General features: G+C 70.2%; 105 protein-coding genes (1 of these 105 running past the window's edge). 48 read left to right on the forward strand and 57 right to left on the reverse strand.

All coding sequences use genetic code 11. The annotated features are described in order from the left end of the window. The first annotated feature begins 226 nt into the window (after positions 1-226). The 4 genes from ACWD10_RS09705 to ACWD10_RS09720 all read left to right on the forward strand — a co-directional run bounded on the left by ACWD10_RS09705 (position 227) and on the right by ACWD10_RS09720 (position 3,909). Positions 227-1,138, forward strand: coding sequence for an ABC transporter ATP-binding protein (locus tag ACWD10_RS09705; protein WP_451088825.1), 912 nt, complete (start codon positions 227-229; stop codon positions 1,136-1,138). Continuing rightward, positions 1,135-1,920 carry an ABC transporter permease gene (locus ACWD10_RS09710; protein ID WP_451088827.1) on the forward strand — a complete coding sequence of 262 codons (786 nt, stop codon included), beginning with the start codon at positions 1,135-1,137 and terminating at the stop codon, positions 1,918-1,920. Before ACWD10_RS09705 ends, ACWD10_RS09710 begins: the two co-directional genes overlap by 4 nt. Before the next feature lie 89 nt (positions 1,921-2,009). Then, entirely contained in the window at positions 2,010-3,275 is a 1,266-nt protein-coding gene (locus ACWD10_RS09715) for a sensor histidine kinase (protein ID WP_451089265.1), read from the forward strand. Further along, complete coding sequence (locus ACWD10_RS09720) at positions 3,265-3,909, forward strand: response regulator (protein WP_451088829.1); 645 nt, start codon at positions 3,265-3,267, stop codon at positions 3,907-3,909. Before ACWD10_RS09715 ends, ACWD10_RS09720 begins: the two co-directional genes overlap by 11 nt. A 45-nt stretch (positions 3,910-3,954) precedes the next feature. Here the strand turns inward: ACWD10_RS09720 and ACWD10_RS09725 are convergent, their stop codons facing one another. From ACWD10_RS09725 to ACWD10_RS09735, 3 genes are all read right to left on the reverse strand, one after another. Then, complete coding sequence (locus ACWD10_RS09725; RefSeq protein ID WP_451088831.1) at positions 3,955-4,329, reverse strand: transposase; 375 nt, start codon at positions 4,327-4,329, stop codon at positions 3,955-3,957. After that, positions 4,322-4,480: a hypothetical protein gene (locus ACWD10_RS09730; RefSeq protein ID WP_451088833.1), complete on the reverse strand. Its 159-nt coding sequence runs from the start codon at positions 4,478-4,480 to the stop codon at positions 4,322-4,324. The genes ACWD10_RS09725 and ACWD10_RS09730 overlap by 8 nt, the downstream gene beginning before the upstream one ends. A gap of 173 nt (positions 4,481-4,653) precedes the next feature. After that, positions 4,654-5,079 (reverse strand): ATP-binding protein, encoded by a 426-nt coding sequence (locus ACWD10_RS09735; protein WP_451088834.1) that lies wholly within the window; start codon positions 5,077-5,079, stop codon positions 4,654-4,656. A gap of 94 nt (positions 5,080-5,173) precedes the next feature. Between ACWD10_RS09735 and ACWD10_RS09740 the strand changes: the two genes are divergently transcribed. Genes ACWD10_RS09740 through ACWD10_RS09750 form a run of 3 tightly spaced genes read left to right on the forward strand, consistent with a single transcriptional unit; the run spans position 5,174 to position 6,932 of the window. Continuing rightward, positions 5,174-5,992 carry a helix-turn-helix domain-containing protein gene (locus ACWD10_RS09740; RefSeq protein ID WP_451088836.1) on the forward strand — a complete coding sequence of 273 codons (819 nt, stop codon included), beginning with the start codon at positions 5,174-5,176 and terminating at the stop codon, positions 5,990-5,992. Continuing rightward, the gene (locus ACWD10_RS09745) at positions 5,989-6,171 is read left to right on the forward strand and encodes a DUF397 domain-containing protein (protein ID WP_451088838.1); all 183 of its coding nucleotides are present in this window, start codon (positions 5,989-5,991) and stop codon (positions 6,169-6,171) included. The genes ACWD10_RS09740 and ACWD10_RS09745 overlap by 4 nt, the downstream gene beginning before the upstream one ends. After that, positions 6,168-6,932: a hypothetical protein gene (locus ACWD10_RS09750; RefSeq protein ID WP_451088840.1), complete on the forward strand. Its 765-nt coding sequence runs from the start codon at positions 6,168-6,170 to the stop codon at positions 6,930-6,932. Before ACWD10_RS09745 ends, ACWD10_RS09750 begins: the two co-directional genes overlap by 4 nt. Before the next feature lie 47 nt (positions 6,933-6,979). Here ACWD10_RS09750 and ACWD10_RS09755 read toward each other — a convergent pair whose 3' ends face one another. Then, a complete protein-coding gene (locus tag ACWD10_RS09755; protein ID WP_451088842.1) occupies positions 6,980-8,134 on the reverse strand; it encodes an alkaline phosphatase PhoX in 1,155 nt (384 codons plus the stop codon). 396 nt (positions 8,135-8,530) lie between these two features. On the opposite strand from ACWD10_RS09755, the gene ACWD10_RS09760 reads away from it, so the two are divergent. The 3 genes from ACWD10_RS09760 (at position 8,531) to ACWD10_RS09770 (ending at position 11,957) form a co-directional block, all read left to right on the forward strand. Next, positions 8,531-10,198 carry a M4 family metallopeptidase gene (locus ACWD10_RS09760; protein WP_451089267.1) on the forward strand — a complete coding sequence of 556 codons (1,668 nt, stop codon included), beginning with the start codon at positions 8,531-8,533 and terminating at the stop codon, positions 10,196-10,198. Between the two features lie 239 nt (positions 10,199-10,437). Then, positions 10,438-11,373 carry a hypothetical protein gene (locus ACWD10_RS09765; protein ID WP_451088844.1) on the forward strand — a complete coding sequence of 312 codons (936 nt, stop codon included), beginning with the start codon at positions 10,438-10,440 and terminating at the stop codon, positions 11,371-11,373. A gap of 83 nt (positions 11,374-11,456) precedes the next feature. Next, positions 11,457-11,957 (forward strand): hypothetical protein, encoded by a 501-nt coding sequence (locus ACWD10_RS09770; protein ID WP_451088846.1) that lies wholly within the window; start codon positions 11,457-11,459, stop codon positions 11,955-11,957. Positions 11,958-12,011: 54 nt separating this feature from the next. On the opposite strand, the gene ACWD10_RS09775 is transcribed toward ACWD10_RS09770, so the two are convergent. The 3 genes from ACWD10_RS09775 to glgP all read right to left on the reverse strand — a co-directional run bounded on the left by ACWD10_RS09775 (position 12,012) and on the right by glgP (position 17,230). Beyond that, positions 12,012-13,619: a serine/threonine protein kinase gene (locus ACWD10_RS09775; protein WP_451088848.1), complete on the reverse strand. Its 1,608-nt coding sequence runs from the start codon at positions 13,617-13,619 to the stop codon at positions 12,012-12,014. Beyond that, entirely contained in the window at positions 13,616-14,401 is a 786-nt protein-coding gene (locus ACWD10_RS09780) for an FHA domain-containing protein (protein ID WP_451088850.1), read from the reverse strand. The genes ACWD10_RS09775 and ACWD10_RS09780 overlap by 4 nt, the downstream gene beginning before the upstream one ends. Positions 14,402-14,566: 165 nt before the next feature. Beyond that, positions 14,567-17,230 (reverse strand): alpha-glucan family phosphorylase, encoded by a 2,664-nt coding sequence (gene glgP / locus ACWD10_RS09785; protein WP_451088852.1) that lies wholly within the window; start codon positions 17,228-17,230, stop codon positions 14,567-14,569. A gap of 440 nt (positions 17,231-17,670) precedes the next feature. On the opposite strand from glgP, the gene ACWD10_RS09790 reads away from it, so the two are divergent. The 4 genes from ACWD10_RS09790 (at position 17,671) to glgB (ending at position 25,425) form a co-directional block, all read left to right on the forward strand. Further along, positions 17,671-19,794, forward strand: coding sequence for an alpha-1,4-glucan--maltose-1-phosphate maltosyltransferase (locus ACWD10_RS09790; protein ID WP_451088854.1), 2,124 nt, complete (start codon positions 17,671-17,673; stop codon positions 19,792-19,794). Beyond that, positions 19,791-21,509, forward strand: a complete 1,719-nt coding sequence (treS, locus tag ACWD10_RS09795) for a maltose alpha-D-glucosyltransferase (RefSeq protein WP_451088856.1) — start codon at positions 19,791-19,793, stop codon at positions 21,507-21,509. Before ACWD10_RS09790 ends, treS begins: the two co-directional genes overlap by 4 nt. Positions 21,510-21,636: 127 nt before the next feature. Beyond that, complete coding sequence (locus tag ACWD10_RS09800) at positions 21,637-23,001, forward strand: maltokinase N-terminal cap-like domain-containing protein (protein ID WP_451088858.1); 1,365 nt, start codon at positions 21,637-21,639, stop codon at positions 22,999-23,001. Between the two features lie 36 nt (positions 23,002-23,037). Then, positions 23,038-25,425 (forward strand): 1,4-alpha-glucan branching enzyme, encoded by a 2,388-nt coding sequence (glgB, locus tag ACWD10_RS09805; protein ID WP_451088860.1) that lies wholly within the window; start codon positions 23,038-23,040, stop codon positions 25,423-25,425. Positions 25,426-25,434: 9 nt separating this feature from the next. Here the strand turns inward: glgB and ACWD10_RS09810 are convergent, their stop codons facing one another. From ACWD10_RS09810 to ACWD10_RS09825, 4 genes are all read right to left on the reverse strand, one after another. Then, a complete protein-coding gene (locus tag ACWD10_RS09810) occupies positions 25,435-27,729 on the reverse strand; it encodes a HelD family protein (RefSeq protein ID WP_451088862.1) in 2,295 nt (764 codons plus the stop codon). Positions 27,730-27,885: 156 nt separating this feature from the next. Next, entirely contained in the window at positions 27,886-28,224 is a 339-nt protein-coding gene (locus ACWD10_RS09815) for a thioredoxin family protein (RefSeq protein WP_451088864.1), read from the reverse strand. Next, positions 28,221-28,673 (reverse strand): MerR family transcriptional regulator, encoded by a 453-nt coding sequence (locus ACWD10_RS09820; RefSeq protein ID WP_451088866.1) that lies wholly within the window; start codon positions 28,671-28,673, stop codon positions 28,221-28,223. Before ACWD10_RS09820 ends, ACWD10_RS09815 begins: the two co-directional genes overlap by 4 nt. Before the next feature lie 29 nt (positions 28,674-28,702). Continuing rightward, on the reverse strand, positions 28,703-29,596 hold the full coding sequence (locus tag ACWD10_RS09825) for an endonuclease/exonuclease/phosphatase family protein (RefSeq protein ID WP_451088868.1): 894 nt from the start codon (positions 29,594-29,596) through the stop codon (positions 28,703-28,705). Positions 29,597-29,776: 180 nt separating this feature from the next. Here ACWD10_RS09825 and ACWD10_RS09830 point away from each other — a divergent pair, with 180 nt between their 5' ends. Together ACWD10_RS09830 and ACWD10_RS09835 are read left to right on the forward strand one after the other, a co-directional pair. Beyond that, positions 29,777-30,430: a hypothetical protein gene (locus ACWD10_RS09830; protein WP_451088870.1), complete on the forward strand. Its 654-nt coding sequence runs from the start codon at positions 29,777-29,779 to the stop codon at positions 30,428-30,430. 51 nt (positions 30,431-30,481) lie between these two features. Then, positions 30,482-31,246, forward strand: a complete 765-nt coding sequence (locus ACWD10_RS09835) for a bestrophin-like domain (protein ID WP_451088872.1) — start codon at positions 30,482-30,484, stop codon at positions 31,244-31,246. A gap of 95 nt (positions 31,247-31,341) precedes the next feature. Here ACWD10_RS09835 and ACWD10_RS09840 read toward each other — a convergent pair whose 3' ends face one another. The 3 genes from ACWD10_RS09840 to ACWD10_RS09850 form a co-directional block, all read right to left on the reverse strand. After that, positions 31,342-31,578, reverse strand: coding sequence for a chaplin (locus ACWD10_RS09840; RefSeq protein WP_451088874.1), 237 nt, complete (start codon positions 31,576-31,578; stop codon positions 31,342-31,344). Positions 31,579-31,675: 97 nt separating this feature from the next. Beyond that, complete coding sequence (locus ACWD10_RS09845; protein WP_451088876.1) at positions 31,676-32,536, reverse strand: S1 family peptidase; 861 nt, start codon at positions 32,534-32,536, stop codon at positions 31,676-31,678. A gap of 244 nt (positions 32,537-32,780) precedes the next feature. Then, entirely contained in the window at positions 32,781-34,160 is a 1,380-nt protein-coding gene (locus ACWD10_RS09850) for a cation:dicarboxylate symporter family transporter (RefSeq protein WP_451088878.1), read from the reverse strand. Positions 34,161-34,385: 225 nt separating this feature from the next. On the opposite strand from ACWD10_RS09850, the gene ACWD10_RS09855 reads away from it, so the two are divergent. The 6 genes from ACWD10_RS09855 (at position 34,386) to ACWD10_RS09880 (ending at position 40,840) form a co-directional block, all read left to right on the forward strand. Then, positions 34,386-36,224 carry a sensor histidine kinase gene (locus ACWD10_RS09855; RefSeq protein WP_451088880.1) on the forward strand — a complete coding sequence of 613 codons (1,839 nt, stop codon included), beginning with the start codon at positions 34,386-34,388 and terminating at the stop codon, positions 36,222-36,224. Next, a complete protein-coding gene (locus ACWD10_RS09860) occupies positions 36,221-36,931 on the forward strand; it encodes a response regulator (protein ID WP_451088882.1) in 711 nt (236 codons plus the stop codon). Before ACWD10_RS09855 ends, ACWD10_RS09860 begins: the two co-directional genes overlap by 4 nt. Positions 36,932-37,001: 70 nt before the next feature. After that, positions 37,002-38,360, forward strand: a complete 1,359-nt coding sequence (locus tag ACWD10_RS09865; protein ID WP_451088884.1) for an extracellular solute-binding protein — start codon at positions 37,002-37,004, stop codon at positions 38,358-38,360. Further along, the gene (locus ACWD10_RS09870; RefSeq protein ID WP_451088886.1) at positions 38,357-39,214 is read left to right on the forward strand and encodes a carbohydrate ABC transporter permease; all 858 of its coding nucleotides are present in this window, start codon (positions 38,357-38,359) and stop codon (positions 39,212-39,214) included. Before ACWD10_RS09865 ends, ACWD10_RS09870 begins: the two co-directional genes overlap by 4 nt. A gap of 4 nt (positions 39,215-39,218) precedes the next feature. Continuing rightward, the gene (locus tag ACWD10_RS09875; protein ID WP_451088888.1) at positions 39,219-40,046 is read left to right on the forward strand and encodes a carbohydrate ABC transporter permease; all 828 of its coding nucleotides are present in this window, start codon (positions 39,219-39,221) and stop codon (positions 40,044-40,046) included. A gap of 98 nt (positions 40,047-40,144) precedes the next feature. After that, complete coding sequence (locus ACWD10_RS09880; protein WP_451088890.1) at positions 40,145-40,840, forward strand: helix-turn-helix domain-containing protein; 696 nt, start codon at positions 40,145-40,147, stop codon at positions 40,838-40,840. An 83-nt stretch (positions 40,841-40,923) separates the two neighbouring features. On the opposite strand, the gene ACWD10_RS09885 is transcribed toward ACWD10_RS09880, so the two are convergent. Continuing rightward, the gene (locus ACWD10_RS09885) at positions 40,924-41,949 is read right to left on the reverse strand and encodes an ATP-dependent 6-phosphofructokinase (RefSeq protein ID WP_451088892.1); all 1,026 of its coding nucleotides are present in this window, start codon (positions 41,947-41,949) and stop codon (positions 40,924-40,926) included. Between the two features lie 261 nt (positions 41,950-42,210). Between ACWD10_RS09885 and pta the strand changes: the two genes are divergently transcribed. The 3 genes from pta to pyk all read left to right on the forward strand — a co-directional run bounded on the left by pta (position 42,211) and on the right by pyk (position 47,063). Then, positions 42,211-44,289 carry a phosphate acetyltransferase gene (pta, locus tag ACWD10_RS09890; RefSeq protein WP_451088894.1) on the forward strand — a complete coding sequence of 693 codons (2,079 nt, stop codon included), beginning with the start codon at positions 42,211-42,213 and terminating at the stop codon, positions 44,287-44,289. 41 nt (positions 44,290-44,330) lie between these two features. Beyond that, on the forward strand, positions 44,331-45,536 hold the full coding sequence (locus ACWD10_RS09895; protein WP_451088896.1) for an acetate kinase: 1,206 nt from the start codon (positions 44,331-44,333) through the stop codon (positions 45,534-45,536). A 96-nt stretch (positions 45,537-45,632) separates the two neighbouring features. After that, positions 45,633-47,063, forward strand: coding sequence for a pyruvate kinase (pyk, locus tag ACWD10_RS09900; RefSeq protein WP_451088898.1), 1,431 nt, complete (start codon positions 45,633-45,635; stop codon positions 47,061-47,063). A gap of 141 nt (positions 47,064-47,204) precedes the next feature. On the opposite strand, the gene ACWD10_RS09905 is transcribed toward pyk, so the two are convergent. From ACWD10_RS09905 to ACWD10_RS09920, 4 genes are all read right to left on the reverse strand, one after another. Beyond that, on the reverse strand, positions 47,205-48,470 hold the full coding sequence (locus tag ACWD10_RS09905) for a hypothetical protein (RefSeq protein ID WP_451088900.1): 1,266 nt from the start codon (positions 48,468-48,470) through the stop codon (positions 47,205-47,207). Then, positions 48,460-49,017, reverse strand: a complete 558-nt coding sequence (locus ACWD10_RS09910; RefSeq protein ID WP_451088902.1) for a DUF6114 domain-containing protein — start codon at positions 49,015-49,017, stop codon at positions 48,460-48,462. Before ACWD10_RS09910 ends, ACWD10_RS09905 begins: the two co-directional genes overlap by 11 nt. 176 nt (positions 49,018-49,193) lie before the next feature. Continuing rightward, positions 49,194-49,826: a DUF6230 family protein gene (locus tag ACWD10_RS09915; RefSeq protein WP_451088904.1), complete on the reverse strand. Its 633-nt coding sequence runs from the start codon at positions 49,824-49,826 to the stop codon at positions 49,194-49,196. Between the two features lie 717 nt (positions 49,827-50,543). Next, positions 50,544-51,518 (reverse strand): tetratricopeptide repeat protein, encoded by a 975-nt coding sequence (locus ACWD10_RS09920; protein ID WP_451088906.1) that lies wholly within the window; start codon positions 51,516-51,518, stop codon positions 50,544-50,546. Between the two features lie 352 nt (positions 51,519-51,870). On the opposite strand from ACWD10_RS09920, the gene ACWD10_RS09925 reads away from it, so the two are divergent. Continuing rightward, entirely contained in the window at positions 51,871-52,512 is a 642-nt protein-coding gene (locus tag ACWD10_RS09925; protein WP_451088908.1) for a TetR/AcrR family transcriptional regulator, read from the forward strand. 181 nt (positions 52,513-52,693) lie between these two features. Here the strand turns inward: ACWD10_RS09925 and ACWD10_RS09930 are convergent, their stop codons facing one another. From ACWD10_RS09930 to ACWD10_RS09950, 5 genes are all read right to left on the reverse strand, one after another. After that, entirely contained in the window at positions 52,694-54,913 is a 2,220-nt protein-coding gene (locus ACWD10_RS09930) for an NADP-dependent isocitrate dehydrogenase (protein ID WP_451088910.1), read from the reverse strand. A 128-nt stretch (positions 54,914-55,041) separates the two neighbouring features. Continuing rightward, the gene (locus ACWD10_RS09935) at positions 55,042-56,742 is read right to left on the reverse strand and encodes an acyl-CoA mutase large subunit family protein (RefSeq protein WP_451088912.1); all 1,701 of its coding nucleotides are present in this window, start codon (positions 56,740-56,742) and stop codon (positions 55,042-55,044) included. A gap of 86 nt (positions 56,743-56,828) precedes the next feature. After that, positions 56,829-57,167 (reverse strand): DUF3817 domain-containing protein, encoded by a 339-nt coding sequence (locus ACWD10_RS09940; protein ID WP_451088914.1) that lies wholly within the window; start codon positions 57,165-57,167, stop codon positions 56,829-56,831. Positions 57,168-57,232: 65 nt separating this feature from the next. Next, positions 57,233-57,742 (reverse strand): MarR family winged helix-turn-helix transcriptional regulator, encoded by a 510-nt coding sequence (locus tag ACWD10_RS09945; RefSeq protein ID WP_451088916.1) that lies wholly within the window; start codon positions 57,740-57,742, stop codon positions 57,233-57,235. Between the two features lie 21 nt (positions 57,743-57,763). Next, positions 57,764-59,119, reverse strand: coding sequence for an MFS transporter (locus ACWD10_RS09950; protein WP_451088918.1), 1,356 nt, complete (start codon positions 59,117-59,119; stop codon positions 57,764-57,766). Positions 59,120-59,302: 183 nt separating this feature from the next. Between ACWD10_RS09950 and ACWD10_RS09955 the strand changes: the two genes are divergently transcribed. Both ACWD10_RS09955 and ACWD10_RS09960 read left to right on the forward strand, forming a co-directional pair. Then, positions 59,303-60,292, forward strand: a complete 990-nt coding sequence (locus ACWD10_RS09955) for a DUF5937 family protein (RefSeq protein WP_451088920.1) — start codon at positions 59,303-59,305, stop codon at positions 60,290-60,292. A 127-nt stretch (positions 60,293-60,419) separates the two neighbouring features. Beyond that, on the forward strand, positions 60,420-61,469 hold the full coding sequence (locus tag ACWD10_RS09960; protein ID WP_451088922.1) for a glycoside hydrolase family 6 protein: 1,050 nt from the start codon (positions 60,420-60,422) through the stop codon (positions 61,467-61,469). A gap of 54 nt (positions 61,470-61,523) precedes the next feature. Here the strand turns inward: ACWD10_RS09960 and ACWD10_RS09965 are convergent, their stop codons facing one another. The 3 genes from ACWD10_RS09965 to ACWD10_RS09975 all read right to left on the reverse strand — a co-directional run bounded on the left by ACWD10_RS09965 (position 61,524) and on the right by ACWD10_RS09975 (position 64,136). Further along, the gene (locus ACWD10_RS09965; protein ID WP_451088924.1) at positions 61,524-63,386 is read right to left on the reverse strand and encodes a glycosyltransferase family 2 protein; all 1,863 of its coding nucleotides are present in this window, start codon (positions 63,384-63,386) and stop codon (positions 61,524-61,526) included. Between the two features lie 118 nt (positions 63,387-63,504). After that, positions 63,505-63,798, reverse strand: a complete 294-nt coding sequence (locus ACWD10_RS09970; protein WP_451088926.1) for an MTH1187 family thiamine-binding protein — start codon at positions 63,796-63,798, stop codon at positions 63,505-63,507. After that, positions 63,795-64,136, reverse strand: coding sequence for a DUF3817 domain-containing protein (locus ACWD10_RS09975; protein WP_451088928.1), 342 nt, complete (start codon positions 64,134-64,136; stop codon positions 63,795-63,797). Before ACWD10_RS09975 ends, ACWD10_RS09970 begins: the two co-directional genes overlap by 4 nt. Before the next feature lie 121 nt (positions 64,137-64,257). Between ACWD10_RS09975 and ACWD10_RS09980 the strand changes: the two genes are divergently transcribed. From ACWD10_RS09980 to ACWD10_RS09995, 4 genes are all read left to right on the forward strand, one after another. Next, positions 64,258-64,896 carry an AIM24 family protein gene (locus tag ACWD10_RS09980; RefSeq protein ID WP_451088930.1) on the forward strand — a complete coding sequence of 213 codons (639 nt, stop codon included), beginning with the start codon at positions 64,258-64,260 and terminating at the stop codon, positions 64,894-64,896. Further along, on the forward strand, positions 64,896-65,546 hold the full coding sequence (locus tag ACWD10_RS09985) for an AIM24 family protein (protein ID WP_451088932.1): 651 nt from the start codon (positions 64,896-64,898) through the stop codon (positions 65,544-65,546). The genes ACWD10_RS09980 and ACWD10_RS09985 overlap by 1 nt, the downstream gene beginning before the upstream one ends. 8 nt (positions 65,547-65,554) lie before the next feature. Continuing rightward, positions 65,555-66,328, forward strand: coding sequence for an AIM24 family protein (locus tag ACWD10_RS09990; RefSeq protein WP_451089269.1), 774 nt, complete (start codon positions 65,555-65,557; stop codon positions 66,326-66,328). Between the two features lie 119 nt (positions 66,329-66,447). Further along, positions 66,448-66,924: a MarR family winged helix-turn-helix transcriptional regulator gene (locus ACWD10_RS09995; protein WP_451088934.1), complete on the forward strand. Its 477-nt coding sequence runs from the start codon at positions 66,448-66,450 to the stop codon at positions 66,922-66,924. 19 nt (positions 66,925-66,943) lie between these two features. Here the strand turns inward: ACWD10_RS09995 and ACWD10_RS10000 are convergent, their stop codons facing one another. Both ACWD10_RS10000 and ACWD10_RS10005 read right to left on the reverse strand, forming a co-directional pair. Then, positions 66,944-68,386, reverse strand: coding sequence for a sensor histidine kinase (locus ACWD10_RS10000; protein ID WP_451089271.1), 1,443 nt, complete (start codon positions 68,384-68,386; stop codon positions 66,944-66,946). Between the two features lie 8 nt (positions 68,387-68,394). Then, positions 68,395-69,123 carry a response regulator transcription factor gene (locus ACWD10_RS10005; protein ID WP_451088936.1) on the reverse strand — a complete coding sequence of 243 codons (729 nt, stop codon included), beginning with the start codon at positions 69,121-69,123 and terminating at the stop codon, positions 68,395-68,397. A gap of 143 nt (positions 69,124-69,266) precedes the next feature. Between ACWD10_RS10005 and ACWD10_RS10010 the strand changes: the two genes are divergently transcribed. After that, positions 69,267-69,875: a PepSY domain-containing protein gene (locus tag ACWD10_RS10010; RefSeq protein WP_451088938.1), complete on the forward strand. Its 609-nt coding sequence runs from the start codon at positions 69,267-69,269 to the stop codon at positions 69,873-69,875. Positions 69,876-69,907: 32 nt separating this feature from the next. Here ACWD10_RS10010 and meaB read toward each other — a convergent pair whose 3' ends face one another. Further along, on the reverse strand, positions 69,908-70,864 hold the full coding sequence (gene meaB, locus ACWD10_RS10015) for a methylmalonyl Co-A mutase-associated GTPase MeaB (RefSeq protein WP_451088940.1): 957 nt from the start codon (positions 70,862-70,864) through the stop codon (positions 69,908-69,910). A 54-nt stretch (positions 70,865-70,918) separates the two neighbouring features. Beyond that, positions 70,919-72,121, reverse strand: coding sequence for an acetyl-CoA C-acetyltransferase (locus ACWD10_RS10020; protein WP_451088942.1), 1,203 nt, complete (start codon positions 72,119-72,121; stop codon positions 70,919-70,921). A gap of 138 nt (positions 72,122-72,259) precedes the next feature. On the opposite strand from ACWD10_RS10020, the gene mce reads away from it, so the two are divergent. From mce to ACWD10_RS10060, 8 genes are all read left to right on the forward strand, one after another. Further along, complete coding sequence (mce, locus tag ACWD10_RS10025; RefSeq protein WP_451088944.1) at positions 72,260-72,700, forward strand: methylmalonyl-CoA epimerase; 441 nt, start codon at positions 72,260-72,262, stop codon at positions 72,698-72,700. A gap of 209 nt (positions 72,701-72,909) precedes the next feature. Continuing rightward, positions 72,910-76,857 (forward strand): polarized growth protein Scy, encoded by a 3,948-nt coding sequence (gene scy, locus ACWD10_RS10030; protein WP_451088946.1) that lies wholly within the window; start codon positions 72,910-72,912, stop codon positions 76,855-76,857. A 182-nt stretch (positions 76,858-77,039) separates the two neighbouring features. Beyond that, the gene (locus ACWD10_RS10035) at positions 77,040-77,975 is read left to right on the forward strand and encodes a cellulose-binding protein (RefSeq protein WP_451088948.1); all 936 of its coding nucleotides are present in this window, start codon (positions 77,040-77,042) and stop codon (positions 77,973-77,975) included. 144 nt (positions 77,976-78,119) lie between these two features. Next, positions 78,120-79,166, forward strand: coding sequence for an ATP-binding cassette domain-containing protein (locus tag ACWD10_RS10040; RefSeq protein ID WP_451088950.1), 1,047 nt, complete (start codon positions 78,120-78,122; stop codon positions 79,164-79,166). Between the two features lie 3 nt (positions 79,167-79,169). Next, entirely contained in the window at positions 79,170-79,940 is a 771-nt protein-coding gene (locus ACWD10_RS10045; protein WP_451088952.1) for an ABC transporter permease, read from the forward strand. A gap of 32 nt (positions 79,941-79,972) precedes the next feature. After that, positions 79,973-80,821 carry a hypothetical protein gene (locus tag ACWD10_RS10050; RefSeq protein WP_451088954.1) on the forward strand — a complete coding sequence of 283 codons (849 nt, stop codon included), beginning with the start codon at positions 79,973-79,975 and terminating at the stop codon, positions 80,819-80,821. Between the two features lie 20 nt (positions 80,822-80,841). After that, positions 80,842-82,161: an ABC transporter ATP-binding protein gene (locus tag ACWD10_RS10055; RefSeq protein ID WP_451088956.1), complete on the forward strand. Its 1,320-nt coding sequence runs from the start codon at positions 80,842-80,844 to the stop codon at positions 82,159-82,161. A 146-nt stretch (positions 82,162-82,307) separates the two neighbouring features. After that, positions 82,308-83,261 carry an ABC transporter permease subunit gene (locus ACWD10_RS10060; RefSeq protein WP_451088958.1) on the forward strand — a complete coding sequence of 318 codons (954 nt, stop codon included), beginning with the start codon at positions 82,308-82,310 and terminating at the stop codon, positions 83,259-83,261. 37 nt (positions 83,262-83,298) lie between these two features. Here ACWD10_RS10060 and ACWD10_RS10065 read toward each other — a convergent pair whose 3' ends face one another. Then, positions 83,299-83,631: an ATP/GTP-binding protein gene (locus ACWD10_RS10065; RefSeq protein WP_451088960.1), complete on the reverse strand. Its 333-nt coding sequence runs from the start codon at positions 83,629-83,631 to the stop codon at positions 83,299-83,301. Positions 83,632-83,875: 244 nt separating this feature from the next. Between ACWD10_RS10065 and ACWD10_RS10070 the strand changes: the two genes are divergently transcribed. After that, positions 83,876-85,111, forward strand: coding sequence for an LLM class flavin-dependent oxidoreductase (locus tag ACWD10_RS10070; protein ID WP_451088962.1), 1,236 nt, complete (start codon positions 83,876-83,878; stop codon positions 85,109-85,111). A 128-nt stretch (positions 85,112-85,239) separates the two neighbouring features. Here the strand turns inward: ACWD10_RS10070 and ACWD10_RS10075 are convergent, their stop codons facing one another. Continuing rightward, the gene (locus ACWD10_RS10075) at positions 85,240-85,632 is read right to left on the reverse strand and encodes an SCO5389 family protein (RefSeq protein WP_451088964.1); all 393 of its coding nucleotides are present in this window, start codon (positions 85,630-85,632) and stop codon (positions 85,240-85,242) included. Between the two features lie 304 nt (positions 85,633-85,936). Here ACWD10_RS10075 and nucS point away from each other — a divergent pair, with 304 nt between their 5' ends. Next, entirely contained in the window at positions 85,937-86,629 is a 693-nt protein-coding gene (gene nucS / locus ACWD10_RS10080) for an endonuclease NucS (RefSeq protein ID WP_451088966.1), read from the forward strand. Between the two features lie 76 nt (positions 86,630-86,705). Here nucS and ACWD10_RS10085 read toward each other — a convergent pair whose 3' ends face one another. The 4 genes from ACWD10_RS10085 to ACWD10_RS10100 form a co-directional block, all read right to left on the reverse strand. Next, on the reverse strand, positions 86,706-89,156 hold the full coding sequence (locus tag ACWD10_RS10085) for an ATP-binding protein (RefSeq protein ID WP_451088968.1): 2,451 nt from the start codon (positions 89,154-89,156) through the stop codon (positions 86,706-86,708). A 334-nt stretch (positions 89,157-89,490) separates the two neighbouring features. Then, the gene (locus ACWD10_RS10090; RefSeq protein ID WP_451088970.1) at positions 89,491-89,805 is read right to left on the reverse strand and encodes an STAS domain-containing protein; all 315 of its coding nucleotides are present in this window, start codon (positions 89,803-89,805) and stop codon (positions 89,491-89,493) included. A 257-nt stretch (positions 89,806-90,062) separates the two neighbouring features. Further along, entirely contained in the window at positions 90,063-90,911 is an 849-nt protein-coding gene (locus tag ACWD10_RS10095; RefSeq protein WP_451088972.1) for a 3-hydroxyacyl-CoA dehydrogenase family protein, read from the reverse strand. A 155-nt stretch (positions 90,912-91,066) separates the two neighbouring features. Next, positions 91,067-91,705, reverse strand: coding sequence for a TetR/AcrR family transcriptional regulator (locus ACWD10_RS10100; protein ID WP_451088974.1), 639 nt, complete (start codon positions 91,703-91,705; stop codon positions 91,067-91,069). Between the two features lie 80 nt (positions 91,706-91,785). Between ACWD10_RS10100 and ACWD10_RS10105 the strand changes: the two genes are divergently transcribed. The 3 genes from ACWD10_RS10105 to ACWD10_RS10115 all read left to right on the forward strand — a co-directional run bounded on the left by ACWD10_RS10105 (position 91,786) and on the right by ACWD10_RS10115 (position 93,977). Next, positions 91,786-92,568 carry an ABC transporter ATP-binding protein gene (locus ACWD10_RS10105; RefSeq protein WP_451088976.1) on the forward strand — a complete coding sequence of 261 codons (783 nt, stop codon included), beginning with the start codon at positions 91,786-91,788 and terminating at the stop codon, positions 92,566-92,568. Positions 92,569-92,576: 8 nt separating this feature from the next. Beyond that, positions 92,577-93,326 carry an ABC transporter permease gene (locus ACWD10_RS10110; protein WP_451088978.1) on the forward strand — a complete coding sequence of 250 codons (750 nt, stop codon included), beginning with the start codon at positions 92,577-92,579 and terminating at the stop codon, positions 93,324-93,326. Positions 93,327-93,395: 69 nt separating this feature from the next. Further along, entirely contained in the window at positions 93,396-93,977 is a 582-nt protein-coding gene (locus ACWD10_RS10115; protein WP_451088980.1) for a cob(I)yrinic acid a,c-diamide adenosyltransferase, read from the forward strand. Here ACWD10_RS10115 and ACWD10_RS10120 read toward each other — a convergent pair. Next, positions 93,974-94,555, reverse strand: a complete 582-nt coding sequence (locus ACWD10_RS10120) for a hypothetical protein (RefSeq protein WP_451088982.1) — start codon at positions 94,553-94,555, stop codon at positions 93,974-93,976. The two genes, ACWD10_RS10115 and ACWD10_RS10120, sit on opposite strands and share 4 nt — an antisense overlap. Positions 94,556-94,747: 192 nt before the next feature. Between ACWD10_RS10120 and ACWD10_RS10125 the strand changes: the two genes are divergently transcribed. Next, entirely contained in the window at positions 94,748-95,935 is a 1,188-nt protein-coding gene (locus tag ACWD10_RS10125) for a sensor histidine kinase (protein ID WP_451088984.1), read from the forward strand. After that, positions 95,932-96,585 (forward strand): response regulator, encoded by a 654-nt coding sequence (locus tag ACWD10_RS10130; RefSeq protein WP_451088986.1) that lies wholly within the window; start codon positions 95,932-95,934, stop codon positions 96,583-96,585. The genes ACWD10_RS10125 and ACWD10_RS10130 overlap by 4 nt, the downstream gene beginning before the upstream one ends. A 120-nt stretch (positions 96,586-96,705) precedes the next feature. On the opposite strand, the gene ACWD10_RS10135 is transcribed toward ACWD10_RS10130, so the two are convergent. The 19 genes from ACWD10_RS10135 to rho form a co-directional block, all read right to left on the reverse strand. After that, positions 96,706-97,152 (reverse strand): DUF2550 domain-containing protein, encoded by a 447-nt coding sequence (locus ACWD10_RS10135; protein WP_451088988.1) that lies wholly within the window; start codon positions 97,150-97,152, stop codon positions 96,706-96,708. A 155-nt stretch (positions 97,153-97,307) separates the two neighbouring features. Then, positions 97,308-97,694, reverse strand: a complete 387-nt coding sequence (locus tag ACWD10_RS10140) for a F0F1 ATP synthase subunit epsilon (protein WP_451088990.1) — start codon at positions 97,692-97,694, stop codon at positions 97,308-97,310. Positions 97,695-97,823: 129 nt separating this feature from the next. After that, positions 97,824-99,260 carry a F0F1 ATP synthase subunit beta gene (gene atpD, locus ACWD10_RS10145; protein ID WP_451088992.1) on the reverse strand — a complete coding sequence of 479 codons (1,437 nt, stop codon included), beginning with the start codon at positions 99,258-99,260 and terminating at the stop codon, positions 97,824-97,826. Next, a complete protein-coding gene (locus ACWD10_RS10150) occupies positions 99,260-100,177 on the reverse strand; it encodes a F0F1 ATP synthase subunit gamma (protein ID WP_451088994.1) in 918 nt (305 codons plus the stop codon). Before ACWD10_RS10150 ends, atpD begins: the two co-directional genes overlap by 1 nt. Positions 100,178-100,197: 20 nt before the next feature. Then, a complete protein-coding gene (gene atpA / locus ACWD10_RS10155) occupies positions 100,198-101,796 on the reverse strand; it encodes a F0F1 ATP synthase subunit alpha (RefSeq protein ID WP_451088996.1) in 1,599 nt (532 codons plus the stop codon). Positions 101,797-101,968: 172 nt separating this feature from the next. After that, positions 101,969-102,793 carry a F0F1 ATP synthase subunit delta gene (locus ACWD10_RS10160; protein WP_451088998.1) on the reverse strand — a complete coding sequence of 275 codons (825 nt, stop codon included), beginning with the start codon at positions 102,791-102,793 and terminating at the stop codon, positions 101,969-101,971. Further along, positions 102,790-103,338, reverse strand: coding sequence for a F0F1 ATP synthase subunit B (locus ACWD10_RS10165; RefSeq protein WP_451089000.1), 549 nt, complete (start codon positions 103,336-103,338; stop codon positions 102,790-102,792). The genes ACWD10_RS10160 and ACWD10_RS10165 overlap by 4 nt, the downstream gene beginning before the upstream one ends. 38 nt (positions 103,339-103,376) lie before the next feature. Continuing rightward, entirely contained in the window at positions 103,377-103,613 is a 237-nt protein-coding gene (gene atpE / locus ACWD10_RS10170) for an ATP synthase F0 subunit C (protein ID WP_451089002.1), read from the reverse strand. Positions 103,614-103,695: 82 nt separating this feature from the next. After that, entirely contained in the window at positions 103,696-104,466 is a 771-nt protein-coding gene (gene atpB, locus ACWD10_RS10175) for a F0F1 ATP synthase subunit A (protein WP_451089273.1), read from the reverse strand. Between the two features lie 273 nt (positions 104,467-104,739). Continuing rightward, entirely contained in the window at positions 104,740-105,177 is a 438-nt protein-coding gene (locus ACWD10_RS10180; RefSeq protein ID WP_451089004.1) for a hypothetical protein, read from the reverse strand. A 347-nt stretch (positions 105,178-105,524) separates the two neighbouring features. Then, the gene (locus tag ACWD10_RS10185; protein ID WP_451089006.1) at positions 105,525-106,850 is read right to left on the reverse strand and encodes an MraY family glycosyltransferase; all 1,326 of its coding nucleotides are present in this window, start codon (positions 106,848-106,850) and stop codon (positions 105,525-105,527) included. A gap of 158 nt (positions 106,851-107,008) precedes the next feature. Then, positions 107,009-108,289 carry a serine hydroxymethyltransferase gene (locus ACWD10_RS10190; RefSeq protein WP_451089008.1) on the reverse strand — a complete coding sequence of 427 codons (1,281 nt, stop codon included), beginning with the start codon at positions 108,287-108,289 and terminating at the stop codon, positions 107,009-107,011. A gap of 115 nt (positions 108,290-108,404) precedes the next feature. After that, entirely contained in the window at positions 108,405-109,055 is a 651-nt protein-coding gene (locus ACWD10_RS10195) for an arsenate reductase/protein-tyrosine-phosphatase family protein (RefSeq protein ID WP_451089010.1), read from the reverse strand. Next, positions 109,052-109,699, reverse strand: coding sequence for an L-threonylcarbamoyladenylate synthase (locus ACWD10_RS10200; protein WP_451089012.1), 648 nt, complete (start codon positions 109,697-109,699; stop codon positions 109,052-109,054). Before ACWD10_RS10200 ends, ACWD10_RS10195 begins: the two co-directional genes overlap by 4 nt. 62 nt (positions 109,700-109,761) lie before the next feature. Then, positions 109,762-110,619, reverse strand: coding sequence for a peptide chain release factor N(5)-glutamine methyltransferase (gene prmC, locus ACWD10_RS10205; RefSeq protein WP_451089014.1), 858 nt, complete (start codon positions 110,617-110,619; stop codon positions 109,762-109,764). A gap of 87 nt (positions 110,620-110,706) precedes the next feature. Then, on the reverse strand, positions 110,707-111,789 hold the full coding sequence (prfA, locus tag ACWD10_RS10210; protein WP_451089016.1) for a peptide chain release factor 1: 1,083 nt from the start codon (positions 111,787-111,789) through the stop codon (positions 110,707-110,709). 129 nt (positions 111,790-111,918) lie between these two features. After that, positions 111,919-112,143: a 50S ribosomal protein L31 gene (rpmE, locus tag ACWD10_RS10215; protein WP_055696813.1), complete on the reverse strand. Its 225-nt coding sequence runs from the start codon at positions 112,141-112,143 to the stop codon at positions 111,919-111,921. Positions 112,144-112,360: 217 nt separating this feature from the next. Continuing rightward, positions 112,361-113,488 (reverse strand): LCP family protein, encoded by a 1,128-nt coding sequence (locus tag ACWD10_RS10220; protein ID WP_451089018.1) that lies wholly within the window; start codon positions 113,486-113,488, stop codon positions 112,361-112,363. Positions 113,489-113,719: 231 nt separating this feature from the next. Then, positions 113,720-115,343, reverse strand: partial view of a transcription termination factor Rho gene (gene rho / locus ACWD10_RS10225; RefSeq protein ID WP_451089020.1) — the 3' portion only. The gene runs 440 nt beyond the window's last position; only the last 1,624 of its 2,064 coding nucleotides appear in the window; the start codon falls outside the window, past its right edge; it ends in the stop codon at positions 113,720-113,722.

A 115,343-nucleotide genomic window follows, 5' to 3' on the forward strand; every position in this document is an offset into this window, starting at 1 on the left:
AGGAGGCGGAGCACGCCACCGAGAAGTACAACGGCGCCAAGGACCCCGAAGCCGCTGCAACCACGCGGCGTTAGCCGCATATCGACACAGCCGGGAAGGGGCGGGGCGGGGAGAAAAACCCACCGGCCGCCAGCCGGAGTCGTACCGCCCCATCAACCGATCGGCTGATCCACCTCGAGCGTGCTGGTCGATGCCGGAAACCCCCACCACCCGGAACCCTGGACACATGTCCATCATCGAGGTCACAGACCTACACAAGCGCTACGGCGGCCGCCCGGCCGTAGACGGGGTGACGTTCACCGTCGAGGAGGGCGAGATCTTCGGCGTCCTCGGCCCCAACGGCGCAGGCAAGACCACCACGGTCGAATGCGTCGAAGGCCTGCGCGCACCCGACGAAGGCACCGTCCGGGTCACCGGCCTCGACCCCATAGCCGACCACAACCGCGTAACCCAGCTCCTCGGCGCGCAACTGCAGGAGAGCGAGCTGCAGGCCAAGCTCACCGTGCGCGAGGCCCTGGAGCTGTACAGCGCCTGTTACGCACGACCGGCGGACTGGCGGCCGCTCGCCGAGCGCCTCGGGCTCGCCGAGAAGCTCGGCACCCGCTTCGGCAAGCTCAGCGGCGGCCAGAAGCAGCGCCTCTTCATCGCGCTCGCCCTGGTCGGCGACCCGAAGGTGGTGGTGCTCGACGAGCTGACCACCGGCCTGGACCCGCGGGCCCGGCGCGACACATGGGAACTGATCGAGGAAGTACGGGCGAGCGGCGTCACCGTGCTCCTGGTCACGCACTTCATGGAGGAAGCGCAGCGGCTCTGCGACCGGATCGCGGTCATCGACCGGGGCCGCCTCGCCGCCCTCGACACCCCGTCCGGCCTGATCAACCGGTCCGCGAGCTCGACCGTCATGACGTTCACGCCGTCCCGCCCGGTCGACACGCGCGAGCTGGCCGCGCTGCCCGGCGCCGCGTCCGTGACCACGGACGAGCGCGCCGACGGCCGGGTCACGGTGAACGGCACCGACGAGACGGTCAACGCGGTGATCTCGCTGCTCGCCCGTAATCACATCACCGCCCACCAACTCCGGGTCGCCGACGCCACGTTGGACGACGCGTTCCTCGACCTGACGGGAGCGACGGCATGAACACCCTCACCGCACCCACCGACGCGACCGCCCCCGCGCGCCCGTCGGCCAACCGCGCCGTGCTCCGGGCGGAGCTGCGGCTCTTCCGCCGCGAGCCCGGCAGCCTCTTCTGGGTCATGGTCTTCCCGACCGCGCTGTTCGTCGTGCTCGGCACCATCCCACCGTTCCGCGAGGTCGGCGAGGCCATCCCCGGCCTGCGCATCATCGATGTGTACGTGCCGATCGCGATCCTCACCTCCATGCTGATGGCCGCGCTCCAGGCCATGCCGCCGGTGATCACCGGCTACCGCGAGCGCGGCATTCTACGCCGCATGTCGACCACGCCGGTGCGCCCTGCCGCGGTGCTCGGCTCGCAGATGGCGCTGCACGGCGTCGCGGCCCTCGCCTCGGCGGTCCTGACGGTCGTCGTGGGCAAGCTGGTGTACGACGTGGCGCTGCCCCGGCAGGTCTTCGGGTACGTCCTCGCGCTGGCCCTGGCGATCTGCGCCGCGCTGGCCATGGGCGCCCTGCTGTCGGCCATATCGCGCACCTCGAAGGCGGCGAACGCGGTGGGGGCGGCGGCGTTCTTCCCGATGATGTTCAGCGCGGGCCTGTGGATGCCGGTGCAGACCATGCCGGACGTGCTGGCCCGGGTCGTGGAGCTGCTTCCGTTCGGCGCAGCCGCCCAGGCGCTCGGCGAGGCGGCAGCCGGGGACTGGCCGAGCCTGTCCCACCTGGGCGTGCTCGCGCTGTGGGCGGTGGTCCTGTCGGCAGCGGCGGCCCGCTGGTTCCGCTGGGAGTGACGGGGACGGTGGACCAGACTGAGGCCATGAGCAACTGGCGCGGCATGACGGCCCGGCTGACGAAGGGGCGGCCGGGCCCGCCCGAGCCGATGGACGCGGCCACGGCGCACAGCCACGTGGAGCAGCGCTGGGACGCGTTCCTGCGCTGGGGGCCGTACGGCCTGCTCGGGGTGTCGGCCGTCCTGTCGTTCGCCTCCGCGAGCGCCCTGATGCCGTCGGCCAGGGAGCGGTGGGCGGCCGCCGCCCTGTTCGCCGCGGGGCTGCTGCTCGAACTGTGGTGGGGCCGGGAGCGTGGGCGGCGGCCGCGCGGGCCGAGCGTCGCGAGCACCGCGTACTACGTGATTCGCTGGGCCCTGGCCTTCGTCCTGTCCTGGATGAACCCGTTCGCCGCGTTCTATGCGGTGCTCGGCTACTTCGGCGCCGAGCGGCTGCTGCCGTCCCGACTCGTGTCCGTGGGCCTGGTCGCCAGCGCGGTCACGGTCGCGGGGTCGCAGTCCGGCGGGTTCCCGCCGAAGGACAGCGTGGGCTGGGGTGTGTTCGGTGCGCTCCTCGCTGTGCACATCGCCCTGTTCTGGGTCTTCAGTCGGCTCAATACGTACGAAGAGAGACGCACCCGGATCCACATGTCCACCATCGCCGAGCTGGAGCGCACCAACGCCCGGCTGCACCAGGCCCTCGACGAGAACGCCGCGCTGCACAAGCAACTCCTCGTCCAGGCCCGGGAGGCGGGCGTCGCGGACGAGCGGCGCCGTCTGGCCGCCGAGATCCACGACACCATCGCGCAGGGCCTGACCGGCATCATCGCGCAGCTGCAGGTGGTCGCGAACACGGCGGACCGTCGCCTGGCCCGGGAGCATCTGGACCGCGCGGCGGACCTGGCCCGGTCGAGCCTCGGCGAGGCCCGCCGCTCGGTACACAACCTGGGCCCGGCCGCCCTGGAGCAGCACGCGCTGCCGGAGGCCCTGAAGAAGACGGTCCGGGAGTGGTCCGAACGCACCGGCGTCCGTACGGAGTTCACCATCACGGGAACGGAGGCACACCTGCACGAGGAGATCGAGGCCACGCTGCTCCGTATCGCCCAGGAGGCCCTGTCGAACACGGCCCGGCACGCGGCCGCGACCCGTGCCGGGGTCACCCTCTCCTACATGGACGACGAGGTGGCCCTGGACATACGCGACGACGGCACCGGCTTCGCGCCGCCCGCCGTACCGCCCCGCTCGCACACCGGCGGCTTCGGCCTCGACGGCATGCGGGCGCGCGCGGAGCGGGTGGCGGGCACGGTGACGGTGGAGTCGGAGCCGGGTCACGGCACGGCGGTGTCGGCTCGCGTACCGTTGGTCCGCCATGACCAGTGACCGCATCACTCTGCTCATCGTCGACGACCACCCGGTCGTACGGGACGGCTTGCGCGGCATGTTTGCCTCCGCCACCGGCTTCGAGGTGCTCGGCGAGGCGGCGGACGGCGTCGAGGCGGTCCGCCTGGCCGACGAACTCGACCCGGACGTGATCCTGATGGACCTGCGCATGCCGGGCGGCGGCGGGGTCGCGGCCATCGCCGAGCTGACCCGGCGCGGCGCCCGAGCGAAGGTCCTGGTCCTGACGACGTACGACACGGACTCGGACACGCTGCCCGCGATCGAGGCGGGCGCGACGGGGTATCTACTCAAGGACGCCCCGCGCGACGAGCTGTTCACGGCGGTCCGCGCCGCCGCCAAGGGCCGCACGGTCCTCTCCCCCGCGATCGCCTCGCGCCTGGTCTCCCGCGTCCGCACTCCGTCCGGGACACCGGGCAACGAGCCGCTCTCGGACCGCGAGCGGGAGGTCCTCCACCTGGTCGCGAAGGGCACGTCGAACCGCGAGATCGCCCGCGAACTCTTCATCAGCGAGGCCACGGTGAAGACCCATCTGACCCACCTCTACGCCAAGTTGGGCGTAAAGGACCGCGCGGCGGCGGTAGCTACGGCATACGACCGAGGAATCCTGGGCTGACCCGGAAACCCGGCGAGATCCGCTAAGACGGCATCTGATCAACGTTCAGTCCGTTACGCCCGTTTCTTCTGACTCAACTCCCCAGGTTGGTGTGGATCCTGAAGTCAGAGAACGGCTCATTGTGTTGGCCAAGGCCCAGTGGATCACTGTCCGGGGTCGCTGGGGCAGGGCTTCATAGTCGCGCGCCAAGCGCCGGTTCTGCATCAGCCACCCGAACGTGCACTCAATCACCCAACGCTTCGGTACGGGGTGAAAGCCTGTGCTGGTAGGCCGTTTCACGACTTCGGCGTCGATCCCAAGCCGGGCACCGTGGTTGATCACGGAGCTCTGGTAGCCGCCGTCCACCCAGGCTTTGGTCACCTCCGGCCGGGAGGCGGCGACTTGGTCGAGCAGGTGCTTGTCACCGGCTGTGTCATGCACCGAGGCCGCTGTCACAATCACGGCCAGGAGGAGGCCGAAGGGTGTCGGTGGCCAAGTGACGCTTGCGTCCTTTGATCTTCTTGCCCGCGTCGATGCCCTGGTCGCGCTCGGCGACGCAGCGCGAGGTCTCCACGCTCTGCGCATCCAGCACGGCCACAGTGGGGGCCGCCGCCGCGCGGTGAAGACCGGCTCCATCAGCGCCCACCGGGCATCGGACACGTCACTGCGATACGGCCGCCGAGAAGTCACAAGCCATGCAACGACCCACCGACACCCGGGTCACCGAGTCCAGACAAAGCGCCACTAACCAAGATCAGATGCCCTCTAAGGCGCGGCGCCCAGTTCGCACCACACCGTCTTGCCGATTCCGTACGCCCTCGGGGTCGTGCCCCAGCGGTCGGCCAGGGCCTCGACGAGGGCCAGCCCTCTGCCCGACTCATCCTCGGGGGCGGCCTTCCGGGGGCACGGCTCGGAGTTGTTCGCGTCGTCGACCTCCAGGCGGAGGGTTCCGTCCGACAACAGGGCGCAGCGGGCGCGGAGTTGCCTACCGCGGGGTACGCGGGCGTGGGTGACGGCGTTCGTGAGGAGTTCGCTCAGGAGGAGGGCTGCCGTGTCGGCCACGTCGGGCGTGAGGTTCCAGGCGGCGGTCTGTTCGTGGAGGAGCGTGCGGGCGCGGGGGACGCTGCGTGGGGTGCGGGGCAGGTGCCATTCAACGGGCTTGCCCGTTAGGGGAGTTGTTGTGGCGTTCATGGGATGAGGCTGGTGGTCGCCACGTAGCCTTTTGCAGTAGCGACCCGGGTACGGAGCGTGTCTGTACCCGGGGTGAACCGGGAGGGTGGGCACGATGGCGAACTCCAACAACGGCCAACCGCCCATGGCTTGGCGGTACTGCGGTGGGCAGCTGAAGCTGTGGCGGGAGAGTGCGTCGGTGAGTCGGCAGTCGCTGGCGGATGAGGCCGGGTACGACTACGAGTACGTGAAGTCGATGGAGTACGGCCGCAGGAAGCCGACGCAGCGGCTGTTGCAGATCGCGGATCAGATGTGCGGGGCTGGGGGCAAACTGCTCGCGGGCCAGGGCTACTTGAAGCCAGAGCCCTTCCCAGAGCGCACGCAGGAATACATGCAGGTGGAGGCTGAGGCCATCGCGCTGCACGTGTACGAAAGCCTGCTCATCACCGGCTTGCTCCAGACCGAGGCGTACATGCGTGAGCTGATGAGCAACGATTGCCCGCCCCTCGACGAGGAGACGCTGGAGGAACGTGTCGCGGGTCGCCTCAAGCGCCAGGCGAAGCTTGACTGCAAGCCACCGGCGCACTTCAGCTTCGTGCTCTACGAGGCGGCTCTACGAGCCCTGGTCGGAGGACCAGAGGTGATGCGGAGGCAGTTCAAGCACCTGCTGACGGTTGGCGAGAAGCGCAACGTGTCGATCCAGGTCCTTCCCTTCTCCCGCGCCCCGTATGTGGCGCTCAACGGGTCCTTCATCCTCGCGGAAACCGACGAGCACCAGCAGTACGCCTTCGTGGAAGGCCAGGAGACGGGTGCCCTGTACCCGGCCGGAGACAAGTTCAGTACGTTGACGCAGCGCCATGGCATGATCCGTATGCAGGCGCTGGACGTTGAGGCGTCTGCCGACTTCATCAGAGGGGTGGCGAACGGCCTGTGAACAGCGAGCTCGCGTGGTTCAAGTCCAGCTACAGCGACACGTCCGGCGGCGCCTGCCTCGAAGTCGCCCTCAACGCCCCCGCGGACACCACCCACATCCGCGACTCCAAGAACCCCACCGGCCCCCACCTCACCGTCCCCGCCCCCGCCTGGGCCGCCTTCCTCGGCATAGTCAAGTGAGGGAGACGCTCACCGTCCCCGAGTACGTCACCGGGTATCCCGGGGTCGCCTTCGGTGGATACGTCGCCGGGCTGCTCGCCGCCCGTAGTGACGCCAAGGAAGTGCGCGTGGACTTCCGGGGGCGGGTGCCCGTCGGGGAGCCGGTTTCGATCACGCAAGTGTCGGGCGGCGGCGCCGAGTTGAGGCACAGCGCGGGCGATCCGCTCGTCACCGCGCGGCCCGCCGCCCTCGCCATGGACGCGCCCGCTGTGCCGTCCTGGGAGCAGGCGCAGCTGGCCAGTGAGGAGTATCTGGCGCACGTCCGCGCGTTCCCGCCGTCGATCCCGGACTGTTTCGGGTGCAGTCCCGTGCCGGTCGGGGAGGGTATTCGGCTGTTTCCCTCTCGGGTGCGGGAGCGGCGTGACGTCCTCGCCGCGGCCTGGGTGCCGGACCGGGAGCTGGCCGATGCTCGCGGTGAACTGCCGCCCGAGATCGTCTGGTCGGCGCTCGACTGTCCCGGCGGCTGGGCCGGGATGCGGCTCGCGAAGTCGGGCGTCGGCGTCGTGACCGCCGTACTCACCGGGGCTCAGCTGCGCGCCGTACGGGCCGGTGAACGGTATGTGTCGTACGCCTGGCTGCTCGGCACCGTCGGCCGCAAGATCACCGTGGGCGTAGGGCTTGCCATCGCCGAGGGTGAACTCTGCGCGCTGGCCGAGGCGTTGTGGGTGGTGCCGAGGACGTCGACCTCACCGCCCCCTGCCCCCCTCAGTCATACGGCGTGACGCAGGGGGTGGGGCGCCACCAGGCGGTCGGCGGCGCCCCACCGTGTTCAGAGCGCCGTACGGAACGGGCCGGTCACCTCGTACGTGATGCCGCCGCTGCTGCTGCCGCTGGTGCCGCGCTGGGAGGAGAAGTAGAGGCGGTTGCCTGCCGGGTTGAACGCCGGGCCGCAGATCTCCGATGAGCTCTGGCCGGTGATCCGGAGGAAGGGGGCCACGATGTCGTCCGGGGTGATGATGCAGATCTCCATGTTGCCGCCGTCCTCGGCCACATAGAGGTCGCCGACCTTGGCGCCGGTGATGTTGTCCACGCCGGTGAGCGGCGGGTTGGCGGTCAGGTTGTCGTCATACGCGATGGCGAGGGTGTTGTTCGCCGCGTCGTAGGCCCAGACGCGGTTGTCGCCCTTGGTGGTGAAGAAGCAGGTGCCGCTCTTGTAGTAGCAGCCCTCGCCGCCGACGAACACCTTGGTGTTCGGGACCTGGTCGCGGGTCTGGGTGCCGCCCGAGGCGCTGGGGTCGGGCACGTTCTTCCAGGACAGTACGTTGTTGCTCTCCGTCAGCACCTGGAGGGTGCCGGAGGAGAGGTCGCCCCAGGTGGTGGGGACGAAGCGGTAGAAGGCGCCGTCGCCCTCGTCCTCGGTCAGGTAGATGACCTTGCGGTCGGGGTCGCACGCGGCGGCCTCGTGCTTGAACCGCCCCATCTTGTCCCGCCGTACGGCGGCCTTGGCTCCCCACGGGTCGGTTTCGTAGACGTAGCCGCGCGTGGTCTCCTCGCAGGACAGCCAGGTGTTCCACGGGGTGTCGCCACCGGCGCAGTTGCGGGTGGCGCCGGAGAGGATGGGGTACGCGCCGGTGATGTTCGCGTTGCTGTCGAACCGCACCGCGCTGACCCCGCCCGCGCCGCTGCCCAGCTCGGCGTTGGAGACGTAGATCCAGCCGGTTCCGTCGGCGAAGCAGGCCCCGCCGTCGGGGGCGCTGTGCCAGGTGTGGCTCGTGCCGGGGACCTTCTGCGTCGAGCGGGCGATCACGCGGCTGGAGAAGCCTGCCGGGAGCATGATGCCGTTGGCGTCGGCCGACTGGAGGGCTCCGTACGGGCTGGGGCCGGTCTTGGCGGGGTAGGCGAGGGACTCGCGGGTCATGGTGAACCCGAAGGCCACCGAGCCGGCACCGACGACGGCACTACGGAGAAGAGTACGGCGATCCACAACTAACTCCTTCGTCAAGAAGGGGCGAACAGAGGACAGTTGAGCCGTGCGTGCGTGCGTGCCGACTGGTCGCTGAGGAGAGTAGGGGTGGGAGGGGAACCCCATCAGGAACTGAGTGGTGAACTCTCCGCGGCCATTGGTCAGTTGACTACCGCGCCGTAGTTCAACGCGTCGTGATGTGGTGGCCACCGGCACCGCGCCCGCGTGGCCACCGGGCACCGCGCCCGCATAACGGACACAACTCCCCGCCCAACGGACGATTTCCGGCCAACCTCTGTTCGAGCGGTGACATGTACGCGGCTGGAATGACACTCTTCCCCCGCACGGCACAGCCGCAACGAACAAGTGAACAAAGGCACGAACGCGGCCCACCCGCACGAATACTTCCCCGCCCGGATGGTCCCCCACGCCACCCGGGACCCCTCACCCCAAGGGAGTCATTGCGTGTCGCCTCGCATATCGAGTCACATATCCAGACGTACCTCCGTCGTCCTCGGCACCGCGGTCACCGCCGCAGCCGCCCTGCTCGCCACCGGCCTCAGCACCGCCTCGGCCGCACCCACCCCGGAGCCCACGCCGAGCGCCGCGCCCGCCAAGCTCTCCGCCTCGCAGCGTGCCGAGCTGCTCCGCGACGCCAACGCCGAACGGGCCCGTACCGCCAAGGAGATCGGGCTCTCGGCAGACGAGAAGCTCGTGGTCCGTGATGTCGTCAAGGACCGGGACGGCAGCGTGCACACCCGGTACGAGCGGACGTACGACGGACTGCCCGTGCTCGGCGGCGACCTCGTCGTGCACGAGAACAAGAGCGGCAAGAACACCGGGGTCACCAAGGCCACCAGCAAGAAGCTCGACGTCGACACCGCGCGCGCCAAGGCCGCACCCAAGGGTTCCCGCGCCGTCGTCTGGGCCGCCTCCGGCACCCCGACGCTCGCGTACGAGAAGGTCAAGGAAGGCAAGAAGAAGGACGGCACGCCCACCCGCGTGCACACCGTCACCGACGCCCGTACCGGCAAGCAGCTGTTCCAGTGGGACGACATCCGCAGCGGCGACGGCCACACCATGTACGGCGGCGACGTCGAGCTCGGCTCCAAGCAGGAGAGCAGCGGGTTCTCCCTCACCGACACCGGGCGCGGCAACCACAAGACGTACGACCTGAAGCACGGGTCGTCCGGCCAGGGCACCCTGTTCACCGGACCTGACGACTCCTGGGGCGACGGCACTCCGGCCAACAACGAGACCGCGGCCGCCGACGCGCACTACGGGGCGGGCGTGACCTGGGACTACTTCAAGAACGTGCATGGCCGTGAGGGCATCAAGGGCGACGGCGTGGGCGCGTACTCGCGGGTCCACTACGGCAACAACTACGTCAACGCCTTCTGGGACGACAGCTGCTTCTGCATGACGTACGGCGACGGGGCCGGCAACGCCAAGCCGCTCACGTCCCTCGACGTCGCCGCGCACGAGATGACCCACGGCGTCACCTCCAACACCGCCGGGCTCATCTACAACGGGGAGTCCGGCGGCCTGAACGAGGCCACCTCCGACATCTTCGGGTCCACGACCGAGTTCTACGCGAAGAACGCCGAGGACGTCGGGGACTACCTCATCGGCGAGAAGATCGACATCCGGGGCGACGGTACGCCGCTCCGTTACATGGACAAGCCGAGCAGGGACGGCAAGTCCAAGGACGACTGGTACAAGGGCATCGGCGGCATCGACGTCCACTACTCGTCCGGCCCCGCCAACCACTTCTTCTACCTGCTCTCGGAAGGCAGCGGGAAGAAGGAGATCAACGGGGTGCAGTACGACTCGCCGACCGCCGATGGGCAGCCCGTCACCGGGATCGGACGTGACAAGGCCGAGCAGATCTGGTTCAAGGCCCTGACCACGTACATGACGTCCCGGACCGACTACCACGCCGCGCGCGTGGCGACCCTCGACGCCGCCAAGGACCTGTACGGCGACGGCACGGCGGAGTACAAGGCGGTCGACCGCGCCTGGGCCGCGGTGAACGTCCTGCCGTCCAAGGGCAACGGAAACGGCAAGGGCAACGGCAAGGGCTAGGACCAGGGCTAGTTTCGGCCACACCTCGGGGGAGGAATCGGGGGATGACGGTGGGCGGCACCCGGATTTTGCGGATCCGGGTGCCGCCCATCCGTATGTCCGGAGCCAGGTCCTCGGCCCGGGCCGGGGCGTGGGCGTCCTGAGAGTTCCGAGGTACCCATGACCGCGAACGAGCGGGATGGTGTGTGCATGCCGCCGAAAGCGGCACGGGGGATGCACGACACGGGGGTACGAATCTCATGCGCAGGACGTTGGCCGCAGTGTGCGCGGTGGTGGTTCTAGGCGGGGCCGGGGGGTGCGGTACGGCGGAGAGCCGTTCCGCGAGCGACGGCCCGGACACCGGCCGGACACGGCTCGCCGACCTCACCGAACTCACCGAACTCACCGACGCACAGCAGGCGACGGTGGACCGGGCCCAGGAACGGCTGATCAAGCAGTGCATGGCCGGGCGGGGCTTCTGGTACGGGGAGGCGCGACAGCTCACCGGCGATGAGCTCAAGACCCCGGGGTACGTACTCGACGATCCGCGGTGGGCGCGGAAGCACGGTTACGGCGGGCGGATCCAGCGCGCCATGGACCGGGAGCGGCACGCCGACCCCAACGTCGCGTACTACCGCAAGCTCTCGCGCGAACGGCAACTGCGCTGGAGCGATGCGCTCTACGGCGGGCCCGGGGCCGGGACCGTCGAGGCGCGGCTGCCGGGCGGTGGCACGGTCAGCACGGCCACCGAGGGCTGCAACGCCGAGGCGCTGCGGGAGCTCTACGGGGATCTGAAGACCTGGTTCCCGGCGGAGAAGACGGCGGCCGGTCTGCGCGCCCTCTACGAGCCGCGGATCAAACGCGACAAGCGGTTCGTGGCGGCCGTGCACTCCTGGGCCCGGTGCATGCGCGACAAGGGGCACCGCTATCGGGGCCCGGCCGCGCTGCGCGATCAACTGCCCACGCTCACACGGGGGTTGAGCGACGGGCGGGCGCACGCCGTGGAGGTCGGGCTCGCCGTGGACGAGGCGGCGTGCGCGCGGAGCAGCGGGCTCGCTCGTACCGCACGGGACCTGGAGGACCGGTTCCGGGGCGAGCTGGCCGAGGGCCGCTATCGGGAGCAGGTCGGAACCCATCTGCGGCTGCAGCATCGGGCGCTCGCGAAGGCGGAGGACGTGCTCGGGACTTCGGCCTGAGTTCTTCCCCCGGCCCCTTCGAAGAGACAGCACCAGCACCAGCACCACCTCATCAACCATCAGGAAAGACAGGAGAGTTCACCATGTCCAGCTTCACCATCCGCAAGAGCTTCATCGGCCTGGCCGCCGCGGGTCTCCTCGGCACCGGCCTCGGGTTGCCCGCCGTGGCGCAGGCCGCGCCGTCCGGGGACAGCGAGGCCCGGTCGGCCAAGTGCGACCGCGCGTACCGCGACCTCGCCCCGGGCGTCATGGCCGCGTTCCACAAGTCCAAGTGCAGCGTCCTGCTCGGCGTCGACCGCTACGACGACAGCAACTGGGGCGACAAGAAGGGCCGGATGCAGGGCCGCGACAACAACCGGGCCAGCTCGCTGATCAACAAGGGCACCGGCAACGTCAGCACGGTCAAGTTCCACCGGCTCAAGGGATACAGCGGCGGCGTGATCTGCCTGAAGCAGGGCGAGAAGTACGCCGACTACCTCGGCAAGGACGACAAGTTCGACAACGGCAAGAGGGCGAACAACCGCATCTCCTCGCACAAGTGGACCGCCAAGAACAGTGAGTGCAACGGCGCGTTCATGGACTGACGCACCCCGACCCCGGTCGGCCCGGCAGCACCCGCTGTCGGGCCGACCGGCGTTTCACCCTCCGGGCGTGTACGCCTTCACCGCGCGCTCGATCTGATCGGCGTACGCCTGATGCCGCTCCGGCACCCCGCCCGCCTCGTTGACCTTCTCGAACGAGGAGTGGTAAGCCACCCCGGCCAGAACTCGCTGGTCGCCGGGCAGGTCGTGCCACAGGCGCGGGGCGATCCAGCACAAGTAGCGGCCCACGGCGGGGATGGACATCTTGGGCGGGAAGGGCGGTTTCGGGGCGCCGTTCCTGGGGCGCTGTTCGTCGGGGAGCCAGTAGCGCAGCACGCGTGGGGTCCAACGGGCAATGCCGAACTCGTCGCTGGCGGGATCGGACAGCTTCGGATCGAAGTCGGACGACACCTTGAGGATGGCGGCGACAAGGGCGGGCGTGACGGTCTTCTCGCGGCAGCCGTGGGCGGCGTCCACGATGAGCTTGCGGTACTTGACCGGGATGCCCGCGGACGTGCTCAGCTCGCTCGCCCCGTACGAGGCCGGGTCGACCGGCTTGCGCGGGGCCGGGGGCGCCGGGTCGCCGTCGCCCCCGGTCAGGGCAGCCACGCCGTAGCCGCTGCCGCCGAGGACCACGGCCACCATGAGGGCCGCGGCCACCGCCGTGCGGCGGCGCCGTGGGCGGCGGATCCACGGGCGGAGGCGGGGCAGCCGGGGTGCCGGATCGGTGCCGGTCACCGCCTCGACGCGGCGCAGCAGGGAGTCGGCGGAGTGCGGGGCCCGCTGCGCGTGCGTGGGTGCGAGACAGTCGGTGACGATCTCCCGCCAGGGTTCCGGGAGTTCGGGCGAGAGCCGCAGTTCCTCGGCGCCGCGGGCGTAGCGCAGGAGCGCGTCCTTGCGGGCGGTGGGGGTGGTGCCGGGGAACGGCAGCGTGCCGGTCAGGGCGAGGTGCGCGACGACGCCGAAGGCCCAGATGTCGGCGGTGGTCCGGATCTGCTGGCCGCGCTCGCCGATCTCGGCCCACAGCAGCTCGGGCGGGGTGTAGTCGGGGGTGGCGAAGGCGAGGGAGTAGGCGTGGGTGCCTTCCAGCTCGGCGGCGAGATTGAAGTCGGCGAGCCGGACCTGGTGGCCGGGCCGGGCCTCGCGCAGGAGCAGTACGTTGCCGGGCTTGAGGTCGCCGTGCACCCAGCCCGCGTGGTGCAGCTGGGTCAGGCCCTCGCAGATCTGGGCGAGCAGCGGTCCCGCCGAGGGCAGGGGGCCGGGCCCTGAGCGCCTGAGCAGGGTGTCCAGGGAGCCCTCGGCGCGCTCCAGGACCAGGACCGTGGCGCCGTCGAGCGTGGGGTTTCCGGGGTCGTCGACGGTCAGCGCCTCGTACATCCGGATCAGGCGCGGGCGGCGCAGCTTGCGCAGCAGACGCAGCTCACGGTCGGCGAGTTCCTGGAGGTGGCGCAGTTGGCGCGGGGTGCGGCTGCCGGTGGGCAGGAACTTCAGGGCCGCTTCGGCGGGCGGGGCGTCCCCGGCCGGGTCGGGTGCCGCGCGACGGGCGGCATAGACACTGCCGAACGCTCCGGAAGCGATCGGCTCCCGCACCTCCCACGCCCCGACCCGATAGCCGTACGGAACCTGGACAGCGAACGGGCCATCGGTGCGGCCATTCCCCATCATGCGGCCCCCACCCCCTTGAGTACACCCAGTTCGTCCTCGCGCACCAGGTCGAAGCGGAGGGCGAGGGAGACGAGCGACTCCTTCTTGCCGTTCTGGCGCGGCGGCCCGGCCACGCCGCCCTCAGCGGCCGTAGAGGGCTGTTTCAGGCGGAGTTTCAGCGCCAGATAGTCGATGTTCCACTGCACCGAGGCGCGGCTCGCCGCGGGCCAGACCGGGCGGAGCCGTTCGACGATCTGCTCCGTCGTGGGCAGCGGGGCATGCGGGGACGTGCGCAGGCGTGGCTCGCACAGGGCGGCCAGGACGAGGAAGTAGCGCTTGGTCCGGTCGAGCGGGAAGGCCAGGGCGGTCGGCTCGCCCTGGCTGGCCGGGGAGTTGGCGTCCAGGTAGTCGTGCCGGGGCGCCCAGACGTCGAAGCTGACGAGCTCGTCGGCGGCGGGCAGCACGACCCGGGAGAACTCGAAGGGCACGGGGGCGTCGAGCCGTCCCGGGCTCACCTTGATGTGCTCACCGGCGCCCTCGGGGTTCTCGACGACGTACGTCTGGTGGCTGCTGTGGTTGCTCAGCGTCCAGAAGGCGCCGGTAGCCGTGATCACGCCCGCCCTCCGGGAGACTCCGGCGTGGTCGATGGTCAGATGACGGCCGCTTCCGCTCCCCAGCGATGACGAGGGCGACGGTGGCGTACGGCCGAAGTCCAGGCTCTCGCCCGGCTCCAGGCGCAGTTGCGCATGCGCGTGCGCGTGCGCGTCGCTGGCGTACGCGGGCACGACAATGAGGCTGTACATATGTGGTCCTTCCCCCCCGATGCCTCTTGGTGCCGAGGGCATCCCCCGATGCCTCGTACTGGCAGGGACGTTACTGGGCGACGGTGATCCACTACAGCCGTTGGCCAACAGCTCGCGTCACGTGTCCCGCCCGCCGCCCGTACGCCGCCCGGGGGCCCGCCTCGTCTACCGCATCAGCACCCCCGCCCCCTCCACCACCAGCTCCGACGGCACCGCCACCAGGCCGAGTTCCGCCGCGGACGCCAGGAGACGGTGGGCCGGCAGGATGCGGACGGTGTAGCCGAAGGGACCCGTGCGGTCGAGGGTGAGGGGGCCCTCGTAGACCCAGCGGTCCTCCGCGGTGGGCCCGCTCACGGGCTTCAGGGGGACGGCGGACGCGTCCGTGATGCGGTCCGCCGTGTCGACGCGGCCGGTGACGACCTGGACCTCGACGTCGTCCGGCGTCAGGTCACCGAGGCGTACGCACACCCGCAGCGCCAGCGTGGAGCCGAGTTCGGCGATCGGGCACGTCGGAGCCAAGGTGTCCAAGTGGTCGACGCCCACCCCCGGCCAGGCCGCCCGCACGCGCTGCTTCCAGGCGGCCAGCTCCGTGACCGTCCCGGCATCCAGGGCGCGGTGGGCGCGGGCCGCGGGGACGTAGAGCCGGGTCACGTACTCGCGGACCATGCGGTCGGCCAGGAGCTTCGGGCCGAGCTCCGTCAGGGTCCGGCGGACCATGTGCGTCCAGCGGTACGGGAAACCGTCGGGGCCGTGTTCATAGAAGCGCGGGGCGATGCGCTGCTCCAGGAGGTCGTAGAGCGCGGCCGCCTCCAGGTCGTCGCGGTGGTCCTCGTCGGTGCCGGGGCCGTCGGCGGTCGGGATGGCCCAGCCGAAGTCCGGCTCGAACCAGTCGTCCCACCAGCCGTCCAGGACCGACAGGTTGAGGCAGCCGTTCAGGGCCGCCTTCATTCCTGATGTTCCACATGCCTCAAGTGGCCTGAGGGGATTGTTCAACCAAACGTCGCAGCCGGGGTAGAGCTTCTCGGCCATCGCCATTCCGTAGTCGGGCAGGAAGGCGATGCGGTGGCGCACGCGCGGGTCGTCGGCGAAGCGGACCAGCTCCTGGATGAGGCGTTTGCCGCCGTCGTCCGCGGGGTGCGCCTTGCCCGCGACCACGATCTGCACCGGGTGCTCGGGGTGCAGGAGCAGCTCCATCAGGCGGTCGCGATCACGGAGCATCAGGGTCAGGCGCTTGTACGCGGGGACGCGACGGGCGAAGCCGATGGTGAGGACGCCGGGATCGAGGACGCCGTCGATCCAGCCGAGTTCGGCATCCGAGGCACCGCGCTCCCGCCAGGAGGCGGCCAGGCGGGTGCGTACCTCCGCGACGAGTTGTTCCCGCAACGCCCGACGCAGCTCCCAGATCTCGTGATCGGAGAGACCGGAAGGATCGGAGGGAACGGAGGGGTTGGAGGGACCAGCGGGGTCGGAGGGATCGGCCATCGCGCGAAGCACCTCGGGCGCAACCCAGGTCGGCGCGTGCACGCCGTTCGTCACGGACGTGATCGGCACCTCCTCGGGGTCGAATCCCGGCCACAGTCCGGCGAACATCTCGCGGCTCACCCGCCCGTGCAGCTTCGAGACGCCGTTGGCCCGCCCGGCCAGGCGCAGCCCCATCACGGCCATGTTGAAGACGTTCGGGTCGCCGCCGGGGTACGTCTCCATGCCGAGTTCGAGGATCCGGGCCGGGTCGATGCCGGGCAGTTCGGCGCCGTCGCCGACGTGCCGGGCCACCAGCTCGCGGTCGAAACGGTCTATCCCGGCGGGAACGGGCGTGTGCGTGGTGAAGACGTTTCCGGCCCGGACGGATTCGAGCGCGGCGTCGAAGTCCAGGCCGCCGTCGGCCAGTTCGCGGAGCCGCTCCAGGCCGAGGAGACCGGCGTGGCCCTCGTTGGTGTGGAAGACCTCGGGGGCGGGATGGCCGGTCAGACGGCTGTATGTGCGCAGGGCGCGGATGCCGCCGATGCCGAGGAGCATCTCCTGAAGCAGGCGGTGCTCGCTGCCGCCGCCGTAGAGGCGGTCGGTGACCTCGCGTTCGCCGGGGCCGTTCTCCTCGACGTCCGAATCAAGAAGCAGCAGGGGTACGCGGCCGACCTGGGCCTGCCAGATGTGTGCCCACAGGCGGCGGCCGCCGGGCAGGTCGAGGGCGATACGGGCGGGGGTGCCGTCGCACTCCCGGAGCAGGGTGAGCGGCAACTCGTTGGGGTCCAGGATGGGGTAGTGCTCCTGCTGCCAGCCTTCGCGGGTCAGGGACTGCCGGAAGTAGCCGTGCCGGTAGAGCAGGCCGACCCCGGTGAGCGGCACGCCGAGGTCGCTGGCCGCCTTGAGGTGGTCACCGGCGAGGATGCCGAGGCCGCCGGAGTACTGGGGCAGGGCGCCGGTGATGCCGAACTCCGGGGAGAAGTAGGCGATGCCGGTGGGCAGGCGGTCGCCACGGTCCCCGGCCCCGCCGTCGTACGTCTCGTCCTGCTCCTGCTCCTGTGTTTGCCTCGGGTCCTGTGTCTGCTCCTGGTACCACCGGTCCCGCGTCAGATAGCCGCGCAGATCCTCCGCGACCGCGTCCAGGCGGCGTAAAAAGTCGTGGTCCTCGGCGAGCTCGGCCAGGCGGCCGGGCGGTACGCCGCCGAGCAGCCGGAACGGGTCGCCGTTCCAGCGGTCGGGGTCGATCTGCCGGAACAGCTCACGGGTCTCGGTGTGCCACGCCCAACGGAGGTTCTGGGCAAGACCGGTGAGTGGTCGCAGTGGCTCGGGCAGTACGGGGCGGACGGTGAAGCGACGGATGGCCTTCACGGGGTCACACACTCTCCTCGCCTGGGGCGGAACCGAAGGGGCCAAAAGGGCCGGGGCGGGCGGCCGGGGCGGGGCGGGGCGGGTTCGTGTCGGAAAATCACCATCACCTACGCGTAGAGCTGGAAGCAGCTACGCGTAGAGACAAGCATCTACGACCGTAGCCGCCCACCGGACCCCCGGCCACGGCGCAAAGGCGCGCACGCCCCCCACTCATATACGACCGCCCCACCCCCCATGGACGACCCACTCCCAACTCCGCCACGGGTTCACCGGATCAGCCACATCCGGGCCCGCTCGTCTTGTGTGAGCGCCTACGTCCTAGTAGTTAACAAGGCACCGGATTGCCCGCGCTCGGACGGCGGGCAGGCTCCTAGCAGATGGAACGCAGCACCCCTCCCCCGCACCCTGGTTCGCCCCCGCCTGAGTGAAGGGCCGTTCCCGTGAACCGACCCCCAGACTGTGTCCCCCGCGTCCCCCGCATCCCCTTGCAGGACGTCCGCCCTCTCGTGGAGTGCGGGCGGCGCCCCGCCAAGTCCGTGGTGGGCGAGGCCTTCGACGTGACCGCGACCGTGTTCCGCGAGGGCCACGAGGCCGTCGCCGCCGACGTCGTACTCCGAGATCCGGACGGCCGCAGCGGCCCCCGGATCCCGATGCGCGAGCTCGCCCCGGGCACCGACCGCTGGGGCGCCGAGGTCAGCGCGGACGCCGAGGGCGACTGGACGTATCGCGTGGAGGCGTGGAGCGACCCGGTGACGACGTGGCGCCGTGCCGCCGGGATCAAGGTGCGCGCGGGGCAGGGGTCCGAAGCAGGCCGCCAGGGGTCCGAAGCGGGCAGCCGGGATCCCGCAGCGGGATCGGAGGCCGAGGCCGAACTCGCCCTGGAAGAGGGCGCGTTGCTGTACGAGCGCGCCGCGCGTGGCATGCCTCCGGGCGCGGGGCGGGCTGCCCTGCGCGCCGCCGTGGCCAGGCTGCGGGACACCGGCCGGTCGGCCACGGCGCGGCTCGCCGCCGCCCTGGCCCCGGACGTGGACGCGGCCCTGGCCCGGCATCCGCTGCGCGAGCACGTCACGGTGTCGCCGGAGCTGCCGCTGCGGGTCGAGCGGGAGCGGGCGCTCTTCGGCTCCTGGTACGAGTTCTTCCCGCGCTCCGAGGGCACCCGCGAGCGCCCGCACGGCACCTTCCGTACCGCCGCCGAGCGGCTGCCCGCCATCGCCGCGATGGGCTTCGACGTCGTCTATCTGCCGCCGATCCACCCCATCGGCCACGCCTACCGCAAGGGCCGCAACAACACCCTCTCCGCCGACCGGCACGACGTCGGCGTGCCCTGGGCCATCGGCTCCCCGGACGGCGGGCACGACGCGGTCCACCCGGATCTGGGCACGCTTGACGACTTCGACGCGTTCGTGCGCCGGGCCGCCGAGCTCGGCCTGGAAGTCGCCTTGGACTTCGCGCTCCAGTGCTCTCCCGATCACCCGTGGGTGGAGAAGCACCCCGAGTGGTTCCGGCACCGCCCGGACGGCACGATCGCGTACGCCGAGAATCCGCCGAAGAAGTACCAGGACATCTACCCGCTCGACTTCGACCAGGACATGCCAGGGCTGGTCGACGAAACGCTCCGGATCCTGCGCTTCTGGATGGCCCATGGCGTACGGATCTTCCGCGTCGACAATCCGCACACCAAGCCGGTCTGCTTCTGGGACGAGGTGCTCGCCGAGCTCCACCGCACCGACCCCGATGTGCTGTTCCTGTCCGAGGCGTTCACGCGCCCCGCGATGCTGCACACGCTCGCACGCATCGGCTTCCACCAGTCGTACACGTACTTCACCTGGAGGAACGCGAAGCACGAACTGACCGATTACGCCCGGGAGTTGAGCGGCGAAGCGGCGGCGTATCTGCGGCCGAACCTCTTCGTGAACACGCCCGACATCCTGCACGGCTACCTCCAGGACGGCGGCCGTCCGGCCTTCGAGGTGCGGGCCGTCCTGGCCGCGACGCTCTCGCCGACCTGGGGCATGTACAGCGGGTACGAGCTGTGCGAGAACGTGCCGCTGCGGGCGGGCAGCGAGGAATACCTGGACTCCGAGAAGTATCAGATCAAGCGGCGCGACTGGGCGGCGGCCGAGCGCGCGGGCCGCTCCATCGCCCCGCTGATCACCGCCCTGAACCGGCTGCGCCGCCGCCATCCGGCGCTGCGCCGACTGCGCTCGCTCGACTTCCACGAGACGGACAACGACCAGCTCATCGCGTACTCGAAGAGGGGCTCCGGGGAGCACGCCTCGAACGTGATTCTGGTCGTCGCGAACCTCGACGCCCACCACACCCAGGAGGCCACGGTCTCGTTGAACCTGCCGGCGCTCGGCCTCGACCGGCACGAGACCGTGCCGGTGCGCGACGAGCTCTCCGGCGAGACCTACCACTGGGGCAGGGCCAACTACGTGTGCCTGCGGCCGGGCGGCGCTCATGTGCTGCTGGTCGGCCGGGGCTCCGGGGGGTGTTCCCCGGGTCAGCACGGCAGTGTCCTGCGACCGTCCACCCCGTCGATCGGAGGGTCACCCACACAATGATCGTCAACGAGCCCGTCCAGGACACCTTCGAGGACACCCCGGCCAAGGACCGCCACCCCGACTGGTTCAAACGCGCCGTCTTCTACGAAGTCCTCGTCCGCTCCTTCCAGGACAGCAACGGCGACGGCATCGGCGACCTGAAAGGCCTCACCGCAAAACTCGACTATCTGCAATGGCTCGGCGTGGACTGCCTGTGGCTGCCGCCGTTCTTCAAGTCCCCGCTGCGGGACGGCGGTTATGACGTCTCGGACTATACGTCCGTACTCCCGGAGTTCGGCGATCTGGCCGACTTCGTGGAATTCGTGGACGCCGCCCACCAGCGCGGCATGCGCATCATCATCGACTTCGTCATGAACCACACCAGCGACCAGCACCCGTGGTTCCAGGAGTCCCGCACGAACCCCGACGGGCCGTACGGCGACTACTACGTCTGGGCGGACGACGACAAGCAGTACCAGGACGCCCGCATCATCTTCGTCGACACGGAGACCTCCAACTGGACCTTCGACCCGGTCCGCAAACAGTACTTCTGGCACCGCTTCTTCTCGCACCAGCCGGACCTCAACTTCGAGAATCCGGCGGTACAGGAGGAGATCCTGGCCGCGCTGCGGTTCTGGCTGGACCTGGGGATCGACGGTTTCCGCCTCGACGCGGTCCCGTATCTGTACGCGGAAGAAGGCACCAACTGCGAGAACCTGCCCGCGACGCACACGATGCTCAAACGCGTCCGGAAGGAGATCGACGCGCACTACCCGGATACGGTCCTGCTCGCGGAGGCCAATCAGTGGCCCGAGGATGTCGTGGACTACTTCGGGGAGTTCGAGGGCGGCGGCGACGAGTGCCACATGGCGTTTCACTTCCCGGTGATGCCGCGGATCTTCATGGCCGTACGCCGCGAATCCCGCCACCCCGTCTCGGAAATCCTCGCGAAGACTCCCGCTATTCCGTCGGGTTGTCAGTGGGGGATTTTCCTGCGCAACCACGATGAGCTGACCCTCGAAATGGTCACCGACGAAGAGCGCGACTACATGTACGCGGAGTACGCCAAGGATCCGCAAATGCGCGCCAACATCGGGATCCGCCGCCGTCTCGCGCCGCTCCTCGACAACGACCGCAACCAAATCGAGCTGTTCATGGCCCTGTTGTTGTCCCTGCCGGGCTCGCCGATCCTCTACTACGGCGACGAGGTGGGCATGGGGGACAACATCTGGCTCGGGGACCGTGACGCCGTGCGGACGCCGATGCAGTGGACCCCGGACCGGAACGCGGGCTTCTCGTCCTGTGACCCGGGGCGGCTGTATCTGCCGACCATCATGGATCCCGTGTACGGCTACCAGGTGACGAACGTCGAGGCGTCGATGTCGTCCCCGTCCTCGCTGCTCCACTGGACCCGCCGGATGATCGAGATCCGCAAGCAGAACCCGGCGTTCGGCCTCGGCACCTACACCGAACTGCCGTCCTCGAACCCGGCGGTGCTCGCGTACCTGCGCGAGATGCCCCCATCAGGGGGCGAGGGTGACGACCTGGTCCTGTGCGTGCACAACTTCTCGCGCTTCGCGCAGCCCACGGAACTCGACCTGAGCGCGCACACCGGGCGGCACCCGGTGGAGCTCATCGGCGGGGTGCGGTTCCCGGCCATCGGTGAACTGCCGTACTTGCTGACGCTCGCCGGGCACGGCTTCTACTGGTTCCGCCTGCGTGCGGACCCGTCGTAAGGACCCGTCGTAAGGACCCGTCGTAAGGATCCGTCGTAAGGATCCGTCGTAAGGATCCGTCGTAAGGACTCGTCGTAAGGCCCCCGTACAAGGACTCCGTGCAAGGACTCCGCTTAAGGACACCGCCATGTCGGAAACCGGTATAAGACTCGGGCTTCTGCCCTCCCTGGAGCCGCTTCTGAAGGAGTGGCTGCCGCGGCAGCGCTGGTTCGCCGGGAAGGGCCGCCCGGTCACGGGGGTCGGCCTGGTCTCGGCGACGGAGCTGCTGCCGCCGGGGGTGATGTCGCCGACGGCGCCGGGGCTGCTGCATCTGCTGGTGCGGGTGCGGCAGGGGGTCAACGGCGGCGACTGCTACCAGCTGCTGCTCGGGGTGCGGCGGAGTCTGCCGCCGCGCCTCGCGGGCGCGCGCATCGGGCGGCCGGACGCGGGGCCCCTGGCCGGGTACGTGGTCTACGAGGGGCTGCTCGACCCCCGGCTCGCGGGGCTCGTGCTCGAACGGCTGCGGTTGCCGGGCCGCCTGGGCGAGCTGCGCTTCACGCGCGCCCCGTCGGCGGAGATACGCGGGGGCCTCGCACCCCGACCGCTCGCCGCCGAGCAGTCCAACTCGTCGCTGGTGTACGGCGATACGTACATCCTGAAGCTGTTCCGCCGCGTGCTGCCCGGCGCGCATCCGGACCTGGAGGTGCCGCTCGCCCTGGCCGGGCAGGGGTGCGCGCGGGTGCCCGCACCGGTGGCCTGGTTCGAGCGGTACGGGTCCGGCACGGCCGGGGAGCCCAGCCTGCTCGGCGTACTACAGCCCTACCTCGCCGGTGCCGAGGACGGCTGGACCCTGACCCTGCGGGCCCTGGCCGACGGCGGCGACTTCGTAGCGGAGGCGCGGGCGCTCGGCCGGGCCACCGCCGAGACACATCAGGCCCTCGCCGCCGCCCTGCCCACGCTCCCCCTGGACCGGGCACGGACCGAGCGGATCGCCGCCGGAATGGCACAGCGCCTCCAGGCGGCGGCCCGCGCGGTCCCGGCACTGCGGCCGCACGTCCCCGGCCTGGCGGCCGTGTTCGCGGCCCTGCCCGCGGCGGGCGACGGGAACGGCGGCTTCCAGCGCATCCACGGCGATCTCCACCTGGGGCAGTGTCTGCGCACGCCCGACGGCGCGTGGGCCCTGATCGACTTCGAGGGCGAACCGGCCCGCCCGCTCGCCGAGCGCCGCCACCCGCAGCCGCCGGTCCGCGACGTGGCCGGAATGCTGCGCTCCTTCGACTACGCCGCGCACCTGTGCCGCGCGCCCGCCCTGGCCGACCGCTGCCGGGACGCGTACTGCGCCGGATACGCGGCGCAGTACGGCCACGACCCGCGCTCCATACCGGAGTTGCTGCACGCGTACGAGACCGACAAAGCCGTCTACGAGGTCCTCTACGAGGCCCGGAACCGCCCCGACTGGCTGCCCGTCCCCATGGCGGCGGTCCGCCGCCTGGCCACCGCGACCGCCCCCTGAGCCCCGGACCTCCCCCACCCCCGAAGAGGCGATGCAGTGCCCGCAAGCAGGAAGCCGGCGAAGCGGAACCCGAACCCGCAACCGCAACCACAGCCACAGCCACAGCCACAGCCACAGCCACAGCCGAGCCCGAAGCAGGCGGCGGCGAAGCGGCAGATCCCCCGGCAGCCGCCGCAACCGAAGACCCACAGGACCCCCGACAACCCCGCCGCGCTCACCTCCCCCGACCGCGAGCGCCTCCTCAACGGCACGCACCACGACCCGCACGCCGTACTCGGCGCACACCCGCTGCCGGACGGGAAGGACGGCGCGGCTTGCGTAGCACTCCGCGTCCTGCGCCCGTACGCCCGCAAGGTCACGGCCCTCACCGAAGACGGCGTACGCACCGAACTCCACAACGACGGCGAGGGCTTCTTCTCAGGCTTGCTTCCCCTCGGGCACCCGCCGGAGTACCACCTTCGGATCGCGTACGACCGGACAACCCCGGACACCCACGACCCGTACCGCTTCCTGCCCGCACTCGGCGACTTCGACCTGCACCTGATCAGCGAGGGCAGGCACGAGGAGCTGTGGCAGGTGCTTGGCGCGCACCCGATGACCCACCAGGGCGTGGCGGGCACCCGCTTCACGGTCTGGGCGCCGAACGCGCGCGGCGTGCGCGTGGTCGGGAACTTCAACTACTGGGACGGCACGGGCTTTCCGCTGCGCTCGCTCGGCGGCAGCGGCGTATGGGAACTGTTCGTGCCGGACCTGGGCGAGGGCGAGCTGTACAAGTTCGAGATCACCACGCCGGAGGGCCACCGCACGCTGCGCGCGGACCCGATGGCACGGCGAACCGAGGTCCCCCCGGCGAACGCGTCGATCGTCCACGTCTCGCACCACACCTGGCGGGACGGCGAGTGGATGGCACGGCGGGCCGCGCACCCGGGCCCCCACGAGGCCCCGTTCTCGGTCTACGAGGTACACCTGCCGTCCTGGCGCCCCGGCCTGACGTACCGCGACCTGGCGGCCCAACTACCGTCCTACGTAAAGGACTTGGGCTTCACGCATGTGGAGCTGATGCCGGTGGCGGAGCACCCCTTCGGCGGCTCGTGGGGCTACCAGGTGACCGGGTTCTACGCGCCCACGGCCCGCCTGGGCACGCCGGACGACTTCAAGTACCTGGTGGACGCGTTGCACCGGGCGGGCATCGGTGTCCTGATGGACTGGGTCCCGGCGCACTTTCCGCGCGACGACTGGGCGTTGGCCGCATTCGACGGACGTCCGCTGTACGAGCCCGAGGACCCGGCGCGGGCCGCGCACCCCGACTGGGGAACCCTGGAGTTCGATCACGGGCGGACGGAGGTCCGCAACTTCCTGGTGGCGAACGCGGTGTACTGGTGCGAGGAGTTCCACCTGGACGGCCTCAGGGTGGACGCCGTGGCGTCGATGCTCTACCTCGACTACTCGCGCGAGGAGGGCCAGTGGACGCCCAACGAACACGGCGGCCGCGAGAACCTGGACGCGGTGGCGTTCCTTCAGGAGATGAACGCCACCGTGTACCGCCGCGTACCGGGCGTGGTGACGATCGCGGAGGAGTCCACGGCCTGGGACGGCGTCACCCGGGCGACCCACCACACCGGACCCAGCGGCCTCGGCGGCCTCGGCTTCGGTCTGAAGTGGAACATGGGCTGGATGCACGACTCGCTCTCCTACATGGCGAAGGCCCCGATCCACCGGCGGCACCACCACCACGAGATGACGTTCTCGATGGTGTACGCGTACAGCGAGAACTACGTCCTGCCGATCTCCCACGACGAGGTGGTGCACGGCAAGCGCGCCCTGGTCTCGAAGATGCCCGGCGACTGGTGGCAGCGCCGCGCCGACCACCGCGCCTACCTGGCCTTCATGTGGTCCCACCCCGGCAAGCAACTCCTCTTTATGGGCCAGGAGTTCGCCCAGGGCTCGGAGTGGTCCGAGGCCCACGGCCCCGACTGGTGGCTCCTCGACCCGTCGTACGCGGCCGAGCCCGACCACCGAGGCGTACGCGACCTCGTCCGCGACCTGAACACGACGTACGCGGCAGAACCGGCCCTCTGGCAACGGGACACGGACCCTGCGGGCTTCGCCTGGATCACGGAAACGGAGACCGACGAGGGCCTGAATGTCCTCGCGTTCCTCCGCTACGGCGCGGAGGGCACGCCCCCACTCCTGTCGATCAGCAACTTCTCCCCGATGGTCCGGCACGGCTACCGCCTGGGCGTACCGGACGAGATCCCCGCCTGGCGCGAACTCCTCAACACGGACGCCCTCCACTACGGCGGCAGCGGCATCACCAACCCCTCGGGCCCTCTGAAATCTGACCCGATCCCCAGCCACGGCCACCCGAGCAGCCTGCATCTGACCCTGCCGCCTCTGGCGACGGTGTGGCTGCGCCCGGCGTAGGCAGCGTCGTCACTCCCCCATCCCGGCCGGAAGCCGCCCCGAGTACAGCACCCCCAACCCCTGTGTGGCCCGGGTCAGGGCCACGTACAGGTCGCTGGTCTGGAAGGCGGCGGGTTCGACGACGAGGACCTTGTCGAATTCGAGGCCCTTGGACTGGCGGGCGTCAAGCAGGACCACCTGGTGGGTGAGGTCGGGTTCGGCTCCGGCCGTGACGCCGTCGAGGTGGGCCGCGAGGGGCTCGTGCAGGTCGCGGGGGGCGATGACCGCGAGGCGGCCCTCCTCGGGGAGTTCGCGGGTCACCGCGGTCGCTACCGCTGACGGGAGGTCGCTGGTGTGCTGGAGCCAGGGGCGTACGCCCGTCGAGCGGACCGAGCTCGGGGGCTCGAAAGTCGGGTCCGCCGAAGACGCAGCCTTCACCACGCCTGCCGCCAGGTCCATGATCTCGGCTGGTGTGCGGTAGTTGACGCCCAGGCGGGTCAGCTCCCAGCGGTCCTCCACATACGGAGCCAGGATGTCCGCCCAGGAGCCGACGCCCGCCTCGGCGCCGGTCTGCGCCGGGTCGCCGACCAGGGTCATCGAGCGGGTCGGGATGCGGCGCATCAGGAGGCGCCAGGCCATAGGGGACAACTCTTGCGCCTCGTCGACGATGACGTGGCCGAAGGCCCAGGTGCGGTCGGCCGCCGCGCGTTCGGCCGCCGTTCGGTGGTCGGCCTCCTCGTGGCGCTCCGCCATCCGCTCCGCGTCGATGATGTCGTGGGCCGACAGGACCTCGGAAGCGGCGTCGTCGCCGCTACGGGCGGCATTCTCCTCCTTGTCCTCGAACTCGTAGGTACGCGAGGCGTACGACACGTCCAGGACGCCCTGCGCGTACTCGATCTGCCGCTGCCGCTCCGCCTCCTTCGCGGCCCGCTCGGCCGAGTCGTCCACGCCGAGCAGCTCCGCCGCCTCGTCCAGGAGCGGGATGTCCGCCTCCGTCCAGGGCGCACCGGGCTCGCGGCGGATGGCCTTCGCGGCGTCGTCCGATACGTAACCGACCGGGTCCGCGAGGAACTCGCTGACCAGGCCCTCCGGGGTCAGCGGCGGCCACAGCGTGTCGATGGCCGCGTGCACCTCGGTGCTCATGGCGATCTCCTTGCCGAGCTGCGCGACATCGTCCGCGCCGAGCAGGTTCGGCCCGCCGTACGGGTCCGCGCCGAGCCGCTCCACCAGCTGGTCGGTGAGCGCGTCGATGAGGTGGAACACGAAGTACGGGCGGGCCAGGTTGTGCGGAAGGCGGGTCTCGCGCGCCCGGGCCCGGGCGTCCTCCGCCATGGCCCGCTCCAGGTAGAGCGTGCCGTCGTCGTGGTCGATCTCCAGGTACGGGTCGGGGACGGACTGCCGGTCCCGTACCGCCTCGGCGAGTACCTCCGCCATCTCCGCCCGGCCCTTCACCGCGGCCGCGTCAGGAGTGTCGGCGCCCTTCGCGTGGACGCCCGGATAGAGCTCCCCCACGGTGGCGAGCAGCACCCCGGTCTCGCCGAGCGACGGCAGCACCTCGCCGATGTAGCCGAGGAACGCCGGGTTGGGGCCGACGATCAGGACGGCCCGCTTGGCCAGCAACTCCCGCTGTGCGTAGAGGAGATACGCGGCGCGGTGCAGCGCGACGGCCGTCTTGCCGGTGCCCGGGCCGCCCTCGACGACCATCACGCCCTGGTGCGGGGCGCGGATGATGCGGTCCTGCTCGGCCTGGATGGTCTGCACGATGTCGCCCATGCGGCCGGTACGGGCCGCGTTCAGGGCGGCGAGCAGCACCGCGTCGGCGTTGTGGTCCTCGAAGCCGGTACGCGTCTCGTCCGTCAGGTCGAGGATCTCGTCCTGCAGCGCGGTGACCGTACGGCCCTCGGTGGTGAGGTGGCGGCGGCGCCGGATGCCCATCGGGGTGTGGCCGGTCGCGAGGTAGAAGGGCCTCGCCACCGGGGCGCGCCAGTCGATCAGGAGCGGGGTGCGGGCCGTGTCGCCCGCGCGGATTCCGATACGGCCGATGTGGTGGTGGTCGACACCGTCGGAGTTCGGCTCCGAGAGATCAATTCGGCCGAAGCAGAGACCGGACTCGACAGCATTCAGCTCGGCCGCGCTGCGGACCCGTTCGTCGGCCGTGATATCCCGCTCCAGCTTGGCCTGCATACCGTTTCCCAGCTGGGCCAACGCGGAGCGTGCGGCGGCCTCGCGCTCCGCCCGCAGCTCGTCGAGGCGGGCGTAGAGGCGATCGACGAATTGCTGCTCCCGGCGCAATTCAGCCGATTCAACAGATTCCCCGGTTGACAATTCGACTCCTTGTGGGATACCGTGTTTCTAGTTGAGCCAGATGAGCCCCCAAAAGGGGCTTTTTCTATGCCCGCACAGAAACACTCAATATACCAAGTCGAATACCCCGACCGTCAAACGGCCGGGGTATTTTTCTTTACCGGGAGACAGCTGGTTTCAGAGGACGTCCGCCAGCTCCTCCAGGAGCTTCCGCTTCGGGCGCGCGCCCACCAGCGACTTCACCGGCTCGCCGCCGCGGAACACCAGGAGCGTCGGGGTCGCCATGACCTTGTGGGCGATCGTCGTCTCCGGGCTGCTGTCCACATCGAGCCGTACGACCTTCAGCCGCTCGCCCTCCTCCCGCGCGATCTCCGCCAGGACCGGCGCCAACTGGCGGCACGGGCCGCACCACACCGCCGTGAACTGCACGAGCACCGGGCGGTCGGTGACGCCGAGGACCTCCTGTGCGAAGTCCGCGTCGGTCACCTCGGGCAGGTCTGTCGCCTTTACCGTCACTGTTCTTCCCCCTCCGGGCTGGTTCCCCATGGGTCGGTCATCAGTGCGCATCGGGGCGCCGCCGCCCCGTCGTACGCCTCGTCCGCGAGCTGAGTCATCGCCCGCTCGGCGCGCGCGAGTTGGGCGCCCACCTGAGCCCGTACGGTCGTCAACTCCCCGATCAGAGCGTCGAGTTCGGCCACCTTGCGGCGGTAGACCGCGAGCGAGGCCGGGCACGAGTCGCCCTCCGGGTGGCCGGCGCGCAGGCACTCCACGAACGGCCTGGTCTCCTCCAGGTCGAAGCCGAAGTCCTGGAGCGTCCGGATCTGCCGGAGCAGCCGCAGGTCGGATTCGTCGTACGTGCGGTAGCCGTTGCTGCCGCGGCGTGCGGGCAGCAGGCCGCGTGACTCGTAGTAGCGGAGCGTGCGCGTGGTGGTTCCGGCCCGTTCCGCGAGTTCGCCGATGCGCATACGAAGGACGGTAATCCTTGACGCCGGCGTCAAGGCCAGTCGGTGTCGGTGTCGGTGGCGGGCCCGGCGAGCTCCGCGAGGACCGCCGCGTGGTCCGACGGCCACACGCCGTCCGGGCCCACCGGCCCGTGCCCGGCCCGCCGTACCGACAGGACCCGGCCCAGACCGTCCGGGCCGGTCTGTCCGACGTGCACGTAGTCGATGCGGACGGGCGGCGAGAAGGTCGCCGCGACATACGGGTTCTCCGGGTCCCAGGTCGCCGAGGGCGCCGCCGGATCGGCGTACTCCCAGGCGTCGAGCAGCAGCTGGCCGGGGACGACGGGGGCGCTGCGGTAGCCGCCGAGGAGCCGGATCTCGTCGGAGTCGGGCCAGGCGTTGAAGTCGCCCGTGAGTACCGGCGGGAAGGCCGAGGCGCCCCGGCGCTCCGCGACGAACTCCGCGATCGCGGCGACCTGTTGGCAGCGGATCGCGGACCCGGTGACCGACGCCGTGAGATGGGCCGAGAAGAACGGCACCGGGTGGCCGGGGGCGTCGAGCAGCGCGTACAGGGCGAGCCGCCCGTCGTCCTCGGTGCCCACAGCGCCGTTGACGTATCGCGGCACCGGGAGCCGGAGCACCGCGCGGTCGAGGACCGGCCAGCGGCTGAGCACCGCGTTGCCGACGTCGACCGCACGGTCCGGGGCGTCGGCGGGCAGGCGGCGGCGCCACGGCTCCGGGGCCTCGGAGGCGGCCCAGGTCCAGTGCATGCCGAGCTCGGCGGCGAGCCACTCGGCCAGGTTCTCGCCACCCGGGCCCTGCGTGGCCCACACCTCTTGCAGGCCCACCACGTCCGGGCGCAGCTCGCGCAGCACCTCGAGGATGGCCGTCCTGCGCTGCTCCCAGGGGCCGAACCGCCACCACACATTCCACGTCAGTACGCGCATGCCTCATGCCTATCGCAGCGCCGCGTACGACTCCCGCAGCGCCGCGTCCAGGGCCTGTGTCGGAGTGCCGTGTACCGCGCCCTGACCGCCGCGTCCAGGTTTGGGTGGTCCAGTCCCTCATCCGGACGAAGTGGGTGCCTTGGGCACATGATGGGGGGCCGCGCTGCGCAGTGTGCCGATGTGACAGTGATAACCGCGACGCGTGATGCGGCCGCCGCGGCTGCCGCGGCGCTCTTTACCGCGCTGCTGCTCGGCCCCGCCGCGGAGGCCGCTGAGCCCTCGGCCGCCTCGGCCGCCCCCGCCGTCTCCGCCACCTCCGCCGTCCCTCCTCCCGCCACCGTCTCCATGGCCAACGGGCGTGCGCCCGCCGACAGTTGTGCGTACTCCGATACCGATCTGCCGCTCGACGAGCTCGGGCGGCTTGCCCGGTCCGGGGACGTGGGCGAGGCCGTACGCCGCGCCTGCCGCCGCGAGCCACCACCCCGGACTCCGGAGCCGCCACCTCCGCCCCCTCCCCCGCCGCCGACGAGCACGTCGGCTCCCGCTCCCGTCGCCCCAGCGCCGCGACCGCGCCCCGAGCCGCCCTCGTCGAGCCCGAGCCCGAGTCCTTCCTCGTCTGCGTCCCCGCGCGCGGCCGCCGAGCCCACGCCGTCGTTCTTCCCGCCGCCCCCGCGTGCGCGCCCACGGCAGTCCGACGAGCCCGGGCACTCACCGGTCACCCGGACGCTGCTCCTCGTCGCCCCGGCCGTGGTCGCCGCCGCGTTCGGCGCCGCGGGCGCATCCGGCTCCGGTGCCGCGGCAACGGGCGGCCGAGCGGGCGGCCCCTCCGCGTAACCCCGCCACAGCCACCACGCACAGTCTCAACTCACCCTGAAGGGAACTCCCTTGAGCAACTGGCTCGTGCTCGGCCTCGCCATGGCCGCCGCCGTCGCCGTCGTCGTGTTCACCGCGCTCGTGCGGGACCGCCGCGCCCGGAACAACGACACCAGTGAGACACCCGACGTCATCGAGTACATGACGATGATGATCGGCGTGGTCTACGCGATCGTCCTCGGCCTGGCCATCGCCGGGGTCTGGGAGGGGCGCGCGGCCGCCGAGGACACCGCCCGCGCCGAGGCCTTCGCGCTGCACGAACTCCGCGAGCGCGCCTCCGACTTCCCCGCCGCCACGGCCGACCGGATCCGCTCCGGCGTCGATGCCTACGTCCACCACGCGGTCGCCAAGGAGTGGCCCGTGTACACCGAAACCGGGGAGCTCACCGCCCGCGGCGACCGGCTCCTCACCGACGTACGCCGCACCATCCTGGCCCACCAGCCGCGCACCGACGGCGAGAGCCGTGCCTCGTACGCCCTCACCGACCAGCTCACGGCGGCCGCCGAGGCGCGCAACACGCGCTCCCTGGAGTCCGGTTCGACGCTCGGCCCGCTGGTCTGGTTCGGCCTGGTCACGGGGGGACTCGTCAGCATCGGCATGCTCTTCGCCCTGCAACTGAGGCGCTCCGCCCGCGAACTCGTCCTCGCGGGCGTGTTCACCTCGCTGATCGCATTCCTGCTGTTCCTGGTCTGGCAGTTCGACTCCCCCGTGGCGCGGGACGTGGAGGGCCTGACCGAACCGTTCACGGCACTGTTCCCACAGGCGGCGGGCGGCTAGGCAAGGCGACGCCTCGCTGTCATCCGCCCACACACACCTCTGCCCCTTGTCCGGAGTGCTCGGACAAGGGGCAGAGAGGTGCGGAAGGCCGCCGCTCAGCGGTTGATGCAGAGGTTGCCGAGGGCGGGGTTGGCAGCCGCGATGACGTTGACGGTGTTACCGCACACGTTGACCGGCACGTGCGCGGGAACCAGGACCACATTGCCTGAGAGGACTCCTGGGGAGCCCACCGCGTAACCCTTCCCTTCGGCGTCGGCAGCCGCGTTGCCCGCTCCTGCCAGAGCCGCGCTGCCCGCCAGGGCAATGGCGGCCAATACGGTACGTACGCGCATTGCGTCCTCCTTTATGTAGCAGTGATCGCAGGATCACCTGAAGGATGCACGCGAGGTCAATCGACGTACCGCCCGCTCCCTCAACGGCCGCCAGAGTTCACGCGTTCGGCCGATTCAGCTTGCGCTTCAGCTTCTTGCCCGACGGGGACTCGTCCAGGGTCTTCCACAGCTTTCCGGAGCTGAGTGAGGTGTAGACGCCGGGTGCGCCCTGGCCGCCGCAGCCGTCGCCGTACGAGACGACGCCGATCAGGAGCGGGGCCTCACGCCCGGGCACCTTGCGGAGGATGGGCCCGCCACTGTCCCCCTGGCAGGAGTCCTTGCCCTCAACTCCCGCGCAGAAGTTGACCTTTGCTTCGTACTCCTTGTAGCTGGTCGCGCACTCGGCGTGCGAGAGGATCGGCACCTTGACCTCGCGCAGCCGGTCCGGGGTGTGCTGCAGTTCGGTGTCCGTGTTGCCCCAGCCCGCCACGGTGGCCTTCTGGCCGGGGCGGAGCAGGGAGTCCGTGCCCGGCGTCGGCATGCCGACCGCCGAGATGCCCTTGACCGGCTTCGCCAGCATCAGGAAGGCCACGTCGTACGCTTCCTGGCCCTTGGCGTAGCGGGGGTGGACGACCACGCCGTCCTCCGCGAGGTTGCGTATCTGGCCCTGCTTCGAGGACAGGACCGTGCGGCCGACGGCGACCTGGAGGTCCTTGGCCTTGGCGCCCTCGACGCAGTGCGCGGCGGTCGCGACCACGTCCGGGGCGACCAGGCTGCCGCCGCAGAACTGGCGGTCGAGGGCGCTGCCCTTGCCCTTGGCCAGGACGGCGGTCATGAACGGGTAGGCGTCGTTGGACACTTCGGTGCCACCGATGATCGCGTGCGCGGCAGGCGCGCTGGTGGCGACCATGCCGAGTGCGGCGGCGGTGGCGGCGAGACCGGCGGCAAGGCGCGTCTTACGGGTGTTCTGTCGATTCATGGGGGGTTACGTCGCTTTCATGCGGCAGGAACTGCGGTAACTGCTGCGCTGTGCGCGCCCTGTCAGAGGGGGATTTCAGGGCCCGGGTTCCGGGCGCGCCGCCAACTCGCCCACGGAGAAGCCCGGTTCGCGTCCGATCGCGTTTATCACATACCGCCGCGTTCCTGACATGCCACCACGTTCCTGACATACGAGAGGCGGGCCGCTGCTTGAGCGGCCCGCCTCTCGTACGCTGTGTCGTCCGTCAGACGGACACCTTCTGCTTGTCGCCGCCACCCGGCTGTTCCGGAACCGTGGCCTTCGCTTCTTCCGCGTCGCCGTCGCCGTCGGCGGGTGCGTGGTCGTCGACCAGGGTCTTCTCGTCGAACGGGAACCGGCCCGCAAGGACCTCCGAGACGCGCTCCTTGTCGATCTCCTTCGTCCAGGTGCCCACGAGCACCGTCGCCACCGCGTTGCCCGCGAAGTTCGTCAGGGCGCGGGCCTCGCTCATGAAGCGGTCGATGCCGACGATCAGGCCGACGCCGTCGACCAGGTCGGGGCGGTGCGACTGGAGGCCGCCCGCGAGCGTGGCCAGACCGGCACCGGTGACGCCCGCCGCGCCCTTCGACGCGATGACCATGAAGATCAGGAGAGAGATCTGCTCGCCGAGCGAGAGCGGGTTGCCCATCGCCTCGGCCACGAAGAGCGACGCCATGGTCAGGTAGATCGCCGTGCCGTCCAGGTTGAACGAGTAGCCCGTCGGGACCGTGATGCCGGTGACCGGCTTGCTCACGCCCAGGTGCTCCATCTTCGCGATCAGGCGCGGCAGCGCCGACTCCGAGGACGAGGTCGACAGGATCAGCAGGAACTCGCGGCCCAGGTACTTCAGGAGCGAGAAGATGTTGATGCCCGTGAAGACCTTCAGGAGCGTGCCGAGCACCACGAAGACGAAGATCAGGCACGTCACGTAGAAGCCGATCATGATGACCGCGAGGGACTTCAGCGCGTCCAGGCCGGTCTCGCCGACCACCGCCGCGATCGCGCCGAACGCACCCACCGGAGCGACCCACATGATCATGCCGAGGATGCGGAACACCAGGCGCTGGATGTGCCCGATGCCGCGGATGATCGGCTCACCCGAGGAGCCCATGGCCTGCAGCGCGAAGCCGCAGAGGAGCGCTACGAGCAGGGTCGGCAGGACACTCTCCGCCGTGAACGCCGCGACCAGCGTCTTCGGGATGATGCCGAGCAGGAAGTCGGTCGTCGACGCCGAGGCGCCCTCCGCCTGAGCCTCGCCCTCGCCGCGTACCGCCTCGGTGAGGTGCAGGCCCTGGCCCGGCTCCAGGATGTTGCCGACGACCAGGCCGATCGCGAGGGCGACGGTCGACATCACCATGAAGTAGCCGAGCGCAAGGCCGCCCACCGCACCGACCTTCGCGGCCTTACGGACCGAGCCGACACCGAGCACGATCGTGCAGAAGATGATGGGCGAAATCATCATCTTGATCAGGCTCACGAAGCCGGAGCCGAGCGGCTTCAGCTCGACGGCGACACCGGGTGCGGCGAAGCCGACCGCGATGCCGAGAAGCACCGCCGCGATCACGGCGATGTAGAGATAATGGGTCCTGTCGCGTCTGGCGGCCACAGTGCCTCCTTGATCACGGTTACGGCCCGCGTCCCGTACGGCCCGACCTGAGGTACACCTCCGCCCCTGCCGAGCCCGGGTATGCGGCTCGGCTGCGGCTCGCCCACGGCTCTTCGTGCGGCTCCCGGCGTGGCGGCGGTTGCGGAGAATATCCGTCACGGCCGTGACCCGGGTCACCCTTACGTTCATTTAGTTCTCACTTATACGTGCAGGCACACTGGCTGCATGCACACCCCGCACCGGGTGCCCCATGTGCCCCGGCCCCGCAGCCTCGCCGGCCAGCTCTTCGCGATGCAGGTCGTCCTGGTCGCGGTGGTCGTCGCCGGGTGTGCGGTCTTCGCGTACCTCGTCGCGCACCGGCAGGCCGAACAGGCCGCCGCCCGCCAGGCCACCGCCACCGCCCGCGCCGTGGCCGTCTCCCCCTCCGTGCGCGCCGCGATCCGGAGCGAGGATCCGACGGCCACCCTCCAGCCGTACGCCGAGGAGGTCCGCAGGACCACCGGCGTCGACTTCGTCACGATCATGAACCCGGACGGGGTGCGCTGGACCCACCCCGACCCCAGCCGGATCGGGCACGAGTTTCTCGGCCACATCGGGCCCGCACTCGGCGGCCGGACCTTCACCGAGCAGTACACCGGGACGCTCGGACCCTCCATGCGGGCCGTGACCCCGATCCGGGACGGCGGCACGGACCGCGCGGGCGACGACGGGCGGATCGTCGGCCTGGTCAGCGCCGGGATCACCATCGAGGAGATCTCCGCGCAGGTGCAAAAGCAGCTCGCCGGGCTCTTCGGCTTCGCGGCCGCGGCGCTCGCGCTCGGCGGGCTCGGGACGTACGTCATCAACGCCCGGCTCCGCCGCCACACCCACGGCATGAACGCGGCCGAGCTGAGCCGGGTGCACGACTACCACCAGGCCGCACTGCACGCCGTGCGCGAGGGGCTGCTCATGCTCGACGGGCAGCGGCGGATCGCGCTGATCAACGACGGGGCGCGGGAGCTCCTCGGCGTACCGCGGGCCGTCGGGGACGAGGACGCCGTCATCGGGCGGAACGTCGCCGAACTCGGCCTGCCGAAGCCGCTGACCGGAGCGCTGCTCGCCTCCGAGCCGCGGGTCGACGAGGTGCATCTGACCGCGGACCGGGTGGTCGTCGTGAACACCTCCCCGGTCTCCGGCGGCGAGCGCCGCGGCACCGTCGTCACACTCCGCGACCACACCGAACTCCAGGCGCTGACCGGCGAGTTGAACCACGAGCGCGGCTTCACGCAGGCGCTCCGCTCGCAGGCCCACGAGGCGGCCAACCGGCTGCACACCGTCGTCTCGCTGATCGAGCTGGGGCGGGCCGACGAGGCCGTGGAGTTCGCGACGGCGGAGCTCGAACTGGCCCAGGCGCTCACCGACCAGGTGGTCGCGGCGGTCACCGAGCCGGTGCTCGCCGCGCTGCTCCTGGGCAAGGCGGCGCAGGCCAACGAGCACGGCGTCGAGCTGGTGGTGTCCCCGGACAGTCGGATCGACGACGGGGTGCTCCCGCAGTCCCTGCCCGCCCGGGACCTGGTGACGGTCCTCGGCAATCTGATCGACAACGCGGTGGAGGCGGTGACCGGGCTGCCGGGCGCCCGGGTGACCGTGACCGCGCGGGGGCCTGTGTCGGAAGTCCCGTCGTCCGCCCGGAGGGCGGGCCCCGCGGCGTCCGGTGCGTGCGATCGCAAGGCGGAGGGTCGCCCCGATACTGGATGTATCGGGGTGTGCCCGACAACGCAGCGAGCGTGCGTGCCGGGCGTCGCGGGGCAGGCGGGACTTCCGACACAGGCCCCCGCCACCTGTGACGAACTTCTGGTCCGCGTCGCCGATACAGGTGAGGGCGTGCCGGACGATGCCGATATCTTCGCCCGCGGCTGGTCCACCAAGCCGGGCAGCCGCGGCATCGGGCTCGCCCTCGTACGGCAGACGGTGCGGCGGCACGGCGGGGAGGTCACGGTGGGCGCGGCGGACGACGGGGGCGCGGAGTTCACGGTGCGGCTGCCACTGCACCAGAACGACCAGGCTGAGGGAGCCCCCGTATGACCGAGCCGGACGCCGTCCAGAAAGAAATCCGCGTACTCGTCGTCGAAGACGACCCCGTAGCCGCCGACGCCCACGTCCTGTACGTCAACCGCGTCCCCGGCTTCCGGGCCGTCGGCAAGGCGCACTCCGGGGCCGAGGCGCGCCGCGCGCTCGACCGCACCCAGGTCGACCTGCTCCTTCTCGACCTCTACCTGCCGGACGGGCACGGCCTGAAGCTGGCCCGCTCGCTGCGGGCCGTCGGACACCGGGCGGACGTCATCGCGGTGACCTCGGCGCGCGATCTCACGGTGGTACGGGAGGGCGTCTCGCTCGGCGTGGTGCAGTACGTGCTCAAGCCGTTCACCTTCGCCACGCTCCGGGACCGCCTGCTGCGGTACGCCGAGTTCCGTACGACCGCCGGGGAGGCCGCGGGCCAGGAGGAGGTCGACCGCACCCTGGCGGCGCTGCGCTCCCCCGGACCGGCCGCGCTGCCGAAGGGCCTGAGCGCGCCCACCCTGGAGCGGATCGTCAACTGCCTGCGCGAGTCGCCCGACGGCCTGACCGCCGCCACCGCCGCCGAGACGGCGGGCCTCGCCCGGATCACCGCCCGCCGCTACCTGGAGCACCTGGTCGACACCGGCCGCGCGGCCCGCAGCCCGCAGTACGGCCAAGTGGGCCGCCCGGAGCTGCACTACCGCTGGCTGGGCAACCTCATGCAAGGACATTGACCAGCCCATGAGCGGACGCTTACGTTCGCCGGGCAGCCATCGCAGGCTCACCGGAGGTCGTGCCGTGCCCATGCCCATGCGTACGCCCCTGCTCCTCGGCGCCGCAGCCCTGCTCACCGCCGCGTCGCTGACCGCCTGCGGCGGCGGGTCCGGGGGTGACCCGGATGTCGTGAAGGTCTCCTACAAGCAGTCCACGGACAACTCGATCCGGGTGATGGACAAGTATCTGGCAAAGATGGCGAAGCAGTTCGAGAAGGACCACCCGGGCAAGAAGATCGAGCTCGTGCCGATCAAGGCGGCCGACGCCGACTACTACACCAAGCTCCAGCAGATGCTGCGCTCCCCGAAGACCGCGCCCGACCTGGTCTACGAGGACACCTTCCTCATCAACTCCGATATCACCAGCGGGTACTTGACGCCCCTCGACCCGTATCTGAACAAGTGGAAGGACTGGGACCGGTTCATCGATACGGCGAAGTCCGCGGCGAAGGCCCAGGACGGCAAGACGTACGGCGTACCGGACGGCACCGACACCCGCGGCCTCTGGTTCGACAAGGACATCTTCGAGAAGGCCGGGCTGCCCGCCGATTGGCAGCCGAAGAACTGGAACGAGATCCTCGACGCCGCCCGCACCATCAAGAAGAAGGTCCCCGGCGTCATCCCGCTGAACGTCTACACCGGTAAGCCCGGCGGCGAGACCTCCACCATGCAGGGCTTCGAGATGCTGCTGTACGGCACGGGCACGGATCCGCTGTACGACACGGCGCAGCAGAAGTGGGTCGCGGGCGGCAAGGGCTTCAAGGACTCCCTCAAGTTCGTGGAGACCGTCTACCAGGAGAAGCTCGGCCCGCCCGTCGAGGACGCCCTCGACCCGAACCTCGCGACCCGGGTGCGCGGCGAGCTGATGCCCAAGGGCAAGCTCGGCATCAACCTCGACGGCTCGTGGCTGCCGCAGGACTGGCTGCCCGGCTCCGGGCACGAATGGCCGCAGTGGTCCGAGGAGTTGGGCCTCGCGGCGATGCCGACGCAGCACGGCCAGAAGCCCGGCAAGGTCAGCATGTCCGGCGGCTGGACCTGGGCGATCCCGTCGAAGGCGGCCAACCCCGACCTGGCCTTCGAGTTCATCAAGACCATGCAGACCAAGAAGAACGCCCAGGACTGGTACGTCCGCAACTCCGGAATCGCCGTGCGCGAGGACGTCGCCGACGACCCCGCGTACGCGAAGGCGCAGCCCGGCACCGCGTTCTTCACGGATCTGGTGCGGTACACCCACTACCGGCCCGCCTACCCGGCGTACCCGAAGGTGTCCACGGCGATCCAGGAGGCGATGGAGCTGGTCACGACCGGGGACGGCAGCGTCGCCGAGGCGGCCAAGGCGTACGACGAAGAGCTCGGGTCGATCACGGACGGCGCGGTGACGCGGAAGTGAGGCGTTCCCTCACCCGGTTCCTGCCCCTGTCCCCCACGGTCCTGCTCCTGCTGCTGTTCCTGGCGGGACCGATCGGCTACTGCGTCTATATCGCCTTCACGGACCTCCAGTTGACCGGCCAGGCCGAGTCGTCCTTCGTCGGCCTGGAGAACTTCACCGCGGCGTTCAGGGACGCGGACTTCCGTAACGCGGTCTGGATGACGCTGGTCTTCACGGTCGTCTCGGCGCTGATCGGGCAGAACACCCTGGGCCTTGCCCTGGCCTCCCTGATGCAGCGGGCCTCGCGCCCGGTGCGCACCCTGACCGGCAGTGTGGTGGTGACGGCCTGGGTGCTCCCGGAGGTGGTGGCGGGCTTCCTGCTGTACGCGTTCTTCCGCCGCGAGGGCACCCTGAACGCGATCCTGGACTGGCTGCACCTGCCGTCCCAGAACTGGCTGTACACGCTGCCGATCCTGGCGGTGTCGTTCGCCAACGTGTGGCGCGGCACGGCGTTCTCGATGCTCGTCTACTCGGCGGCGCTCAAGGAGATCCCGTCGGAGGTCACGGAGGCGGCGCAGGTCGACGGGGCGGGCGGCTGGCGGCGCCTGTGGCACATCACGCTGCCGATGATCCGCCGTTCCATCGGCACCAACCTGATGCTGATCACCCTGCAGACGCTCTCCGTCTTCGGCCTGATCTGGGTGATGACGCGCGGCGGCCCGGGCAACCGGAGCCAGACGCTGCCGCTCTATATGTACGAACAGGCATTCCAGAACAGCATGATCGGGTACGCGACGGCGGTGGCGCTGCTCCTGCTCGTGGTCGGCTCGCTCTTCTCGTTGGTGTACCTGCGCCTGCTGCGAACGGAGGTCTGAGCCGGTGCCGGCCAAGTCCACCTCGCGCCGCCTGGCCGCCGACGCGGCCCTGCTCGCCGTGGCCGCGGCGTTCGTCCTGCCCCTGGCCTGGCTGGTGTTCTCCTCCCTCGACGCGGGGGCGACGCTGCGCGTACGGCCCCCGGCGGAGCCCACCCTCGCCAACTTCGACGCGGTCCTTCAGCCGGACATCACGTTCCGCCCGCTGCTCAACAGCCTGCTCCTGTGCGGCGGCGCGACGCTCCTGACGGTCGCGAGCGCGGCCCTGGCGGCGTACCCGCTGTCCCGCTACCGCTCGCGGCTCACCCGCCCGTTCCTCCTGACGATCCTCTTCGCGACCTGTCTGCCCATTACGGCGATCATGGTCCCGGTGTACGCGCTCTTCGTGCAGGTCGAACTGATCGACACCATGCACGGCACGATCTTCTTCTTCGCGGCGTCCCAGCTGCCGTTCGCCGTCTGGCTGATGAAGAACTTCATGGACGGCGTCCCGCAGGGCCTGGAGGAGGCCGCCTGGACGGACGGCGCTTCCCCGTTCCAGTCCCTGTTGCGCGTGGTGCTGCCGCTGATGGGGCCGGGCATCGGGGTCGTCACGGTCTATTCGTTCGTGATGATGTGGGGCAATTTCTTCGTCCCGTTCATGCTGCTGCTCTCCCCGGAGCAGCTGCCCGCCTCGGTCAGCATCAACGACTTCTTCGGCAACAAGGGCACCGTCGTCTACGGCCAGCTCGCCGCGTTCTCCGTGCTCTATTCGACCCCGGTGGTGATCCTCTACGTTCTGGTGTCGAGGAAATTCGGCGGCGGCTTCGCTCTGAGCGGCGCTGTCAAGGGGTAGAACTGTGGCGGTTGTGTGTTCCTACAACGGGTGATCACCGTACGATCCCGGCAGAAAGCACGATAGGCGACCAACCAGTAGCCCTCTAGCGTGAGCCCGTGCCTCAGTCCCATCAGTTGCCTCCGTTCAACAACCTCGCCGCCCGCCGGTTGCGGGAGGCGCTGGGCATGACGCCCGGAAATGTCGCTTATGGGATCCAGGCCGCGTACGGACTGGGGCATATCGCGCCCGACACCGTCCTGGCCTGGGAGCGCGGGGACGCCGTCCCGAGTTCCCAGGAACTGACCGCGCTCGCCGGGGCACTGTGGTGCGCGCCCGGCGAACTGCTCGGGGCCGCGACCACACTGCGCGAGCACCGCCTCGCCCGGGGGCTCGCCCCGGAGGACGTGGCGCGGGAGGTGGGCCTCGACCACGACACGTATCTCCGCATGGAGGAGACCGGGAAGTGGCGCGGCAACGACCGGGAGACGCGAGCGCTCGCCGAGGTCCTCGGGCTCTCCCCGCGCGACTTCGCCACCGTGACCGGGCGGGACGAGAAGCTCACCGACTATCTGCGCAGCGCGGTGACCGCGGCCCGCCCCCAGGCGTATCTCAAGCCCGTGGGCAAGCTCCTGCCCATGTCGCCCGAGGCGCTCGAGTACGCGCTCGACCAGCTGCACCGCGACTACCAGTCCCGCATGCTGGCGACGCTCAACTGGGGCGGCACCGCCACGGACGCGGGCAACGCGGGGCGGGAGTTCCTGGACCGGATCCTCGATCATTTCTGGGCACTGGCCCAGGAGAACGACGACTGAAGTTCCTTACTGGGCGAGGCGAAAGCCCCCCGGCCGCGCGGGCTCGCGGGCCGAAGGGCTACCTGCTTCCTGTGACAGGCGGGTCAGAAGACCGATTCGGCCTCGTTCATCCGCGCCTCCGGGACGCGCTTGAGGGTCGTCACCGCGTCGGCGAGCGGGACCATCTCGACCTCGGTGCCCCGCAGCGCGGTCATATACCCGAACTCGCCGCGGTGGGCGGCCTCGACGGCGTGCCAGCCGAAGCGGGTGGCGAGGACGCGGTCGTACGCGGTGGGGGTGCCGCCGCGCTGGACGTGGCCGAGGATGACCGGCCTGGCCTCCTTGCCGAGGCGGTGCTCCAGCTCGTGCGCGAGGGCGGTGCCGATGCCCTTGAACCGCTCGTGGCCGTACTGGTCGATCTCGCCGGTGCCGTAGTCCATGGTGCCCTCGGCCGGGTGCGCGCCCTCGGCGACGCAGATGACCGCGAACTTCTTGCCGCGCGCGAACCGCTCCTCGACCATCTTGACCAGGTCGGCCGGGTCGAAGGGCCGCTCGGGCAGGCAGATGCCGTGGGCGCCGCCGGCCATGCCGGACTCCAGGGCGATCCAGCCCGCGTGCCGGCCCATGACCTCGACGACCATCACGCGCTGGTGCGACTCGGCGGTGGTCTTGAGGCGGTCCATCGCCTCCGTCGCGACCCCGACCGCCGTGTCGAAACCGAAGGTGCGGTCGGTGGCGGAGATGTCGTTGTCGATGGTCTTCGGGACGCCGACCACCGGCATGCCCGCCTCCGAGAGCATCCGGGCCGCGGTGAGCGTGCCCTCGCCACCGATCGGGATGAGCACGTCGATGCCGAGCTGCTTGGTCAGCTCCGGCGCGTTCTGCACGGCCTCCTGGAGGCGGTCCTTCTCAAGCCGGGTGGAGCCGAGGATGGTGCCGCCACGGGCCAGGATGCCGCTGACCCCGGTAAGGTCGAGGGGCCGGTAGTGGCCGTCGAGCAGGCCCTTGTAACCGTCCTCGAAACCGATGACCTGATCGCCGTGGCCCGCGACTGCGCGGTGCACGACCGACCGGATCACTGCGTTCAGTCCGGGGCAGTCGCCCCCTGCGGTGAGGACTCCGATACGCATCGTGCTGTGTCTCCTGCTCGCTAGTCGGACGCGTGAGCCGGTTACCGATTGTTCCATGGGGCCCCCGGGCCTGCTCCCCCACTGACGGGCGCTTTAGCCATACGCAGAGGTATTGTCAAGAGGGCAACGACACCTTAGCGGGTATTTTTGAGCAGGCTTGCCCTGGATGATGCAGGACGTCAACTAACGTTCCTGGACATTCGGGACAGGCCGTCGTTGCGACAGCGACGGCTTACGACAGCGATGGAACGGAGAGCACGCGTGACGCGCAGCGTGTACGTGACCGGGATCGACCGGGGCGACGGCCGCCAGGTCATCGAGCTGGGAGTCATGGAGCTCCTGACCCGTCAGGTCGACCGGGTCGGTGTCTTCCGGCCGCTCGTCCACGACGGCCCCGACCGCCTCTTCGACCTCCTCCGGGCGCGTTACCGCCTGTCGCAGGACGCGGCGAGCGGGTACGGCATGGACTACTACGAGGCTTCCGCCCTCCAGGCCGAGAAGGGCACCGACGAGCTGGTATCGCGGCTCGTCGAGCGCTTCCACCAGGTGGCCCGGGACTACGAGGTGGTCCTCGTGCTCGGCACCGACTTCGCCGACACCCAGCTCCCGGACGAGCTGGCCCTGAACGCCCGGCTCGCCAACGAGTTCGGCGCCTGGGTGCTCCCGGTCGTCGGCGGCCGCGGCCAGACCGCCGAGTCCGTACGGGCCGAGGCGCGCAACGCCTACCGTGCCTACGCCGGGCTCGGCTGCGACGTACTCGCCATGGCGGTGAACCGGGTCGCCGCCGAGGACCGGGCGCTGATCGGCGAGCGCCTGAGCGCCCGCCTGCCCGTGCCCAGCTACGTACTTCCGGACGAGCCCGCGCTCTCGGCGCCCACGGTCGCCCAGGTCACCCACGCCCTGGGGGGCACGGTGCTGCTCGGCGACGACTCCGGACTCGCCCGTGACGCCCTCGACTTCGTCTTCGGCGGCGCCATGCTGCCGAACTTCCTGGGCGCCCTGACCCCGGGCTGCCTGGTGGTGACCCCGGGCGACCGGGCCGACCTGGTGGTGGGCGCGCTCGCCTCGCACAGCGCGGGCACCCCGCCGATAGCGGGCGTCCTGCTCACCCTGGGCGAGCGGCCCAGCGAGGAGATCCTGCGGCTCGCGTCCCGGCTCGCGCCCGGCACCCCGGTGATCTCCGTGCCCGGGAACTCCTTCCCGACGGCGGCCGAACTCTTCGCCCTCGAGGGCAAGTTGAACGCCGCCACGCCGCGCAAGGCGGAGACCGCGCTCGGCCTCTTCGAGCGGCACGTGGACGGCGAGGAACTGCTCGGGCGCCTCGAGGTGTACCGCAGCGACCGGATCACGCCGATGATGTTCGAGCACAAGCTGATCGAGCAGGCCCGCTCCGACCGCCGCCGCGTGGTCCTGCCCGAGGGCACCGAGGAGCGCGTCCTGCGCGCCGCCGATGTGCTGCTCCGCCGCGGCGTCTGCGACCTCACCCTGCTCGGTGACGTCGAGACGATCCGTAAGAAGGCCGCGGACCTCGGCATCAACCTCGCGGAGTCGCAGCTCATCGACCCGCAGACCTCCGAGCTGCGGGAGAAGTTCGCCGAGCAGTACGCGGCGCTGCGCGCCCACAAGGGCGTGACGGTCGAGCTCGCGTACGACGTGGTCTCGGACGTGAACTACTTCGGCACCCTGATGGTGCAGGGCGGGCTCGCGGACGGCATGGTCTCCGGCTCCGTGCACTCCACCGCGGCGACCATCCGGCCCGCCTTCGAGATCATCAAGACGAAGCCGGAGGCGAAGATCGTCTCCTCGGTCTTCTTCATGTGCCTCGCGGACAAGGTCCTCGTGTACGGCGACTGCGCGGTCAACCCGGTCCCGAACGCCGAGCAATTGGCCGACATCTCCGTCCAGTCGGCCACCACGGCCCGGCAGTTCGGCGTGGAGCCGAAGGTCGCGATGCTCTCGTACTCCACGGGTACGTCCGGCTCCGGCGCCGACGTCGACAAGGTCCGCCGGGCCACCGAGCTGGCCCGCGGGGCCCGTCCGGACCTGAAGATCGAGGGCCCGATCCAGTACGACGCCGCCGTGGAGCCCTCCGTCGCCGCCACCAAGCTGCCGGAGTCCGAGGTCGCGGGCCAGGCCACCGTGCTGATCTTCCCGGACCTGAACACCGGCAACAACACATACAAGGCCGTGCAGCGGTCGGCCGGCGCCATCGCGGTCGGCCCGGTCCTCCAGGGTCTGCGCAAGCCGGTGAACGACCTGTCCCGCGGCGCGCTCGTGCAGGACATCGTGAACACCGTGGCCATTACGGCGATCCAGGCCCAGTCGCCCGCCAACTCGTAGACGTAGTAAGTCAGTTGAACCCAACAGAAGGCATCTCCCCCGTGACCTCGACCCGCGTCCTCGTCCTCAACTCCGGCTCCTCGTCGGTGAAGTACCAGCTGCTCGACATGCGGGACAGCTCGCGGCTCGCCGTGGGCCTGGTCGAGCGCATCGGCGAGGAGACCTCCCGCCTCAAGCACACCCCGCTCACGGGCGGCGGAGAGACCCGCGAGCAGAACGGTCCGATCGCCGACCACGAGGCGGCCCTGAAGGCCGTCGCCGAGGAGCTCGCCAAGGACGGCCTCGGCCTGGACTCCCCCGAACTGGCCGCCATCGGGCACCGCGTGGTGCACGGCGGCCGGAAGTTCACCAGGCCGACCGTGATCGACGACGAGGTGCTCGCCGAGATCGAGCGCCTGGTCCCGGTCGCCCCGCTGCACAACCCGGCCAACATCACCGGCATCAAGGTGGCCCGCGAGCTGCGCCCCGATCTGCCGCAGGTCGCGGTCTTCGACACCGCCTTCCACACCACGATGCCGGAGTACGCGGCCCGCTACGCGATCGACGTCGAGACCGCCGACGCGCACCGCATCCGGCGCTACGGCTTCCACGGCACCTCGCACGCGTACGTCTCCCGCGAGACCGCGAAGCTCCTCGGCAAGACGCCCGAGGAGGTCAACGTCATCGTGCTGCACCTGGGCAACGGCGCCTCGGCGTCGGCGGTCCGCGGCGGCGTCTGCGTCGACACCTCGATGGGCCTGACCCCGCTCGAAGGGCTGGTCATGGGCACGCGCTCGGGCGATCTGGACCCGGCCGTGATCTTCCATCTGGCGCGGGTCGCGGGCCTGTCCGTGGACGAGATCGACACCCTGCTCAACAAGAAGAGCGGCATGATCGGCCTGTGCGGCGACAACGACATGCGGGAGATCACCCGCCGCATGGACGAGGGCGACGAGCAGGCCCGGCTCGCCTTCGACATTTACATTCACCGCCTGAAGAAGTACATCGGCGCGTATGCGGCGGTTCTCGGCCGGGTGGATGCTGTGACCTTCACGGCCGGTGTCGGCGAGAACGCGGCGGCGGTGCGCGCGGCGGCGGTCACGGGCCTGGAGGAGCTGGGCCTCGCGGTCGACGCCGATCTCAATGCCGTACGGAGTGACGACCCGCGGGTGATCTCGCCGGAGTACGCGCGCGTCGCCGTGGCCGTCGTACCGACCGATGAGGAACTGGAGATCGCGACCTCGGCGTACGCCCTGGTGCAGTCCTGAGCCGTAATAGGGCCGCATCTGAGCGCACCGTCGCCCATTTGGACATTCCACCAGACGGAATATTCCACTGCGAAACAAACCGATAGGATCCGCCTTATGCGCCGTTCCAAAATCGTCTGCACCCTGGGCCCAGCCGTCGACTCGTACGAGCAACTGAAAGCGCTCATCGAGGCCGGAATGAATGTGGCCCGATTCAACTTCAGCCACGGATCCCACGCGGAGCACCAGGAGCGTTACGACCGCGTCCGGCAGGCCGCCGCGGACACCGGCCGTTCCGTCGGTGTCCTCGCCGACCTCCAGGGCCCGAAGATCCGCCTGGAGACCTTCGCCGAGGGCCCGGTGGAGCTCGTCCGCGGCGACGAGTTCACCATCACCACGGAGGACGTCCCCGGCGACAAGGCGATCTGCGGGACGACGTACAAGGGTCTGCCGGGCGATGTCGCCAAGGGCGACCAGGTCCTGATCAACGACGGCAATGTCGAGCTGAAGGTGACCGACGTCGACGGCCCGCGGGTCAAGACGATCGTCATCGAGGGCGGTGTGATCTCCGACCACAAGGGCATCAACCTGCCGGGCGCGGCCGTGAACGTCCCGGCGCTCTCCGAGAAGGACGTCGAGGACCTGCGCTTCGCCCTGCGGATGGGCTGCGACATGGTCGCGCTCTCCTTTGTACGGAACGCCGATGACGTCAAGGACGTCCACCAGGTGATGGACGAGGAGGGCCGCCGGGTCCCGGTCATCGCCAAGGTGGAGAAGCCGCAGGCGGTCGCCAATATGCAGGACGTCGTCGCGGCGTTCGACGCGGTCATGGTGGCCCGCGGTGACCTGGCCGTCGAGTACCCGCTCGAGAAGGTCCCGATGGTGCAGAAGCGCCTGGTGGAGATGTGCCGACGGAACGCCAAGCCGGTGATCGTGGCGACCCAGATGATGGAGTCGATGATCACCAACTCCCGCCCCACGCGCGCCGAGGCGTCCGATGTCGCCAACGCGATCCTGGACGGCGCGGACGCGGTCATGCTCTCCGCGGAGTCCTCGGTCGGCGCTTACCCGATCGAGACCGTCAAGACGATGTCGAAGATCGTCGCGGCGGCCGAGGAAGAGCTGCTCTCCAAGGGCCTGCAGCCGCTCGTGCCCGGCAAGAAGCCGCGTACGCAGGGTGGTTCGGTGGCCCGTGCCGCCTGCGAGATCGCGGACTTCCTGGGCGCCAAGTCCCTGGTCGCCTTCACCAAGTCCGGCGACACCGCCCGGCGCCTTTCCCGCTATCGCGCCTCGCAGCCCATCCTGGCGTTCACCACGGACCAGGACACCTGCAACCAGCTGACGCTCAGCTGGGGCGTCGACACCCGGCTCGTGCCGCACGTCGACAACACCGACGCGATGGTCGACCTGGTGGACGCCGAACTGCTCAAGCTGCAGCGGTTCAACAAGGGCGACACCATGATCATCACCGCGGGCTCGCCCCCCGGCATCCCCGGCACCACGAACATGGTCCGCGTCCACCACCTGGGCGGCAGCGAGCGCAACTGACCAACCGCTGCGGGCAGTCGTGCCGCAGGGCGGCACGGGTGGGCACAGCCCACGTCGCCGGGCAGCACAACGGACGGCGCAAGCGGAAACGCCCTTGGGCACCCCCCTCAACTCGGGACCCCAAGGGCGTTTTTCGCGGGCTCAGTCGACGATCGTCTGGCTGAGCCCAGGAACCTTCAGCGTGCCACCGAACTGTGCCGCCTGCGTGACCTCGACATCCGTGATGTAGATCAGCGGAATGTTCAGGGGCGGCGGGTGCTCGGGGTCGAACGTGATCGGGATCAGACCGAACAGCTTCCCCGAGAGACGCTCGGTGTACATGATCGTCTCGCCGTCGCGGATCGTGGACGTGGTGCCCTTGTCGGCCTCGATGTGGTACTTCGTACCGTTCGGGCCGTTGACGATCTGGTGCAGATCGCCGATGTCCGTACCGTCCTTGATGACGTACTTCATGACCTGCTTGGTCTTGCCGTTGACCGTCTTGAGTTTGACGATCCCCTGGTAGTCCGCGCCCTTGAGCAGCAGCGAGCTGGCCTCGAGGCGCCACGGGTCGTCGGGGATCGGCGCGGGCGGAGTCTCGTCCTTGCCCGCGACCTTCTTCTCGACGACGCACGGGAACGGCTTCTTGCCGTCCGCGTCCGGCGCCAACGGGTTGGTGGACGGCTTGACCTTGTCCACCGCGTCCGTGGCCTTGCCCGCCGCGTCCCCGGCCTTCTCGGTGGCGTCCTTCGCGCCCTCCTTGACGCCGTCGACGACGTCCTCGACAGGCTTGGTGACCTTGTCGGTCGCCGACCCGTCGCCGTCCCCGGACGCGGACGCGGACTCCGAATCGGACGGCGACGGAGAGGGCTCCGGCTCCTCCTCGTCGTCCGGCGTGAAGACATCCTTGATCTTGTCGCCGAGGCCCAGCGGGTCGAGCGGGTTCTTGGTCTCGGATGCCGAGGAATCCGTCGGCGACGGCTCCGGCTCCTCGGACGGCTCGGCCGAGTCGCCCGAACCGGAAGCGGAGGGCGAGGGCGTGGGCTCGTCGCCCTTGTCGGCCGAGTCACCGGCGGACGGCGACGGCTTCGGCTGCTTGGCCTCGTCCTTCGCCTCGTCCTCCGCCTTCTCCTTCTCCTTCTCCGCCTTGTCCTTGGCCTTGGCGTCGTCCTCCGGCTCCTGGTCCGGAGCCGTGACGCACGGACCGTCCCGGAAGGGGCTGTCCGGCTTCGGCTTGGCCACGGCGAGCGTGGGCGTGAGCCCCATGCCCATGAGGATGGAGGTCGGCATCGCGGCAATGGCTATCGCCTTGCCCGCGGGCACATGCAGCCTGGTCAGCAGCGGCTTCTTGGGCGCTGCATGCCGCGGTCCGGTCTTGACCCGGTCCTCGCCCGGCGAGCCCTCGCGATGCAGCTCGTCACCCGGCACGGTGCCTCCCGTTCGTGTCGTTTGTCCAGCTTGTCGCTGACAGGTCGTCACTCACCCCGTTCGTGGCACCGGCCACCGCGGGCTCCGCCGCACCGTCCGCGGCGGGCTCTTCGGGCGTACGGCCGCCCCTGCCACCCTGGCCGCCGTCGGCGCGCGCGGGCGCCCAGGAGATGCCGAGGGCACCGCCGATCAGCGCCAGCAGGAACCCGATCAGGAAACCGCCGAGGTTGGAGACCACCAGGGAGACCAGCGCGAGCAGGATGGCCGCGACACCCGCGAAGACCCGCGAGTGCGTCTGGTACCACATGGTCAGGCCGAGCACGATCAGGAGCACGCCGATGATCAGCGAACCGGCGCCCGCCGTGGTGGCCATGGCCAGCGTCATGTTGCCGAGCTTGATGTTGCCGTACGGCAGATAGGCGATCGGCACGCCGCCAAGAATCGTGAGGAGACCGGCCCAGAAGGGCCGGGTACCCCGCCAGGCCCGAAACTTCCTCCGCTGGATCTTGAGGAAGTGGTCGTTCGGCCCAGGTGTCTCGGCGCTCATGGGAAACAGCTCCTTGGAACCGGCGGTACGCAGTACTTGGAGGAGATCGGAAGAGATCTGTGGTGGCGGGCGTGGAGGCGGTGCTCCGCGCCCGCCGAGCCAGTTGCCGGGCGGCGGCGACAAAAGAGGGGGAAGCCGCCCGGCTCATCGAAGGCCCGAAGGCGCTCCGGGAGTGCTCAGAAGCACTCCTTCTTGCCCTTGTGCAGCTTCATGCTGAGACCGCTCAACTTGAAGGTTCCGGCGCTGGTCGCCCAGGCCGTCTGCTTGATGTCGGTGAGGACGGCCTGGTCGGCTTCCTGAGCGAAGCCGTTCGGGTTGGCCTGCTCGTTGCCGCCCTTCATGCCGGGGCCCTTGGTGGACTTTCCGGCGGCGACACCGATGTTGATGTTCTTGAACACGGCGTCGGCATCGAGCTGCGCCACGTCGATGTACAGGTTCTCGGCCTCGACCGGCTTGCCGTTGCCACCGGCGTTGAGCTGAAGCGTCACATCGCCGAGCACGGGAACGTGCGTCACGACGGACTGGCACATTCCGGTGATCTGCGCCGACTTGAACGCGGAGACGGAGACGGGGTGGGAGGCCTTCTTGCCGTTCATGTCGACACCGACGTCGACACCGCCGTACTGGACCATGCCCTTGCCGTCGAGCTTGTCGGCGGCCACCTTGAAGGACTGACCCGACACACTGAATGATGCCGCGAGCGCGCCCTGCGAGAGCGCGACGCCTATCGCGGCAGTCGCCGCGACGCTCGGCACCATGACCACAGCGAACCGCTTCCACCTGGTTCCGCCACGAGCCACGGACTCCATGACTTTCCTCCTTCTCGGACGTACATCTCCTGGCCCTGGCTGCACCGGATCGGCTCAGCCGGGCAGGGATGGGAGAAGTGCTACGTCCTCGGGAAGGAGAGCGCCTGTGGCTTCTCCGGACGCCAACTGGCGCCGGAACACCGGCGATCACCCCCGAGCGACAACCACTGGTCGCGCCTGACACATCACGCACAACCTTCCGGACAGGCTCTGCCGGTCAGCAGAGACCCCCCTGTCCGTGAAGACCTTCGGCGGTCGCGCCTCAGGCCACTCGGCGGGGACCCAGGAGCCCGACATCCCGAGTGGCTTTCGGGGGCGGGAATGGAGACCGAGCGTGGCCGATCGTGGTGCATTCCAAGCGCCCGCACAAGGGGGTTCGTTACCGGCTGGTAACGGCTGGATAACCCCGACACGACGCGGCGGTACGGGGTGCGCACTCACGGTGCAGCGAGGGGGGTACATACAACGGTTGATTGCAGAACGGAACCGGACAGAACTCCGGCCTCCACTTACTCCAAGTAACAGCGGCCGCGATTACCAAGTTTTGGTAAAACGCGGCCGCCGCATCGATCTGTCGCCAAATTTTCACAGGCCCCCTGCGGGCCCGCCGGTTTACGTACTGGTCATCCGACGCCGGTCACGGACCGTCAGACCGTGCCCATTACACGTACGCCGAAGAAGTCCGGAAACGTACGCCGAAACGCACGTCACGGATAGTCAGAACAGGGCGCGGGCGAGCGCCGAGCGCGCCTTGGCCACCCGCGGGTCCTCCGCGCCGACCACCTCGAAGAGTTCGAGGAGCCGCACCCGCGCGGCGTTCCGGTCCTCGCCCGCGGTGCGCTTGACCGTGTCGATCAACCGCCCGAAGGCGTCCTCGACATGGCCGCCGACGAGATCGAGGTCGGCCGCGGCGATCTGCGCGGCGGCATCGGACGGCTTGTCGGCGGCGTCCTTGCGGACCTGGTTCGGGTCCATCCCCTGGACCCGCTGGAGCAGTTCGGCCTGGGCGAGGCCGAGCTTGGCCTCGGTGTTCCCCGGGTCGTCCGCGAGGACGTTCTTGTACGCCTGCACCGCGCCGCCCAGATCACCGGCGTCCAGGGCCTGCGAGGCGGCCTCGAGGAGCGCGTCGTACGGCCCGGCCGGGGCCTCGGCGGGGGCGCCGACCGCGTCCGGCTCGGCGTCCAGGTCGACGGTGAGACCGGTGAGGCCGAAGCGCTCCTCGGCGACCTGCACCAACTGGTCCAGGGTCTGGCGGATCTGGGCCTCCGGGGCGACGCCCTGGAAGAGCGGCAGCGCCTGCCCGGCGACCACCGCGAAGACGGCCGGGATGCCCTGGATCCCGAACTGCTGCATCAGCATCTGATTGGCGTCGACGTCGATCTTCGCGAGGACGAAGCGGCCGTTGTACTCGACCGCGAGGCGCTCGAGCAGCGGGCCGAGCTGCTTGCACGGCTCGCACCACTCGGCCCAGAAGTCGATGACGACCGGGACCTCGGAGGAGCGCTGCAGGACCTCGCTCTCGAACCCCGCCTCGTCGACGTCGAAGACGAGGGCCGCCGGTGACACGGCACCCCCGCCGCCCTGCTTCGCCGCTTGGGCGCGGGCCTGCTCCGCCTTCGCCTTGGCCTCCTGGGCCGCCTTCACCGCGGCGAGGTCGACGACTCCGCTCATGGACATGTTCCGTGGCTGCATACGTACATCCTCCCCCTTCCGCCCGCGCGTGTGAAAAGCCCTGCCTACGAAGGGTGGACACCGTCCGTCCCGCGACCGATCCTGTCCGTGGCCCCCCGCCGGATTGCGAGGCTCACGGACAGATCCCGGCCGTATGGTCCGAGGAGGACCTGTGTAGTGAAGTGGCGCCGGGTCCCCACCCCGCACCAGTGGTTGCCGCTCGCTGCCGGACCCCCCGTGGTCCTGACATCAAGCTTTCGCTACAGGTCGTAGCGTATCTCGGTACGGTCTCTCGCGTACGGCGATCGCCGGTGATTTCTGCCACGCGTACGGAGCGGCTCCCGGTCGGTTACCGGCGGGTATGGTCACCGCTATGTGCCGCAACACCACGCGTGGGGGCCGGCCCCGGAGCGCCGAGGCCGACACCGCGATCCTGGAGGCCACGAGGGCCGCGCTCGTCGAACTCGGCTGGTCGAAGCTGACGATGAGCGATGTGGCGACCCGCGCCGGGGTCGCCAAGACGACCCTCTACCGGCGCTGGGCCAACAAGAACGAGCTCGTGGTCGACGCCGTCGCGGTCCTCTTCGACGAGCTGGAACTCCCGGACCGGGGCAGCCTCGCGGCCGACGTCGAAGGCGTGGTGCTCCAGTTCGCCGCGCTCCTGGAGCGCCCGGAGGCGCGGACGGCGCTGATGGCCGTGGTCGCCGAGTCCACCCGCGACGAGGCGCTCCGCGACCGCATCCGTACCTCGATCGTCGACCGCCAGAAACGGCTCGTCCTTGACGGCCGGGAGCGCGCACAGCGCCGCGGCGAGCTCCCCCTCGAGTCGACCTCGGAGGCGGCGGGCCGCACCGCGGACCTGATCTTCGACGTGGTGGCGGGCGCGGTGGTGCACCGGTCCCTGGTGAGCGCGGAGCCGGTGGACGAGGAGTGGGCCCGGTCGTTCACGGCGCTGCTGCTCGGGGGGTTGCGGGCGGCGGCAGGCGGCACCAATTCCAGCCCCTCCGGCGTTTGAGGAGCGGGGGTCTGGGGGCGCTGCATCCATCAGCGGCTTCGCCGCGGGCCCCCACGCGGCGTTAGCCGCATATCGGCACAGTCGGGAAGGGGCGGGGCCAGGAAAAGAAACGTCCCGCCCGGCCGACCACAACAGGCCGACCGGAGCGGGACGTTGAGCTCAGGTGAGCGTCAGGCGCGGCTCAGCTCAGGCTGGCGAGGGCCTGGTTGAGCGTGGCGGACGGGCGCATCACGGCCTCCGCCTTGGCCGGGTCCGGCTGGTAGTAGCCGCCGATGTCGGCCGGGGAGCCCTGGACCGCGAGCAGTTCGCCCGCGATGGTCTCCTCCTGCTCGGTGAGCGTCTTGGCGAGCGGCGCGAACGCCTCCGCGAGCTTGGCGTCGTCGGTCTGCTTGGCCAGCTCCTGGGCCCAGTACAGGGCCAGGTAGAAGTGGCTGCCGCGGTTGTCGATGCTGCCGAGCTTGCGGGCCGGGCCCTTGTTCTCGTTGAGCAGCGTGCCGGTGGCGCGGTCGAGGGTGTCGGCCAGGACCTGGGCGCGGGCGTTGCCGGTGGACTGCGCGAGGTGCTCGAAGCTCGCGGAGAGCGCGAAGAACTCGCCGAGGCTGTCCCAGCGCAGGTAGTTCTCCTTGACGAGCTGCTGCACGTGCTTCGGCGCGGAGCCACCGGCACCGGTCTCGAAGAGGCCGCCGCCCGCCATCAGCGGAACGATGGAGAGCATCTTGGCGCTGGTGCCGAGCTCGAGGATCGGGAACAGGTCGGTGAGGTAGTCACGGAGCACGTTGCCGGTGACGGAGATGGTGTCCTCGCCGCGGCGGATGCGCTCCAGGGAGTACTTGGTGGCCTCGACCGGAGCGAGGATCTCGATCGTGAGGCCCTCGGTGTCGTGCTCCGGCAGGTACTGCTTGACCTTCTCGATCAGCTGCGCGTCGTGCGCGCGGGTCTCGTCGAGCCAGAACACGGCCGGGGCGCCGGTGGCGCGGGCGCGGGTGACGGCCAGCTTGACCCAGTCGCGGATCGGCTCGTCCTTGGTCTGGCACATCCGGAAGATGTCGCCCGGCTCGACGGCCTGCTCGAGCAGTACGTTGCCCTGGTCGTCGACGGCGCGGACGGTGCCCGCGGCGGCGATCTCGAAGGTCTTGTCGTGGCTGCCGTACTCCTCGGCCTTCTTCGCCATCAGGCCGACGTTCGGCACCGAGCCCATGGTCGACGGGTCGAAGGCGCCGTTGGCGCGGCAGTCCTCGATGACGGCCTGGTAGACGCCGGAGTAGCTGCTGTCCGGGATGACCGCGAGGGCGTCCTGCTCCTGGTCGTCCTTGTTCCACATGTGGCCGGAGGTGCGGATCATGGCCGGCATGGAGGCGTCCACGATGACGTCGCTCGGCACGTGCAGGTTGGTGATGCCGCGGTGCGAGTCGACCATCGCCAGGTCCGGGCCCTCGGCCAGCTCGGCGTCGAAGGAGGCCTTGATCTCGGCGCCGTTCGGCAGCGCGTCGAGCCCGGCGAGGATGCCGCCGAGGCCGTCGTTGGCGGAGAGACCGGCGGCGGCCAGGGCCTCGCCGTACTGCTCGAAGGTCTTCGGGAAGAAGGCCCTCACGGTGTGGCCGAAGATGATCGGGTCCGAGACCTTCATCATCGTGGCCTTGAGGTGCACGGAGAAAAGCACGCCCTCGGCCTTGGCACGGGCGACCTGCTCGCTGAGGAAGGTGCGCAGCGCGGCGGCGCGCATCACGGCGGCGTCGACGACCTCACCGGCGAGTACGGGTACGGACTCGCGCAGCACGGCGGTGCTGCCGTCGGCCGCGACCAGCTCGATACGGAACGAACCGTCCCGCTCGACGACCGTCGACTTCTCGGTGGACCGGAAGTCGTTGGCACCCATCGTGGCCACATTGGTCTTGGACTCGGGGGTCCAGGCGCCCATGCGGTGCGGGTGGTTCTTGGCGTAGTTCTTCACCGAGGCGGGGGCGCGGCGGTCGGAGTTGCCCTCGCGCAGGACCGGGTTGACGGCGGAGCCCTTGACCTTGTCGTAGCGGGCGCGGATGTCGCGCTCCTCGTCGGTCTTCGGGTCGTCCGGGTAGTCCGGCAGCGCGTAGCCCTGCTCGCGCAGCTCGGCGACGGCGGCCTTCAGCTGCGGGATGGACGCCGAGATGTTCGGCAGCTTGATGATGTTGGCGCCGGGCGTCTTGGCCAGCTCACCGAGCTCGGCGAGGGCGTCGGGGACGCGCTGCCCCTCCTTCAGGTACTCGGGGAAGTGGGCGAGGATCCGTCCGGCGAGGGAGATGTCACGCGTCTCCACGGCCACCCCGGCGGTCCTGGCGTACGCCTCGACCACTGGCAGGAAGGAGTACGTCGCCAGGGCCGGGGCCTCGTCGGTGTGCGTGTAGATGATGGTCGAGTCAGTCACCGGGTGCTCCGCTCCACGTCTGGACTCTGCAAACTCTGCAACATTGCTCGACATCAAGATACCTGCCCGTATACGCACGGGGGTCCGGGGGCGGCAGCCTGCCCCCGGACCCGGTGTTTCCTGAGCTCTCAGAACCCGGCAGGCTCCGTATAAGCCCCCCACTCGTCCCGCAGCACCCCGCAGATCTCCCCGAGCGTGGCCTCGGCCCGCACCGCGTCCAGCATGGACGGAATCATGTTCCCGCCGCCCCGAGCCACCGCGAGCATCGCGTCGAGAGCGGCCCGCACCCGCCCCTCGTCACGCCCGTCCTTACGGGAGCCCAGCACCCGCACCTGCTCCCGCTCCACCTCATGACTGACCCGCAGTATCTCCAGGTCACCGGTGACGGACGGGGTGTGGACATTGACGCCCACGACCCTCTTGTCCCCCTTCTCCAGAGCCTGCTGGTACCGGAACGCGGACTCCGCGATCTCGCCCGTGAACCACCCGTCCTCGATCCCGCGCAGAATCCCGGAGGTCACCGGCCCAATGGGGTGCCGCCCATCCGGATGCGCCCGCAGCCCCCGCTCCTTGATCCGCTCGAAGATCTTCTCGGCGTCGGCCTCGATCCGGTCGGTGAGCTGCTCGATGTACCAGGACCCACCCAGCGGATCCGCGACGTTCCCGACCCCGGTCTCCTCCATCAGCACCTGCTGCGTACGGAGAGCGATCTCCGCGGCCTGCTCGCTCGGCAGTGCGAGGGTCTCGTCCAGGGCGTTCGTGTGCAGCGAGTTCGTCCCGCCAAGCACCGCTGCCAGCGCCTCCACCGCCGTCCGTACGACGTTGTTGTACGGCTGCTGCGCGGTCAGGGACACCCCCGCGGTCTGGGTGTGGAACCGCAGCCACTGCGCCTTCTCGCTCTTCGCCCCGTACACATCCCGCATCCACCGGGCCCAGATCCGCCGCGCGGCACGGAATTTGGCGATCTCCTCGAAGAAATCGACATGCGCGTCGAAGAAGAACGAAAGCCCCGGAGCGAAGACATCCACGTCGAGGCCCCGGCTGAGCCCCAGCTCCACATACCCGAACCCGTCCGCGAGCGTGTACGCGAGCTCCTGCGCGGCGGTCGCCCCCGCCTCACGGATGTGGTAGCCGGACACGGACAGCGGCTTGTACGCCGGGATGTCACGGGCGCAGTGCTCCATGAGATCCCCGATGAGGCGCAGATGCGGCTCGGGCTGGAAGAGCCACTCCTTCTGCGCGATGTACTCCTTGAAGATGTCGGTCTGCAGCGTGCCGTTGAGCACGGCCGGGTCGACGCCCTGCCGCTCGGCGGCGACCAGATACATGCAGAAGATCGGCACGGCGGGCCCGGAGATCGTCATCGAGGTGGTGACGTCACCGAGCGGAATGTCCTTGAACAGGATCTCCATGTCGGCCGCGGAGTCGATGGCGACGCCGCAGTGCCCGACCTCGCCGAGCGAACGGGGATCGTCGGAGTCGCGGCCCATGAGGGTCGGCATGTCGAAGGCCACGCTCAGGCCCCCACCGCCGTTGGCCAGGATCATCTTGTACCGCTCGTTCGTCTGCTCGGCGTTGCCGAACCCGGCGAACTGGCGGATGGTCCAGGTCCGGCCGCGGTAGCCGGTCGCGTAAAGGCCCCGCGTGAAGGGGAATTCGCCGGGCCATCCGATCCGCTCGAACCCCTCGTACGTATCCCCGGGCCGGGGCCCGTAGACCGGCTCGACCGGGTCGCCGGAGAGCGTGGTGAAGTCCGCCTCGCGCGTGCGCGCGGCGTCGTAACGGGCCTGCCAGCGACGGCGGCCCTCAGCGATGGCGTCAGCGTCCATACAATCGAATTTACTAGGACGTCCTAGTAACTGTCGATGGCAGACCGCCGCGCATTCGCCGCGCGGCGGTGTTCGACCCGGTGGCGCTACGCCTTGGCGGGTGCCGCCGTACCGTCCGTGACCAGCGGTTCCAGCTCGCGGCTGAGCTTGCGCTCGACGATGAACGCGGCGGTCGGAATGGTCCCGGCGACGAGCACCCAGAGTTGACGGCCGACCGGCATCTTGGCCTTGGACCCGAGGTCGAAGGCGAAGATCAGGTACAAGACGTAGAGCCAGCCGTGGGCGATGCCGACGATGCGCGTGAAGTCCGCCGCGCCGTCCATGCTCAGGAGGTACTTGGCGATCACGCCGAGGGTCAGCAGGACCAGGAGTACGCCGGTGACGTACGCCATGACGCGGTAGCGGGTCAGCACGCTTCGTTTCATGCCCACGAGCGTAACGGCCCACAACGGGCGATCTTCGGGCGCCCTCCAGCGAGGTCTCTGCTGCCCTACGACTCTTCGAAATCGTGCGCCGCCACCCGCAGCGGCCGCAGCATCGCGAAGATCTCCGCGCACTCCTCGGCGTCGTACGCACCGAGGCCGAAGTCCATGGCCATCAGGTCGCGGGTCGCCGCGTCGACCACCTCGCGACCCTTGTCCGTGATGCTGGCGAGCGTGCCGCGGCCGTCGTTGGGGTTGGGGCGCTTGGCGACCAGCCCCGACTTGACCAGGCGGTCCACGGTGTTGGTCACCGACGTGGGGTGCACCATGAGCCGCTCGCCGATCTTCGACATGGGCAGCTCACCGGCCTTGGAGAAGGTGAGCAGCACCAGCGCCTCGTACCGCGCGAAGGTGAGCCCGTACGGCTTGACCACCGCGTCGACCTCGGCGAGCAGGATCTGGTGGGCGCGCATGATCGAGGTGATCGCGGCCATGGACGGCACGGATCCCCAGCGCTGTTTCCAGAGTTCGTCGGCTCGGGCGATGGGGTCGAAGGGAAGGCTCAGCGGCTTCGGCACGCACTCGACCCTACCGCGCGGTCATATGGCGGTCAGCCCTGTCTCGGAGTTCGGTCGAGGTGGTTCCGAGGTGCTTTCCGAAGCGCTTTCCGAGGTTCTTTCCGAGGTGCTTTCCGAGGTGCTTTCCGAAGGCCGGGCCGTGGCCCTCTCCGCGGCCCGTGCGGACCGGCGCACCTCCACGCAGAGCGCGACCGAGCAGACGGTCCCGAGCGCCCCGGCCCCGGCGACCGCGTGCTGCACCGGTACGAGTTCCGCGGCGAGCCCGGCGAGCGCCATGCCGATGCCTTGCACCGTCATCAGGCCCGCCGACATCAGCGTCATCGCGCGCCCCTTCAGCTCCTCGGGCACCGCCGCCACGAACCATTGGTCGAGCCCGATGACGTACGCCCCCGAGATCCCGGCGAGCACGAGGACGGCGACCGTCACCGCGAACCCGGGCGTGACCGCGTACCCGACAAGCGGCAGCAGCCCCGCCCCGGCGAGCGGCAGGACCAGGCGCTCGCGCCCGCGCGCGCTCAGCGCGGAACCCGCGTACAGCTCGGCGGCGATATGACCGACCGGCATCGCGCACATCATCAGGCCGAGCGCCGCGGGCCCGGCCCCGATCCGGTCCGCGTACGGCGCGGCCAGGGCCTCCGGCGCGACCACGAACCCGGTCGGCACCCAGAACAGCAGGATCAGGGCGCGCAGCCGCCGGTCCCCGAACACCTGCCGCGCCCCGGCCAGCGAGTCCCGCAGGACCGCTTCGCCGCCATCGCCCATCGACGTACGCGCGGGCCGGGCGCGGGTGCCGAGGCGCAGCAGCGCCGCAGAGAGCAGGAAGGTGACGAGCGTGACGGTGATCGCGCCGCGCGGCCCGACGGCGGCGAGCAGCAGTCCGCCCGCGCCGAACCCGGCGAGCACCGCGCTCTGCGAGACGATCCGCAGCAGCGAACGCCCCAGGACGTATGCGTCGCCGTCGCCGAGGATGTCGGTGAGCGCCGCCATCCGCGTCCCGGTGAAGACCGGCGCGATGGCGGCGATGACACAGCGCAGCGCGAGCAGCCCGCCGACGGGGGTGCCGGGCAGCACCATCACGGCCACGCACGCGGCGCACACCAGGTCGCAGCCGACGAGCACCCGCCGGGCCGGATACCGGTCGGCGACCGAGGCGAAGAGCGTCCCGCCGACCAGATACGGCAGAAAGCCGAGGGCGAACGTGAGGGCGCTGAGCAACGGCGAGCCGGTGAGGTCGTATACGAGCACGGTGAGCGCGATCTCGGCCACGACGACGCCGAGCAGCGAGAGCAGATGGGCGGCGAACACGGCACGGAACTCGGCGACGCGGAACACGGCGGCGTAGCCGGTGCGCGGCGGCGCTTGGGTGGAGGTGGGCATGGAGAGGAGGGTTGCCGCGGCCGGGCTCCGGTTCCAGACTTTCGTCTCTGACCGAATGCAATGAGCCCGTCCGGCGTTTGAGGACGAGCGCGTTCAGCGCGAAAAGGGGGTCTGGGGGCGAAGCCCCCAGGTGCGGCAACCGAGCCGACGGGGCGGATACGGCATGACGGAAGAGGGGGCAACGTGCCACTGCGATTGCACTTCGGCGAAGCCGACCTCCTGCGCTGCCGGTTCGCGATCTCGCCGCTCTGGGAGACCCAGCAGGCGGTGCGGCTGCTTGCCACGCCGGAGCACCACGGCTACCACCTGCCCTGGCTGCGCCGGATCCGCGCGGCCGCGGCGGGTCTCGATCTGGCGCCGCTGTGGTTACTGATGCCGCGCCACGGGCACGGCTCGGACGTCATCTGCCCGCCGCCTGCGGCCCCTTCGGTGCCGTTCGAGGAGGAGCTTGCGGTGGTGCGGGCCACCCCGCCCGAGGTCGCGGCCCGCGACTTCGAGCTGTCCCTGGCGTCGCGCCCCGGTGGTCCGGAGTCGGCGGCGGGACGGGCGCTGCTCGCGGATCCGGCGCGCGGGGTGCGGGAGTTGGCGGATCTCCTTGAGCGGGCCTGGCGGGCCCTGGTCGAGCCGGACTGGCCGCGCGTACGGGCGCTGCTCGAGGCCGATGTCGCGTACCACTCGCGGAAGTTGGCCGAGGTCGGCTTCGGGAGTCTGCTCGGGATGCTGAGTCCGCGGCTGACCTGGGCGGACTCGACGCTTACGGTGACGGGCTCGCACGGTGACTTCGGGCGCAGCCTGGACGGGCGCGGCCTGGTCCTGATGCCGTCCGTGTTCACCTGGCCGGACATCGTCAGCGGTCAGGAAGAGCCGTGGCAGCCCGCGTTGATCTACCCGGTGCGCGGCATCGGCGGCCTGTGGACCGAGCCGGGAGCGGACACCCCACGGGCGCTCGCGCGGCTGCTCGGCCGGGGCCGTGCGGAGGTTCTGTGCGCGCTCGACGAACCGGCCGGCACGACAGCACTCGCGGAGCGGCTCGGGCTCGCCCCGTCCTCCGTATCGGCGCATCTGTCGGCGCTGCGGGATGCGGGGTTGCTGGTCTCCCGGCGGTACGGGCATCAGGTCCTGTACGAGCGGACGCCGCTCGGCATCGCCCTGGCGACGGGCGGCACGAGCTGAGAACCCCGGTTCCTGTGGGCCGATCTCACGGTGCTCACGGCGCTCACGGTGTGTTACCCGAAGCACCGTATGCCTGTTATGTAACGATTGCCCGATCCCGCTGCGTGCCGTCGTCCAAGGGGGCCGGATGCCCGCCCACCACACCGTCCGTACAAGCCGCCGCCGGGTGGCCGAAGCCGCCCTCGCCGCGCTCACCGTGCTCGCGTTCAGCTTCGGGTGCTCCGACGACTCCGATTCCCCGTCCGGGGAGAGGAAGGACGCGGGCATGGTCGAGGGTCCCTCGAAGGGCCCCGCCGGCAAGTCGCCGTTCTGGGTGGACCCGAAGAGCCCGGCCGCCCTCCAGGTCAAGGAGTGGGAGGCGGAGGGCCGTTCCTCGGATGCCCAGGTACTCCGCCGGATCGCGGACCAGCCGATGGCCATCTGGCCCCCCGGTGACGATCCCGGCCCGGCGATCAAGAAGGCCACCAAGGGCGCCGCGGCCCAGAACCGGACGGCGGTCCTGACCGCGTACAACATCCCGCACCGCGACTGCGGCCAGCACTCGGCGGGCGGAGCGAAGAGCGTGGAGGCCTACCGGAAGTGGATCGGCGCCTTCGCGGACAACATCGAGGACAACAAGGCGCTCGTCATCCTGGAGCCGGACGCCATCCCGCACCTCATGGACGGCTGCACCCAGGCCGAGTACGCGGGCGAGCGCAACCAGTTGATCTCCGAGGCGATCGACCGCCTGAAGAAGCAGCCGAACGTCAAGGTCTATCTGGACGCGGGCCACTCGGCCTGGATCAAGGACCGCGGCAAGCTGGCCCAGGCGCTGTGGAAGGCGGGCATCGCCCGCGCCGACGGCTTCGCCCTGAACGTCTCCAACTTCCAGACCGACGCGGACACCAAGGCGTACGGCCGTGATCTCTCGCGGATCCTGAACGGCAAGCACTTCGTGATGGACACCGGCCGCAACGGCAACGGCCCCGCGCCCGGCGGCGACCAGGAGGCCTGGTGCAACCCGCCGGGCCGCGCCCTCGGCGCCCGGCCGACCACGAAGACCGGGGACAAGCTGGTCGACGCGTACCTGTGGATCAAGCGGCCCGGCGAGTCCGACGGCACCTGCCGGGGCGGCCCGCAGGCCGGGAAGTGGTGGCCGGAGTACGCGCTCGACCTCGCCCGCAACACGAAGAGCTGAGGACGCCTCAGGCACCGGATCAGGCACCCGACAGGCTGACAGGCTGGGCAGGCTCTACTCCGCCGCCTCGGACACGGCCTCGGAAACCGACACCGCGGGCGCCGGAGTCCGCGCCGAGGTCCGCGCCGGCTTCTGTGCGCGGGCCGCCCGGGCCGGTACGCGGCGCCGCGCCGGGGTCCGGGACCTGCGCCGGGCCCGCAGCTCCACGTACCCCACCCGGCTCCGGACCGGGGTCCGTACCTTCCGGCGCTCGCGCAGCTCCCCGTAGCCCCAAATCGTCATCGGCGCCAGGGAGATCAGGAGCGCGAGGATCGCCCAGGTCCGCATCGCCACATGGGCGTGGTCGAGGATCAGCGAGGTCGTCAACGAGACGGCGAGCAGGGCCGCCCAGGAGAGGTGCAGCCGGAAGGTCAGCAGCCGGTCGGGGCTGGCGTCGTTGCCCTTGGGCGTGACCACGAAGCGGCTGGGCCGCCGAAGCAGCGCCTCGCCGAGCGACTTGAGGTAGATCGGCGCCGAGAGCGCGGACATCGCCATGCCCGCCAGGCCGCCGGAGCCCTCCGGCTCGTGCGGTGAGACGTTGTGGCGCCGGTTCCAGAGGTAGAGGGCGATCTGGAGGGCCGCGGTGTCGCTGTAGAGCATCAGCCAGATCGAGGCGGCGACCTGGGTGCCGGAAGCGCCGAAGCAGAGGAAGAGCGAGCAGCTGAGGATGCCGAGCATCCAGTTGACGGCCGTCATCGGGTAGTAGACGAGCATCAGCGAGTAGTTGAAGAGCCTGCCGGGCGGCATCCGGAACGGTGCCTTGACGTACTGCTTGAGCAGGGTCTCGTAGGTCCCGCGCGACCAGCGCAGCTGCTGCGTGAAGAAGTCGGTCCAGGAGGCCGGGCCTTCGCCGACGGCGAGCACGTCGGGGGTGTAGACGGACCGCCAGTGCGTGCCGGTCGCCGGGTTCTTGCGGCGGTGCAGTTCGAAGCCGGTGGCCATGTCCTCGGTGATCGAGTCGTAGAGCCCGCCGATCTGCTTGACCGCGCGGATGCGTACGGCGTTGTTGGTGCCGACGAACATGGGGGCGCGGTAGCGGTTTCCGGCCCGCTGGATCAGCGCGTGGAAGAGGAACTGCTGGGACTCGGCGGCCTTGGTGACGGCGCTGTCGTAGTTGCCGTAGACCTGCGGTCCGACGACGAAGGCGACGTCGGGGTCGCGGAAGTAGCCGAGCATCCGCTCAAGGAAGTTGGGGAGCGGGACGTGGTCGGTGTCGACGGAGGCGAAGAAGTCGTAGGCGTCGCCGTGCATCGCGAGCCAGGCGTTGTAGTTGCCGTGCTTGGTCTTGGCCTTGTGGACGCCGGAGGGGCGGTTCCACTCGGGGACACCCTTGCGGGTGAAGTGGCGGACGCCGAGTTCGGCGCAGAGGGCCTTGGCGGCGGGGTCGTCGCCCTCGTCGAGGAGCCAGACGTCGAGCGGGCCGTTGTGCCGGAGGGCCATGGCGCCCTCGAGGGTGCCGCGGACCATGGATATGGGTTCCTTGCCGGGCACGTATGTGGTGATGAAGGCGACTCTGGTGCCGGGTTCGGGTGGTACGGGCACGGGGTCGCGGGCGACCATCGTCGCGTGGGCTATGGAGACGACGTTGACGAGCATGAACAGCTCGATCAGGGCGATGGCTATGAGCATCGTCACGTCGAGGGCGAGGAGCCAGCTCTCGGCGCCCTCGCGCTCGGTCCAGTGGGTCGGCCACACCAGGTAGAGCAGGAGTACGCCGGTGAGCACCGGGGCCAGGACCATCAGGAGCAGGGCGCGTATTCGGTGCGGCTCGCGGGACAAGAGCCTGGCGTACTGCACTCGGTAGGGCTCTGGCCCGGGGTCGGTGAGCGGCCCCGCGAGCCGGCTGTGGGTTTCGTAGTCGTAGCCCTCCGGCCGCACGGCGCCTCCCACTGATCGAACGAGTCAGTACGCCCACGAAAGTGGACATACCGGACTGTGTCGAACGGGGGGCGTCCAACTGAGGGAATTTTCGCTCAACAGGGTTCGGGCGCTGGCGCTACGACGCCAAGTGCTGTTCCACCGTTGCCACCTTGGAGCTCAGACCGTCCGTGACGCCCGGTCGGATGTCGGCCTTGAGGACCACCGAGACGCGCGGCGCGCGCTCCTCGACCACCGCGACCGCCCGCTTCACCACGGCCATGACCTCGTCCCACTCGCCCTCGATGGACGTGAACATGGCGTCGGTACGGTTCGGCAGGCCGGACTCGCGGACCACGCGCACCGCGTCGGCGACGTACTCCCCCACGTCCTCGCCGACCCCGAGCGGCGTCACCGAGAACGCGACGATCACGCGACCACGTCCTCACGGCGCGCTCGCGAAGCGATCACCGCGGCCTCCGCCGCACGCTTGAGCTTCCGCTCCGCGAAGAACCCGCCCGTCGGCAGGACGGACAGGACGAAGTACAGGGCCGCCGTCTTCCGGTCCCACTTGGTGCGGTTCCAGGCGTCCAGCCAGAAGAGCACGTACAGGATGAAGAGCACGCCGTGGATCGTGCCCATCACCGGGACGGCGTTGAACTCCGTGGTGCGCTTGAGCACCGAGCAGACGAGCAACAGCAGGAAGGACACGGCCTCCGGCGACGAGACGAGCCGGAGGCGGCGGAGGGCGGAGGCGGTCTTGATGTCCACGCGGGCGGCACCTTCGATATCAGGGAGCAAGGACCCCGTCAACGTATCGGGGCCTCTTCAGGGTACGGATCGTCCTTTGGGCCGGTGTCGGGGGGCGGGGCACTGCGGCTAACGTCACCCCGTGGCAACGTTCCGACTGCAAGGCAGCAAGGTGCTCGCCGTCGACCTGGCCGGCGACGCCGTGAAGGCGAAGAACGGCTCGATGGTCGCCTACGACGGCGACATGGCGTTCAAGAAGATGTCCGGCGGCGGCGAGGGCATCCGGGGCATGGTGACCCGGCGGCTCACCGGCGAGCAGCTGACGGTCATGGAGGTGAAGGGGCACGGCACGTGCTTCTTCGCCGACCGGGCGAGCGAGATCAACCTCGTCGAGCTGACCCAGGACAAGCTGTACGTCGAGGCCAGCAACCTGCTCTGCACCGACTCCGCGCTGCGCACCGGCACGACCTTCACCGGCCTGCGCGGCGCGAGCCAGGGCAACGGCCTGTTCACCACCACCATTGAGGGCACCGGCCGGGCCGCGCTCCTGTCGGACGGCCCCGCGGTCGTGCTCCGGGTCGCGCCGCAGTACCCGCTCACCGTGGACCCGGGCGCGTACATCGCGCACCAGGGCAATGTGAACCAGAGCTTCCAGTCCGGTGTGAACTTCCGCACGTTCATCGGCGAGGGCTCGGGCGAGGCCTTCCAGATCCGCTTCGAGGGCGATGGCCTCGTCTACGTACAGCCCAGCGAGCGCAACACCATCGGGGGCGAGATCTGATGCCGTTCCGCGAGATCAACGCGAAGATGGTCGAGGCGACCGTCAGCCCCGGGCAGCGGATGTTCAGCCAGCGCGGCGCGATGCTCGGCTACAAGGGCGAGGTGTCCTTCACGCCCAATATGCAGGGCGGCCAGGGCGGCGTGATGTCCATGATCGGGCGCCGGGTCGCGGGCGAGGCGGCGCCCCTGATGACGGTCGAGGGCAGCGGCACGGTGCTTTTCGGGCACGGCGGTCACCACATCCAGGTGATCAACCTCGCCGGGGACACGCTGTGCGTGGAGGCGGACCGCCTGCTCGCCTTCGACGGGACCCTGGAGCAGGGCACGATGTTCCTCGGCTCGCAGGGCGGGGTCATGGGCATGGTGCGCGGCCAGGTCACCGGGCAGGGCCTCTTCACGACCACCCTGAAGGGCCACGGCGCGGTGGCCGTGATGGCGCACGGCGGCGTCATCGAGCTGCCGATCACCCCACAGCGCCCGGTGCACGTCGACCCGCAGGCCTATGTCGCGCACCACGGTGATGTACGCAACAAGCTGTCCACGGCGCTCGGTTGGCGCGACATGGTGGGGCGCGGCTCCGGCGAGGCGTTCCAGCTGGAGCTCTCCGGCAGTGGCGCGGTGTACGTCCAGGCCTCGGAGGAGAAGCTGTGAGCACTCAGATGACCAGCGGGCCCCAGATCTTCGACCCGGTGTCGCTGCCGTCCGACGACAACGTCAACCCGTACACCTTCTGTGTGGAACTCAAGGGCAGCCAGTGGTTCCTGCAGAAGGGGAAGATGATCGCCTACTACGGGTCGATCGACTTCGCGGGGATCGGGCACGGGCGCCTCGACCGCCTGGTGCGTACGTCGTTCCACTCGCCGCTGCACGCGAGCGACTGGGTGGTGGCCGAGGGCAGCGGCAAGATGCTCCTCGCCGACCGGGCCTTCGACGTCAACTCCTATGACCTCGAGGACGGGAACCTGACCATTCGCTCCGGCAATCTGCTCGCTTTTCAGCCAACTCTCGCGTTGAAGCAGAGCATCGTTCCGGGGTTTCTCACGCTCATCGGCACGGGCAAATTCGTGGCCGCGAGCAACGGCGAGGTGGTCTTCATGGAGCCGCCGATCCGGGTCGATCCGCAGGCGCTCGTCGGCTGGGCGGACTGCCCCTCGCCGTGCCACCACTACGACCACGGGTACATGACCGGCGTCATGGGCGGCGTGCGGGCATTGACGGGGCTCGGCGGGGCCTCCGGCGAGGAGCACCAGTTCGAGTTCGTGGGGGCCGGTACGGTGCTGCTCCAGTCCTCCGAGGCGCTGATGCCCGAGCAGTCGACGGGGGAGACGCCGAGGCAGGATGGGGTACCCGGCGGCGGGAGCGGGCACGGTGGCTCGGGAGCACCGAGGCTTCCCGGCCAGCTGGGCGACCTCCAGCGTCGCTTCGGCCTGTGAGCGGTAACCTGCGGACTGTGACGGCGTTCGAACGTTCGACGTCACACTTCCTCCACACCCTCCCCCTGGTTCATCCCCTCATTCGTTCGCCATTCAACTTTCTTAGGTAGAATCGATATATGGAGACCGAGACGGCCACCCAATGGCTGACCGACGCAGAGCAGTGCGCCTGGCGTACGCACCTGGAGGTCAACAGACTCCTCACGTACCAAATGGAGAAGGACCTCCAGCCCTTCGGCCTGACCAACAACGACTACGAAATCCTCGTGAACCTCTCCGAGTCCGAGGGCCGACGGATGCGGATGAGCGACCTGGCGACGGCCACGCTCCAGTCCAAGAGCCGCCTCTCGCACCAGATCACGCGGATGGAGAACGCCGGTCTGGTGCGCCGCGAGAACTGCGAGTCGGACCGGCGCGGGCTGTACGCCGTCCTCACCGAGCACGGCATGGAGACCATGCAGAAGGTCGCGCCGCACCACGTGGCCTCCGTGCGCGAGCACTTCATCGACCGCATGGACCCGGATGCCCTGCAAGAGCTCCGGAAGATGCTGCAGCCGGTTGCCGAGCATCTGCGCGGGCAGCGCGGCAACCCGTGACCTCCGGCGCGACGCCCGGCTAGCTCTTGGGCAGCCGCATCTCGAAGAGTGCGCCGCCCTGGGCCGACCGGCCGACCGTCAGCGAGCCGCCGTGCCGCTGCACCACGTCACGTGCGATGGCGAGGCCGAGTCCGGCGCCGCCGTCGTCGCGGCTGCGGGCGTCGTCGAGCCGGACGAACCGCTCGAAGATCCGCTCCCGCTCCTCCTCCGGTACGCCGCTGCCGTCGTCGGCGACGCGGAGTACCGCCGAGTCGCCCTCCGCCCCGGCCGTGACGGTCACCGCGGAGCGAGCGTGGCGCTGCGCGTTGTCCAGGAGGTTGCCGAGGACCCGCGCCAACTGCGAACGGGAGCCGGAGAGTTCCACGCCTTCCGCGGCCGTCACCTCGACCGGGAAACGGTCGTGCGTACGCTGCGAGACCTCCTCACGGACCAGCGCCCCGAGGTCGACGCGCGCGTCCCCCGGCCGCTCCCCCGCGTCCAGGCGGGCGAGGAGCAGCAGGTCGGCGGCGAGCCCCTGAAGCCGTACCGTGTCCGCGACGGCGCCCGGCAGGTCCAGCAAGTCCGGGTGCGCGGCGGCCACTTCGAGCTGGGTGCGCAGGCTCGCGATGGGGCTGCGCAGCTCGTGCGAGGCGTCGGCGACGAAGCGGCGCTGGCGGTCGACGCTCGTCTCCAGGGCGGCCAGGGTCTCGTTGGTGGTACGGGCGAGCCGGGCCACCTCGTCGTGCGCGTCCGGCTCCGGAACGCGCCGGGTCAGATCCTCGGACGCGGTGATCGCGGCCATCTCGGCCCGGATCCCCTCCACGGGGCGCAGCGCGCGCCGGGTCATCAGCCAGGTGACCCCGGCGACCACCACGAGCAGCACCGGCAGCGCGACCAGCATGGCCTCGCGCACCTGGCCGACCGTGGCCTCCTGGGCGGCGAGCGGCGCGCCCGCGTACACGGTGACGTCCAGGCCCTGCCTGCTTTGCGCCTCGACGGCGGCGAAGCGGAAGTCGGCCGCCTGCCCGTCGACGGTGGCCGAGCCGAAGCGGTAGTCGGCGTCGTCGGCGACGGTGCCGGGGCCCTCGTCGTCGCCGTCCGCCTCGGCGGAGTCGTCGGCGTCGTCGGCATCGTCCCCGGGCTGCTCGGTCCCGGGCTGCTCGCCGGGCGGCGCCGTCACCTTCGTACGGCCGCTGCCCGCACCGGAGATGGCCTCGATGTCCTCGCCGACCGCGAGCACCCGGCCGTCGTCGTCGACGACCTGCACCGGGTGGTCCTCGCTGTCCGGCAGGTCGAGCTTGTCGTACGGCGTGCCGTTGGCAATCTGCGAGGCGACCCGGCGGGCCGCCACATCGGCCTGCAGATCGGCCTGGTCCACGAGGTTGCGCTGGAGCACGAGGAGCAGCGCGATCCCCGCCAGGGCCAGGGCGAGGGCCACCACGGCGGTGGCCGCGGCCGCGGTACGGGCCCGCACGGAGCCCAGGACGTGCTTCACCGGGCCTCCGCCTCCTGGCTCTCCAGGCGGTATCCGGCGCCGCGCACGGTACCGATGAGGCCCGCGCCGAGCTTGCGGCGCAGGGCGCTGATGTAGACCTCGACGATGTTGGGGTCACCCTCGTACGCGAAGTCCCAGACGTGTTCCAGGATGTCCGCCTTGGACACCACGTCGCCGGGGCGCTGCGTGAGCTGCTCCAGGACCGCGAACTCCTTGGCGGTGAGGGTGATTTCGCGCTCGCCGCGGTGCACCCGGCGGGCTCCCGTGTCGACGGTGAGGTCACCGAGGCGCAGTACGGGGGACGCGGTGCGGGCGCGGCGGCGGAGCAGCGCCTTCACGCGGGCGACCAGGACGACGTACGAGAACGGCTTGGTGAGGTAGTCGTCGGCGCCGGTGTCGAGCCCCTCGGCCTCGTCGTACTCGCCGTCCTTGGCGGTGAGCATCAGGATCGGTACGTCATGGCCCGCGGCCCTGAGGGTCGAGCAGACCCGGTAGCCGTTCATGCCCGGGAGCATGATGTCGAGCACGATCAGGTCGTACGGCTCCTGGGTCGCCCGGTGCAGCCCTTCGAGACCGTCGTGCACGACGTCCACGGCGTATCCCTCGGCGCGCAGGCCGCGGGCGAGGGACTGGGCGAGGCGTTTTTCGTCCTCGACGATCAAGAATCGAAAGGGGCGACGCGCAGCGTCTCGAGTAGGGCGGTGGTGGGAGACGGGTGGGCGCATGCGTAACAGGGTCCCAAACCCAACCTGAAGGCCTCTTCAGGTGGCTTCAGGTTGGCTTCAGCGTCGCTTCGGCAGATTGGTCCTCGTCGCACCGCAGCGACAGCGAACAGCTCCGGAAGCACGACACGGGGAGGACCCACCTCATGAAGCGCAACCTCGTCATCGCCCTGCTCACCGCCGGCGCCCTGACCGTGGGCGGCACGGCCGCCGCGTACGGGATCAGCGACGCGAACGGCGACGACGCGGCCACCGCGGCGAAGACCAAGGCCACGACGGTGACCCTGAACGAGCACGACGACGACGGCGACCGCGATGACGACGCCCGCGACGACAGGGACGACAGGGACGACGCACGCGAGGCGCGGGAGGCTCAGCAGCCCCGCAAGGACGTGAAGGTGTCGGCTCAGGACGCGATCAGCGCGGCCCTGAAGGCGGTGCCGGGTGGCACGGTGACCTCGGCGGAACTGGACGACGCCGACGACGCCGACGAGCGCGCCGTCTGGGAGATCGAGATCCTCGGCTCCAACGACACCTGGCACGACGTGGACGTCGACCCGGCCTCCGGCAAGGTCGTCGGCAAGCACACGGACAAGGACGACGACGCGGAGGACGTACGCGAGGCCCGCACCGCCCTCAAGAACGTCTCGACGGACGCGGCCGCTGCCGCCAAGTCGGCCTCCGGCAAGGGCTTCGTCTCGTCGGTGGACCTGGAGGACCGCGGCTGGGAGATCACGCTGGGCGCGGACGACTGAGCAGAGTAAGCCGGGAAGGGGCGGGGCCGGGGCTAATCCCCCGTGAGCCCCGCCACCAACTCATCCGCAGCCGTGTACGGATCCAGGCCCCCGGACGACACCCGCTCCGCAAGCGTCGGAAGATGCCGATCCCCATGCAGATCCGCGATCCGCTCCCGCAACGCGGTCACCGCGATCGTCTCCACCTCACGGGCGGCCCGAGCGAGCCGGCGCTCGGCAAGAACGCCCCGCTCCTCCATCCACGCCCGATGCTTCTCCAGGGCCTCGACGACCTCGTCCACACCCTCACCCCGCGCCGCGACCGTCTTCACGATCGGCGGCCGCCAGTCGCCGGGCCCGCGGGACTCGCCCAGACCCAGCATGTGGTTGAGCTCGCGCGCGGTCGCGTCCGCACCGTCGCGATCGGCCTTGTTGACCACGTACACATCCCCGATCTCGAGGATCCCGGCCTTGGCCGCCTGGATGCCGTCGCCCATCCCGGGCGCGAGCAGCACCACCGAGGTGTCGGCCTGCGAGGCGATCTCCACCTCGGACTGCCCGACGCCGACGGTCTCGACGAGGATCACGTCGCACCCGGCGGCGTCGAGCACCCGGATGGCCTGCGGGGCCGACCACGCCAGACCGCCGAGATGCCCGCGCGTGGCCATCGAGCGGATGTAGACCCCGGGGTCGGAGGCGTGCTCCGACATCCGTACCCGGTCGCCGAGCAGCGCGCCGCCGGAGAACGGCGAGGACGGGTCGACGGCGAGCACTCCGACCCGCTTCCCGGCCCGGCGGTACGCGGACACGAGTGCGGAGGTCGAGGTGGACTTGCCGACGCCGGGCGAGCCGGTGAGGCCCACCACGTAGGCGTTCCCGGTCAGCGGCGCCAGGGCCGACATGACCTCGCGCAGCTGCGGGGACGCCCCCTCGACCAGTGAGATCAGCCGGGCCACGGCCCGCGGCCGGCCCTCGCGGGCCTGCGCCACCAGGGAGGGGACGTCCTGCATCACAGCTCCAGTTCGGTCGTACGCCTACGAAAACAAGCCCTCGCCGGAGAGCCGTCAGGCCTTCGGCACCCGCACGATCAGCGCGTCGCCCTGACCGCCGCCGCCGCACAGCGCGGCCGCGCCGGTCCCGCCGCCGCGCCGCTTCAGCTCGAGGGCCAGGTGCAGGACGATACGGGCGCCGGACATGCCGATGGGGTGGCCCAGGGCGATCGCGCCGCCGTTGACGTTCACCTTTTCCGGGGTAACGCCGAGGTCCTTCATTGACTGCACGGAGACCGCGGCGAAGGCCTCGTTGATCTCGATGAGATCGAGGTCGGAAACCTCCAGGCCGTCCTTCTTGAGGGCGTGCTTGATGGCGTTGGAGGGCTGGGACTGCAGCGAGTTGTCCGGCCCCGCCACGTTGCCGTGCGCGCCGATCTCGGCGATCCACTCCAGGCCCAGCTCCTCGGCCTTGGCCTTGCTCATGACGACCACGGCGGCGGCGCCGTCGGAGATCTGCGAGGACGTACCGGCCGTGATCGTGCCGTCCTTGGCGAAGGCGGGGCGCAGCTTGCCCAGGGACTCCGCGGTGGTCTCGGCGCGGATGCCCTCGTCCTTGGCGCACACCACCGGCTCGCCCTTGCGCTGCGGGATCTCGATCGGCGTGATCTCGGCCTCGAACAGGCCGTTCTTCTGCGCGGCGGCGGCGCGCTGGTGCGAGAGCGCGGCGATCTCGTCCTGCTCGGGGCGCTGGAGGCCGAGGCGGGTGTTGTGCTTCTCGGTGGACTCGCCCATGGCGATGTTCTCGAAGGCGTCGGTCAGGCCGTCGTACGCCATCGCGTCGATCATCTCGATCGCGCCGTACTTGTAGCCCTCGCGGGACTTGGGCAGCAGGTGCGGGGCGTTGGTCATGGACTCCTGGCCACCGGCCACGATCACGTCGAACTCGCCGGCGCGGATCAGCTGGTCGGCGAGCGCGATGGAGTCGAGCCCGGAGAGGCACACCTTGTTGACGGTGAGCGCGGGGACGTTCATCGGGATACCGGCCTTCACGGCCGCCTGGCGCGCCGGGATCTGCCCTGCCCCGGCCTGGAGCACCTGGCCCATGATCACGTACTGCACCTGGTCGCCACCGATACCGGCCCGGTCAAGGGCGGCCTTGATCGCGAAGCCGCCGAGGTCGGCTCCGGAGAAGGACTTCAGCGAGCCGAGCAGGCGGCCCATGGGCGTTCGGGCCCCGGCGACAATCACCGAAGTCGTGCTGTTCGTTCCAGACATGAGGCACGGCCCCTTGGGATGAGGAGTGAACGAGGGTTTACCGCCAATGTACTGAGCAGTACGGGTTCCGGTCACCGGGCGGTCAGTGTGATCGCGCGCACGTTGCGTAATCGCATGGGGAGGCGCTGCACTTGGACCATGCTGACGCGCATCGACCACATCGGAATCGCCTGCCACGACCTGGAGAAGACCGTCGACTTCTATACAACGACGTACGGCTTCGAGGTCTTCCACACCGAGGTCAACGAGGAGCAGGGCGTACGCGAGGCCATGCTCAAGATCAACGAGACCTCGGACGGCGGCGCCTCCTACCTCCAGCTCCTGGAGCCGATCCGGGACGACTCGACCGTCGCCAAATGGCTGGCCAAGAACGGCGAGGGCGTGCATCACATCGCCTTCGGCACGGCAGACGTGGACGGCGACGCGGCCGCCATCAAGGACAAGGGCGTACGCGTCCTCTATGAGGAGCCGCGGCGCGGATCGATGGGGTCCCGGATCACGTTCCTGCACCCGAAGGACTGTCACGGCGTCCTGACGGAACTGGTCACTTCCGCGCCCGAGGGGTCCGAGGACCACTGACCCGGAACCCCCTGGGGCCGGTAGGGTTGGGGGCGGCCGTCTCGCTCGCTCGGGCGGCCCCGGGTCGGTGGGTCGGGCGGTACGGGCGTGGGGGCAGCAGGTCCACGCTCAGCGCGTTGATCTGACACCATTCCCCGGGGGCCCCGTTCGGCCGATGGACGGAGCTCGTTTGGAGAGACTTGCGACCAGGGGACGGATGGGACCGCGCAGTGCGGGGCTACGAACGCCAGGAGAGCTCGCGGGCTGAGACCGGCCGGGACGACAGCCTTTCGCGGTTCGAGGCCGAGATGGAGCGGCTGAAGACCGAGCGGGAGAAGGCCGTTCAGCATGCCGAGGACCTCGGCTACCAGGTCGAGGTGTTGCGCGCGAAGCTGCACGAAGCGCGCCGCAGCCTCGCGACCCGCCCTGCCCACGACGGCGCCGACATCGGCTACCAGGCCGAGCAACTCCTGCGGAACGCCCAGATCCAGGCCGACCAGATCCGCTCCGACGCCGAGCGTGAGCTGCGTGATGCCCGCGCCCAGACCCAGCGCATCCTCCAGGAGCACGCCGAGCAACAGGCCCGGCTCCAGTCCGAGCTGCACACCGAGGCCGTCAACCGGCGTCAGCAGCTCGACCAGGAGCTGGCCGAGCGCCGCCGCACCGTCGAGGCGCACGTCAACGAGAACGTGGCGTGGGCCGAGCAACTCCGCGCCCGTACCGAACAGCAGGCCCGCAGGCTGCTCGACGAGTCCCGGGCCGAGTCCGAGCAGTCCCTGGCCGCCGCCCGTGCCGAGGCCGAGCGGCTCACCGAGCAGTCCCGGCAGCGGCTCACCGCCGAGGCCGAGTCGGCGCGCGCCGAGGCCGAAGCGATCCTGCGCCGCGCCCGCACCGACGCCGAGCGGCTCCTCAACGCCGCCTCGACGCAGGCTCAGGAGGCCACCGACCACGCCGAGCAGCTCCGCTCCACCACGGCCGAAGAGGCCGAGACGTCCCGCCGCCGGACCGCCGAGCTGAACCGGACCGCCGAGCAGCGGCTCGCGGAGGCCGAGTCGTCGCTCCGGGAGGCCCGCGCCGAGGCCGAGAAGGTACTCACCGAGGCCAAGGAGAACGCGGCCAAGGCGCTCGCCGACGCCGAGGCGACCAACGAGCAGCGCACCCGTACCGCCAAGGAGCAGGTGGCCCGGCTCGTCGGCGAGGCCAACAAGGACGCCGAGGCCACCAAGGCGGAGGCCGAACAGGCCCTCGCGGACGCCCGCGCCGAGGGCGAGAAGCTGATCGCCGAGGCCGCCGAGAAGGCCCGCACCATCACGGCGGAGGAGACCGCGTCGCAGCTGGCCTCGGCCGCCCGTACCGCCGAGGAGCGCCTCAACAAGGCGGCGGAAGACGCCGAGAAGACCACCAAGGCCGCTTCCGACGAGGCCGAGCGGATCCGCAAGGAGGCCGAGGCCGAGGCGGACCGGCTGCGCGCCGAGGCGCACGACATCGCCGAGCAGCTCAAGGGCGCGGCCAAGGACGACACCAAGGAGTACCGCGCCAAGACCGTCGAACTGCAGGAAGAGGCCCGCCGGTTGCGCGGCGAGGCCGAGCAGCTGCGGGCCGAGGCGGTCACCGAGGGCGAGAAGATCCGCGCCGAGGCCCGGCGCGAGGCGGTGCAGAAGATCGAGGAGGCGGCCGGGTCCGCCGAGGAGCTGCTCACCAAGGCCAAGGGCGACGCGGAGGAGCTGCGGACCGCCGCGGCCGCCGAGTCCGAGCGGGTCCGCACCGAGGCCATCGAGCGCGCCACGACGCTGCGCCGCCAGGCCGAGGAGACCCTGGAGCGCACCCGCGCCGAGGCCGAGGAGAAGCGCACCGAGGCCGAGGAGCAGGCCGAGGCCACCAAGGCGGAGGCCGAGCGGGCCGCCGAGAAGCTGCGCGAGGACGCCGAGAACGGCATCGCTGGGCGGCAGGCGGAGGCCGCCGAGGAACTGACCCGCCTTCACACCGAGGCCGAGCAGCGGCTCACGCAGGCCGAGACCGCGCTCGGCGAGGCGCGCACCGAGGCGAAGCAGATCCGCCGCGAGGCCGCCGAGGAGACCGAGCGGCTGCGCACCGAGGCCGCCGAGCGGATCCGCACGCTTCAGGAGCAGGCCGAGACGGAGGCCGAACGGCTGCGCAGCGAGGCCGCGTCGGACGCCTCGGAGTCCCGCGCCGAGGGCGAGGCCGCGGCGGCACGGCTGCGCACCGAGGCCGCGGACGAGGCCGAGCGGCTGAAGACCGAGGCGCAGGAGACCGCCGACCGGGTCCGCGCGGAGGCCAACGCGGCCGCCGAACGGGTCTCGACGGAGGCCGCAGAGGAGCTGTCCGCCGCGCAGGAGGAGGCCGCCCGGCGCCGCCGCGAGGCCGAGGAACTGCTCGAGTCGGCGCGCACCGAGGCCGACCAGGAGCGGGCCCGGGCGGCCGAGCAGAGCGAGGAACTCCTTGCCTCGGCCCGCAAGCGGGTCGAGGAGGCGCAGGCCGAGGCGCAGCGCCTGGTCGAGGAGGCGGACCAGCGCGCGAGCGACCTGGTGGCCGCGGCCGAGCTGACGGCGCAGCAGGTACGGGACTCGGTGGCGGGTCTGCACGAGCAGGCCGAGGACGAGATCGCGGGCCTGCGCTCGGCCGCCGAGCACGCCGCGGAGCGCACCCGCGCCGAGGCCACCGAGGAGGCCGAGCGGGTCCGGAGCGACGCGTACGCCGAGCGGGAGCGGGCCGGTGAGGACGCGGCCCGGCTGCGCCGCGAGACGCAGGAGGAGACCGAGGCCGCGAAGGCGCTCGCCGAGCGCAGCGTCGCCGAGGCGTTCGCGGAGGCCGAGCGGCTGCGCACGGAGGCCGACGAACACGCGCAGCAGGTGCGTACGGAGGCCGAGGAGCACTCCCAGCGGGTCCGTACGGAGGCCGACGAGCACGCGCAGCGGGCCCGTACCGAGGCGTCCGAGCGGCTCGCCGCCGCCGAGCAGGACGCCTCCCGTACCCGCGCGGAGGCCCGCGGGGACGCGAACCGGATCCGCAGCGACGCCGCGACGCAGGCCGACGAGCTCATCACGGAGGCCACCAGCGAGGCCGAGCGGATGCGCACCGAGGCCACCACCGAGGCGGAACGCGTGCGCACCGAGGCCGCCAACGAGTCGGAGCGGCTGCGCGCCGAGGCCGCCGAGACGGTCGGTTCGGCGCAGCAGCACGCGGAGCGCACCCGTGCCGACGCCGAGAAGCTCAAGCGGGACGCGGAGGCGGAGGCCGAGCGGCTGCTCAGCGAGGCGCGGGCCGAGGCCGAGCAGACCGTGGACGAGGCCCGGAGGGCGGCCAACAAGCGGCGCAGCGAGGCCGCGGAGCAGGTCGACAAGCTCATCACGGAGGCGAGCGCCGAGGCCGAGAAGCTCACCAGCGACGCCAGCGAGAAGGCCCTGAAGACCACCGCGGACGCCGAGCAGCAGGCCGACACCATGGTGGGCGCGGCGCGCAGCGAGGCGGAGCGCCTGGTCTCCGAGGCGACCAACAAGGGCAACGGCATGGTGGAGAAGGCCCGTACGGACGCCGACGAACTCCTCGTCGGCGCGCGCCGGGACGCCACCGCCATAAGGGAACGCGCGGAGGACCTGCGCGACCGGATGACCGCGGAGATCGAAGAGTTGCACGAGCGCGCCCGGCGCGAGTCCGCGGAGCAGATGAAGAGCGCGGGCGAACGGTGCGACGCTCTGGTGAAGGCCGCCGAGGAGCAGCTGGCCGACGCGCAGGCGAAGGCGAAGGAGCAGCTGGCCGAGGCGGACGCGAAGGCCAAGGAGCTGGTGGCGGAGGCCGATTCGGAGGCGGGCAGCGTCCGCATCTCCGCGGTGAAGAAGGCCGAGGGGCTGCTCAAGGAGGCCGAGCAGAAGAAGGCCGACACGGTGCGCGAGGCCGAGCGGATCAAGGCGGAGGCCGAGCGCGAGGCGGCCCGCATGGTCGAGGAGGGCCAGAAGGAGCTGGACGTCCTGGTGCGCAGGCGCGAGGACATCAACGCCGAAATCTCCCGGGTCCAGGACGTTCTGGAGGCGTTGGAGTCATTCGAGACACCGGCGGGCGGGGGCGGCAAGGCCGCGTCGTCCGGCGGGGGCTCCGGAGGTGTCAAGGCCGGTGCCGCGGTAGGTGCCCCTCGATCGGGTGGCAAGTCGTCCGAAAACTAGCCATCGGGCCAATTCTCGTACTAGGTAAGGACGTTCGGCCCTAGGACTGGCAAGCGGTCTGGTGGGTAGCCACCCGAAAGGGGTGTCATTCTCCAGATCAAACGGGCAACTGCTCGATGACACGCCGCCTTGACCCCTAGGATTCTCCTAACACCTCACCGGTCTCATTCGACAGGAACCCCATGAGCGACACTTCCCCCTACGGCTTCGAGCTTGTGCGGCGTGGGTACGACCGCGCTCAGGTGGACGAACGCATTTCCAAGCTCGTCTCCGACCGAGACAGTGCCCTGACGCGTATCACCGCCCTGGAAAAGCGCATTGAGGAGCTCCACCTCGAAACGCAGAACGCCCAGGCGCAGGTCACCGACGCCGAGCCGTCGTACGCCGGCCTCGGTGCCCGCGTCGAGAAGATCCTCCGCCTCGCCGAGGAGGAGGCGAAGGACCTGCGCGAGGAGGCCCGGCGCGCGGCCGAACAGCACCGCGAACTCGCCGAGTCCGCGGCCCAGCAGGTGCGGAACGACGCGGAGGCGTTCGCCGCCGAGCGCAAGACCAAGGCCGAGGACGAAGGCGTCCGCATCGTAGAACAGGCCAAGGGCGAGGCCAACGTCCTGCGGGCCGAGGCCCAGAAGGACGCGCAGTCGAAGCGCGAAGAGGCCGACGCGCTGTTCGAGGAGACCCGCGCCAAGGCCGCGCAGGCCGCCGCCGACTTCGAGACGAACCTCGCCAAGCGCCGCGAGGCCTCCGAGCGCGATCTGGCCTCGCGTCAGGCCAAGGCCGAGAAGCGCCTGGCGGAGATCGAGCACCGCGCCGAGCAGCTGCGCCTGGAGGCGGAGAAGCTGCGCACCGACGCCGAGCGCCGCGCCCGCCAGACGGTGGAGACCGCACAGCGCCAGGCCGAGGACATCGTGGCGGACGCCAACGCCAAGGCGGACCGTATCCGCAGCGAGTCCGAGCGCGAGCTGGCGGCGCTCACCAACCGCCGCGACTCGATCAACGCCCAGCTGACCAACGTCCGCGAGATGCTGGCCACCCTGACCGGCGCCGCGGTCGCGGCCCAGGCAGCGCCGGGCGAGGACGAGCCGGTTACGCGGGGGGTTCCGGCGCAGCAGACGCGCTGAATCCTTCCGTTTCTTCCGTTCCTACGGTGCCGGAGTGCCCCGCACCGACAGGGTCTGTCCCTGTCGGTGCGGGGCACTTTGGTGTGCCGTCAGGCGGGGTGGCACCAAGTGGCGGAGGGTTTTCTCCCGATTTAGCGTTGCCGCATGATCGAGCTGCAGGGGCTCACCAAGCATTACGGGGAGAAGGTCGCCGTCAATGGGCTCACCTTCACCGTCCGACCCGGCGTCGTCACCGGCTTCCTCGGACCCAACGGCGCGGGCAAGTCCACCACGATGCGGATGATCCTCGGCCTGGACCGGCCCACCGCCGGTGACGTACGGATCGACGGGCGGCACTACGACCAGATCCGGCACCCCCTGAAGTACATCGGCGCGCTGCTCGACGCGAAGGCCGTACACGGCGGCCGCAGCGCCTTCAACCACCTGCTCTGCCTGGCCCAGTCCAACGGCATCCCCAAGAGCCGGGTGTACGAGGTCCTGGAGACCGTGGGCCTGACCCTGGTCGCCCGGAAGAAGACCAAGGGCTTCTCGCTCGGCATGGGCCAACGCCTGGGCATCGCGGGCGCACTCCTCGGCGACCCGCAGATCCTGATGTTCGACGAGCCGGTCAACGGCCTCGACCCCGAGGGCATCCACTGGATGCGGAACCTGATGCAGGGGCTCGCGCGGCAAGGCCGTACCGTCTTCGTCTCCTCCCATCTGATGAGCGAAATGGCGCTCACCGCCGAGCACTTGATCGTGATCGGCCAGGGCCGGCTGCTCGCGGACACCTCGATGGCCGACTTCATCCGGGAGAACTCGCGGTCGTACGTACGGCTGCGCTCGCCGCAGCAGGAGCGGCTGCGGGACGTGCTGCACGCGGCCGGGATCACGGTCGTCGAGGCCGGTAGCGGGACCCTGGAGGTGGACGGCGCCCCGGCCGAGCGGCTCGGCGAGATCGCCGCCGAACACCAGCTCGTGCTGCACGAACTGAGCCCCCAGGAGGCCTCACTCGAAGCCGCCTTCATGCAACTCACGGCGGAGTCGGTGGAGTACCACGCGCACTCCGAGACCGGTACCCCGGACACCACGGGCTGGCACGAAACGGACCGGCCCGAAACGGACCGGCCCGGCGCGGCGCCCGCACCCGGCCCCGCGTGGGGCGAGTCCTGGCAGCGGAGGAATCGGAAGAATCAGCGGAAGGGGCTCTGAGGGATGGCGTCGACGCGCGTACTCAAGTCCGAGTGGACCAAGATCCGGTCGGTGGCGTCGACCGTGTGGACGCTGAGCCTGGCCGTGCTCGTGACGATCGGCCTGGGCCTGCTCATCTCCATCCTCGTGAGCAACGACTTCGACAACATGAGCCCCGAGCAGCGCCTCGGCTTCGACGCGACCGCGATCAGCTTCGCCGGGATGGGCCTCGGCCAGCTCGCGATGATCGTCTTCGGGGTGCTCGTGGTGTCGAACGAGTACAGCACTGGCATGATCCGCACCTCGCTCGCGGCGGTGCCTCAGCGCGTCCGGTTCCTGCTCAGCAAGATCGTGGTGGCCACGGCCCTTGCCCTGGTCGTGAGCATGGCCACGGCGTTCCTCTCGTTCTTCCTCGGGCAGTCCGTGATGGGTGAGCACGGGGTGTCGATCGGTGCGCCCGGGGTGCTGCGCGCGGTGTTCGGCGGTGGGGTCTATATGACCCTGATCGCGGTCTTCTCGATGGGCGTGGCGGCGATGCTGCGCGGCCCGATGCTCTCCCTCGGCATCCTGATGCCGTTCTTCTTCCTGATCTCCAACGTCCTCGGCAACGTCCCGGCGACCAAGAAAGTCGGCCAATTCCTGCCGGACCAGGCGGGCGGCAAGATCATGGAAACGGTCACGCCGGTGGGCGACGACACTCCGTACGGACCATGGGGCGGGTTGGCGATCATGGTGGCTTGGGTGGGGGTGGCGTTGCTCGGGGGGTTCGCGGTGTTGAAGAGGCGGGATGCCTGAATCCGCGAGAGCCGCGCCCCTAGGCTCGCCGCGTGCCCCGTAGCCTCGCCGCCCTCGGCCTCGCCACCGTCCCCTTCGAGCACCCCCTCGCCTACCCCGGCCGCCCCGTTCCCGAGCCCGCACTGCTCCTCGGAGAGGACCTGCTGCGGCTGATCCCGGACGACGGCCCGCCCGGCGGGTGGCCGGTGGAGGGAGGCAAGCCGCTCGACGGGTTCCTCCGCGACCACGGCCTGCCCCGACTCCCCGCCCGCCACCCCGTCCTGGCCGTCGGCTCCAACGCCTCCCCCGCCCAGGTCGCGTACAAGCTGCGCACCCGGAAGCTGCCCTCGGGCGTCCCGATGGTGCCGCTCACCGTGCGCGGCCTTGAGGTCGGCTGCTCGGCGCACATCGGCCGGGCGGGATACGTGGCGGCCGCGCCGTACCAGGACCCGGTGGCCGTACGCACGCTCGTGGTGAGCTGGCTGGACGACGCCCAGCTCGCCGCCGTCGACGCCTCCGAGGCGCACTACCGGCGCCGCCCGCTCATCCCGGACGCCTTCGGGCTCACGCTGCCGAACAGCCGACCGCTGACCGGCGTCGAGGTCTACGTCGGCAAGCACGGCGTGCTCATCGGCGCCGACGGACTGCCGCGCCCGGGCGGCGGCGACCAGGCCACGCTGCTCGACGCCCTGCTCGCCGAGTCGGCCCGGCTGCGTGAGCTGCTCGGGCCCGACCCGGAGTCCTGGGTGCGGATCGCCCGCGCCGATGCGGCGGTACGGGAACGGGCCGGGCGGATCTTCGCCGAGGAGGGCCGGGTCTTTACCCGCGCTTGGCCGGAACCGTCAGCACGTGGATATCCTCCTAACCCTTACGGGGGCGTATGCCATGCCCCGACGACCTGACCTGTCGATGGGTGCGGAGAATGATCGAGGCAGTCGGCCTGACCAAGCGCTATGGCGCCAAGACCGCCGTGTACAACCTGTCCTTCCAAGTGCGGCCCGGCACCGTGACCGGCTTTCTCGGACCGAACGGCTCCGGCAAGTCCACGACGATGCGGATGATCCTCGGCTTGGACAACCCCACCGATGGCCGGGTGACCATCGCCGGGCACCCCTATCGGAAGCTGCCGAACGCGCCACGCCAGGTGGGCGCGCTGCTCGACGCCAAGGCGGTGCACGGCGGCCGGCACGCCCGTAACCACCTGCTTTCGCTCGCCCAGCTCTCCGGCATCCCGGCCCGCCGGGTCGACGAGGTGCTCGGCGTGGTCGGCCTGCAGGACGTGGCGAAGAAGCGGTCCAAGGGGTTCTCGCTCGGCATGGGGCAGCGGCTCGGCATCGCGGCCGCGCTCCTCGGCGACCCGCAGGTGCTGCTCTTCGACGAGCCGGTCAACGGCCTCGACCCGGAGGGCATCCTCTGGGTCCGTAACCTGATGAAGTCCCTGGCCGCCGAGGGCCGTACGGTCTTCGTCTCGTCCCACCTGATGAGCGAGATGGCGCTCACCGCCGAGCACCTGATCGTGATCGGCCGCGGGCAGCTGCTCGCGGACATGAGCGTACGAGAGTTCATCGCGGCCAACTCCGCGGGCTTCGCCCGGGTCCGCACGCCGGACACCGAGCCGGAGCAGCGCGAGAAGCTGACCGCCGCGCTCACCGAGGCGGGCGGCCAGGTCCTGCCCGAGCAGGACGGCGCGCTGCGCATCACCGGCCTTCCGCTGCCCCGCATCAGCGACCTCGCGCACGACGCGGACGTACGCCTGTGGGAGCTGTCGCCGCACCAGGCGTCCCTGGAAGAGGCGTACATGCGGCTCACCCAGGGCGCCGTCGACTACCGGTCCACGCAGGACCAGCGGGTCGGGCTGCAGCAGCAGATGCCGGGGCCGCACATGGGTCCTGGGGGTGCGCCGGGGCAGCCGCCGATGCCGATGCCGGTGCCGGGCGAGGGCCAGCCGGGTTGGTACCCGCCGCCCGCACCGGGGCAGGGCGGCCAGCCGTTCGGGGCGCCGCAGGGCACGATGCCGCAGGGCGCGATGCCCCAGGGCGCGATGCCGCAGGGCGGGGCGCCGCAGGTTCCGCCGCCCACCGGGGTGCCCGGCGCGCCGGTCGCCGCACCGGCCGCGCCGCCCGTGCCGCAGAGCGCCGCCCAGGACAACCCGTACGCCCAACAGCCGCCGCAGCAGCAGCCGCAGGGCGAGCCCGCCGCCGACCTGACCAAGCGCGACAACACCGAGGACGCCGCCCGATGACCGCCGCACCGACCCCGCAGCAGCCGCCCCAGCCGCCTCAAGCGCCTCAAGCGCCTCAAGCGCCTCAAGCACAGCCTCAGCCGCAGCAGTCCCAGCCGTTGCCTCCGCAGGCGGCCGCGCCCGCGCAGCCGCCCGAGGGGGCGACCATGGCGTTCGGGAAGGTCGACCCGGCCGCGGCGGCCGCAGCCGCGCAGGGAGCACCCGCTGCCCCGGCCGCGCCCGCCGCACCGGCGCCCCAAGGCGCCCCCGCCGCACCCCAAGGCGCTCCAGCTGGTGGCGACTGGCAGGCCGCCTCCAACGACGGCACGTACACCTCGCCGATTCCGATCGTCAAGACGCACCTCGGCCACGCCCTCGCCTCCGAGTGGACCAAGATCCGGTCGGTGCGCTCCACTATGTGGACGCTCGGCGTGATGGTGGGTCTGATGCTCGGTCTTGGGCTCGGCATCGCCGCGATCGTGAGCGCGTCCGGTGTCAACGTCAGCCGCGAGTCGCCGCTCGGGATGGGCTTCGTCGGCGTGCTCTGCGGCTCCCTCTGCGTCATCACGCTCGGGGTGCTCACGGTGTCGTCCGAGTACGGCACCGGCATGATCCGTACGACCATGACCGCCTGCCCGAGCCGTGGCCGGGTGCTCGGCGCGAAGGCCATCGTGTTCTTCGCGCTGGTCTTCACCCTCACCACCACGGTCGCGGCCCTGGTCGGCGCCCTGCAGACCGCGCTCGTGGACGGCGCCCCCTCCACCGGGGACGACTGGCTCCGCGCCACCGTAGGCGTGGGCCTCTACACGGGCCTGCTCGGGCTGCTCTCGCTCGCCGTCGGCTCGCTCGTGCGGCACTCAGCAGGCGCGATCACCATCATGATCGGCGTGGTGCTGCTCCCGCTGGTGCTCGCCTTCTTCATGTTCTCCAAGGCGCTCGAAGACGTGCAGCGGGCGCTGCTTGAGTACAACATCCCGAGCCAGGTCGTCGGCATCTACGCCAACGAAGCGCAGATCGGCTTCTCCGGCCCGTACGGCTGGCAGCCGGTCCTGATCATGCTGGTAGCCGCGGCCGTCGCCCTCGGCGGGGCCTTCGCCGCTCTGGAGGCGCGCGACGTCTGACCCGGCGTACGACCGGGGGCGACCGCCTCCAACTCCCTCAGAAACGAGGCGCGTTACGGGACCGCTGCACCCGCGTGGTGCGGCGGTCCCGCGCGTTCCAGCACGCCTTGTGCCAGTGCCGACGGTCCTCCACCCCGGCGCCGTACTCCGGCCAGGCCACCACGTGCGCGACGCCCGACGGGATCCCCTGGTCGCAGCCCGGGCAGCGATACGTCTTGCCCGCGACGCTCGCGCCCGCGACGTGCCGGACGCTGTACGTCTCGCCCTGCCAGCTCTCGCTGTGCTGGTGCCCGCCGTAGCGGCCGCCGCCCTCCTCGTCCGCGCCTCGGCGCGGGACGGCGCCCTTGGGACGGTTACGACGCGGAGACACGGAACACCTCACGGGCTTGGTGCAGGGGCAAGAGCGCATCAAGCCTACGCGGCACCCCCCTGGGTAGGCGCCCATCACCGGATTCTCGTCCCGCACGGGCCGTGCGTGGACTTGTATGACCGTGTTCAAGTCCGCAAGTAAAGAAATGGGCCAACCTCTGTGCCAGGCCGTGCCCTTGGCACGTGCTGCGCGTTGTTGCCCGTGGGGGAGCACCGCGTCGGCGCCGAGAAAGGCAGGAGTGGCGATGCGTGTAGGAAGTTTTGTACTGGCCGCGCAGTTCCCCGGCCAGGGTCAGGGGGAAGCGCTGCACCGCGCGGTGCGCACCGCGGAGGTCAGCGAGGAATCCGGGCTCGACTCGGTCTGGCTCGCGGAACACCACTTCGTGCCGTACGGCGTGTGTCCGTCGTCCGTCACCTTCGCGGCGCTGCTGCTCGGCCGCACCCGGCGGATCCGGGTCGGCACGGCCGTGAGCGTACTGCCGACCCAGCATCCCGTGGCGCTCGGGGAGCAGGCCGCGCTGCTGCACCTCACGGCCGGGGGGCGGTTCACGCTCGGCGTCGGGCGGGGCGGACCCTGGGTGGATCTGGAGGTCTTCGGGCAGGGCGTCGAGGCGTACGAGCGGCACTATCCGGAGTCGCTCGACCTGCTGTTGCGCTGGCTGCGCGAACCGCGCGTCGCGGCCGCGGGTGAACGGTTCTCCTTCCGTGAGGTGGCGGTGGTGCCACGCCCGGACGAAGCCCTCATCGACGGGCCGTCGATCGACGCGGCGCCGCCCCATGGCCCGCTGAGCAACCTGGCCAACGGCCCTCTGACAAACGGCCCGCTCGCCAACAGCCCGCTGACAAACGGCCTTCTGACCCATGACCCGCTGACCCACGACCCGCTGACCCGAGGCCCGCTGAGCCAAGCCCCTCTGACCCACGACACCCTGCTCAACAACGCCCCGTCCGGCGGCGCCGCGGGCCCCGAGGTCGTGCTCGCGTGTACCTCGCCCGCGAGTGTGCGGCTCGCCGCGGAGCGCGGGTTGCCGATGCTGCTCGGTATGCACATCGGGGACGAGGAGAAGGCCGAAATGGTCGCGCTGTGGCGGTCCCGGGCGCTTGCCGCGGGCCGTTCGCCGGAGGAGGTACGGGCCGCCGCCCATGTCTCCGCCGGTGTGGTGCAGATCGAGGACCGCAGCGCGCAGGCCGCGGAGAGGCTCCTGAAGGCGATGCCGGGCTGGCTGAAGCAGGGCCTGGACGCCCATGTCACGGTCGACGGCCGCGAGCGGAGCATGCGGGACCCGCTCGCGTACACCGAACTGCTCTGCGGCATCCACCCGGTGGGCACCCCGAAGCTGTGCGCGGACCGGCTCGCGGCAACCTCGGAGCGCACCGGCATCACGCGGTTCGCGCTCCTGGTGGAGGGCTCGGGGGACCTGGCGGCGACGGAGGAGAACGTGCGCCGCCTGGGCGCCGAGGTGCTGCCCCGGCTGCAATGAACCCACGGCCGGGGAAGGAACCCACGGCCGAGGAAGCGAACGGAACCCACGGCCGAGAAGGCCGGGGACCCGATGGGCTGCCGCCCCGGTCTGTACACCTCCCGCGAACGGAGCGGCAGCAACAGGGTTCAGCAATCCCGGAGTTCCGGCGACTGGTTCAGCAACTGACCACGTATCGAGGTGAACTTGGCCAGTCGATCATCAGCGTCGGAACTGAGCGGGAAGACCGCGACGCGGTGGCAGTTCTGGAATGCGAGACGCACTCCGAAGTGGCGCTCAAGTGCCCCTCGGATCGCGTCACTCGCAAGCGCACGCAGCAGCTGACCACGCGCCTGCTCGTCCGGCGGCGGCGTCTGGTTGTCGGCGAACTCACCGCCGTCGACCTTCAACTGGACCGCCAGAGAGCTGATCATCTCCCATGCAAAAGGCAGGGAGGTCCGGACGCAGTCGACGAAGGCGTCTTCGTCGACCTCGCCTCGCTCGGCCTGTTCCAACAGCGCCGGTGAGACGTCGAGCGACATGGGTTCTCCTCTCGCACCCCCGAGCGACGGGGGTTGACGGACAGGGAAGGAAATCGCCTACGCAGCGTGCACGCGCCGCGACCTCCCGCTTCCACGGTAAGCAACCTGTCCTGCGCGCACCAGGAAAATGCGCACACAACCGGCCATTGGCGAACGGGAGTGGCGGGAAAAGCAACGTCGTCCGAAGTACCGGACAAACGGTTCGACGGGACGGACAGCGACACGTGGGGCGACGGGAGCGCGGAGGCGGTCGGGCGCCGGGCGAATCGCGTCCACCCCGGGGCGTCCAGTAGCGTTGCCGACCATGCGTCTCGTCATCGCCCGCTGCTCCGTGGACTACGCGGGCCGGCTCACCGCCCATCTGCCCCTCGCGCCCCGCCTCATCCTCGTGAAGGCGGACGGCAGCGTCTCCATCCACGCGGACGACCGCGCCTACAAGCCCCTCAACTGGATGTCCCCGCCCTGCACGCTCAAGGAGAGCGCCGGGGACGGCGACGGGGCAGGGGCCGGGGCCGCGGCGGTCTGGACCGTGGTGAACAAGGCGGGCGAGAAACTCATCATCACCATGGACGAGGTGCTGCACGACTCCTCGCACGAACTGGGCGTGGACCCCGGCCTCATCAAGGACGGCGTGGAGGCCCACCTCCAGGAACTGCTCGCCGACCGGATCGAGACCCTCGGCGAGGGCTATACGCTGATCCGCCGCGAGTACCCGACGGCGATCGGCCCGGTCGACATCCTCTGCCGGGACGCGGACGGCGCGACGGTGGCCGTGGAGATCAAGCGCCGCGGCGAGATCGACGGCGTGGAGCAGCTCACCCGCTATCTGGAACTCCTCAACCGCGACCCCCACTTGGCGCCCGTGAAGGGCATCTTCGCGGCCCAGGAGATCAAGCCGCAGGCTCGCGTGCTCGCGACGGACCGCGGGATCGACTGCGCGGTGCTCGACTATGACGCGTTGCGCGGCATTGAGGACGACAAGCTGCGGTTGTTCTGAGCCTGCTGGGGGCTGCGCCCCCAGCCCCTCCCCTTCCCCCTTTAAGCGCCGTTCTGTCCCGCCGTTCTGTCCCGATCTAAGCGCCGTCCTGTGCCGACGACGTACCCGGCCAGGACGGCGACGGCTTGCCGCTCTCCGTCGGTTCCGGGTCCTGCGTGGACGGCGGCGGGGTCGACGTGGGCGGCTTCGAGGTCGTCGGGTCGTCGGACGGAGTCGTCGGGTCGCCCGAGGGCGTGGTCGGGTCGTCGGACGGAGTCGTCGGGTCGCCCGAGGGGGTGCTCGGGTCGTCGGACGGAGTCGTCGGGTCGCCCGAGGGCTCGCCGCTCGTCGTCGGGCCGTCGGAGGGGCCCCCGCTGCCCGCGGTCTCCGGCACGGACTCGGGGTCGGCCGGGCGGCTCGTGGCGTCGTCCGTCGTTTCCTTGTCCGAGGGCTGGTCGTCGTTCTCGCCCTGCTCATCGGTGGTCTGCTGCGGCCGTACGGTGTCCGCGGGCCCCTCCTCCTGGTCGGACATCGCGCCGAGCGTCACCACGGTGCCGAGTACGACCGCGAGCAGCGCAACCGCGCCCGCGGCCACAAGGTTGCGGCGCCGGGCGCCGACGACCGCGCGCGGGGTGCCGCCCACCGGGGTCGGCTCGGCGTCGGCGGCCGGGACGGCATGGCGGGTGACGACGGTCTCCACCTCGTCGTCCAGGGCGGGCGACGACAGGGGCAGCGGCGGCGCCGGGAAGCCACCGGACGGCGTGGCCGACTCGCCGTACACCACACCGCCGGAGCGGTCCGTGACCAGGGCCAGGGCCCGCCGCCCCGCGACGGTGCCGCGCTTGTCGGCGAGCGCGCGGCGCAGCCCGATGGAGGCCTCCAGCTCGGCGCGGGCCCGGTCGAGGTTGCCGCCGAGCAGCGCGAGGATGCCCAACTCGTGGTGGAAGTACGCCTCTTCGGCCACCTCACCCGCGAGCCGTGCCGCCTCCTGCCCGGAGCGCAGGGCGCGCTCCCAGGCGCCCCACGCGAAGCCCGCGGCGAGCACGGGGGCGGCGGTGCGGGCGAGCAGTACGGCGGCGCTGAGGCGCCCGGAGTCGGTGTCCGGGACCAGCGCGCTCAGGGTGGCGACGACGGCGTCCGCCTGCGTCGCGGCCTGCCGCGGGGTCACCGACGCATGCCCGACCCACCAGGCGTAGTGCTGGGCGGCGGTGTGCGCACGGGCCCGGGACCGCTCGGCGTAGCCCGCGGCCCGCAGCTGGTCGCAGACACCGGCGGCGAGCCGGTAGCGGGCACCGACCGGCGTGACCAGCGCGGCGGCCACCAGCTCGCCGAGCGCGGCGTCCGCGTGGGTGTCGCCCACCAGCGCGGGCAGGTGCGTCTGGTGCGGCACCTCGCCGCCGAGCGCGAGCGCGAACTCCAGGGTGGCGCGGGCGGATTCACTCAGCCGCTCCGCGAGCACCGCGGCGGGCGCGGCGGCCTCGGCGAACGTGGGCAGCGGCAGCGGTACGTCGTGGCCGCGCTCGGCATCGCCGGAGGCGCCGGACACCGCGGCCCCGCCCTGATCCGCCTCGGCCGCCAACTCCTCCCGTTCCGCCCGGATCTGGTCCCGCTGCCGCAGCAGCGCCCCCGCCTGGACGAAGCGCAGCGGCAGCCCCTCGGACTCGAACCAGAGGTCCCCGGCGAGCGCCGCCTCGTCGTCGGTGAGCGGTCGGCCCGTGCTGCGCTCCAGGAGCTCGAGCCCGCCGCCGCGGCCCAGACCGCCGAGGAAGACCTCTTCGAGGTGCGACTCGGCGAGCGGCGCGGCCACATCGGGCGTGGCGGCGAGCAGGAAGGCGCACTCGGGCGTCGCGGCGAGCAGCTCCTCCAGGGCGGCGCCGCCGAACTCCAGGTCGTCCAGGACGACGACGGCGCCGATGTCGCGTACGAATTCCAGGACCTGGGAGTCGTCGGGACGGAGCAGCGGGCCGTCGCCGACGGTGGCGTACACGGAGGCGTAGAGCTCGAAGAGGAGCTCGGTGGGCGTGCGGTGGTGGCCTGAGAGGCGTACGACACCGTCGGGCGCGAGGTCGGCGCAATCCTCCGCGACGCTCTCGAGCAGCGCCGTACGGCCGGAACCGGAAGGTCCGGTGAGGCGCACGGACCGGCCGCGCGCGAGCAGCCGCACCAACCGCTCCCGCTCCTCCTGGCGTTCCAGGAGCGGCGGCGTCGCCAGGACGGGCCCGGGCGGCACCGGGGGCCGGGCGGCGCGGCGCCGCTCGGCGCGCTCGGCGGTGTCCCACTTGCGCGGCGGGGACGGCTGCCTGCCGGGCGGACAGGGCTCTATCTCGCTGCCGTCGACGGGATTGACCGTCAGGAGGAAGTCGCCGGAGACGAGTTGCACGGGGCGGACCGGCGCGGGGCCAGCGGGTTCGGGCATGAGCGGATCGCGCGGCGGCCGTCCCTTGGCGTCCGCCCGGTCCTCACCGTCACCGGCATCGCCACCCCGCTTCGCTGCGGACGCGCCGCCGTCACGGCCGTGCTGTTCCGGTCCCCGGTGCATCGGGTCCATCGTCAAAGCCCCTCAAGAGCGAGTGTGGTACTGACCCCCCGGCCGTTCGCACACATCACTGTCGCTTCGGGTCCGGTGCCGCCGGGCGGGTCCTGCGAGGGCGAGCGACCGAACCATAGACCGTGCGCCGGTCGCGGGGAACGGGCGGGGTTATCCGTCGTCCGGGACGTCACGGTCTCGTGAGGTTCGCGAGCGTGGCTGTGTTTGCTCCGGTAACGCCGGTTGCGCCGGTTGCGTCGGTTTCCAAGGGATGCGCACTGCGCGCCGGTTGGGTTTGCACGGTATGTGCCTTACCCATGAGCGCGTCGCCGGAGACGCGTGTGACCGGAGCGCGCTAGAGAGGATGCGCGCCGATGCCGCCCTCGATCGCCAGAATCCGGTGCAGCCGGGTGGCGACCAGGAGGCGCTGCATCTGCGGCGGTACGTTCCGGAGCACCAGGCGGCGGCCGCAGCGGCCGGCCTGGCGGTGCGCTCCCATGATCACGCCGAGCCCGGTGGCGTCGAGGGCGGCCAGCTCGGTCAGATCGAGCACGAGGTCGCCCGCTCCCTCGTCAAGCGCCGAGTGCAGGACAGTCCGGGCGTCCGCCGCGCTTCGTACGTCGAGGCGTCCCCCGACGGTCAGCTGGGCGTGGTCGCCCCTGATGTGCATATGCGCTCCCCGAGAGTGCTGCTGCGTCTTCATGCCCTGTCGTCACTGCTGTCTCAAGCCGACTCACGCTGGCTCAAGCCATCACCGTCTTCACTGCTCTCACTGAATTGACTCGCTTACGGACGCAGAAGTTGCCGTCCGTAGGCGAACCGATACCCAATTCACCCGTGAGAGGGACCGAAACGGCTCGGCGCCGCCGGAGGTCATCCGTCGGGCGCGGGCCCCGCACCGGTGGTCAACCGGTGGCCGACCGGCGGTCAGTAGCGGTAGAAGCCCTGCCCGCTCTTGCGGCCGATGTCACCGGCGTCGACCATCCGGCGCATACCCTCCGGCGGGGCGAACTTCTCGTCCTGGGACTCGGTGTAGATGTTTTCCGTCGCGTGCAGCAGGATGTCGACCCCGGTCAGGTCCGCCGTGGCGAGCGGGCCCATCGCGTGGCCGAAGCCCAGCTTGCAGGCGATGTCGATGTCCTCCGCCGTGGCGACGCCGGACTCGTGGAGCTTGGCCGCCTCGACGACGAGCGCCGAGATCAGCCGGGTGGTGACAAACCCGGCGACGTCGCGGTTGACGACGATGCAGGTCTTGCCGACGGACTCGGCGAACTCCCGTGCGGTGGCAAGGGCTTCGTCGCTGGTCTTGTAGCCGCGCACCAGCTCGCAGAGCTGCATCATCGGCACCGGCGAGAAGAAGTGGGTGCCGACGACCCGCTCGGGGCGCTCGGTGGCGGCCGCGATCTTGGTGATCGGGATGGCGGAGGTGTTGGAGGCGAGCACGGCGTCGTCGCGCACCAGCTTGTCGAGCGCCCGGAAGATCTCGTGCTTGACCTCGAGCTTCTCGAAGACGGCCTCGACCACGAGGTCCGCGTCGGCGGCCGCGTCCAGGTCAGTGGTCGCGGTGATCCGCCCAAGCGCGGCCTCGGCATCGGCGGCGTCCAGCTTGCCCTTGCTCACGAACTTCTCGTACGACGCCTTGATGCCGTCCGTGCCCCGGGTCAGGGCCTCATCCGTGACATCGCGCAGGACCACGTCCCAGCCCGCCTGGGCGGAGACCTGAGCGATTCCCGAGCCCATGAGTCCGGCCCCGACGACGGCAAGCTTCCTGGCCACTGTGCGATCCCCTTACACGCTTACGGTGTTGCACGCTGTTCACGTATATCTCTCCGGCGGACCTTAGTGCCCGTGAAGCCGTCACGGGGCACTTCGAGACACGGCTCACGTCTCACTTGACGGACATCACACGGCCGTACCCCTGCCAGGGCCCATCAGGCCGCCCGTACCGCGTAGTTGAGGACCTTTTCGCTCATTAGGTCCTCGATCTCGTCGAGCAGCGCGAGCACGTCGCGGGAAACGATCTCGGGTTTGCCGCCGTTGACCATCGCGCGCCCGATGACGCCCATCACGGTCTGGTGCGCCCAGCTGAGCTGACCGGCGATGAGGGTCGGCATCGGGTCGTCCTCAGCGGCCCCGGTCTCGGCGCGCAGGGTGGCCTCCAGGTCCTCGATGATCAGCTGCTGCATGGCGAAGAGCCGGGACATCAGCGTCGGGGCCCCGTGGATCACCTTCATGAACTTCTCGTAGCCCTCCATCAGCCCCACCCGGGGCGAGACTGACTCGACCTCGGAACGCAGCTCACGCAGAACGGCCTCGGCGGCGGACTCCCCCTCGCGCCGCCCCCGTACCCAGCGCGACATCCGGTCGACAACGCCCTCCATCCGGTCGAGATAGAGGTCCTCCTTGGTGGAGAAGTAGTTGTAGACCGTGTTCACGGACACATCGGCGGCGTCCGCGACCTCCGCGATGGTGACCGCGTCGAAGCTGCGCTCCAGGAAGAGCCCCGTGGCCACATCCGAGATGCGCTGCTTGGTCTGGCGCTTCTTCCGCTCTCTGAGCCCCTCTGCCATGCCCTCATCGTAGGCGTCGCTGACCTCACTGAAAACTTGGTGTCATCGCAAAATTTCAGTGGCTCTGTTTTTCTTGAGGCATGGCAATCATCAGCACCGCCGGCCTCGCCAGGACGTTCACGACCAAGCGGGGCCCGGTCGAGGCCGTGCGCTCCATCGACCTGACCGTCGCGCCCGGCGAGATCCTCGGCTTCCTCGGCCCGAACGGCGCCGGCAAGACGACCACCCTGCGGATGCTCACCACGCTGCTCCCACCCACCGGCGGAGCCGCCACGATCGCGGGCTGCGACCTGGCCCGCGACCCGGCCGGCGTCCGCGCGAAGACCGGATACGTCGCCCAGTCCGGCGGCGTCGACCCGAACATCTCGGTACGCGAGGAACTGGTCACCCAGGGCCGCCTCTACCGCCTGACCAAGACTCAAGCTGCCGCGCGCACCAAGGAGTTGGCCCGCGATCTGGGCCTGACCGAACTGCTCGACCGCACGTGCGGGGCGCTCTCCGGCGGCCAGCGTCGCCGCCTCGACATCGCGATGGGCCTCACCCACCGCCCCGAGGTGCTCCTCCTCGACGAGCCCACGACCGGACTCGACCCGGGCAGCCGCGCCGACCTGTGGAACCTGATCCGCCGACTGCGCGACGAGCACGGCACGACGGTGTTCCTCACCACGCACTACCTCGACGAGGCCGACGCACTCGCCGACCGCGTGGTGATCGTCGACCACGGCACGGTCGTCGCCGAGGGCACCCCCGCCGAGCTCAAGCTGCGCCACACCGGCACCGCGAACGCCACGCTGCAGGACGTCTTTCTGTCGGTCACCGGGCGCGGACCGGCACCCAAGGACCAGCCCCCCGTCGCCGTCTAAGGAACCCCATGTTTCTGCACGACACCGCCATCATTTTCGGCCGGTACGTCCGGCAGACCCTCCGCTCCCGGCTCCAGATGCTCTTCGGCGTGGTGATGCCACTGCTGTATCTGTTCTTCTTCGGGCCACTCCTGACCGAGCTGCCGCTCAATGCGACCGGAAGCTCCTGGCAGGTCCTCGTGCCCGGCCTGCTGCTCCAACTCGGCCTGTTCGGCGCCTCGTTCTGCGGCTTCTCGATCATCATGGAGAAGAATTACGGCGTCGTCGACCGGATGCGCGTCACCCCCGTCAGCCGGCTCGCGCTGCTCCTCGGCCGCGTCCTGCGGGACGCGCTGCTCTTCGCCTTCCAGGCGGTGCTGCTGGTGCTCGCCGCCGTCGTGATGGGGCTGCGCGCGCCGCTCGCCGGGGTGCTCATCGGCTTCGCGTTCGTGGGCGCGCTCTCGGTCTCGCTCGCCTCACTGTCGTACGCCCTGGCCCTGACCGTGCAGACGCCGCAGGAGTTCGGCCCGGTCATCAACTCCGTGGCCATGCCCGCGATGCTGCTCTCCGGCCTGATGCTGCCGATGGCGCTCGCGCCCGGCTGGCTCGACGTGCTCTCGCGCTTCGTGCCCGTGCGCTATCTCGTGGACGCGGTACGGGCCGCGTACGTCGGCGACTACGCCGGTCCGCAGATGCTGTACGGCACGCTCGTGGCGCTCGCCCTGTGCGCGGTGTCCGTGACGGTCGGCACACGGCTGTTCCGGCGGGCCGGCGCGTGAGGGTCCGGGAGGTCGGCCGGGGCGGCCCGGAGCGGACATCGCACCGCCGACCTGAGTAACCTCGGCGGCATGGTCATTCTGTCGCGCATCTACACCCGTACCGGGGACAAGGGCACCACCGCACTCGGCGACATGAGCCGCGCCCCCAAGACCGATCTGCGGATCGCCGCGTACGCCGACGCCAACGAGGCCAATGCGGTGCTCGGCACGGCGATCGCGCTCGGCCAGCTGCCGGAGGAGGTCGTCAAGGTCCTCACCCGGGTCCAGAACGACCTCTTCGACGTCGGCGCCGACCTCTCCACGCCGGTGGTCAAGAACGCTGAAGACTCGGCATACCCGCCGCTGCGGGTCGAGCAGTCCTACGTCGACAAGCTCGAGGCGGACTGCGACCACTTCAACGAGCAGTTGGAGAAGCTCCGTTCGTTCATCCTGCCCGGCGGCACGCCCGGCGCGGCCCTGCTGCACCAGGCCTGCACGGTCGTACGCCGCGCCGAGCGCTCCACGTGGGCGGCGCTAGAGGTGCACGGCGAGACGATGAACCCGCTGACGGCGACGTATCTGAACCGCCTCTCCGACCTCTTGTTCATCCTGGCCCGCACGGCCAACAAGGAGGTCGGGGACGTGCTCTGGGTTCCCGGCGGCGAACGCTAGCGCAGGAGGCGGCTGAGCGGCCGCCGCTCCCCCGTGGCGGCGGCCTCGCTCGCGGGCGGCTTGCTCGGGAACACCGTGTACCCCAGCGCGATCAGACCGTGGATCCCGAGCAGCTTCAGCGTCTGCCCCTGCCAGCCGACCAGGGACTCGGTACGGGACGCGTCCCCGACGTACCAGATGGCCAACTGCAACAGCCCGAGCGCGAGCGCCGCCCCGCCAAGGGACCGCAGCCACACCCGCCACTCGTACTTCGCCCGGTCGAAGCCGTACCGCTTCAGCGGCCTCGGCCCGCCCGCGAAACGGTGCGCGAAGAGCTCGTCCAGCCACTTCACGGTGGCGTGCCCGTGCGCGGCCGTATAGCCGATGTAGAGCGCGGCGAGGCCGTGCTTCCAGTCCGGCGACGCCCCGTTCCTCAGGTCGATCACCGTGACCACCAGGAGCACGACCTCCAGAAGCGGCTCGCAGAGCAGCACGGCGGCGCCCGCCCGTGGCTTCTTGGCCAGATAGCGCAGGCTGAGCCCGAGGGCCAGGAACACCCAGAAGGCGACCTCACAGGCGATGATCAGCGCGACGATCACGGGACTTCTCCTCTTCGGGTCCGCTACCGGCCTTCCGGTCCTCTCCCGGCCTCTCCGGTCCCCTTCAGCGTCCCGTGCCGTGGCGCCGCTTTCGTCGTCGGCAGTGACGAAGTGCGGGTCCATCGAAAGTTGCAGCGTGATCTACCGCTACGGGGGAGGTCGAGCCGCCCCGCACCGTGTTGGATTGAAGGCGTGAGACTCCCCCGACCGCACCGCCACGACGTGCTGATCGCCGTCGCCGGTCTGCTCGGCGGCCTGATCCTGTACGCGATCGGCGTGCACACGACGCCGTCCCGTCTACTCCCCGACCGGGCGGTGCTCGTGCCGCTCGTCGTGATGGCCGCGCTTGAGCTGCTGCGGCGCACCCGGCCGCAGTTCGCCCTGGTCATGGCGGTGCTCACGCTCACCGCCGATCAGTTCACCAGCGGCAGCCTGGCCACGATCGTGATGTTCACGGACATCATCTACGCCGCCGTGGTGTACGGAACCCCGCGCTCCGCCCGGCGGATCCCGGTGACCGCCGCCCTGATCACGGTGGTCGGCACGATCGGCTTCCTGGTCTGGTTCCGCAAGCCGGAGGCGATCGTCTTCGGCATCCTGATCGGTCTGGTCGGCTACGCCCCGGCCGCCACCGGCGCGATCGTACGCAACCACCGCGACGCCGCCGAGACGGCCCGCCTCCGTGCCGAACAGACCGCGCTGCTCGCCGAGATGGACCGGGTGCAGGCGGTCACCGCGGAGCGCTCCCGGATGGCCCGCGAACTGCACGACATGGTCGCCAACCACCTCTCCGCGATCGCCATCCACTCCACCGCGGCGCTCTCCCTGGACGACGCGAAGACCACCCGCGACGCCCTCACCGTCATCCGCGAGAACAGCGTCGACGGCCTGGCCGAAATGCGCCGCCTCATCGGCCTGCTCCGGGACGCCGACATCGACAACGACATCTCGGCGCCCACCGCCGCCCCCACCCTCGACGGCCTCGGCACCCTGCTCGACCAGGCCCGCGCCAACGGCCTGGACGTCACGCTCGACGACGCCCGACCCGACCACGCCGGGGACCTTCCGGCGCCGGTCGACCTTGCCGCGTACCGCATCGTCCAGGAGTCCCTCACCAACGCCCTCAAACACGCCGCTCCCGGCCCGGTCCGGGTCGCCCTGCACCAAGATCCCGACACCCTCGACGTGACGGTGAGCAGTCCGTACGGCGAACTCACCGGACCTCGCGCACCGGGCTCGGGCGCCGGGCTCGTCGGCATGCGGGAGCGCGCCACGCTGCTCGGCGGCAACTTCGCGGCGGGCCCGCACACCACCGAGAACGGCCCGTGCTGGCGGGTGCACGCCGAGCTGCCGATCGTCCGAGGAGGAACCGAGCAATGATCCGCGTCCTGGTGACCGAGGACCAGTCCGCCGTCCGCGCGGGCCTCGTCCTGATCCTGCGCAGCGCCCCGGACATCGAGGTCGTGGGCGAGGCGGCGGACGGCGAGGCGGCCGTCGCCCTGGCCCGCGAGCTCCGCCCCGACCTGGTGCTCATGGACGTACAGATGCCCCGCCTGGACGGCGTCTCGGCCACCCGCCAGATCACCGAGGCACGCCTCGCGGACGTGCTCGTCCTGACCACCTTCGACCTCGACGCGTACGTCTTCGGGGCGCTGCGCGCGGGCGCCGCGGGCTTCCTCCTGAAGAACACCGAGGCGGGCGACCTGCTGACAGCGGTCCGCACGGTGGCCCGCGGCGAGGGCCTGATCTCCCCCGCGGTCACCCGTCGCCTGATCGCCGAGTTCGCTGCGGGGCCGTCACGACGGGAGCCCGCGCCCGACCCGACGGTCCTGGACGTACTGACCCGACGCGAACGCGAGGTGCTCTCCTGCCTGGGCGAGGGCCTGTCGAACGCGCAGATCGCGGTACGCCTGGAAATGGCGGAGGCAACGGTGAAGACCCATGTCAGCCGCGTGCTGGGGAAGCTGGACCTACGGAGCCGGGTCCAGGCGGCGGTGCTTGCGCAACAGATAAGCCCGTCCGGCGATTGAGGACGAGCGCGTTCAGCGCGACAGAGGGGGTCTGGGGGCGAAGCCCCCAGGTGACGGTGCCCAGGTGACGGTGCCCAGGACGACAGCACGCAACGGACGACGCAAGGCCCCGCAAAAAAACTAAGCGACGTTCACCCGTTGTCCGGGCGGCGCCGCCTCAAGCCAAGCCAAGAACCCCGTAAGGGCGTCCTCGCTCATCGCCAGTTCGATCCGCGTGCCATGGATCCGACAGCCGAGCACGATCGCGTCGGAGAGCAGGGCGAGCTCCTCCTCGCCCTCGGGGGCGCGGCGGTCGAGTACCTCGATCGTGGAGCGCTCCAGGACGCGGCGGGGCCTGATCGCGTACGAGAACACCCGGAACCACTCCACGCGGTCCCCGTTGTAGCGGGCCACGCCATAGCTCCAGCCCTTGCCGGAGGAGTCACCGGCCTCGGGAGCGTTCCAGCGCACGCTGCAGTCGAAGGTGCCGCCGGAGCGCTGGATCAGCCGCCTGCGCAGACCGAAGGCGAACAGACCGAACAGCACCAGCACGACCACCAGCGCGGTGACCAGCAAAGCGGGGATCATCTACCGCCGACCTCCTCGCCTCGTCCAGTCACGCTCAACCGACCTTGACCTGCCTTGATCTGCACCACTACCGCAGCCGCGGCCCGGTGCCGAACCCTTGGTCCATGCACCGTGCCGCGGCTGAGTCATACGACCGTTCTCGGCGTCGCGCTTACTCAGTGCGTCGCCACCGCGCGAAGTCGCACGTCGGCGCGGCGCTCGGCGGCCGCGTCGGCCTCCGACTTGGCCCGCTCAAGGGCCCGCTCCGCGCGCTTGACGTCGATCTCGTCCGCCAGCTCCACAACCTCCGCGAGCAGCGAAAGCTTGTTGTCGGCGAACGAGATGAAGCCGCCGTGCACCGCGGCGACGATCGTGCCGGCACCGTCCTTCGACGAGGTCGTACGAATCGTCACAGGGCCCGACTCCAGCACACCGAGCAGCGGCTGGTGACCGGGCATGATGCCGATGTCGCCGGACGCGGTGCGCGCCACGACCAGGGTGGCCTCGCCGGACCAGACCTGGCGGTCGGCGGCGACCAGCTCGACGTGCAGCTCAGCAGCCAAGGGTGGCTCCTCGGGTCACCACCCGGCGGTACTGCCGGGTGTTGGGACAAATTCTAGTAGGCGTACGACGGGGGGCGAGACGCAGCCCACCCCCCGTCATGAGTCGCGGACTCACACGAGTCTTCGGACTCAGGAGACGCCCAGCTCCTTGGCGTTCTTCTTGAGGTCCTCAAGACCACCGCACATGAAGAACGCCTGCTCCGGGAAGTGGTCGTACTCGCCGTCGCAGATCGCGTTGAACGCGGCGATCGACTCGTCGAGCGGCACGTCCGAACCGTCCACGCCGGTGAACTGCTTGGCGACGTGGGTGTTCTGGGACAGGAAGCGCTCCACGCGACGGGCGCGCTGCACGACCAGCTTGTCCTCTTCGCTCAGCTCGTCGATACCGAGAATCGCGATGATGTCCTGGAGGTCCTTGTACTTCTGCAGGATGTTCTTGACGCGCATGGCGCAGTCGTAGTGGTCCTGCGCGATGTACCGCGGGTCCAGGATGCGGGACGTGGAGTCCAGCGGGTCCACGGCCGGGTAGATGCCCTTCTCCGAGATCGGACGGGAGAGCACCGTCGTCGCGTCGAGGTGGGCGAAGGTGGTGGCCGGGGCCGGGTCGGTGAGGTCGTCGGCGGGCACGTAAATGGCCTGCATGGACGTAATCGAGTGACCACGGGTCGAGGTGATGCGCTCCTGGAGGAGGCCCATCTCGTCGGCCAGGTTCGGCTGGTAACCCACGGCCGAGGGCATACGGCCCAGAAGGGTCGAGACCTCGGAACCGGCCTGCGTGAAGCGGAAGATGTTGTCGATGAAGAACAGCACGTCCTGCTTCTGCACATCGCGGAAGTACTCCGCCATGGTCAGACCGGCCAGGGCCACGCGCAGACGGGTGCCCGGCGGCTCGTCCATCTGACCGAAGACCAGAGCGGTCTTGTCGATGACGCCGGACTCGGACATCTCCTCGATCAGGTCGTTGCCCTCACGGGTGCGCTCACCGACACCGGCGAACACGGAGACACCGTCGTGGTTGTTGGCGACGCGGTAGATCATCTCCTGGATGAGCACCGTCTTGCCGACACCGGCACCGCCGAACAGACCGATCTTTCCACCCTTGACGTACGGGGTGAGAAGGTCGATGACCTTGACGCCGGTCTCGAACATCTCGGTCTTCGACTCGAGCTCGTCGAAGTTCGGGGCCTTGCGGTGGATGGACCAGCGCTCGCCGTCGTACGTCTCGTCGACGTTCAGCACCTCACCGAGGGTGTTGAACACCTTGCCCTTGGTGAAGTCGCCGACCGGGACGCTGATGCCCGTGCCGGTGTCGGTCACCGGGGCCTGGCGGACCAGACCGTCGGTGGGCTGCATGGAGATCGCGCGGACCAGGCCGTCACCGAGGTGCTGGGCGACCTCGAGCGTCAGGGTCTTCTTGGCGCCCTCCAGGGCCGGGTCGGCGATCTCGACGTGCAGCGCGTTGTAAATCTCCGGCATCGCGTCGACGGGGAACTCCACGTCGACGACCGGGCCGATGACCCGGGCGACGCGGCCCGTAGCCGTGGCCGTCTCAACTGTGGTCGTCATTACTTGTCACTCCCCGCGGTCGCGTCGGCCAGGGCTGCGGAGCCACCGACGATCTCGCTGATTTCCTGGGTGATTTCGGCCTGGCGGGCCGCGTTGGCAAGTCGGGAGAGGTTGTTGATCAGCTCTCCCGCGTTGTCGGTCGCCGACTTCATCGCGCGGCGGGTGGCCGCGTGCTTGGAGGCGGCGGACTGAAGCAGCGCGTTGTAGATACGGCTCTCGACGTACCGCGGAAGCAGGGCGTCGAGGACGTCCTGACCCGAGGGCTCGAAGTCGTACAGCGGGCGGACCTCGTCCTTGGTGCCCGCCTCTTCGGCGACCTCGTCGAGGCTGAGCGGCAGCAGCCGGGCCTCGACCGCGTTCTGCGTCATCATCGAGATGAACTCGGTGTAGACGATGTGGAGTTCGTCCACGCCGCCCTCGGCCGTGTCCTGCTCGATGGCCTCGATCAGCGGGCCCGCGACCGCCTTGGCGTCCGCGTAGCTAGGCTGGTCCGTGAAGCCCGTCCACTCGCCCGTGATCTTGCGCTCACGGAAGTTGTAGTGCGCGATGCCTCGGCGGCCGACGATGTACACGTCGACCTCCTTGCCATCGGCCTCCAGCTTCGTGGTGAGCTGCTCCGCCGCCTTGATGGCGTTGGCGTTGAAGGCACCGGCCAGACCGCGGTCGCTCGTGAGGAGCAGGACCGCGGCGCGGGTCGGGTTCTCCACCTCGGTGGTCAGCGGGTGCTTGTCGTTCGCACCCGTGGCCACCGCGGTGACCGCGCGGGTGAGCTCGGTCGCGTACGGCGTGGAGGCCGCCACCTTGCGCTGTGCCTTGACGACACGCGAGGCGGCGATCATCTCCATCGCCTTCGTGATCTTCTTCGTCGCGGTGACGGACCGGATGCGACGCTTGTAGACCCGGAGCTGGGCTCCCATGAGTCAGGTCCCTTCCGTCGTCACTTGGAGACGTCGACGGCAGCCGGAGCGTCCTCGCCGATCAGCTTGCCGTCCGAGGTCTCGAACTGCTTCTTGAACTCCGCGATGGCGTCGGCGACGGCGACGAGGGTGTCGTCCGACATCTTGCCGCCCTCCTTGATGGAGGTCATCAGACCCTGCTCCTTGCGGTGCAGGTAGTCGAGGAGCTCCTTCTCGAAGCGGCGGATGTCGCCGACCGGTACGTCGTCCATCTTGCCGGTGGTGCCGGCCCACACGGAGACGACCTGGTCCTCGGTGGCCATCGGCTGGTACTGGGCCTGCTTGAGCAGCTCGACCATCCGCTGACCGCGCTCCAGCTGAGCCTTCGACGCGGCGTCCAGGTCGGAACCGAAGGCGGCGAACGCCTCCAGCTCACGGAACTGGGCGAGGTCCACACGGAGGCGGCCGGAGACCTGCTTCATCGCCTTGTGCTGCGCGGAACCACCGACTCGGGAGACGGAGATACCGACGTTCAGCGCGGGGCGCTGACCGGCGTTGAAGAGGTCCGACTCCAGGAAGCACTGGCCGTCGGTGATGGAGATGACGTTGGTCGGAATGAACGCCGACACGTCGTTCGCCTTGGTCTCGACGATCGGCAGACCGGTCATCGAGCCCTTGCCCATGTCGTCCGAGAGCTTGGCGCAGCGCTCGAGCAGCCGGGAGTGCAGGTAGAACACGTCGCCCGGGTAGGCCTCACGGCCCGGCGGACGGCGGAGCAGCAGGGACACGGCGCGGTAGGCGTCGGCCTGCTTGGAGAGGTCGTCGAAGATGATGAGGACGTGCTTGCCCTCGTACATCCAGTGCTGGCCGATGGCCGAACCGGTGTAGGGCGCCAGGTACTTGAAGCCCGCCGGGTCGGACGCCGGAGCGGCGACGATGGTCGTGTACTCCAGGGCGCCGGCCTCTTCGAGGGCACCGCGCACCGAGGCGATGGTGGAACCCTTCTGACCGATGGCGACGTAGATGCAGCGGACCTGCTTGTTCACGTCACCGGAGCGCCAGTTGTCGCGCTGGTTGATGATCGTGTCGACGGCCAGGGCGGTCTTACCGGTCTGGCGGTCACCGATGACCAGCTGGCGCTGGCCACGGCCGATCGGGGTCATCGCGTCGACGGCCTTGTAGCCGGTCTCCATCGGCTCGTGCACCGACTTGCGCTGCATGACCGTGGGGGCCTGCAGCTCGAGGGCGCGGCGGCCGGTGGTCTCGATCTCGCCGAGGCCGTCGATCGGGGTGCCGAGCGGGTCGACCACACGGCCGAGGTAGCCCTCGCCGACGCCGACCGACAGGACCTCGCCCGTGCGCTGCACCGGCTGGCCCTCCTCGATGCCGCTGAACTCACCGAGGACGATGGAACCGATCTCGCGCTCTTCGAGGTTCAGAGCGAGACCGAGGGTGCCGTCCTCGAACTTCAGCAGTTCGTTGGCCATGGCCGAGGGCAGGCCCTCGACCTTCGCGATGCCATCGCCGGCCAGGGTGACCGTTCCGACCTCCTCGCGCGAGGCCGCGTCCGGCTTGTACGCCTGGACAAAGTTCTCCAGCGCGTCCCGGATCTCCTCCGGCCGGATCGTGAGCTCCGCCATCTGGGTTCCCTGCTCTCCTTGTTGGGCCCGAAGTTTCTTTGGGGGATCTGGGGGGTCCCCCCAGAAACCTCTGCATCATCTGCACGGCCCAACTCGGGCCGTTGGTCTAGCTAGTTGAGTTGGTCTTGCGGCGTTCCGGTCAGCCAGGCTGCCCGGGCAGCCCGGGGTGCCGTCAGCTCGCCATCCGGCGGCTCGCGTCTTCGAGGCGGTCCGCGATCGAGCCGTTGATCACCTCGTCGCCGACCTGCACCCTGATCCCGCCGAGGACCTCGGGGTCCACATCGAGGTTGAGGTGCATCTGCCGGCCGTACAGCGTGGCCAGCGCACCGGCAAGGCGCTGCTTCTGCCCGTCGGACAGCGGCACCGCCGAGGTGACTACCGCGACCATGCGGTCCCGGCGGTCCGCGGCGAGCTTGGCGAGGGACTCGAGTCCCGCTTCCAGGCTACGTCCCCGCGGATGTGTCACCAGACGCCCGATCAGCCGCTCCGTGGCCGATTCGGCACGGCCGCCGAGCAGGCTGCGCAGCAGCTCGCCCTTGGCCGAAACCCCGGCGGCGCGGTTGGTGAGCGCGGCGCGCAGCTCGGTGCTCGAAGTGACGATCCGGCCGAACCGGAACAGCTCGTCCTCGACGTTGTCGAGCTTGCCCGCCTTCTGGGCTGCGGTGAGGTCGGCGAGGTTCGCCAGCTCCTCGAGCGTGTCCACCAGGTCACGCGAGCGCGACCAGCGGGCGCGGACCAGACCGGCGACCAGGTCGGCGGCCTCGCCGCCCACCTGGCTGCCGAGCAGCCGTCCCACGAGCTCCGCCTTGGCGTCGGCTCCCTGCGCCGGATCGGTCAGGATCCGACGCAGCGACACCTCGCGGTCGAGCAGCGCGGTGACCTCGGCCAGCTCGTCGGCGAGCGTCACCGCGTCCACCGACGTGCTGTCGGTCAGCGCGTCGAGCCGCTCCCGCGCGTCGGCCTTGGCCCCGCGGCTGGCTCCGTTCGCCGCCGTCATCGCGTCGCCTCGGCCTGCGCCTCGAGCTCGTCGAGGAAGCGGTCGATGGTGCGGCTCTGCCGGGCGTGGTCCTCGAGGGACTCGCCGACGAGCTTGCCGGCCAGGGTGGTGGCCAGCTGGCCGACGTCCTGACGCAGCGTCTGCGCGGCGGCCTTGCGGTCGGCCTCGATCTGCGCGTGGCCGGCAGCGATGATCTCCTCACGCTGCCGCTGGCCCTCGGCGCGCATCTCGGCGATGAGCTGAGCACCCTGCTCCTGCGCCTCCTGGCGCAGGCGGGCGGCCTCGTGCCGGGCCTCGGCGAGCTGAGCCTTGTACTGCTCGAGCACGCTCTGGGCCTCGGTCTGGGCGGCCTCGGCCTTCTCAATACCGCCTTCGATCGCCTCTCGGCGCTCTTCCAGAACCTTGTTGATGTTCGGGAGAAGCTTCTTCCAGAAGAAGAAGAAGACGATGGCGAAGGCGATGGTGCCGACGAGCAGCTCGGGGCCGGGCGGGACAAGCGGGTTCTGCTTCTCCTCGGCCGCCAGCTGAATCAAGCTGTCGATCACGTCAGTGCCTTTCGTCGAAAGTGTTCAGTAAGAGATGCTCACTGACCGAACACGAACGGCATAACAATGCCGATGAGGGCGAGCGCCTCACAGAAGGCGAAACCCAGGATCTGGTTGGCACGGATCAGGCCGGCGGCCTCGGGCTGGCGGGCCAGGGCCTGGGTGCCGTTACCGAAGACGATGCCGACGCCGATGCCGGGGCCGATGGCGGCGAGACCGTAGCCGATGGAGCCGAGCGAACCGGTGACAGCGGCGAGGTCGAGGGTCGCGGACATGCCGTTACTTCCTTCTCTTTTACCGAACCGGTGGGGGTTGGCCACCGGACGAATCTGGGGGGTTACGAGTGGGCGGGGTGGCTCAGTGGTGCTCGGCGACCGCGCCCTGGATGTACGTGCAGGTAAGCAGCACGAAGACGTAAGCCTGGACGGCCTGAATGAAGAGCTCGAAGATGATCAACCCGACGGTCATCACGAAGGAGACACCGGCGGCCGGGATCAGCCAGGAGTTCAGCAGGTACCAGGAGGCGACGGTGAACATCACCAGCATCAGGTGACCCGCGAACATGTTCGCGAAGAGTCGCACCGCGTGCGTAAAGGGCCGCACAAGCAGGTTCGAGAAGAACTCGATGAACGAGACGAGCCACTTGATCGGGCCGAGCGACGGGTCGTACCCCGTGACGTTCTTCCAGCCGCCGACGAAGCCGTGGCGCTTGAAGGTCAGCGGCACCCAGACCAGGTACACGATGGCGGCAAGCACGGCCGGGTAAGCGATCACCGAGGAGACCGGGAACTGAGCCAGCGGGATCACGGACCAGATGTTCATGATCCAGATGAAGAAGAAGAGCGAGACCACCAGGGGGACGAACTTCTCGCCCTCCTTCTTGCCGAGGGTCTCGTAGACGATTCCGCGGCGCACGAAGTCATATCCGGCCTCGGCGGCGAGCTGGAGCTTGCCGGGCACGACCTTCGCCTTGCCAAAGGCAAGAGTGAAGAAGGTGACCACGACGCCGGTCGCGATCAGAGCAAGGAGCATCACCTTGTTGAACTCGAACCCGCCGATGGTGGCAATCGGCTTGAAGAGGAACGAGTGCAGGCCCGGAGCCGGGAAGCCGCAGCCGTTGTCGGACATGATCCGACAGCTCCAGTCAAAGGCGAGCTCGGTCTGTTCAGCACTCACCGCGGGCTCCTTCGGCGTGACGCATAGGTACGGCAACCTCGTTGTCTCGGCGCGGCGCGCAGCCGCGGGTCGGCACCGGACTGGTGTTTCGGATGTGGGGGCGGCGATCAGGCTCTGAGCCTCGCGATGGAACAGGCGTCAGCTCGGATGCCCGCGCCCGCTGTGCCGCAGTTGGCACCGGACGATAGCAGGATCCCCGACGGCTCTTTATCCCGGCCCTACCTCTCACGACGAGGACCCCGACTTCTCGTTCTGCCGCGCATCCGAAGTGCCCGGATCGACGTAGAAAATCTTGGCCTTCTTGTGAGCGACGGCCATCGCGGCGACCCAGGTGATGGTCGCTGCCACGATCGCCGCGGCGAAGGTCCTGGGATTGAAGAGCGTCGTGTCCTTGAAGACGGCGACAAAGACGAAGAGGACGAGCAATTGCGTCGTGTAGAGCATCAGGCCCATTGCCTGGAACAGATACGGCCATTGCTTGGCCGTGTACTGCAGGCCGAGAATCCCTGCCCCCATGAACACCATGACCACCAGCGTGCCGACGACAGCACCGACCGCTCCCTGACCGCCCGCGACCACGGCGCTGACGACGGCGGCGACAGCGCCAACCGCGGCCGTGGGTACGGCGATGGGGAGGAGAGTCCGGGCGTCGAGAGACGGCATGGCGGCAGCTCCGGTTCTTGCTTCAAGGACGAGTTGTCGTCATGGACGAGCGTAAGCCCGGGCGCAGATCGCTCCTGGTGCCAACGGACCGTCGCACTACGGTCCTTCGGCCCTATCCCGGGATCTCGTGAACGGTATCACAAACTATTTGATGAGGTCTTTACCTGCTGGGTGTGCGTGCCGTCACACATGAGAGGTAACCCGCGCGTCTGTGCGCCCGTGCGCGAGACTTGTCTGGTATTGGGCGGATTTCGCGGCGGCTCGAGGGGCGTTAATCGGTCAATGCGGCGGGAACGAGCCGTCCTAGGCCCTCACTGCCATTGACGCGCCTCGGGACGCCCCGGCGTCTAGACGCCCGAGCGGTCGGCCGAGGCACGCGCCCGCTCCGCGAGCCGCGACCTGGCGCCGATGGCCGTGGCCCCGTTCGCCCTCGGCTTGGCGGGCCGGTCCACCACGGGCCTCGCGGCGACCGGGGCGGCAGGCTCCGGCTCGAGCTCGGGCTGCCGCGCCCGCCGGTACCGAGGCGGTACGAACCGCTCCGCCCAGTACGGCGCATGCGGCGTGAACCGCGGGAGCAGCAGCAGGACCAGGCCCACGAAGCTCAGCATCACCAGGCCCAGGACGATCCACATCGACGCCGAGTGCACCGAGTACGCGAGCGTGCCGAAGGCGGCGAGCCCGGACCAGAAGTACATGATCAGCACGGCGCGGCTGTGCGAGTGCCCGATCTCCAGGAGCCGGTGGTGCAGGTGCCCCCGGTCGGCGGCGAACGGCGACTGACCGCGCCAGGTCCGCCGTACCACCGCGAGCACCAGGTCCGCGGCCGGCACCGCGATGATCGTCAGAGGCAGAAGGAGCGGGATGTACACGGGCACCGTCTGGTGCACGGCCGAGCGCTCCGAACCGGCGAAGAGATTCATCGCGTCCGGGTCCACCTGACCCGTGATGGAGATCGCACCCGCGGCGAGCACCAGGCCGATCAGCATCGAGCCGGAGTCGCCCATGAAGATCCGCGCCGGGTGCATGTTGTGCGGCAGGAAGCCCAGGCACATGCCCATGAGGATGGCCGCGAAGAGCGTCGCGGGAGCCGCCGACTCGATGCCGTACGAGTACCAGATGCGGTACGCGTACAGGAAGAACGCCGCCGTCGCGATGCACACCATGCCCGCGGCCAAGCCGTCCAGGCCATCCACGAAGTTCACCGCGTTGATGGTGATCAGGACGAGCGCGACGGTCAGGAGCGTGCCCTGCCACTGGGTCAGCGAGACCGAGCCGACGCCGGGCACCGGCAGCCACAGGATCGTCAGACCCTGCATCACCATCACGCCCGCGGCGATCATCTGGCCGCCGAGCTTCACCAGGGCGTCGATCTCGAACTTGTCGTCCAGGACGCCGATCAGCCAGATCAGGGCGGCCCCGGAGAGCAACGCCCGAGGCTCGTTCGAGTTCTCGAACACCTCGTTGAGGTTGTCGAGGTGGTCGGCGACGAGCAGGCCCGCGCACAGGCCGAAGAACATGGCGATACCGCCGAGCCGCGGCGTCGGTTCCCGGTGCACGTCCCGCGCGCGGATCTCCGGCATCGCCCCGGCGACGATGGCGAACTTCCGCACCGGCCCGGTCAGCAGATAGGTGACCGCGGCCGTGACGCAGAGCGTCAACAGGTATTCACGCACGGGCTTCCCCACAGGTATCGCTGGCCATCTCAGCCCCACACCCTAGCCGCGTACGCATACCGGTTGAGACGTCCGGGTAGCGTCGACGGTTCCACACCGGCCGATCACCCCCGGTACGCCGCCCCTCGACGGCCCGTATCCGCCCGCCGCTCAGCCGCTCAGGCGCCCGCATACGGCGGAAAGTGCCGCGCCAGATTCCGAACCTCGTCGCGCACCCCGGCTGTGGACTCGCTGGTCCCCTCGTCCCGCAGGGCGAGCGCGAACAGCTCGGCGATGCGGGACATGTCCGCCGGGCTCATCCCCTGCGTGGTCACCGCCGCGGTCCCCAGGCGCAGGCCGCGCGCGTTTCCGTACGGCAGCGCGCAGGTGTCCAGGACCAGGCCCGCCGCGGCGAGGCGGCCGCGGGCCGTGGGGGCGTCCAGGCCGAGCGGTGCCGGGTCGGCGGTGATCAGGTGGGTGTCCGTGCCGCCGGTGGTGATCGTGAGGCCCTCGTCGGCCAGGCACTCGGCGAGCGTCCGCGCGTTGGCGACGACCTGATGGGCGTACGCGGTGAAGGCGGGCGTCGCCGCCTCGCCGAAGGCGACGGCCTTGGCGGCGATCGTGTGCATCTGCGCGCCGCCCTGGGTGAAAGGAAACACCGCGCGGTCGATACGGTCCGCGAGCCCGGCCCCGCAGAGGATCAGGCCGCCCCGGGGGCCGCGAAGGACCTTGTGCGTGGTGGCGCACACCACGTCCGCGTACGGCACCGGATTGGGCGCCGCTCCCCCGGCGACCAGGCCGAGCGGGTGCGCCGCGTCGGCGATCAGGCAGGCGCCCACCTCGTCGGCGATCTCACGGAAGGCGGCGTAGTCGAGGTGGCGCGGATAGGAGATCGAGCCGCACACGATCGCCTTGGGCCGGTGGGCGCGGGCCAGGGTGCGGACCTGGTCGTAGTCGACGAGGCCGCTCTCCGCGTCGACGCCGTAAGGGATGAACTCGAACCAGCGGCCGGAGAAGTTGGCGGGCGAGCCGTGCGTGAGATGCCCGCCGTGCGCCAGCCCCATCGCGAGCACCGTGTCGCCGGGTCGCAGCAGCGCGGCGTACGCGGCGAGCACCGCGGCGGACCCCGAGTGCGGCTGCACATTGGCGTGTTCGGCGCCGAAGAGGGCCTTGGCGCGGTCGACGGCGAGCCGCTCGGCGACGTCGACGAGCTCACAGCCACCGTGGTGGCGGGCGCCCGGATAGCCCTCCGCGTACTTGTTGGCCAGCGGCGAACCGAGGGCCGCGAGCACGGTGGGTGAGGTGAAGTTCTCGGCGGCGATCAGCTGGAGCCCGTCCGCTTGCCGGGCCGCCTCACCGAGCAGCACATCGGCCAGTTCCGGATCCTGGCGGCGCAGGGCGTCCACGCCTCCGCTGGGGTACGAGACGGCGGGGGTGGTGGGAGCGGGGCTGACCGGCATATGGGGCTCCGACCTCGAAGGAGGGCTGCGGCACCTCCAAATGTAGGCCGGATCCGTGCCTTCGGCTCGCGCACGGACGGGCTCTCTCGTGCTCCCTCGTGCTCTCTGGTGCTCTCTAGTGGTGCGCGGGCAATCCGGTCAGTGCCGTCACCACCGGCTCCAACGCCTCATTGATCTCATCGCCGATCGACCGGAACAGCGGCAGCGGCGCCCCGTACGGGTCGTACACCTCGTCCGCGTCCGCGTCCGGCGCGAGCAGCCAGCCGCGCAGTGCCGCCGCGGCCCGCACCAGAGCGCGGGCGCGCTCCACCACGCCGTCGTGCAGCGGGTCGGGCAAGGTGGCCGGATCTATGGCCCGTACGAGCCGGGTGAACTCCTTCAGGGTGAAGGTCCGCAGGCCCGCGCTGTGTCCCATGGAGATCACCTGGGCCCGGTGGTCCCGGGTCGCGGTGAGCACCAGGTCGGCGCGGATGACGTGCTCGTCGAGGAGCTCTCGGCCGACGAACCCGGAGGAGTCCGCGCCGAAGTCGGCGAGCACGGTGGCGGCGTTGGCCTCCATGGCGGCGCCCTCATGGCCCCAGGTGCCCGCGCTCTCCACGATCAGGCCGTTGGAGCGCGCGTCACCCAGGCGGTGCGCCAGGGCATGACGGTTCAGCCGCTCGGTGATGGGCGAGCGGCAGACATTGCCGGTGCTGACGTGGAGGATGCGGAAGCTTCCCGTAAGGCCGGGTCGGCCCGCTATGCCACGCCCCTCGGGGCCGGTCAATTGGCCACCTCGAGGCCGGGTACGACCTTGCGCAACTCGTCCGCGTCCAGGGCGCCCTCACGCAGCAGCACCGGGACCTTGCCGGTGACGTCCACGATCGACGACGGGACGATGCCCGGGGTCGGCCCGCCGTCCAGGTAGACGGAGACCGAGTCGCCGAGCATCTCCTGCGCGGCGTCGCAGTCCTCCGGGGCCGGGTGCCCGGTGAGGTTCGCGGAGGACACCGCCATCGGGCCGACGTCGGTGAGCAGTTCGATGGCGACCGGGTGCAGCGGCATCCGGATCGCGACGGTGCCACGGGTGTCGCCCAGGTCCCACTGCAGCGACGGCTGGTGCTTGGCGACCAGCGTGAGCGCGCCCGGCCAGAACGCGTCGACCAGCTCCCAGGCCAGCTCGGAGAAGTCGGTGACCAGTCCGTGCAGCGTGTTCGGGGAGCCGATCAGGACGGGCGTGGGCATATTGCGGCCCCGGCCCTTGGCGGCCAGGAGGTCGGTGACGGCCTCGCTGCTGAAGGCGTCGGCCCCGATCCCGTACACGGTGTCGGTGGGCAGCACGACCAGTTCGCCGCGGCGGACGGCGGACGCGGCCTCACGCAGACCGGTCGCGCGGTCGGTCGCGTCGTTCGTGTCGTATCGCCGTGCCATCTAGCGAGCCTCCTCGTACGCGTACACAGTCATGATGTTTCCGGTGGTGCCGGTCCGCGGGGTCACGGCAGCGCCTTGCGGGCGGTGGCGAACCGCGGCCGGTTGTTGAGGTCGGGGTGGTCGGCAGCGTCCGCCCAGCCCAGTTCCTCGGTGAAGATCCACGGCACTTGGCCGCCCTGGGTGTCGGCGTGCTCGATGACCACGATGCCGCCGGGGCGGAGCAGCCGGTGGGCGGTGCGCTCCAGGCCCCGGATGGTGTCGAGGCCGTCCTCGCCGGAGAAGAGCGCGAGGTCGGGGTCGTGGTCGCGGGCCTCCGGGGCGACGTACTCCCACTCGGTCAGCGGGATGTACGGCGGATTGGAGATGACCAGGTCGACCTGGCCGTCCAGGTCGGGGAGCGCGGTCAGCGCGTCCCCCTGGTGGAGAACGACGCGCGCCCCGCCGGGGTTGTTGGCGACGTTCTTACGGGTCCACACCAGGGCGTCCTCGGACAGCTCCACGGCATGCACCCGCGACCGCGGCACCTCCTGCGCGAGGGCCAGGGCGATCGCCCCGGAGCCGGTGCACAGGTCGACGATGAGCGGCTCGACCACATCCATCGCACGCACGGCGTCTATGGCCCAGCCGACCACCGACTCGGTCTCCGGCCGGGGCACGAACACCCCTGGCCCGACCTGGAGTTCCAGGTAGCGGAAGAAGGCGCGCCCGGTGATGTGCTGCAACGGCTCGCGGGCCTCGCGCCGGGAGACGGCCTCCCAGTAGCGGGCATCGAAGTCCGCGTCCTTGACGTTGTGCAGCTCTCCGCGCTTGACGCCGTGCACGAAGGCGGCGAGCTCCTCCGCGTCGAACCGCGGTGAGGGCACGCCGGCGTCGGCCAACCGCTGGGTGGCCTGGGCCACCTCGGCGAGCAGTAGGTTCACGCCCGTCCTCCGTAGTCGCTGACCGGCTGGGTGTCGCCGACCGCCGTGGTTACTTGCTGCCTTGCTGCCTGGTGAGGCCCTGCGGCCTCAGCTGCCGTCCGCGGCCGCGAGCTTCGCCGCCGCGTCCGCGTCGACGCACGCCTGGATCACCGCGTCCAGTTCGCCGTCGAGTACCTGGTCCAAGTTGTACGCCTTGAAGCCCACCCGGTGGTCGGAGATGCGGTTCTCCGGGAAGTTGTACGTGCGGATCTTCTCGGAGCGGTCGACGGTACGGACCTGGCTGCGGCGGGCGTCCGCGGCCTTGCTCTCGGCCTCCTCCTGCGCCGCGGCGAGCAGCCTGGAGCGCAGGATACGCATCGCCTGCTCCTTGTTCTGGAGCTGACTCTTCTCGTTCTGGCAGGAAGCCACAACTCCGGTCGGAATGTGCGTGATCCGGACCGCGGAGTCGGTGGTGTTGACCGACTGGCCGCCCGGACCGGAGGACCGGTAGACGTCGATCCGCAGATCGTTCGGGTTGATCTCGACGTCGATCTCCTCGGCCTCGGGCGTGACGAGCACCCCGGCCGCCGAGGTGTGGATGCGGCCCTGCGACTCGGTGGCGGGCACCCGCTGCACCCGGTGCACCCCGCCCTCGTACTTCAGCCGCGCCCATACGCCCTGCCCGGGCTCCGGGCTCTGGCCGCCCTTGGTCTTGACCGCGACCTGAACATCCTTGTAGCCGCCGAGTTCGGACTCGGTGGCGTCGATGATCTCGGTCTTCCAGCCCACGCGCTCCGCGTACCGCAGATACATCCGAAGGAGGTCTCCGGCGAACAGGGCGGATTCGTCGCCGCCCGCGCCCGCCTTGATCTCCAGGAGCACGTCCTTGTCGTCGCTGGGGTCGCGGGGCATCAGCTGGAGCCGCAGCTCCTCGGTGAGCTCCTCGCGCCGCTCCTCGAGCTCCTTCACCTCGGCCGCGAACTCCGGGTCGTCGGCGGCCAGTTCGCGGGCGGCCTCGATGTCCCCGGCCGTCTGCTTCCAGAAGCGGTACGTGGCGATGATCGGGGTCAGCTCGGCGTAACGCTTGTTGAGCTTGCGGGCGTTCGCCTGGTCCGCGTGCACCGACGGGTCGGCGAGCTGCTTCTCGAGCGTCGCGTGCTCGACGATGAGTTCCTCGACCGCCTCGAACATCTACGGCTCCTGGGTCTGTCCCCCCGGCTCCTGGCGGAGGCACGGGGCGTACGAAAGGGGGTGTGAGCGACCAAAAACGCCGGTCCTGGTCGCTCCACGGGGAAGCGACCGGGACCGGCGCAGAGCTCGCTACTTCTTGGCGGAGCCAGCAGCCTTGCCGAAGCGGGCCTCGAAGCGGGCCACACGGCCACCGGTGTCGAGGATCTTCTGCTTGCCCGTGTAGAACGGGTGGCACTCGGAGCAGACCTCGGCACGGACGGTGCCGGACGAGATGGTGCTACGAGTGGTGAACGACGCGCCGCAGGTGCAGCTGACCTGGGTCTCGACGTACTCGGGGTGAATGTCGCGCTTCAAGGTGTCTCCTAGTTTCGGGAGGGCGCCGGGTCGCAGGAGCGGGTTGCTCGTGCGTGAACCGGGGCCGACGTACCAGTCTGCCAGGACCGGCCGTATACCCCAAAACGGGGGTCGCTGCCGCTGTATTCCCCGTGCCCGGTGAGACGTGACGTGCCCTCGACCCGGACGCCGCATATCGCCCTTCGGGCTCGTCCTCAAACGCCGGACGGGCTCTATTTCAGTCGCTCTTCACGACCGCCCCGGCCTCGCCCTTGTCGCCTGCCGAGCGCTTCGTGGCCTCCGCGGGAATGGGCTTGTCGGCGTGGAGGGCCTTCCAGACGAGGCGGGTGTCCTTGTCGATCGGCTCGACGCGGTTCGGGTCGTTCGGGTCGGGCGCCACCGGGAGCGTGATCATCTTCATGTCCTTCGCGTCGATGCCCTTGAGGCCGTTCGCGAAGCCCACCAGGTCCTTGATCTCGTCGAGCTCGGAGTCGGTGGTGACGGCCTTGGTCGCGGCGTCCGCGAGGTCGTAGAGCTTCTTCGGGTTGGTGAAGACGCCGACGTCCTTGACCTGCTTGATCAGCGCCTTGATGAAGGCCTGTTGCAGCTGTATTCGGCCGAGGTCGCCGCCGTCGCCGACGGCATGGCGGGTGCGTACGAGGCCGAGGGACTGCTCGCCGTTGAGGGTGTGGGTGCCGGCCGGCAGCTTGAGGTGGCTGTCCGGGTCGTCGATCGCCTTGCCGGTGGTGACCTCGACGCCGCCCAGCTCGTCTATGAGGTCCTTGAAGCCGGTGAAGTCCACCTCGAGGTAGTGGTCCATGCGGATGCCGGACATCTTCTCGACGGTCTTCACGGCGCAGGCGGGCCCGCCGACCGAGTAGGACTCGTTGAACATCTTCCGCGGGCCGCCGGGATCGGTGCCATTGCCGTCGGTCCGCTGACACTCGGGCCGGGTGACCAGAGTGTCCCTGGGTATGGAGACCACGCTGGCCTTCTTGTTGCCCTCGTAGACGTGCACGACCATCGCGGTGTCGGAGCGTGCCGACTCCTCGTCGGCGCCCCCGTACTTCGCGTTGTCACCGGCCCGGGAGTCGGAGCCGAGCACGAGGATGTCCATCGAGCCGTTGTCGACGTCGTCGGGGCGGTCGGTGCCGAGCGCCGCGTTGATGTCGACGCCGCGGAGGTTGCCGTCGAGCTTGAAGTAGACATAGCCGAGGCCGGCCCCGCCGAGCACCACCACGGATGCCGCCGCCCACGCGGTGACGGTGAGGGCCTTGCGGCGGGTGCTGCGCGGCTTGCGCCGACGGCCGGTGCCGCCGCGTCGCCGCCGCGGTCGGCTCGTCAGGGGATCGTCACTCTCGGGCATGCGCTCCTCAGCTCGTCGGGATCGTCTTGAGCTCGCCTGACATCGTCATTTGTCAGACGTCGACAGCCGCAAAAGGGTTGCACGGGACATTAAGAACTCCGTAAAAGCGAACCCCTACAGACCCGGTCCTGTGGGAAACCTCTCGCCGCACCCACGAAGACGAAAAGAGCCCCGCCCCCGTCACACACGGTGACGGGGGCGGGGCTCCGTTCGACGGCCGGGGCCGCCGGATCAGTCGTTGCCGTTACCCGGCGTAGGAGTCGTCTTGGCGATCTGCATCAGGAACTCGGCGTTCGACTTGGTCTGCTTCATCTTGTCGAGAAGCAGCTCGATCGCCTGCTGCGAGTCGAGCGCGTGCAGCACCCGGCGCAGCTTCCACACGATGTTCAGCTCTTCGCCGTTGAGGAGGATCTCCTCCTTACGGGTGCCGGACGGGTCGACGTCCACGGCCGGGAAGATCCGCTTGTCGGCGAGCTTCCGGTCGAGCTTGAGCTCCATGTTGCCGGTGCCCTTGAACTCCTCGAAGATCACCTCGTCCATGCGCGAGCCGGTCTCGACGAGCGCGGTGGCGAGGATCGTCAGGGAGCCGCCGTCCTCGATGTTCCGCGCGGCACCGAAGAAGCGCTTCGGCGGGTAGAGCGCGGTCGAGTCGACACCACCGGACAGGATGCGCCCGGAGGCCGGGGCCGCGAGGTTGTACGCACGGCCGAGGCGGGTGATGGAGTCGAGCAGGACGACCACGTCGTGCCCCAGCTCCACCAGGCGCTTGGCGCGCTCGATGGCGAGCTCGGCGACCGTGGTGTGGTCCTCGGCGGGACGGTCGAAGGTCGAGGAGATGACCTCGCCCTTGACCGACCGCTGCATGTCGGTGACCTCTTCAGGACGCTCATCGACGAGGACGACCATGAGGTGGCACTCGGGGTTGTTGTTCGTGATCGCGTTGGCGATCGCCTGCAGGATCATGGTCTTACCGGTCTTCGGCGGGGCCACGATCAGACCGCGCTGGCCCTTACCGATCGGCGACACGAGGTCGATGATCCGGGTCGACAGGCTGCCCGGCTCGTTCTCCAGGCGCAGCCGCTCCTGCGGGTACAGCGGCGTCAGCTTGTTGAACTCCGGGCGGCCGCGGCCGGTTTCGGGCGCCATGCCGTTGACGGAGTCGAGCCGGACGAGCGCGTTGAACTTCTCGCGGCGCTCGCCGTCCTTCGGCTGACGGACCGCACCGGTGACGTGATCGCCCTTGCGCAGACCGTTCTTACGGACCTGGGCGAGGGAGACGTACACGTCGTTGGGGCCGGGCAGGTAGCCGGACGTACGGATGAAGGCGTAGTTGTCGAGAATGTCCAGGATGCCCGCGACGGGGATCAGGACGTCGTCCTCGGAGATCTGCGGCTCACCCGCGTCGTCACGGCCGCGGCGGCCACGGCGGTCGCGGTAACGGCCGCGGCGCCCGCGGCGCCCGCCCTCGAAGTCGTCGTCATCGTCCCGGCGGCCGCCCTGCTGGTCCTTGCGGCCCTGGCCGCCGCCCTGGCCGCCCTGGTCGTCGCCCTTGCGGCGATCGCGATCGCGGTCACGGTCGCGGCCGCGCTCGCGCTCACGGCGGTTGCCGCGCTCGCCGCGGCCCTGGCCACGGCCTTCGGCGGTGTCGGCGGCGCCCTCGGCCTTGGCCTCGCCGCCCCTCTCGGACTTGTCGGCCTTGTCAGCCTTTTCGACCTTCTCGGCCTTCTCGGTCTTGACCGCGCCCGCCTCGGCGCCGCCCTTCTTGGCCTCCGCGGAGGTGGCCTCGGGGCTGCCGGAGGCGGCGGTGGCGCGGCGGCGGCCGCGGCGCTCACCGGCCGGGGCGTCGTCGCTCGCG

The organism is Streptomyces sp. NPDC002851 (assembly GCF_053591935.1).

Coding starts and splice junctions, on each gene's coding strand:
- atpD (WP_451088992.1), bottom strand. CDS start 99,260: ATGACGACCACAGTTGAGACGGCCACGGCTACGGGCCGCGTCGCCCGG.
- ACWD10_RS09710 (WP_451088827.1), top strand. CDS start 1,135: ATGAACACCCTCACCGCACCCACCGACGCGACCGCCCCCGCGCGCCCG.
- atpA (WP_451088996.1), bottom strand. CDS start 101,796: ATGGCGGAGCTCACGATCCGGCCGGAGGAGATCCGGGACGCGCTGGAG.
- ACWD10_RS09910 (WP_451088902.1), bottom strand. CDS start 49,017: ATGAGCGCCGAGACACCTGGGCCGAACGACCACTTCCTCAAGATCCAG.
- ACWD10_RS09995 (WP_451088934.1), top strand. CDS start 66,448: ATGGAGACCGAGACGGCCACCCAATGGCTGACCGACGCAGAGCAGTGC.
- ACWD10_RS09985 (WP_451088932.1), top strand. CDS start 64,896: ATGCCGTTCCGCGAGATCAACGCGAAGATGGTCGAGGCGACCGTCAGC.
- ACWD10_RS09860 (WP_451088882.1), top strand. CDS start 36,221: ATGACCGAGCCGGACGCCGTCCAGAAAGAAATCCGCGTACTCGTCGTC.
- ACWD10_RS10010 (WP_451088938.1), top strand. CDS start 69,267: ATGAAGCGCAACCTCGTCATCGCCCTGCTCACCGCCGGCGCCCTGACC.
- ACWD10_RS09825 (WP_451088868.1), bottom strand. CDS start 29,596: ATGCGCGTACTGACGTGGAATGTGTGGTGGCGGTTCGGCCCCTGGGAG.
- ACWD10_RS10070 (WP_451088962.1), top strand. CDS start 83,876: ATGCGTGTAGGAAGTTTTGTACTGGCCGCGCAGTTCCCCGGCCAGGGT.
- ACWD10_RS09715 (WP_451089265.1), top strand. CDS start 2,010: ATGGACGCGGCCACGGCGCACAGCCACGTGGAGCAGCGCTGGGACGCG.
- meaB (WP_451088940.1), bottom strand. CDS start 70,864: ATGCAGGACGTCCCCTCCCTGGTGGCGCAGGCCCGCGAGGGCCGGCCG.
- ACWD10_RS10090 (WP_451088970.1), bottom strand. CDS start 89,805: ATGCACATCAGGGGCGACCACGCCCAGCTGACCGTCGGGGGACGCCTC.
- atpB (WP_451089273.1), bottom strand. CDS start 104,466: ATGTCCGACAACGGCTGCGGCTTCCCGGCTCCGGGCCTGCACTCGTTC.
- ACWD10_RS09775 (WP_451088848.1), bottom strand. CDS start 13,619: ATGATGGGGAATGGCCGCACCGATGGCCCGTTCGCTGTCCAGGTTCCG.
- ACWD10_RS09960 (WP_451088922.1), top strand. CDS start 60,420: ATGCCCGCCCACCACACCGTCCGTACAAGCCGCCGCCGGGTGGCCGAA.
- ACWD10_RS09865 (WP_451088884.1), top strand. CDS start 37,002: ATGCCCATGCGTACGCCCCTGCTCCTCGGCGCCGCAGCCCTGCTCACC.
- ACWD10_RS10105 (WP_451088976.1), top strand. CDS start 91,786: ATGGCAATCATCAGCACCGCCGGCCTCGCCAGGACGTTCACGACCAAG.
- ACWD10_RS10110 (WP_451088978.1), top strand. CDS start 92,577: ATGTTTCTGCACGACACCGCCATCATTTTCGGCCGGTACGTCCGGCAG.
- ACWD10_RS10035 (WP_451088948.1), top strand. CDS start 77,040: ATGAGCGACACTTCCCCCTACGGCTTCGAGCTTGTGCGGCGTGGGTAC.
- ACWD10_RS09770 (WP_451088846.1), top strand. CDS start 11,457: ATGTCCAGCTTCACCATCCGCAAGAGCTTCATCGGCCTGGCCGCCGCG.
- ACWD10_RS09760 (WP_451089267.1), top strand. CDS start 8,531: ATGGTCCCCCACGCCACCCGGGACCCCTCACCCCAAGGGAGTCATTGC.
- ACWD10_RS10005 (WP_451088936.1), bottom strand. CDS start 69,123: ATGCGCCCACCCGTCTCCCACCACCGCCCTACTCGAGACGCTGCGCGT.
- ACWD10_RS09885 (WP_451088892.1), bottom strand. CDS start 41,949: ATGCGTATCGGAGTCCTCACCGCAGGGGGCGACTGCCCCGGACTGAAC.
- ACWD10_RS09735 (WP_451088834.1), bottom strand. CDS start 5,079: ATGAACGCCACAACAACTCCCCTAACGGGCAAGCCCGTTGAATGGCAC.
- ACWD10_RS09800 (WP_451088858.1), top strand. CDS start 21,637: ATGTCGGAAACCGGTATAAGACTCGGGCTTCTGCCCTCCCTGGAGCCG.
- ACWD10_RS09920 (WP_451088906.1), bottom strand. CDS start 51,518: ATGCAGCCACGGAACATGTCCATGAGCGGAGTCGTCGACCTCGCCGCG.
- ACWD10_RS09915 (WP_451088904.1), bottom strand. CDS start 49,826: ATGGAGTCCGTGGCTCGTGGCGGAACCAGGTGGAAGCGGTTCGCTGTG.
- ACWD10_RS09990 (WP_451089269.1), top strand. CDS start 65,555: ATGACCAGCGGGCCCCAGATCTTCGACCCGGTGTCGCTGCCGTCCGAC.
- prfA (WP_451089016.1), bottom strand. CDS start 111,789: ATGTTCGAGGCGGTCGAGGAACTCATCGTCGAGCACGCGACGCTCGAG.
- treS (WP_451088856.1), top strand. CDS start 19,791: ATGATCGTCAACGAGCCCGTCCAGGACACCTTCGAGGACACCCCGGCC.
- pyk (WP_451088898.1), top strand. CDS start 45,633: ATGCGCCGTTCCAAAATCGTCTGCACCCTGGGCCCAGCCGTCGACTCG.
- mce (WP_451088944.1), top strand. CDS start 72,260: ATGCTGACGCGCATCGACCACATCGGAATCGCCTGCCACGACCTGGAG.
- ACWD10_RS10160 (WP_451088998.1), bottom strand. CDS start 102,793: ATGACGGCGGCGAACGGAGCCAGCCGCGGGGCCAAGGCCGACGCGCGG.
- ACWD10_RS10060 (WP_451088958.1), top strand. CDS start 82,308: ATGGCGTTCGGGAAGGTCGACCCGGCCGCGGCGGCCGCAGCCGCGCAG.
- ACWD10_RS10130 (WP_451088986.1), top strand. CDS start 95,932: ATGATCCGCGTCCTGGTGACCGAGGACCAGTCCGCCGTCCGCGCGGGC.
- nucS (WP_451088966.1), top strand. CDS start 85,937: ATGCGTCTCGTCATCGCCCGCTGCTCCGTGGACTACGCGGGCCGGCTC.
- ACWD10_RS10135 (WP_451088988.1), bottom strand. CDS start 97,152: ATGATCCCCGCTTTGCTGGTCACCGCGCTGGTGGTCGTGCTGGTGCTG.
- ACWD10_RS09820 (WP_451088866.1), bottom strand. CDS start 28,673: ATGCGCATCGGCGAACTCGCGGAACGGGCCGGAACCACCACGCGCACG.
- ACWD10_RS09705 (WP_451088825.1), top strand. CDS start 227: ATGTCCATCATCGAGGTCACAGACCTACACAAGCGCTACGGCGGCCGC.
- ACWD10_RS09935 (WP_451088912.1), bottom strand. CDS start 56,742: ATGGACGCTGACGCCATCGCTGAGGGCCGCCGTCGCTGGCAGGCCCGT.
- ACWD10_RS09840 (WP_451088874.1), bottom strand. CDS start 31,578: ATGCGCGTACGTACCGTATTGGCCGCCATTGCCCTGGCGGGCAGCGCG.
- ACWD10_RS10100 (WP_451088974.1), bottom strand. CDS start 91,705: ATGGCAGAGGGGCTCAGAGAGCGGAAGAAGCGCCAGACCAAGCAGCGC.
- ACWD10_RS10020 (WP_451088942.1), bottom strand. CDS start 72,121: ATGTCTGGAACGAACAGCACGACTTCGGTGATTGTCGCCGGGGCCCGA.
- ACWD10_RS09950 (WP_451088918.1), bottom strand. CDS start 59,119: ATGCCCACCTCCACCCAAGCGCCGCCGCGCACCGGCTACGCCGCCGTG.
- ACWD10_RS09720 (WP_451088829.1), top strand. CDS start 3,265: ATGACCAGTGACCGCATCACTCTGCTCATCGTCGACGACCACCCGGTC.
- ACWD10_RS09925 (WP_451088908.1), top strand. CDS start 51,871: ATGTGCCGCAACACCACGCGTGGGGGCCGGCCCCGGAGCGCCGAGGCC.
- ACWD10_RS10115 (WP_451088980.1), top strand. CDS start 93,396: ATGGTCATTCTGTCGCGCATCTACACCCGTACCGGGGACAAGGGCACC.
- ACWD10_RS09740 (WP_451088836.1), top strand. CDS start 5,174: ATGGCGAACTCCAACAACGGCCAACCGCCCATGGCTTGGCGGTACTGC.
- ACWD10_RS10200 (WP_451089012.1), bottom strand. CDS start 109,699: ATGGCACGGCGATACGACACGAACGACGCGACCGACCGCGCGACCGGT.
- ACWD10_RS09780 (WP_451088850.1), bottom strand. CDS start 14,401: ATGTACAGCCTCATTGTCGTGCCCGCGTACGCCAGCGACGCGCACGCG.
- ACWD10_RS10045 (WP_451088952.1), top strand. CDS start 79,170: ATGGCGTCGACGCGCGTACTCAAGTCCGAGTGGACCAAGATCCGGTCG.
- ACWD10_RS10180 (WP_451089004.1), bottom strand. CDS start 105,177: ATGCCGTCTCTCGACGCCCGGACTCTCCTCCCCATCGCCGTACCCACG.
- ACWD10_RS10220 (WP_451089018.1), bottom strand. CDS start 113,488: ATGCCCGAGAGTGACGATCCCCTGACGAGCCGACCGCGGCGGCGACGC.
- ACWD10_RS09855 (WP_451088880.1), top strand. CDS start 34,386: ATGCACACCCCGCACCGGGTGCCCCATGTGCCCCGGCCCCGCAGCCTC.
- ACWD10_RS10150 (WP_451088994.1), bottom strand. CDS start 100,177: ATGGGAGCCCAGCTCCGGGTCTACAAGCGTCGCATCCGGTCCGTCACC.
- ACWD10_RS10190 (WP_451089008.1), bottom strand. CDS start 108,289: ATGCCGGTCAGCCCCGCTCCCACCACCCCCGCCGTCTCGTACCCCAGC.
- ACWD10_RS09940 (WP_451088914.1), bottom strand. CDS start 57,167: ATGAAACGAAGCGTGCTGACCCGCTACCGCGTCATGGCGTACGTCACC.
- ACWD10_RS10040 (WP_451088950.1), top strand. CDS start 78,120: ATGATCGAGCTGCAGGGGCTCACCAAGCATTACGGGGAGAAGGTCGCC.
- ACWD10_RS10075 (WP_451088964.1), bottom strand. CDS start 85,632: ATGTCGCTCGACGTCTCACCGGCGCTGTTGGAACAGGCCGAGCGAGGC.
- ACWD10_RS10055 (WP_451088956.1), top strand. CDS start 80,842: ATGATCGAGGCAGTCGGCCTGACCAAGCGCTATGGCGCCAAGACCGCC.
- ACWD10_RS09845 (WP_451088876.1), bottom strand. CDS start 32,536: ATGAATCGACAGAACACCCGTAAGACGCGCCTTGCCGCCGGTCTCGCC.
- ACWD10_RS10085 (WP_451088968.1), bottom strand. CDS start 89,156: ATGGACCCGATGCACCGGGGACCGGAACAGCACGGCCGTGACGGCGGC.
- ACWD10_RS09765 (WP_451088844.1), top strand. CDS start 10,438: ATGCGCAGGACGTTGGCCGCAGTGTGCGCGGTGGTGGTTCTAGGCGGG.
- atpE (WP_451089002.1), bottom strand. CDS start 103,613: ATGTCCGCGACCCTCGACCTCGCCGCTGTCACCGGTTCGCTCGGCTCC.